Here is a 110,758-nt window from a genome sequence, read left to right on the forward strand (position 1 = left end):
TTTTAACTCGTTGTCGCGAGGTGGCGTATATTACTCGCTTCACCTCAGGAGTCAATCATTATTTTGATTTTTTCTCCTGGACTAAATTGCTTTAGTGCCTGTCACCGCGCTGCGTATCGTGCTTTGCCGTGTCAGTGGATGCGCATTATAGGGAGTTCCGCCGAGAGCGCAAGGGATTACTTAAACTTTTTTACCAAGTGGTGATAATTAAATCATTCCGTGCAAAAATAAATCATATCGTTGTTCTAATACACAATTCTAGGCCGCTACACACTGTAATTAAGGTTAAAACGCCATGCAGAACTCTCTACGCGCTTTCAACGGACATACCCCAAAAATTGGACAAGAGGTTATGATTGATCCTTCTGCTGTTATTATTGGTAATGTGATCATTAAGGATCATTCAAGTATATGGCCGTTAGTTGTTATACGCGGCGATGTTAATACGATTACGATCGGGATGAGAACTAATATACAAGATGGTTCCGTTCTGCATGTCACACATCGTTCACAGAAGAACCCGTCCGGCTATCCCCTTATCATTGGCAATGATGTAACCATTGGTCATAAAGTAATGCTTCACGGCTGTTCAATAGGTAACAGAGTGATCGTTGGAATGGGAAGTATTCTTCTTGATGGAGCAGAGATCGAAGATGACGTGTTGATTGGCGCCGGAAGCCTTATTCCACCAAGAAAAAGGTTAAGTAGTGGTTTTTTATACCTGGGTAATCCGGTTAGACAAATACGCCAATTAACTGCTGAAGAGATACATAGCCTGAAACAGTCCTCGGACAATTATAGAGATTGGAAGCAAATTTACTTGGACAACCAATAATATCCTTGGGCATCATCCTGCTGGGCATTAATCACTTTTTCAGCCATCTCTTCAATGTCCCAGCGGTACCGGTTAAAAATGGTTAAGGGTTCACCTTCTTCAAATAGCTGACTTAATGTTACGATACTGAGCCCGCACGCTAACTTATTACCCTGTGATAACGCGGAAAAAATTATCGCTTGGCGCTCTTGATCCAAGTATTCATCTTCTAAAAAATGTATTGCCTGATTCATTGAGCCATCTCTTTACGTAATATGTTAATTACGGGTTCGACCTCCGGCATAACACCGTGCCAAAGATGAAATGCATGAGCTGCTTGACCGACCAACATACCGAGGCCATCTGCAGTGTTGTTCACACCTAAGCTCACCACCCAGTTGATGAACGCGGTGTTACCCACCTTATAAAACATGTCATAACAGCATGTTGATGGCTTGAAGCATTGTTCATCCAGCAGTGGAACTTCCTCAGATACGCCACTGGACGTTGCATTAATCACGAGGTCATAATCATTATAGGTATCATCGGCTTTATGCAGACGAAGTAAACCGATATCCTTAAAGTCTTCAATCATCGCCTCAGCTTTAGACTCAGTTCTATTACTCAGAGAGAGTTGATAACCACAACCGAGTAAAGGCTGTACCACTCCTCTCGCCGCACCACCAGCTCCTAGGATCAAAATTTTAGCATTTGCTTTTAAGCTAAAATGTCGATGAATATCCGACACTAAACCAATACCATCCGTATTATCTCCGAGTATTTCACCCGTTTCTAAAAGTTTGAGCGTATTAACGGCACCCGCGCATTTGGCTCGTGCGGTGAGCTTATCCGCGAGTTTAAAGGCCTCTTGTTTAAAAGGTAGGGTAACATTCGCCCCTTTCCCACCTCGTTGAAAAAAATCTCGTGCCGCATTTTCAAAATTATCTAGCTCTATGAGTAAACGCCCATAACGATGTTGAATTACCGTCTGCTCACTAAATTGTTGGTGAATGAATGGTGATTTACTGTGTGATATTGGATTGCCCATGACCACGAACTCGTTTGTATTCATTCGATTACCCTTCCCTTATACGTTCACCAGTTAGCGCATCCCTTATTTCAGAGGGATTTTCACGGCCACCAGTCGGAGCCATAACGACACTGAAGTCATCCCCAAACTGTGTCATTACATCCCCCCAAACTCGCGCCGGAGGCTGACCTGATAAATTTGCGCTCGTCGACACTAGCGGTTTACCTAAAGATTCGCAAAGTAACCTTGCTACCGGATGATCTGTAACGCGGACAGCAATACTATCAAATTTTCCAGTTATCCACTTAGGCGCATATGTGGATGCTGGCACAACGAATGTTACTGGACCGGGCCAATGTTTTAACATTCTTTCTGTCTGTTCTGCGCTAATTTTATTAGTCGCAATATAAGGTAGTAACTGTTCGTAGGAAGCCGCAATAAGGATAAGTCCTTTTTCTACTGGCCTCTGCTTAAGTAATAATAATTTTTCAACCGCTTGTTGATTATCTGGGTCACAACCGAGACCAAAAACAGCTTCTGTTGGATAAGCAATAACGTTTCCCTCATTCAGTGCCACAAGGCAGCGGCTGAATGAATCTTGGTAGTTGATGTTGGGCATGAATTCACTCTTCAGAAATAGAAATAACTTCGATTCCACATTGTTTATTGGCGCAGAAGGTTTTTAGACCTTTAGCACTCTTTTTTGTATAGAGTAGCTTGAAACCACAATGAGGACAGACATCATTTATAGGCAGATGATTAAGTGCATAGCGACACTTGGGATAGTCTGAACAAGCATAAAACGTTTTACCAAATCGTGATTGTCTTTTGACTAACGTTCCATGCTGACATTCAGGACAAGGAATCTGCGTTGAATCTGCTTGGGTGATCGCTTCGGAGTAATCACATTCAGGAAACTGTGTGCAGCCAATAAACATGCCATAGCGGCCCTGTCTTAATGCCTTATCAGCACTGCATTTAGGACATGGGTGATTTTCGAGAACCTTCACAATATGTCCATCAGATGACGGTATTAATGAGCGAATATAATTACATTGAGGATATGTAGAGCAGCCCAGAAATGGACCATGCTTACCTGAACGAATAACGAGCTCTGCTCCGCACTGCGGGCAGAGCTCTTGCTGCGCTATAGAAAATAACTCGATTTTGGACATGATTTCACAATTAAAACAATTCTCAGTGGATAACTTTATCAGTCACATCGAATAAAAGCTCTTCCATCTGTTGGTAAGCGTTTTCACATCCAGGAATATTGAATAGTACCATCAAGATTACCCATTTTAGATCGTCCAACTCAAATGACTGGGTATCCAGAGCAGTTACGCGTTCAATAACCATTTCACGCGTTTCAATATTCAGAACTTGCATCTGTTCAAGCAACAATATGAAGCCACGACATTCAGCATCTAATTTCATGCTCTCTTGTTCCGTATAAATACGAGCAGAGAGAGGGTCATTAAGCATAAGTAATGGTTCAACTAAGCCATCTTGATAATCAGCAAGTTTTTCCAACCAGCTCAAAGCATTATAGATATCTTCTTGGTGAAAACCGGCATCAGTTAAGTCATTAGTCAACTTATCCTGATCCACCTGAGTTTCAATTTCGCTGTGGATATATGTTTCAAACAAGTACATTAGAACGTCGAACATGGCTTGCCCTCCTTAATCGGACATAGCCGCCGGGTACAGCTGCGATCCATCCTGCTAACTCCAGTTCTAGTAAGGCTACAACTGTCTCTGGCACAGGTTGGCCGGCACGTTCAGCGACAACGTCAACAGATGTTACTTCATCTCCTACGTTAGCCAAGAGATCGGCAAATGGCAATGGTACTTTATCACTCTCTGCAAAATTTATTGACTGAAGAGCGGGATATAGCACAGAAGGATGTGCAGGATGTATGTCTTCAATAATATCGGCAACTTCTTTAACAAGTAGCCCACCTTGCTGAATGAGCCAATGACAACCCGCTGATTCGGGACTACTCAGAGAACCAGGAAGTGCATACACGTTCCTATTTTGTTCTAAGGCATACCGCGCTGTAATTAAAGAGCCACTACGAAGGGAAGCCTCAACAACTAAAGTTCCAACACTCAATCCGCTAATAATACGATTTCTTCTTGGAAAATGAGCTGCCTTGGGGTGAGCATTTAATGGAAATTCGCTAATCACTAATCCTTGGTTATGGATAATTTTTTGAAATAGTTCACTATTCTCACGTGGATAAATGTGTTCAAGACCACTTCCCAGTACAGCAATCGTTGATCCAGACACAGAGAGCGCCGCACGGTGTGCGATAGTATCAATCCCCAAAGCAAGACCACTTGTCACGACTACATTGTGATTGGCAATTCCACTAGCAAAAATTTCAGCCCAGTATTTACCGTAATAGGTACAGTGACGACTCCCCACAATAGCTAATTGAACTTTAGTTAATAACCCTATATTACCGATAGCAAAAAGATATAGAGGCGCCGTCACGCATTGCTTAAGGGATGAGGGATACTGGCTATGGCGATAATGAATAAAGTAATGATTTTCCCCTCTTATCCACTCTTGAGCACGAGCTATCTCTTCAGCAGAGATAGCATGATAATATTGACTAATCTGCCGCTCAGAAAGCTTAAGAAAACGAAGTGACTCCCGATTAATAACAGGTAACTGGCATAAAGTATCAATGAGCTGGACGCGATAGTGATACTTCATATTCTTTATTGCTGAACAACGTAACCAGATTTCCATATCATTTTCTATCGTTTGCATTAGCTCATTCCTCCACCTTATCAAGACTGTCAATCATGCAGTGAAAAGGCTACAATAAAGATAGATAATTAACTTTTTTAGAATAGAAATTTGGAAATATATGTCAGTGTTACAAGTCCTACATTATCCTGATGAGCGGCTTCGCAAAGTAGCGAAGCCAGTTGATCAAATTACCGCGGAAATCAAACAAATCGTCGATGATATGTTTGAAACGATGTACGCGGAAGAAGGTATCGGATTGGCCGCAACTCAAGTAGACATTCACCAACGAATCATTGTTATCGACGTCTCTGAAGAAAGAAATGAACGACTGGTGCTCATTAACCCTGAAATCCTAAATAAATGTGGTGAAACAGGAATTGAGGAAGGTTGTCTCTCCATCCCAGAACAGCGAGCGCTTGTCCCTCGTGCTGAGAAAGTGACAGTACAAGCATTGAATCGTGACGGTGAACAGTTCACATTAGAAGCTGATGGCTTACTCGCGATCTGTATCCAACATGAAATTGACCACTTAGAGGGAAAACTTTTCATTGACTACCTTTCTCCTTTAAAACGTCAACGTATTCGTCAGAAACTAGAGAAACTTGCGCGCCAGAACCACCGCGGATAATCCTTAATCATCACCGAGAGAACGGTACAGTGTCAGATTCCTTAAAAATAATATTTGCCGGAACGCCAGATTTTGCTGCTAAACACCTTGAAGTTTTACTCAGTTCTTCTTATCAAGTTGTAGGCGTTTTCACGCAACCTGATCGTCCTGCAGGACGAGGGAAGAAACTGATGCCGTCTCCGGTGAAAGTACTTGCTGAAGAAAAAGGGATTCCAGTATTTCAACCTGAATCATTGCGGAGTGCTGAACAGCAGCAATTAGTTGCTGAGCTTAATGCTGACGTTATGATTGTAGTGGCTTATGGATTATTATTGCCGGCGAAAGTATTGGAAATGCCAAAGCTTGGCTGTTTAAACGTGCACGGTTCACTACTCCCAACATGGCGCGGTGCTGCACCAATCCAACGAGCGCTGTGGGCCGGTGACACAATGACTGGTATTACTATTATGCAAATGGACGTCGGCTTGGATACTGGTGATATGTTATTTAAAGTATCTTGTCCTATTACGCCTGAAGATACCAGCGCCACGTTATACGATAAACTTGCCCAACTAGGCCCACAAGCCTTACTTGATAGCTTGATTTTGTTAGAACAGAATCAGTTAACACCTGAAAAGCAAGATAATACTCTCGCAACCTACGCCCATAAACTGAGTAAAGAAGAAGCACGATTGGACTGGAATCTCTCTGCATCTGCTTTAGAACGCTGTATTCGAGCTTTTAATCCTTGGCCCTTTAGCTACTTTGTCGTCAATGAGCAAAGTATTAAAGTTTGGCGAGCTTCGGTCATAGCCAGTCACGAATCTTATACGCCGGGAACGATCCTTGCTGCAGAGAGATCGGGTATTCAGGTTGCGACCAGCGAAGGCATTCTAAACTTAGAAATTATGCAGCCCGCAGGTAAGAAAGCTATGTCTGCACAGGACCTGCTTAACTCACGACAAGAATGGTTCATCCCTGGAACTGTATTAAATTAGAAAGCCTCCCGGCTCTAATCACCCGATGAGTAATTAATGAAAAATATAACTAACCTGCGCGGGATTGCTGCACAACTGATTGAGCAGGTTATTGATAAAGGTCAATCTTTATCAACAGTTCTCCCAGCTGCACAAAGGCTGCTCGCTGAAAAAGACCGAGCGCTCCTTCAAGAATTAAGTTTCGGCGTAATACGTTATTTACCTCAACTCGATTATATTATTCTTCAGCTTATGGACAAGCCGATGAAGGGTAAGCAACGTATTATTCACTATGTAATTATGGTAGGTCTGTACCAACTGCGGCATACTCGAGTTCCCCCACATGCCGCTATTGCGGAAACGGTACAAGCCGCTGTTTTTTTAAAACGCCAGAGTCTAAAAGGTCTTGTTAACGGAGTTTTAAGAACCTACCAACGTCGCGAAACTGAGTTTACGTTTGATAATATTGCAGACCCAATACGTTATCTGCACCCATCATGGTTTATTACCCGCATTAAAGCAGCGTGGCCTGATGATTGGGTATCTATCTTAGAAGCCAATAATAGTCGTCCCCCGATGTGGCTAAGGGTTAATCAGAGTTATATCTCAAGAGACCGTTGGCTTGTTCTATTACAAGAATCAGGCTTCGACGCTACAGCAACTGCTTTATCCCCACAAGCACTCTGCTTAGAAAAACCTGTTGGTGTCACTGCACTTCCTGGCTTTAAGGAGGGATGGGTGACCGTACAAGATTTATCGGCCCAACGTTGTTCGCTGTATTTAGATCCACAACCCGGTGAAAAAATATTGGATATTTGCGCTGCACCCGGTGGTAAAACTACGCATATACTCGAATTAGCTAGTACCGCAGAAGTTACTGCTGTTGACGTCGATGCACAACGTTTATCAAGAGTGGCGGAAAACTTAGAGCGTTTGAATTTAACCGCAACGTTAATTTGTGGAGATGGACGCTACCCAGAACAGTGGCTCGATGATCAATACTTCGATCGTATTCTACTTGATGCCCCTTGCTCTGCGACCGGCGTTATTCGTCGGCATCCAGATATAAAGTGGCTAAGAAGAGATAACGATATCGCTGAACTTGCTTCATTACAAAAAGAGATCCTTGAAGCAGCATGGAAACGGCTTAAATCTGGGGGAACTTTACTTTATGCGACCTGTTCAATTCTTCCTGAAGAAAATAGCCGTCAAATTAATACTTTTCTTAGCCAACATCCCGAAGCAATCCACGAGATTTTACCTGGAGGAGGCAACAATGGACTACAAGTTCTCCCTTCCGAACTAGGCGGTGATGGTTTCTTCTATGCAAAAATCTTAAAAAAATAATTCGACGATAAGAGTGTCACGACAATGAAAATTATTATCCTGGGTGCGGGCCAAGTCGGTGGCACTCTTGCAGAGAATTTAGTGGGCGAAAATAATGATGTAACGGTTGTCGATACGGATCCTACACGGTTACGGAGTTTACAAGATAAGTTCGACTTACGGGTAGTAACCGGATCAGGATCGCATCCTAGCACCTTAGAAGAAGCCGGTGCAGAAGATGCTGACATGTTGGTTGCTGTTACGAGCTCGGATGAAACCAATATGATAGCCTGCCAGATCGCCTACACCCTCTTCAATACGCCGAACAGAATTGCAAGAATTCGCGCATCTGATTATCTACGTGATATGGATAAGCTGTTCATTCCAGAAGCTATTCCTATTGACCATTTGATTGCCCCAGAACAACTAGTGATTGATAATATTTTCAGGTTAATCGAATATCCAGGTGCATTACAGGTTGTTAATTTTGCCGATGATAAAGTCAGCCTAGCGGTTGTGAAAGCCTACTATGGCGGGCCATTAGTTGGAAATCCACTTTCGACGATGCGCGAACATATGCCACATATAGAAAGTCGAGTCACTGCCATTTTTAGGCAGGATCGTCCGATCCGCCCACAAGGTACAACGATTATAGAAGCTGGGGACGAAGTCTTTTTTATTGCTGCCAACCAACATATTCGGGCGGTAATGAGTGAAATGCAACGCCTTGAAAAACCTTATAAAAGAATAATGCTCGTCGGTGGTGGAAATATTGGGTTTGGATTGGCTAAAAAACTTGAAAAACAATACAGCATTAAATTGATTGAGCATAATAAAGAACGCGCAGCAGAACTCGCTCAACAGTTAAACAATACAACGGTATTCTATGGTGATGCTTCCGATCAAGAGCTTTTAGCAGAAGAGAATATCGATCAGGTTGATCTTTTCATTGCCGTCACCAATGATGATGAAGCAAATATCATGTCTGCAATGCTCGCCAAAAAGATGGGTGCTAAAAAAGCAATGGTATTGATTCAGAGACGTGCTTACGTTGATTTAGTTCAAGGTAGTGTTATCGATATCGCCATCTCCCCACAACAAGCGACAATTTCTGCTCTGCTTGGTCATGTTAGAAAAGCTGATATCGTGAGTGTTCACTCACTGCGCAGAGGTATTGCTGAAGCGATCGAGGCTGTTGCACACGGCGAAGAAAATACGTCGAGAGTAGTAGGGCGTACTATTCAAGAAATCAAACTCCCACCTGGAACTATTATCGGCGCAGTTGTCAGAGGAGATGAGGTGATTATTGCCAACGATAATACCCGAATTGAACAAGCTGACCACGTCATACTCTTTTTAACAGATAAAAAATACGTCCGTGACGTAGAGAAACTTTTTCAGCCAAGTCCCTTTTTCTTATAGCAAGTCGCGATGATTGATTGGAAAGATGCGTAGTAATATAAATTATATTTTAGTAAAGTACGCTTTCATTCATCTTATAAGGGAATAGCCTGCATGAGTTTATTTAAAGAGTTTCGTGATTTTGCAATGCGCGGGAATGTTGTCGATTTAGCTGTTGGTGTAGTGATTGGTGCTGCATTCGGCAAAATAGTTTCTTCATTGGTCGCCAACATTATTATGCCACCATTAGGTTTATTGATTGGTGGAATCGATTTCAAAAATATGGCTTGGACATTAAAACCTGCCGTTGGCGAAACTCCTGCGGTTGTTATGCAATACGGTATTTTCATCCAGTCGATCTTTGATTTCATCATCATTGCATTTGCTATTTTCTTAGCGATCAAAGTAATGAATAAACTTTATAAGAAGAAAGAAGTTGAAAAACCTGCACCTAAGCCTAGTGCTGAGGAAGTATTACTGACAGAAATCCGTGATTTATTGAAAACAAAATAATCTTCACGTTACACTGAGAAGCCATAACACGAACGTTATGGCTTTTTTATTTACAGTTTCTCTTCAACAATCTCTCTTTAACGGCATCTGCATAATCACTTTTATCGAGAAAATCTATCGTAAATCCTGCGTGAACGAGTTTCGTTTTAACTAAGGTTAGTTCTGCATGATAACCATTTCGTTCTTCAGTATTGGTAGCATGTATAATAAGTGTCTGAAGATTCAATGCATCTTGTCTGAGTTGCAACTCCTCTGGGAGATAACCGCTCATTTTCATTATCCGATAAGACATTCGTAAATTCTCTGGGACAAGACTATCATCATCGAGTAAAAGAGGTCGACCGGCACCGGGAAGATTATCGAACTGACCTTGCTCGATAGCCTCTTTAATAGAACGCTCAACAAGAGCTTCAAGGAATAGCATAAATATCCCCTCACTAAATTCAGTCAATAAAAAAACCCGCCGAAGCGGGTTTTTTTATTGCATCAGCAGGCAGATTACTCTGCAGCTTCAGCCTGAGCTTCTGGACGATCAACGAGCTCGATGTAAGCCATCGGAGCATTGTCACCAGCACGGAAGCCACACTTAAGAATACGAGTGTAACCACCAGTACGGCTCGCGAAACGCGGGCCTAACTCATTAAATAATTTTGCCACGATCTCGTTATCACGAGTACGGGCGAATGCTAGACGACGGTTTGCAACATTGTCAGTCTTAGCAAGTGTAATCAGCGGCTCAACAACGCGACGTAGTTCTTTAGCCTTTGGTAAAGTCGTCTTGATAATTTCGTGACGGACTAATGAACCAGCCATGTTACGGAACATAGCCTGGCGATGGCTGCTGTTACGGTTCAGTTGACGACCACTCTTACGATGGCGCATGACCTTATCCTTCTCAGTGAAACCTTAACCTGTGATCCGGTTACTCATCTGCAATGCTTGCAGGTGGCCAATTTTCGAGGCGCATGCCAAGAGAAAGTCCACGTGAAGCCAGCACGTCTTTAATCTCAGTAAGAGATTTTTTACCCAAGTTTGGCGTCTTAAGAAGCTCAACCTCGGTACGTTGTACCAGATCACCGATGTAGTGGATAGCTTCTGCTTTCAAGCAGTTAGCAGAGCGGACAGTCAATTCCAGATCGTCAACAGGGCGCAGCAAGATCGGATCGAATTCTGGTTTCTCTTCCTTAACTTCTGGTTGACGAACATCACGTAAGTCAACAAAAGCATCGAGTTGTTCAGCCAGAATGGTTGCCGCACGACGAATCGCCTCTTCAGGATCGATTGTGCCGTTAGTTTCCATTTCGATGACTAGCTTGTCCAAATCTGTACGTTGCTCTACGCGAGCTGCTTCAACATTGTAGGCTATACGGTCTACAGGGCTGTAGCAAGCATCGACTAACAAACGTCCAATTGGGCGCTCATCTTCTTCCGAATGAATTCGGGCAGAAGCCGGCACATAACCACGACCACGTTGAACTTTGATACGCATATTTAATGATGCATTTTCATCAGTCAGGTGGCAAATTACGTGCTGTGGCTTGACGATTTCGACATCACCATCATGGGTGATATCGGCTGCAGTCACAGGGCCAATGCCAGATTTATTCAATGTTAAGATAACTTCATCTTTACCTTGAACTCTTACCGCAAGCCCTTTCAGGTTGAGCAGGATTTCTAGGATATCTTCCTGAATTCCCTCTTTGGTGCTGTACTCATGAAGCACACCATCAATTTCAACCTCGGTCACCGCGCAACCCGGCATGGATGAAAGCAGAATACGGCGCAGTGCGTTACCTAGAGTATGGCCAAAGCCACGCTCTAATGGTTCAAGGGTCACCTTGGCGTGCGTCGAACTCACTTGCTCGATATCTACCAGGCGCGGTTTTAGAAACTCTGTCACAGAACCCTGCATTGTGTCCTCTCTTTGGTACTCAAGCTTTACTTAGAGTAAAGCTCGACGATCAGGTGCTCGTTAATGTCCGCAGACAGATCTGTACGCTCAGGCTGACGCTTGAACACACCTTCCATCTTAGCTGCATCAACTTCCAGCCAGGTTGGCTTTTCACGCTGTTCTGACAGCTCAAGAGCCGCCTTTACGCGAGCTTGCTTTTTGGCTTTCTCACGAATGCTAACAACATCATTCGGAGTTACCTGATAAGAAGCGATGTTAACAACGTGACCATTTACCATGATTGACTTATGGCTAACTAACTGGCGTGCTTCTGCACGTGTAGCACCAAAGCCCATACGGTAAACAACGTTATCCAGACGACCTTCTAGCAGAGCCAGCAGGTTTTCACCTGTGTTGCCTTTCAGACGAGCTGCTTCTTGATAATAATTACGGAATTGACGCTCAAGAACACCGTACATACGACGAACTTTTTGTTTTTCACGTAATTGACCGCCGTAGTCAGACAGACGCGGTTTACGCGCTCCGTGTTGACCAGGGGCTTGTTCAATCTTACACTTGGAATCAATCGCGCGAACGCCAGACTTAAGGAATAAGTCAGTGCCCTCACGACGGCTCAGCTTGAGCTTAGGACCCAAATATCTTGCCATTTTCTTTCTCCAACTTACCTAGAAACGGACGCGTTATACGCGGCGTTTCTTAGGCGGACGACAACCGTTGTGAGGGATCGGAGTCACATCAGTAATATTAGTGATGCGGAAACCTGCGGCGTTCAGAGCACGAATCGTAGATTCGCGGCCTGGACCCGGACCCTTTACCATGACTTCTAGGTTCTTAATACCGTAATCTTTTACAGCTTCTGCACAGCGCTCTGCAGCGACCTGAGCAGCGAACGGCGTAGATTTACGTGAACCACGGAAACCGGAACCACCGGCTGTTGCCCAACCCAGTGCGTTACCCTGACGATCAGTAATAGTAACGATGGTGTTGTTAAAAGACGCATGGACATGAGCCACGCCATCTGAAACTTGTTTTCTTACACGCTTACGTGCACGAACTGGTGCCTTTGCCATTATTTACTCACCCCGATTATTTCTTGATCGGTTTGCGCGGACCCTTACGGGTACGTGCATTGGTCTTGGTACGCTGACCGCGAACCGGAAGACCACGACGATGACGCAAACCACGATAACAACCAAGGTCCATAAGACGCTTGATGCTCAGGGTAACTTCACGACGCAGATCACCTTCAACAACGAACTTGCCAACTGCTTCACGCAGTTGCTCAATTTGTTCTTCAGACAGCTCACTGATCTTAACATCTTCAGCAATACCCGTAGAAGCACAAATGGCTTTTGAACGAGTCTTACCGATACCGAAGATCGCAGTTAATGCGATGACAGTGTGTTTATGATCAGGAATGTTAATGCCTGCTATACGGGCCACTATGCACTCCTATTACTAATTAACTGTATTCTCATGCTGAAAAGCCCGTTTTCAGGATACTCAAATGAAGAATACACTTACATAAAAAGATTGGCTGGCTAATCTAGCCAGCTCAACCCGACTTTGCAAGAAAAATCTGCAATAAATCAGCCTTGACGCTGTTTATGCTTAGGTTCTACGCTGCAAATCACACGCACGACGCCGTCGCGACGAACAATTTTACAGTTACGACACATTTTCTTGACGGAAGCACGAACTTTCATTTTTACTCTCCGTAACTTCTCAAGCGCCTAAATTAACGGCCTTGGCCTTTTAGGTTTGCTTTTTTCAATGCAGACTCGTATTGACTTGACATCATCAGAGTTTGCACTTGAGCCATAAAGTCCATGATAACAACGACGACAATTAGCAGTGATGTACCACCAAAGCTAAATGGAACATTCATCGCATCACGCATGAACTCCGGGATCAGGCAGATAAAAGTAATATACAGGGCGCCAATAAGAGTAAGACGCGTCATCACTTTATCGATGTACCTCGCCGTTTGCTCTCCCGGACGAATACCCGGTACAAATGCGCCTGACTTCTTCAAATTATCTGCCGTTTCACGCGGGTTAAACACCAACGCAGTATAGAAAAAGCAGAAGAAGATGATAGCAGTTGCGTATAGTAACACATAAAGTGGCTGACCTGGTGCTAAATTATCCGAAATAGCACTTAACCATGACCACCCGGTACTTCCCCCGAACCAAGACGTTAACGTCGCTGGAAACAGGATGATACTGGAAGCAAAAATAGCAGGAATAACACCGGCCATATTCACTTTTAAAGGTAAATGTGTACTTTGCGCAGCATACACACGACGACCTTGTTGGCGTTTTGCGTAGTTAACAACGATACGACGTTGTCCACGCTCAACAAATATAACAAAGTAAGTCACTGCGAATACCAGAACTGCAACCAACAATAATAAGAGGAAGTGTAGGCCGCCTTGCCGTGCTTGCTCGATGGTATGGCCAACGGCCTGCGGAAGACCCGCAACAATACCAGCGAAGATAATGATTGAGATACCGTTACCGATACCTCGCTCAGTAATCTGTTCACCTAACCACATAAGGAACATTGTTCCAGTGACTAGGCTTACAACAGCGGTAACGTAAAATGCAATACCAGGATTAATAACTAAACCTTGCATGCCTGGCATATTAGGCAAACCGGTAGCAATACCGATTGCCTGAAACACAGCCAGAACGAGTGTGCCGTAGCGGGTATACTGGCTAATCTTACGACGACCAGACTCCCCTTCTTTCTTTATCTCTGCCAGTGCGGGATGAACCACAGTTAATAGTTGAATAATAATGGACGCAGAAATATACGGCATTATACCCAATGCAAAGATAGAGGCACGACTAAGAGCACCACCAGAGAACATGTTAAACATATCAATGATGGTGCCACGCTGTTGCTCGAGCAATTTAGCAAGAACTGTGGCATCAATACCAGGAATTGGAATAAAAGAACCAATTCGGAAGACGATTAGGGCACCAATTACAAACATTAGTCTGCGTTTTAGTTCACCTAGCCCACCCTTGGCACTTTGAAAATCTAATCCCGGTTGTTTAGCCATCAGCTCAATTATTCCTCGATTTTACCGCCAGCAGCTTCGATAGCCGCACGAGCACCTTTAGTGACGCGCAGACCACGAATGGTTACTGGTGCAGTAACTTCACCAGAAAGAATTACTTTTGCAAATTCAATCTGTACACCAATAATGTTTGCTGCTTTCAGCGTGTTCAGGTCAACGATACCGCCTTCAACTTTCGCAAGGTCAGACAGACGAATCTCTGTAGTAACCATTGATTTGCGAGAGGTGAAACCAAATTTTGGTAGACGACGGTATAAAGGCATCTGACCACCTTCAAAACCGCGACGTACGCCACCGCCAGAACGAGATTTCTGACCTTTGTGACCACGGCCACCGGTTTTACCGACGCCAGAACCAATACCACGACCTAAACGCTTAGCGGCGTGCTTAGACCCTTCGGCCGGAGACAGAGTATTTAAACGCATCTGTTACTCCTCCACTTTAACCATGTAGGAAACTGCGTTAACCATACCACGAACCGCAGGAGTATCCTCACGTTCAACAGTATGACCAATGCGACGTAACCCTAAGCCCAGAAGTGTTGCCTTATGTTTAGGCAGACGACCGATTGCACTGCGGGTTTGAGTAATTTTAATAGTCTTAGCCATGATAATTACCCCAGAATTTCTTCAACGGATTTACCACGCTTGGCAGCGACCATATCCGGAGATTTCATATTGCTCAGACCATCGATAGTTGCACGAACCACGTTAATCGGGTTAGTAGAACCATACGCTTTAGAAAGAACGTTATGTACTCCAGCGACTTCTAGTACTGCACGCATTGCACCACCGGCAATGATACCTGTACCTTCAGAAGCCGGCTGCATGAACACACGGGAACCAGTATGAACACCTTTTACAGGGTGTTGTAGGGTACCGTTAGTCAGCGCGACATTTACCATGTTGCGACGGGCTTTTTCCATCGCTTTCTGGATTGCTGCTGGAACTTCGCGCGCTTTACCGTAACCAAAACCTACGCGACCATTACCATCACCTACCACAGTCAATGCTGTGAAAGAGAAGATACGACCACCTTTAACAGTTTTAGAAACACGGTTTACCGCGATCAGTTTTTCCTGCAGTTCGCCAGCTTGTTTCTCGATGTGTGACATCTTAGACCTCTACCTTAGAACTGAAGGCCAGCTTCACGGGCAGCATCTGCCAGTGCCTGGACACGACCATGATATTGGAAACCAGAACGATCGAAAGAAACACCTGTGATGCCTTTCTCGATAGCGCGCTCTGCAATAGCTTTACCTACTGCAATTGCTGCGTCCTTGTTACCAGTGTACTTCAGTTGTTCAGCGATAGCTTTTTCTATAGTAGAAGCAGCAACCAGAACTTCGGAACCGTTCGGAGCGATTACCTGTGCGTAGATGTGACGCGGGGTACGATGTACCACCAGGCGAGTAGCACCCAGCTCTTTGAGCTTGCGACGCGCACGGGTCGCACGACGGATACGAGCAGATTTCTTATCCATAGTGTTACCTTACTTCTTCTTAGCCTCTTTGATACGCACGACTTCGTCGGCGTAACGGACACCCTTGCCTTTATAAGGCTCAGGACGACGGTAGGCGCGCAAGTCAGCTGCAACCTGTCCAATCACCTGCTTATCAGCACCTTTCAGTACGATTTCAGTTTGAGTAGGACATTCAGCAGTGATTCCCGCAGGCAATTGGTGCTCAACTGGATGAGAAAAGCCCAGAGAGAGGTTCACTGAAGAACCTTTAATAGCCGCACGATAACCAACACCGACTAACTGCAGCTTCTTAGTGAAGCCTTCGGTAACACCGATAACCATTGAGTTTAACAGAGCACGCGCAGTACCTGCTTGTGCCCATGCATCGGCGAAGCCTTCGCGCGGAGCGAAAGTTAACGCGTTATCTGCATGTTTAACTTCAACAGCTTTGTTGATAGTACGAGACAGCTCGCCGTTCTTACCTTTAATCGATACTTCCTGACCGTTGATTTTTACGTCGACGCCGGCAGGAACAACGACAGGTGCTTTAGCAACACGAGACATTTTACCCTCCGATTACGCTACGTAGCAGATAATTTCGCCACCAAGACCAGCTTGGCGCGCTGCACGATCAGTCATAACACCTTTAGATGTAGAAACAACTGCGATACCTAAACCAGCCATAACTTTTGGCAGCTCATCTTTTCTTTTATAGATGCGCAGGCCTGGGCGGCTTACTCGCTGAATGCTTTCTACAACAGCCTTTCCTTCAAAGTACTTTAACGTAACTTCGAGTTCTGGCTTGATGTCGCCTTCAATTTTAAAATCTTCAATATAACCTTCTTCCTTCAGCACGTTGGCAATCGCCAATTTCAGCTTGGAGGAAGGCATGGTGACCGCAACTTTGTTCGCGGACTGACCGTTACGGATACGGGTCAGCATATCCGCGATCGGATCTTGCATGCTCATCAGTGTCTACTCCCGTGATTCAATTGGTGACAATTACCAGCTAGCCTTTTTCAAGCCAGGTACTTCACCGCGCATAGCGGCTTCACGTAGCTTGATACGGCTCAACCCGAACTTACCTACATAACCGTGTGGACGGCCAGTTTGACGGCAACGATTACGCTGACGGGACGGGCTGGAATCACGCGGCAGTGACTGAAGCTTTAGAACAGCATTCCAACGATCTTCGTCGGTAGCGTTCACATCAGAAATGATCGCTTTCAGTTCAGCGCGTTTCGCGAAGAATTTGTCTGCTAATTTTACACGCTTAACTTCGCGTGCTTTCATTGATTGCTTAGCCATTAGTAACCCTACCTTACTTACGGAACGGGAAGTTAAAGGCTGCCAGCAGAGCACGGCCTTCATCATCAGATTTCGCAGTAGTGGTAATGGTAATATCCAAACCACGGACGCGATCGACTTTATCGTAGTCGATTTCTGGGAAGATGATCTGCTCACGGACACCCATGCTGTAGTTACCACGTCCATCGAAAGACTTCGCAGATAAACCACGGAAGTCACGAATACGCGGTACAGCAATAGTGATCAGGCGGTCAAAGAATTCCCACATACGTTCGCCACGCAGGGTTACTTTACAGCCGATCGGATAGCCCTGACGGATTTTGAAGCCTGCAACAGATTTGCGTGCTTTGGTGACTAGCGGCTTTTGACCGGAGATTGCTGCTAAATCAGCCGCTGCGTTATCCAGCAGTTTCTTATCAGCAATCGCTTCACCAACACCCATGTTCAGGGTAATCTTCTCGACCCGAGGGACTTGCATGACTGAATTGTAGTTAAACTCAGTCATGAGCTTCTTAACTACTTCGTCTTTGTAGTAATCATGCAGTTTCGCCATCGTACTACTCCAAATTACTTGATAGTTTCGCTATTAGACTTGAAAAAACGGACTTTTTTGCCGTCTTCAAATCTAAAGCCTACACGGTCTGCCTTACCAGTAGCCGCATTGAAGATTGCAAGGTTGGAAAGCTCGATTGCTGCTTCTTTCTCAACGATGCCACCTGGTTGGTTCATAGCCGGTACAGGCTTCTGATGTTTCTTAACCAGGTTGATCCCTTCAACGATAACTTTGTTGGAAGACAATACATTTTTTACTTTACCGCGTTTACCTTTATCTTTACCGGTTAACACGATAACTTCGTCGTTACAACGGATTTTAGCTGCCATGGCTCGCTCCTTAGAGTACTTCTGGTGCCAGAGAGATAATTTTCATGAACTTTTCAGTACGAAGTTCACGAGTTACCGGCCCAAAAATACGCGTTCCGATAGGTTGCTCGCTGTTATTATTTAAAATAACGCATGCATTACCATCGAAGCGAATGACAGAACCGTCGGGGCGACGAACACCCTTCTTGGTGCGCACCACTACCGCCTTCAGGACATCACCTTTCTTAACTTTACCACGTGGAATTGCTTCCTTGATGGTAACTTTGATGATATCACCGACGCCTGCGTAGCGACGGTGCGAGCCACCCAGAACCTTGATACACATTACGCTACGTGCACCGGAGTTGTCGGCGACGTTTAGCATAGTCTGTTCTTGGATCATTTTAGTGCTCCGCTAATGTCAACTACTACTTCGGGACCTACAATTACTAGGTCGTTTAAAAGCCCCATTACCGAGGGCGCGGCATTATAACACCGCTTCTCGCAGATGGGTAGAAAAAATAAACGGCTCTTGCGAGCCGTCTATCTGTTTTCACAGAAAAGTGATTCTATTACAGAACCGCTTTTTCCACAACACGAACAAGTGTCCAAGACTTAGTCTTTGACAGTGGACGGCATTCGCGGATTTCAACCACGTCACCAATACCACATTCATTGTTCTCATCATGGATGTGAAGCTTAGTCGTACGTTTGATGAATTTACCGTAAATTGGGTGTTTCACGAAACGTTCGATAGCAACAACTGCAGATTTTTGCATTTTGTCACTAACAACACGACCTTGCAAAGTACGAATTTTATCAGTCATTACGCACCCGCCTTTTGAGTCAGTAAAGTCTTAACGCGTGCAACATCACGACGAGCTTGTTTCAGCAGATGGGTCTGCTGTAGCTGTCCAGATGCTGCCTGCATGCGCAGGTTAAACTGTTCACGCAGGAGGTTAAGCAGCTCAGTGTTCAATTCTTCAACACTTTTTTCACGCAGCTCAGTTGCTTTCATTACATCACCGTCTTAGTTACAAAGGTGGTTTTGATAGGCAGTTTTGCTGCTGCCAGCTTAAATGCCTCACGGGCCAGCTCTTCTGGTACGCCGTCCATTTCATACAGGACTTTGCCAGGCTGGATTAGGGCAACCCAATACTCTACGTTACCCTTACCTTTACCCATACGCACTTCAAGCGGCTTTTCAGTAATTGGTTTGTCCGGGAATACACGGATCCAAATTTTACCTTGACGCTTAACTGCACGGGTCATAGCACGACGTGCTGCTTCGATCTGACGTGCAGTCAGACGACCACGGCCAACAGCTTTCAGACCGAAAGTACCGAAGCTGATATCCGTGCCTTGCGCTAGACCGCGGTTACGGCCTTTGTGCACTTTACGGAATTTCGTACGCTTTGGTTGTAACATAGCGACTCTCCTTACTTACGGCCTTTACGCTGCTGCTTTTTAGGTTGAGCAGCCGGTTTTTCCGATTGTTCAACAGCAGCCATACCACCCAGGATCTCACCTTTGAAGATCCATACCTTAACGCCGATTACACCATAAGTGGTGTGCGCTTCAGAAGTGTTGTAGTCAATGTCTGCACGTAGAGTGTGCAATGGAACACGACCTTCACGGTACCATTCGGTACGTGCGATCTCTGCTCCGCCTAAACGGCCACTAACTTCAACTTTAATTCCTTTAGCGCCAAGACGCATTGCGTTCTGTACAGCACGCTTCATAGCACGACGGAACATAACACGACGTTCCAGCTGTGAAGTAATGCTGTCAGCAACCAATTTAGCGTCAAGTTCCGGTTTACGGACTTCAGCGATATTGATCTGAGCAGGAACGCCAGCGATTTTCGCGACGACCGTACGCAGTTTTTCTACGTCTTCACCTTTTTTACCGATAACGATGCCAGGGCGAGCAGTGTGAATAGTCACACGGATGCTTTTCGCTGGGCGCTCGATAACGATACGAGATACAGACGCTTTAGCCAGTTCTTTAGTCAGGAACTGACGTACTTTAAAATCGCTGTCTAGGTTGTCAGCGAATTCTTTGGTATTGGCGAACCAAGTAGAGTTCCAGGGTTTAACAATACCCAGGCGAATACCATTAGGATGTACTTTCTGACCCATTGCTAGTCTCCAGAGTCTCAGCGATCGGACACAACCACAGTAATGTGGCTGGTGCGCTTCAGGATACGATCTGCACGACCTTTTGCACGCGGCATAATACGCTTCATGCTTGGGCCTTCGTCTACGAAAATTTTCGTAACTTTCAGATCATCAATGTCAGCGCCATCGTTGTGTTCAGCGTTAGCAATGGCAGATTCTAAGACTTTCTTAACCAATACAGCCGCTTTCTTATTGGTGTAGGTTAGAATATCCAGAGCCTGCGACACTTTCTTACCGCGTACGAGATCCGCTACCAGACGAACCTTCTGCGCAGAAGAACGAGCGTGGCGATGTTTAGCGATAGTTTCCATCTCTTCCTCCTGCCTTAGCGTTTCTTAGCTTTCTTATCAGCCGCGTGGCCGCGATAAGTACGAGTCGGCGCAAATTCACCTAACTTGTGACCGACCATTTCATCGGAAACAAATACAGGTACGTGCTGACGACCATTATGGACAGCGATGGTCAAACCGATCATGTTAGGAAAGATCGTTGAACGACGGGACCAAGTGCGCAAAGGCTTCTTGTCTCCGCTTTCCACCGCTTTCTCTACCTTCTTCAGCAAGTGCAGGTCAATAAAAGGACCTTTCTTGAGAGAACGTGGCATGGCTTATCCTCTAATATTATTTTTTGCTACGGCGACGTACGATAAACTTATCAGTACGCTTGTTGCTACGGGTCTTCTTACCTTTGGTTTGAACGCCCCACGGAGTTACCGGGTGCTTACCAAAGTTACGACCTTCACCACCACCGTGCGGGTGATCGACTGGGTTCATTGCAGTACCGCGAACGGTAGGACGAACACCACGCCAGCGAGTTGCACCTGCTTTACCAAGTACGCGGAGCATATGCTCTGCATTACCAACTTCACCTAGTGTCGCACGGCAGTCAGCTTCGACTTTACGCATTTCACCAGAACGAAGACGCAGGGTCACGTAGGAACCATCACGTGCAATAATTTGCACATATGCGCCAGCAGAACGTGCCAATTGGCCGCCCTTGCCAGGTTTCATTTCTACGTTGTGTACAGTAGAACCTACTGGGATGTTACGCATAGGCAGGGTATTACCTGCTTTAATTGCTGCATCAACACCAGATTGGATCTGATCACCAGCTTTCAGGCCTTTAGGGGCCAGGATGTAACGACGCTCACCATCTTTGTACAGAACCAATGCAATATTTGCAGAACGGTTCGGATCATACTCAAGACGTTCAACAACTGCTGGGATACCGTCTTTGTTGCGTTTAAAGTCAACAATACGATATGCACGCTTGTGACCACCACCGATATGACGAGTAGTGATACGACCGTTGTTGTTACGACCACCAGACTTGCTGTTTTTTTCCAGCAGTGGGGCGTATGGCTTGCCTTTGTGCAGCTCTGGGTTCACCACTTTAACTACGTGGCGACGACCCGGAGATGTCGGTTTACATTTAACAATTGCCATTGTTTCTCTCCTCCGACTTACTCTGCGCCGCCGACGAAGTCCAGATTCTGGCCTTCTTTCAGGGTCACGTAAGCTTTTTTCCAGTCGCTACGACGACCAACACGCTGTCCGTGACGCTTAACTTTACCTTTAACCAGTAAAGTGTTCACATCTTTAACTTCAACTTCAAACAGCTTTTCTACGGCAGCTACGATTTCTGCTTTGGTCGCGTCTTTTGCAACTTTGAGTACGATGGTATTTGTTTTTTCCATCGCGGCAGACGCTTTTTCAGAAACGTGCGGTGCACGCACTACTTTCAGCAGACGTTCTTCACGAATCATGCCAGCATCTCCTCAACTTGCTTAACTGCGTCAGCAGTCATTACGACTTTGTCGAAGGCAATCAAGCTAACTGGATCGATTCCTGCTGCATCACGCACATCAACCTTGTACAGGTTACGCGCAGCCAGGAACAGATTCTCATCCAGTTCACCGGTGATGATCAGTACATCTTCCAATGCCATATCTTTCAGTTTCTGTGCCAGCAACTTAGTTTTAGGTGCTTCTACAGAGAACTTCTCGACAACGATCAGACGTTCTTGACGTACCAGTTCAGACAGAATGCTTTTCAGCGCTCCACGGTACATCTTTTTGTTAACTTTCTGACTGTGGTCCTGCGGACGTGCAGCGAAGGTTACTCCACCAGAACGCCAGATTGGGCTCTTAGCAGAACCTGCACGCGCACGGCCAGTACCTTTTTGACGCCATGGTTTCTTTCCAGAACCAGTGACTTCGGCACGTGTTTTTTGCGCACGGGTACCTTGACGGGCACCTGCTGCGTAAGCAACAACAACCTGGTGAACCAGCGCTTCGTTAAAATCACGACCGAAGGTAGTTTCGGAAACAGTCAGCGCGCTCTGCGCGTCTTTCAATACTAATTCCATTGCTATCCCCTTACGCCTTCACAGCTGGTTTAACAATCAGGTCGCTACCGGTAGCTCCCGGAACAGCACCTTTGACCAGCAGCAGGTTGCGTTCAGCATCTACGCGAACGACTTCTAAGCTCTGAACGGTTACACGCTCATTACCTAATTGACCTGCCATTTTCTTGCCTTTGAACACTTTGCCCGGAGTCTGGTTCTGACCGATAGAACCCGGAACACGGTGAGACAAGGAGTTACCGTGCGTCGCGTCCTGGGTACGGAAGTTCCAGCGCTTAACGGTACCTGCGAAACCTTTACCTTTAGAGGTGCCAGTTACATCTACTTTTTTAACGTCAGCGAAAATTTCAACACTGATGCTTTGACCAACGGTGTATTCAGCGCTTTCAGCACGGAATTCCCATAAGCCACGGCCAGCTTCAACGCCAGCTTTAGCAAAATGACCTGCTTCTGGTTTTACTACACGGTTTGCTTTTTTAGCACCGGTAGTGACCTGGATAGCTTGGTAACCATCGTTCTCTAGGCTCTTAACCTGAGTAACACGGTTTGCTTCAACTTCGATTACGGTTACTGGGATAGAAACGCCTTCTTCAGTGAAGATACGCGTCATACCCACTTTCTTACCGACTAAACCAATCATTGTATCAACCTCTCAATCGCTCGATGTCCTGATTAACCCAGGCTGATCTGCACGTCAACACCTGCAGCCAGGTCTAGACGCATCAGAGCATCAACGGTTTTTTCAGTTGGCTCAACGATGTCTACCAGACGTTTGTGAGTGCGAATTTCGTACTGATCACGCGCATCTTTGTTAACGTGCGGAGAAATCAGAACGGTAAAGCGCTCTTTGCGAGTCGGCAGCGGGATCGGGCCACGTACTTGCGCACCAGTGCGCTTAGCAGTTTCGACGATTTCCGCGGTTGATTGATCGATCAGACGATGATCAAACGCTTTAAGACGAATACGGATTCTTTGGTTCTGCATGAGACCAGAGCTCCAAACATTTTATAAACGAAAATGATTACTCCTCGTACCCATTACGATTGATGGGAGAGTGTAATCGTTCAGCATATAACTCCCCAATCGGGAGTATTATTAGAGGTAGCAAATCGCTACTCTGCGATTCAGCTCGAATCGCGCCCCTATAACGAGCGAGCTTGCGCATTATACTTAGATATTTTGTCAATGCAACCCTTGTTTGGTTTTTGTACTTAACTGTGAGATACCTCCACGATTTTCGATGGCTTTAAATCGATAAGGGAGATATTTGCAGCGAGGTATGTACATTTCAGACTCATTCCTCGACACGACTCCCACCGATGTTTATGACTATTCTCCATAATGTGATTCTTCGAGGTCTAGTAGTATGCTTACACTCAATTTGTTAGCCTTATCTCTTTTGTCATTTACACTAATTCGGTGCAGCTTAGTCTGCTATGTACCCGGTATTCCAGTTCATCAATGGTATCTAAGGACGATGACTCGATGGTGTTCTTATACACCAAGGTTGACACGACTCGATCAGCTTTTCACTTCAATCTTATACCCGTGTTGGACTTTAATTTTGAGCTCTTATCTAGTATTACAATTCGCTACCGGTGCATTACCTTTCCACTATTTCATTTTCAGTTTATTTAGCACTCTTCTTTTACTTTTAGCCTGTATTGATTGGTATTATTTTTTACTTCCTAACCCTATAGTAGGAGCATTGACGCTGACCGGCGTCGGTCTTTCTCCTTGGCTATTAGGCCTTAATGTTATATCGATTCTAATTACGGCTTTAAGCTGTTATGTCCTGCTCTGGCTAATAAATCGTTTGTACTTTGCATTTAAAAAAAAAGTAGGTTTAGGACAGGGCGATATGAAATTTATCGTAGCATTGGCAACTTGGTTTGATGTTCAACAACTTGCAATTATTATTATTTCAGCATCACTAACCGCTATCCCCTTCTACTGCTATCACTACTTGTACTCCCACAGCAAAATCGTCATCATTCCCTATGGAACCTTCTTGTCCTTGTCCGGGATAGGCTGTTTTTATATTTACCACATGCCAAGCCTGTTTGATTGAGCATAAAATTCTAAAAAGATTTACCCCAGCGTCTATTCACCAGAATGTAAGCAATCAGGGACGTAACAATGAAGATAGCGAACAGATGAGATAGGTCATTTGTCATCTGAAAAATACTGTCCCCTTTTATCATAATACCCCTCACTAACCGTATGAAATGAGTTAATGGAATTAGACTACCGAGTATTTGCGACCATATAGGCATTGCTTCAAAGGGTGATAGAAATCCCGATAGCATGTTAGAAAATAGAAAGTAAAAAGACAGTATTTGCATTGCTTGAAGTTGATTATGGATAAGGGTAGTGAGAATGATACCGATGGTGACACTGAGAACAATAAACAAAATAGAAACGACTATAAGCTCAAAATAAGACCCTTGCATAGGAATTTTCATTACTATCACACTTACCATTAACATGAGGGTTAACTGAATTATACCAATTATCAGATAAGGTATAGATTTTCCAATTATATAATGTAAACCACCTATCCCTGCATTATGAATATGTAACAGCGTTCCCCGCTCTCTTTCTTTCACGATAGATAAAGATGCCATTAACATCGGCATTATCGATAGGATCATCCCTATCAAACCAGGAATGATATTGATCTTTGTATCACCCGTCGGATTATACCATTTTCTTGATATTAGAGTGGTTGTGACGTTAGATTTTCCATTGCCTGCAGAAAATTTACGCAGTTCCTTATCTTGAACATGGGAAATTAAGTATTGTAATACTTGTAACGCGTTAGCCGTGCTGTTGGGATCAGTTGCATCTGTTTCAACAAGAATTTGTGAATCGCGATTATTCAAAATATCCTTCGAGAAAGATGCAGGTATATGAATGACGATTTTCACATCTCCAGTAAATGTACTTTTCCTCTGCGGGTTACCATCATGCTGTACATCTACATTAAAGTACCCGCTTGTTCTCATTCCATTAATAATATTTCTTGAGAATAATGAATTATCATTATCAATGACAACAGTCGATATATTTTTAGAATCCATATTGACTGAATAACCCATAATAATCAAATTAATAATAGGCATAGCTATAATCAATAGAATTATAATTTTATCTCTAATGATTTCTTTAAATTCTTTTTTTATTAGTGCAGAAAAAATATTGTTTTGTAACATATATTTATTATCGCTTAGTGACAGGATAAATTATAGAGCACTGATTCAAGCGGGGTTGTGATGATTTCTATTACTAGATCAGGGTATTTTATTTTTAATTCTTCTATATTTAGATAGCCTGTAACAGATAACCATTTATCTCTATGTACTATTTGAATTTTTTTTACTCTCAACATTTCAGTAAAAAACTCATCAAAGGATTCACCTTTAACCAATATTGTAGTGAGAGAATGAGACTGAAGCAATTGCGATAAGCTCCCTGCAAAAAGCAAATCACCTTTATTCATATAAAATAATCTATCACACTTTTCAATTTCATCTATAGCATGAGTGACAATCAATATTGTCATACCTTGCGCTGAAAGTTCATATATCAAATTCCAAAATTCTTTGCGCGATAATGGATCAACACTTGCTGTCGGCTCATCAAGAAACAACATTTTTGGACTGTGAACTATGGCACAAGCGAGAGATAATTTCTGTTTCCATCCCCCTGATAAATGCCGCGCTAAGGTATTCTTAAAACGATCAAGACCCAGTCTTATCATCAATAATTCAACTTTATTATCAACATCGCTTACGCCTCTTATTGTTCCAATAAACTTTAAATTTTCTATGACAGTTAACGACTCCCATAAAGTAAAATTTTGTGTCATATAACCGATACTCGATTTGATTTTAGCCTGTTCGAGGGAGATGTCGAATCCCATGCAGCTACCACTACCGCCATCGATTGAGATTAATCCACATATAATATTAATAAGAGTAGATTTACCACTTCCGTTAGGGCCTATAAATCCTATTATTTTCCCTTCAGGAATTTCTAAAGAAATATCGTTTATTACTTTAATTTTATTGAATGATTTACATATACTACTTAGCTCAACACAGTGCTTCATTTTAAAATAATCTCTACTGGTATCCCTGCAGGTAAACTAACTCCTTTTTCTTTTATCCGAGCTTCAACTAAATAAACTAAATTATCATTTCTACTATCATACAACATTGGTGGTGTATATTCAGGAGCTGGGGATATGTAATTGACTTTTGCTTCATATTCTTTTTTTATATCATGAATATTTACGAAAATAGTATCACCCAGTTTAGTTTTATACAGTTGAGTTCTGTTCAGATAAAATATTATTTTTATTTCATCTTCAGGGATAATTACTATAATGGGACTCGCTACTGCAACTGCTTCACCTTTTTTACGTAAAATATCATGTACCATTCCATTTATTGGACTTTTTAGTGTTGATTTAGCAATATCAACATTTACTTTTTCTATCTGAATTCCTATATTTTCTATTCTAATACGTTGTGCATTGATCTCATCTTCTCTAGCTGGTAAAATCTTATTAGCCAATTCTGCTTCTTTACTTTTTAACTCATAATTTATTTTTTGTACTTTTAATTTTTCATTTTCTAACTCATCTATCGAAAGAAATCCTTTTTTATGTAGCGTCTGCTTTCTTTCTAAGATTGAATTCATTTTTTTACTTTCATTTGACAATCGTCTGATATCTATCGCGATAATATCTATCTCGCTTTGACGTATTCCTTTTTCAATATTTTTTAAAATGGATTCTTCATACTGCTTATTTTTTATAAGATTATCTCTTTGGTTAAGTAAAGCCTCACTATCTAGTTTTAATAAAGGCATATCTATCTTTACTTTATCACCTTTATTAACCATCATAGATTTAATTATAGAGGGATACTCTGATGATATATAAAAATATTCATTCTCTGTAAACCCTTGAGTATTACTATTTTTATCTTTACATGATGAAATTAAGAATATAACGATAAGAATCACTGGATAAAAAGTTAATCTCATAAAAATCCATTTATATTAAGCAGTTAACTTTCTAAATTATATTCTCGGTTTGAAATAAAACAAACAATATTTTCTTATTAAATTTACTTATATCCGTTATTATTATTTTTTTATTAATTAAAAAAAAAGAGCGCCTAAGCGCTCTTTTCCCAGTAAAGTTATATCAATTAAGCGATAACTTTAGCAACAACGCCCGCACCTACGGTACGACCACCTTCACGGATTGCGAAGCGTAAGCCGTCATCCATTGCGATTGGGTGGATTAAGGTAACAACCATTTTGATGTTGTCGCCTGGCATTACCATTTCAACGCCTTCTGGCAGTTCGATGGTTCCAGTCACGTCAGTTGTACGGAAATAGAACTGTGGACGGTAGCCTTTGAAGAACGGAGTATGACGGCCGCCTTCATCTTTAGACAGAATATAGACTTCTGACTCGAACTGGGTGTGTGGCTTGATTGAACCTGGTTTTGCAAGAACTTGACCACGTTCGATTTCTTCACGCTTGATACCACGCAGAAGAACACCTACGTTCTCACCTGCTTGACCTTGGTCAAGTAGCTTACGGAACATTTCTACACCAGTACAAGTCGATTTCGCAGTATCTTTGATACCAACGATTTCAACTTCTTCACCAACTTTAACGATTCCGCGCTCTACACGACCGGTAACAACTGTACCACGGCCTGAGATTGAGAATACGTCTTCGATTGGCAGAAGGAATGGCAGGTCGATGGCACGTTGTGGTTCTGGGATGTATGAATCTAAGTAACCAGCCAGTTCTACAACTTTAGCTTCCCACTCTGCGTCGCCTTCCAGTGCTTTAAGCGCTGAACCACGAACGATTGGCGTGTCATCGCCTGGGAAGTCATATTGTGACAGCAGGTCACGAACTTCCATTTCAACGAGCTCTAACAGCTCTTCATCATCAACCATGTCACATTTGTTCAGGAACACGATGATGTAAGGAACACCTACTTGGCGACCTAACAGGATGTGCTCACGGGTTTGTGGCATAGGGCCATCAGTTGCCGCAACAACTAGGATAGCGCCGTCCATTTGCGCAGCACCGGTGATCATGTTTTTAACATAATCGGCGTGTCCTGGGCAGTCAACGTGTGCGTAGTGACGAGTTGGTGTTTCGTACTCTACGTGTGAAGTGTTGATGGTGATACCACGTGCTTTTTCTTCTGGTGCGTTATCGATTTGATCGAATGCGCGCGCAGCACCGCCGTAAGTTTTTGCTAAAACGGTAGTGATTGCAGCAGTTAAAGTGGTTTTACCGTGGTCAACGTGACCGATGGTTCCCACGTTTACGTGTGGTTTATTACGTTGAAATTGCTCTTTAGCCATGGCTATATTCCTTACTGTTATGCCCTCATTCTCGATGAGGGCATGGGATCAAATGTAAACCGTAGTTTTATTTGCTACGTGCTTCAATAACAGCCTGCGCAACGTTATTCGGCGCATCGTCATACTTCAAGAACTCCATGGAGTAAGAAGCACGACCTTTAGTCAGAGAACGCAACTGAGTCGCATACCCAAACATTTCGGACAATGGTACTTCGGCATGAATCTCAACGCCAGTTGCGTTTGATTCTTGACCTTTCAACATACCACGACGTCTGCTCAGGTCACCGATAACATCACCAGTGTGCTCTTCCGGAGTCTCTACTTCAACTTTCATGATTGGCTCAAGCAGAACAGGGTTCGCTTGTTTAAAGCCTTGTTTGAAAGCTAATGATGCAGCCAGTTTAAACGCTAGTTCTGATGAGTCAACATCATGGTAAGAACCGAAGTGCAGACGAACACCTAAGTCTACTACCGGGTAACCCGCTAATGGACCTGATTTCAGCTGCTCTTGCAGACCTTTGTCAACCGCAGGGATGTATTCTGTTGGAATTACACCACCTTTGATATCGTTGATGAACTCGTAACCTTTCGGATTTGAGCCTGGCTCTAATGGGTACATATCGATCACAACATGACCATATTGTCCACGACCACCTGACTGCTTAGCATGTTTACCTTCAACATCGGTAATTTTGCTACGAATCGCTTCACGGTAAGCAACCTGTGGTTTACCCACGTTCGCTTCAACGTTGAACTCACGCTTCATACGGTCAACGATGATATCTAGGTGAAGCTCACCCATACCAGCGATGATTGTCTGGTTAGACTCTTCATCCGTCCATACACGGAAAGATGGATCTTCTTTTGCCAGACGACCCAGAGCAAGACCCATTTTTTCTTGGTCAGCTTTGGTTTTCGGTTCAACCGCGATTGAGATTACTGGCTCTGGGAATTCCATACGCTCTAAAATAATAGGCGCGCTAGGATCACACAGGGTATCACCAGTAATAACATCTTTCAGACCGATTGCTGCAGCGATATCACCAGCACGAACTTCGCTGATTTCTTCACGCTTGTTAGCATGCATCTGAACGATACGGCCTAAACGCTCACGTTGTGATTTCACTGAGTTCAGTACGGTATCACCAGAGTTAACAACACCGGAATATACACGGAAGAACGTCAAGTTACCGACAAACGGGTCGTTGGCAATTTTAAATGCTAATGCTGAGAATGGCTCGCTATCATCTGAACGACGTTCAGCTGGCGTATCTTTACCATCGTCTAACATTCCTTTAATAGCAGGAACTTCAACTGGTGATGGCAGATATTCGATAACGGCATCAAGCATCGCCTGAACACCTTTGTTCTTAAACGCAGAACCACAGGTGACCAGAATAATTTCGTTGTTCAGAACACGTTGACGCAGCGCATTTTTGATCTCTGCTTCAGTCAGTTCTTCACCACCAAGGTATTTTTCCATCAGCTCTTCTGACGCTTCAGCGGCAGACTCGATGAGGTTTTGACGCCACTCTTCAGCTAATTCTTGCAGTTCTGCAGGAATTTCTTCGTAGTCAAAAGTAGTCCCTTGGTCAGCATCATTCCAGTTGATGGCTTTCATTTTTACCAGATCGACAACACCGGTAAAACCTTCCTCTGCACCAATCGCTAATTGCAATGGAACAGGGTTAGCACCTAAACGTGCTTTAATTTGACCAACAACTTTCAGGAAGTTCGCACCCATACGGTCCATTTTGTTAACGAACGCGATACGTGGAACTTTATATTTATTAGCCTGGCGCCATACGGTCTCAGACTGTGGCTGAACACCACCAACTGCACAGTAAACCATTACTGCACCGTCAAGAACACGCATTGAACGCTCTACTTCGATAGTAAAGTCAACGTGTCCCGGGGTATCAATGATATTGATACGGTGTGGTTCAAACTGTTTAGCCATACCCGACCAGAATGCAGTCGTCGCAGCAGAAGTGATGGTAATACCACGCTCCTGCTCCTGAGCCATCCAGTCCATTGTCGCAGCACCATCGTGAACTTCACCGATCTTATGACTTACACCGGTATAGAACAGGATACGCTCGGTAGTAGTAGTTTTACCGGCATCGATGTGTGCACTGATACCGATATTTCGGTAACGTGAAATGGGTGTTTTACGAGCCATTTGATTCCTCTGAATTCTAGGACGTTCTATTTAAGTTAACCACAGCGGGTCAGCTTTTAGAGCGCCCGCTGGGTTAACAACTATACCGAAGGGATTACCAACGGTAGTGAGCGAACGCCTTGTTGGCTTCGGCCATACGGTGAACGTCTTCACGTTTCTTCACTGCAGTACCTTTGTTCTCTGCAGCGTCAGAAAGTTCGTTCGCCAAGCGAAGAGCCATAGATTTATCACCGCGTTTACGAGCAGCTTCAACGATCCAACGCATTGCTAATGCATTACGACGAACCGGACGTACTTCAACTGGAACCTGATAAGTTGAACCACCAACACGGCGTGATTTAACTTCGACTGTTGGACGAACGTTGTCTAAAGCAACCTCGAACGCTTCCAGTTCAGATTTACCAGAGCGCTGAGCCAGGGTCTCAAGCGCGTTATATACGATAGATTCTGCAGTAGATTTTTTACCATCTACCATCAGAATATTTACAAATTTTGCCAGTAGCTCTGATCCGAACTTAGGATCCGGCAGAATTTTACGTTGACCAATTACACGACGACGTGGCATGGAATATCTCCGTTGATAATTCAGGATTGTCCAAAACTCTACGAGTTTATTTTGACATTTATGTTAAAACGTTTGGCCTTACTTAACGGAGAACCATTAAGCCTTTGGCTTCTTCACACCGTACTTAGAACGAGACTGCTTACGGTCTTTAACGCCGGAACAGTCAAGTGCGCCGCGAACGGTATGGTAACGCACACCAGGTAAGTCTTTAACACGACCACCACGGATCAGGATCACGGAGTGTTCCTGTAGGTTATGACCTTCACCACCGATATAGGAGGTAACTTCAAAACCGTTGGTTAAGCGAACACGACAAACTTTACGTAATGCTGAGTTCGGTTTTTTTGGAGTAGTAGTATATACACGGGTACATACACCACGTTTTTGCGGGCAAGCTTCCAGCGCAGGTACGTTGCTTTTTGCAACTTTACGTACGCGTGGTTTGCGAACCAGCTGGTTAACTGTTGCCATTAAATAGCTCCTGGTTTTGCTTTTGCTTCGTAAACACGTATTAAATCTACCTCATATTTCTATGAGGACGCAGAATTTTAGGGCTGAGTATAGAGGGTGTCAAGAAATAACCAACATATCGTATTACCAAGTGATCTGTTTCGATTGCTTTACAGTCAATTCAACGAACTGATCGTAACTTACCATTTCAAACATCTCATCGATCAATGTAGTGATTCCTCGGGCTTGCGCATCCTCTTTTAAGAGGTACAGCCCAGTCCTCTTTTTTTCTAAAAACGAAAAAAAATAATGATTATTTTTTATTGCGCCATACACAGCATCTTGTAGCAGAAGAACATCATCCCTTTCACCGATGAATGTCTCAAGATACGTCATATCAATAGTTGCAGGTGATGACATTATTAGATGGAGCATCGATCCCCCTTAGAAACTAATAATTCTATCGTAGCCGTTCAACTGCATTTGGATTTCTGCTATTGAGAGCGCCTTAACAGCTATATCTCCCATTGCTTCTTTCAGCATACCCCGGGTCGTTAACGACTGCTGGCACACATACACATTCTCAATGTCATAAAGCTCAAGTAGCTTAAAGGCCACAATATAATCACGCGCAAAAATGGTCTTTGGTTGTTGGGAATTGAGAAGGTGGAAAACGCCCTCTCCAATAAAAAAAACCCCAATATCTTCACTTAATGCGGCTGTGGCAAGAAGTGCATCCAGTCCTTCGCGTCCAGAACTTGAGCCGTGCGGGGGATGTTTAAAAATAAAAGCGATTGAGTTCATTAAAATTGCACTGTTCTATCACATGTTAACATGGCCTTTGCCAACGAGCCCAACCCTGAAAAGTTGAACGATGAGTGAACATTATACATACCTTCGCACGCATGCTCACTGTCGACCATTCCACGTCGTAAAGCTGCTGATACGCAGATATTGAGTTCGATCTTATTTTCTTTACTCAGCTTTACCCATTCTTTGACAAGATCGTGTTCATCACTAGCTGGCGAAGTCAGTGAATTTGCATTGCTCACTGCATCTTGATAGAAAAAAATTGAATCAATACTGTGTTTTGCCTCAAGTAGTGCTTTCGCAAACATCCATGCACTAGTGGCATTTTGAGTCCCGTAGGCAGGCCCTGTCACTACAATGGCGTAGCGCATCACTCTGTCTCCAAGTCAATGCAAAGGTCAGAAAAAAGGGAGAACACCACTGCTAAGCAGTGGTGTCGAGCAGACTAGGCTTTTACTTTTTACTTGAAGATGTTGCATCTGCCGCAGGGGCTTGTGTCGCATCCCCAGCTTTTGGTGCAGGCTGAACATCAAGAAGTTCAACATCAAAGATTAGCGTTGAATTTGGTGGAATACCTGGAACGCCATTTTGGCCATATGCTAGAGATGGAGGAATTACTAACTGGATTTTTCCTCCCTTCTTAATGTGTTTTAGACCTTCAGTCCAACCAGGGATAACACCATCAAGACGGAACGAAAGTGGCTCATGTCGATCATAAGAGCTGTCAAACTGTGTACCGTCTGTAAGTGTTCCTTTATAGTTCACCACAACAGTATCACTATCGGTTGGCGTGGCGCCAGTACCCGGATTTTCAACTTTGTACAATAATCCTGATGCCGTTTTCTTCACACCTTTCTCTTTAGCAAATTTCGCTGCGAATGCATTTCCTTTCTCAGTATTTTCTTTCGCATCTTTTTCCATTTTCGCTTGCGCAGCAGCTTTTACATTACCTTCAAAGGCTTTAAGCGTCTGCTCAACTTCACTATCTGAAAGTTTGCTTTTCCCTGCAAAGGCATCCTGCACACCTGCGATCAATTGCTTATTATCTAACTTAATACCGAGCTTCTCTTGTTCCTTTAAAGAATTTTCCATGTAACGACCTAACGAGGCACCCAGTGCATAAGCCGATTGTTGGTTCTGATCTTTAAACGCAGAATTTAATGCCACTTGTCCTGAGGACTCAGCACTACTTTCAGCAGCCATTACCAGAGGGGCATTGAGGCTAACCGCTAAAGTTGCAGCCAACAGTGAGACTTTAAACAATGATTTCATCCATATCTCCTAACCAAAGTCAGGTACTTTGGTACTTTAAAAGTGTACGACGCTACACAATGACTTGTTAATGGCTTTACATCCTCACCATTACCGATTAAACAGCCCCTCTACGACACTACTAAAGTAATAAAGTTTCGAGGTTACTTCATCATATTGGGACGAAGCCCTTTTTTTCAAGTGCAAAGAAAATATAGTGGATTCCAAGGGATTTCTTCAAACTGAGAGCGGTATACTGTTCGGAACTGTCGTATTTGCAAATGTGGAGTACAAATAATGGATATTGAGGCACTGATTCAACGGCTTAATGATCTTGAAACCAAGGCCGCCTACCAAGAACACACGCTTGAAGAGTTAAATCAAACCCTAATAAGCCACGAACTTGAGATGGCAAAAATGCGAGAACATTTACGTTTGTTGATCAGTAAATTACAAACGGTTTCACCTTCGATGGTCGCATCACAATCCGAAGAAACGCCACCCCCCCACTACTAATCATAAAAAAAGGCTGCGTAATGCAGCCTTCTTAACTTAGTGGTGGCAGCCACAACCGCCGGTACCACAACCTTCTTCACCATTTTCATGCTCATGATCATGATGATGGCCATCTGCGCCATGCACATGGCCGTGTGCTAATTCTTCTTCAGTCGCTTCACGAATCGCCACAACTTCAACATTAAAGTTTAAATTTTGCCCCGCTAGCATGTGGTTGCCGTCGACAACTACATGATCATCACCGACTTCGGTGATTTCAACCGGTACTGGGCCTTGATCGGTTTCGGCTAAGAAACGCATACCCGGTTGCAGTTCGTCAACGCCCACAAAAACATCTTTAGGAACGCGTTGAACTAAGTTTTCGTCATATTGACCATAAGCGTCGTTAGCAGGCACATTGATGTCGAACTTATCACCAACTTCGCGATTATCCAGTGCATTTTCTAAGCCTGAAATTAAAGAACCGTGACCATGTAGATAGTCTAGCGGTGCTGTAACAGGTGCTTCGTCAACCAGTACACCATCTTCAGTACGTACTTGATAAGCGATGCTGACTACTAAGTCTTTTGCAATTTTCATGATAACTCCTAACCGTTGAGCGCTGTATTCCCGTCTCATTGGTCTATTTTTGCCTGCAATAATACCAACCAGAAAGGCCCTGACTATGTTGAAAAACTTTATCAGTTCTTCTGTAAGACAATTATAGTGGGAATGATTCTATCGAAATTCAATACCCGTGCCAGAAATTTGCGTAAAAAACTTATTCCGGGGTGAATACGCCGATTATTTTTTCGTCTTTACGTACCGCAGACCGGACTTGTTTATCCGCTTCGCGCATTTGGTCACCACATTTTACACATTCAACAACTTCCACCCCTGATTCACGCCAAAGAGCTAGTGTGTCTTTTGCCTGGCAATTACGACATATAGCACCTGCAATGAAACGTTTACGCATAATTTATCCTTACTATCGAGAACACGAAAAGGCCCTAATCAGCAGCATCCCAACGACCCAATGTTTGTTTATCTTGTTGCATTTCCCTACGGAAAATATCCTCCAACTCTCGACGTGCCTCTTTTACCCGAGAAACATGACCGGTTTCGTCATGATGAGGCATTAGATCCTTCAACATTTGCTCATCAAGCTGGGTAAAATATTGTTGCGCTCGCTCAGCCTGATAGGGATGGATCCCCAACGAGACTAATGCCTTTCCGGCTAACTGGACCGCACTTAAGAATGTCTCGCGTGTGATATCGGTAATACCCGCTTGCAATAGTTCATGGGCTTCAACTCGTCCTCGAGCTCGGGCAAGAATTTTTAAATGGGGAAAATGTTGCTGGCAAAGTGCTATGGTTGCCATCGTATCCGAGGGATCGTCACAAGTAACAATAATAGATTGCGCGCGCTCCGCACCCGCTGCTCGTAACAATTCGAGATCGTTTGAATCACCGTAGTACACTTTGTAGCCATAAGTACGGGTTAAACTCACGACACTAATATCTTTCTCTAAGACTGTGACTCGCATATTATTGGCCATTAATAATCGGCCAACGACTTGTCCAAAGCGACCAAACCCTACCAAAATGACCTGTGGTTCATCATCTTCAACATAATGCTTTTCTGCGTTTTCATCATCCTGGTTGTTAAAGCGGCTGACTAAAATAAGATCAATCAACTTCATTAATAGCGGTGTGGTGATCATTGATAACGTGACGATGACTAAGAGTAACGATAGCTGTTCTTGATGAAAAAGGCCGGCGCTTGAAGCCGCAGAGAATAGGACAAAGGCAAACTCCCCCCCCTGGCTCAATACCCCGGAGAACTGAAGGCGCTCTGAGCTTCTCATTCCGTATAATCGTGCAAGCAAATACAATACGAGGGCTTTAATCGCAACCAGCGTTATCACCGCAATAAGGACTTCAATAATATGGGTGAACAACACCCCAATATTTAGTGCCATACCGACTGAAATAAAGAACAATCCTAGCAGTAACGCCTTGAAAGGATCGATGGCAACTTCAAGCTCGTGGCGGTACTCACTTTCAGCTAATAGAATCCCCGCTATAAACGTTCCTAGTGCCATTGATAAACCTAAGGCATCCATAAATAATGCAGAGCCGATCACGAGTAACAGTGCTGAGGCGGTGAAGATCTCCTTAACCCCTGATGCCGCAATATAACGAAAAATAGGCCGTAGTAAGAAACGCCCACCGACTAGCATTCCCGCGAAAGCCAGTACTTTCATGCCTATCTTCATCCAATCCGTGGGATGACCCGAATCATTACCCGCCAGTAACGGAACTAAAGCTAAAGCAGGTATTACTGCTAAATCTTGAAATAATAGAACCGAAAAACCCAGTTGACCGCCTTCACTGCGGTTCATGCCTTTTTCTTGCATCAGTTGCAATGCCATCGCCGTTGAAGACATCGCCAGACCGATACCTCCAATAATGGCGGCTTGCCAAGAGAACTGAGTAACCCAGAGAAGTCCCGCCAATAATAGACTTGAAAAAATGACTTGCCCGGCACCAACACCAAAAATAGAACGTCTGAGTTGCCATAATTTCCCTGGGTTCAGTTCAAGACCGATAATAAACATCAAGAACACGACACCTAACTCTGAGAAATGCAAAATCTCTTGGACATCGCTAATGAATCCAGCCCCCCAAGGGCCGATAGCAATCCCAGCCAAAAGGTAACCCAGTACTGCACCGATTCCTAAACGTGCAGCGATCGGTACCGCGACGACCGCTGCCGCTAAATAAATGACACCTGCGGTCAATAAATCAGATCCGCCCATCCATAATCTCCTGTGGTAAAGGCTGAGTGAGCCAGTCTGAATAGGCCGCAGCGAGCGATTTTAATACCTCTAACGGTTGACGCCGCGCATGATAAATGACCATCGGCGACATCCACTGCATATGGCAGGTCTGAGCCACCAATTCAAAAGGGCGCATAATGTCCGCTAACGGATAACGATTTAAACCGTGTGATTGATAAGCACTTTCTGGCTCACCTGTGGTGACGACACAACGTAACGTTTTTCCTTCCAAAGCTGACTCCCCCATCCCTGAGGCAAAACCACGAGATAAAACACGATCTAACCACTCTTTCAGTAATGAAGGACAACTATAAGTGTAGAGTGGGTATTGAAACACAATGATATCGTGCTCACGTAATAACTGCTGTTCGTGATAAATATCGATAAAAAAGTTAGGATAGGTAGCATAAAGATCGTGCACGGTCACATGCTCAACCTGACGAGCAGCCTTAAGAAGCTTGCTGTTTACAACCGATTCCTGCGCTTCAGGATGCGCATAAAGTAAAAGAATTTTAGGTGAAGATGACATTGTCTTCCTCCAAATTATCGTCTTAGTAATGGTTTTCCGTTACCATGCGGCGATACAATAATGTGTGGTTAGTAACTTTAGTTATGCCACTAATTTACCATATTCCATCAATTACGGCGCTTATGATTGTCTTCTCTGCTTTACAATTACGACGCGGGACACGCGTACTTTTGGACAACGCCTCGGCAACGATTAATCCCGGGCAAAAGGTCGGCTTAGTCGGAAAAAATGGGTGCGGTAAGTCGACGCTTTTATCATTACTTAAACAAGAGATTAGCGCAGAAAGTGGTAGTGTCAGTTTCCCAGCAAATTGGTCCCTCTCTTGGGTTAATCAAGAAACACCCGCACTAGCGACTTCAGCGATTGACTATGTCATCGATGGCGACCGTGAGTTTAGAAGTCTAGAGGCACAGTTGGCCAGTGCAAACCATGCTAATGATGGTAACCAAATTGCACTCCTTCATGGTAAGTTAGACGCTATTCAAGCATGGAGTATTCATGCACGGGCCGCAAGTCTACTTTATGGACTAGGGTTTTCGCATACTCAACTGCAGTCACCGGTCAAAGATTTTTCCGGCGGATGGAGAATGCGTCTAAATTTAGCACAGGCGCTTATTTGTCGTTCCGACCTATTATTGCTTGATGAACCGACCAACCACTTAGATCTCGACGCCGTAATTTGGCTAGAAAAATGGCTAAAAAGCTATACTGGCACACTTATATTAATTTCCCATGACCGGGATTTTCTTGACCCAACTGTTGGTAAAATCTTACATATTGATCAAGATAAATTGATGGATTATACCGGCAATTACAGCGATTTTGAGCGCCAGCGTGCGACCAAACTCGCCCAACAACAATCGTTGTATCAAAGCCAACAAACTAAAGTCGCACATTTACAACATTATATCGACCGTTTCCGCGCTAAAGCGACAAAAGCAAAACAGGCGCAAAGCCGCTTAAAAATGCTAGAGCGTATGGAAATGATTGCACCTGCCCACGTCGATAACCCTTTTACTTTCCATTTCCGTGCGCCGGAATCTCTCCCTTCTCCCTTACTAACCATGGAAAAAGTAACCGCAGGTTATGGGGATAAGGTCATTTTAGATTCGATTAAGCTTAACTTAGTCCCCGGTTCTCGTATCGGTCTGTTGGGAAAAAATGGTGCTGGTAAATCAACATTAATTAAACTCCTATCAGAAGAACTGGCGCCGCAGTCAGGAACAGTTACCCTCGCAAAAGGGATCAAACTCGGCTACTTTGCACAGCATCAGCTTGAATATCTACGCGCGGAAGAATCACCATTACAGCATTTGCAACGCCAAGCCCCTAAAGAACTTGAACAACACCTACGTGACTATCTAGGTGGATTTGGTTTTCAAGGGGATCAAGTCAAAGCAGCAACGGCCCAGTTTTCTGGGGGGGAAAAAGCGCGGCTCGTCTTAGCATTAATTGTTTGGGAACGCCCTAACCTCTTATTACTTGATGAACCGACTAACCATCTTGACTTAGATATGCGTCAAGCGCTTACCGAGGCGCTTATTGATTTTGAGGGTGCATTAGTAGTGGTATCGCATGATCGCCACTTACTGCGTGCGACAACCGATGACTTCTATCTCGTTCATGGCGGTCGCGTCGAGATGTTTGCCGGTGACCTTGATGATTATCAGCAATGGTTAGCCGATCAGCAAAAAGAAGCAACGACCACTCATAAAGATGATACGTCGCGTGATAATAGTCAGAGCGCTCAAGCGCGCAAAGATCAAAAAAGACGTGATGCCGAACTGCGGACAAAAACACAACCATTACGTAAAGAAATTGAAAAACTTGAAAAAAAGATGAGCGACTATCAACAAGCATTGGCCACTGACGAAGAAAAATTGGCGGATGCGGGTCTCTACGATAATAGCCGTAAAGCAGAACTCACTGAGATATTGCAACATCGGACATTGATACAATCGCAACTAGAAGACGTAGAACAGGCTTGGTTGGCAGCACAAGAAGCACTCGAAGTTTTATTAGCTGAGTAAACTAAACTCGCTCTGTGAGCGAGTTTGTTGGTTTATATCCAGATCAGTCCCACACTCACTGCCGTTAATAACCCCATAAAAAGGTTAAACTGACGCCAGGCACGTGGGCTATGTAACCACCGACCAATAACGGTCCCGAATGCCAACCATACGCAACCAGCAAGAAGGTTGACTAAAAACATGGCTAAACTAATGTAGGCAATCGAGGTAATATAAGCCTGTCCTTCGAGACTAAAGCTAGCAACGGCGCCAAGCGACATCAACCAAGCTTTGGGATTAACGAGCTGTAACAGCGCACCTTGCCATAACGGTAAACTTTTTTCCTGATGGTTATCTACCTCAAGGGATTCGTAGGCTGCCGTCGTAATTTTCCAAGCAAGCCAAAGTAAATAGGCACTTCCCGCAATTTTTAACAACAGATGTAATGCAGGATAAAGGATAATCAGATTACCTACGCCAAAGGCAATGAGTAGTAACATAATCTGCATACCAAACATAATGCCCAGCATCAATGGTATAGTGCTCATGAAACCAAAATTGGCCCCTGAGGTCGTAAGTAGCATATTATTGGGGCCCGGGGTAATTGCAGCCACCCATAAAAAGCCAAATAATGAGAGAAAGAGACTGAGTTCCATAAAGTTACCATTATCCAGATTAACCTTTGAAACTATACAGTGAGTTATGGATCAGACAAGCCCTGAGAACCTGAATAATTGTCATAATAGCGATGAAGATTTCACGCCTATTCGTTGCTTGAGAAATGCACATATTCAGACTCTTTTACCCAGAATCTTACGCCGTATAGTTCGGATTAAACCTGTCTGGCAACGCCTTGAGCTTCCCGACGGGGACTTTGTCGATCTTGCATGGAGCGAAGATCCCATGCTCGCGAAACATAAGCCCCGTGCAGTTATTTTTCATGGCTTGGAAGGAAGTGTTAAAAGTCCCTATGCACATGGCCTTCTTGCCTCTTTTCAGCGGGAAGGTTGGCTTGGAGTTGTAATGCATTATCGTGGGTGTAGCGGTGAGCCGAATCGCTTACCACAAAGTTATCATTCCGCTGATATTGAAGATGCTAGTTACTTTCTTCGTTGGATGAAAGAAAAGCTTGGTCCTGGTTGGACATCTGCTACAGGTTTTTCATTGGGTGGAAATATGCTGGCTTGTCTCATGGGTAGCCAAGGTAATGAATGTTTGCTTGACGCAGGAGTGATTGTCTCCGCACCTTTGATGTTAGAGCCTTGTAGTGTCAAAATTGAAGATGGATTTTCACGTTTTTACCAACATTATCTTTTAACTCGCTTGAAAAAAAGTTTGCGACGAAAACTGAAGGCCCACCCTCATCTCTTTTCTATTGCACCAGGTGAACTTAAAAAGATAAAAAAATTACGCGAATTTGACGATAAAATCACCTCACGTATTTATCACTTTTCTGATGCGCTTGATTACTATCGCCAAGCCAGCGGCATGCCGTGGTTAGCCAGTATCACTAAGCCTCTATTAATTATTCATGCCGCTGATGATCCGTTTATGACGGACGATGTGATACCTCAGCCTGAACAACTTTCGTCCTCAATTACTTATCAATTGAGTGAATACGGTGGCCATGTAGGATTTGTTACCGGAACTCTCTTTAAACCTGTTATGTGGTTAGAGCAACGTATCCCACAATGGCTCGCCGCGCAATTAGAGGCTAAATGATGATCATTCCTTGGCAAGAACTGCCTGATGAAACGTTACAAAATTTAATTGAGTCTTTCGTATTGCAGGAAGGTACCGATTATGGTGAACAAGAGCGTACACTTACCGAAAAAGTGGCCGATGTGACGAAACAGTTGCATACCGGCGACGTTGTTATCGTTTGGTCAGAATTACATGAATCGGTCAGCTTACGCCCCGCACGTGATATTCGCTAAATAGCGATGTTATAAGAATCACTGTCCCTTATCGGCTAAGGAGTCAATTATGTCAGCCAAACATCCTATTATTGCTGTGACAGGTTCAAGCGGCGCAGGAACAACTTCTACTAGCCTAGCTTTTCGTAAAATTTTTCAGCAGCTAGGCATCCATGCAGCCGAAGTTGAAGGGGATAGCTACCATCGCTATACACGACCAGAAATGGATATTGCCATTCGTAAAGCCAGAGATTTAGGCAAACATATCAGCTATTTCGGACCAGATGCTAATGACTTTGCGCTCCTAGAGCAGACTTTCAAAGAATATTCAGAATGTGGAACCGGACGCTCTCGTAAATATCTTCACACTTACGATGAAGCCGTGCCTTGGAAGCAGGTGCCTGGTACCTTTACCCCTTGGCAGCAGCTTCCCGACCTCACTGATGTATTATTCTACGAAGGGCTTCATGGTGCGGTAGTGACCGAAGAGCATAATGTGGCAGATCTCGTCGATTTATTAGTCGGCGTTGTCCCCATTGTGAATCTAGAATGGATCCAGAAATTAGTCCGAGATATGCAAGAACGTAGCCATTCTCGGGAAGCTGTAATGGATTCTGTGATCCGCTCGATGGAAGATTACGTTAACTACATTACACCGCAGTTTTCTCGTACACATATTAATTTCCAGCGAGTACCAATGGTTGATACCTCGAACCCTTTCGCTGCAAACGCTATCCCATCGATGGACGAGAGTTTAGTGGTTATCCATCTACGAGGGGTGGAAGAGATAAACTATCCTTATTTACTCGCAATGATCCAAGGTTCATTTATCTCCGCGATGAATACGCTGGTCGTACCAGGCGGTAAAATGGGCTTGGCGATGGAACTGATTTTAACACCAGTGATCAGAAAATTGGCTGAAAAGCGACAGCATATCGTATCAGCCACATCCTAAGGAATTACGCGGTGTGTATTTCGTGACTGTGCGTAATCTCAACAACTTTACCCAACATTAAAGCAACCGAGCAATATTTCTCTGCTGATAGGGAGACAGCTCGTTCAACCGCTTTGTCAGTTAATGTGGTACCCGTCACGACAAAATGTAGATTGATGTGAGTGAACAGACGTGGAGCTTCCTCTCGTCGCGTGGAGGTAAGTATCACTTCACAGCCTTTTACCTCATGGCGTCCTTTTTCTAAGATCGAGACGACATCAATCGCACTGCATGTCCCTGCCGACATCAGTACCATTTCCATTGGACTCGGTCCACTTTCGCCGCGATTACCATCCATCACTATTTGATGCCCAGATGCAGATTCGGCAACAAATTTTAATCCTTCCACCCATTTTACTTTCGCTTCCATCAGCATGACTCCCATTTCAGAATTTATTGTCTAAAATACTCTTAGGCGTGTTAATTCGTAAACCACTCATTTGATTTAATACAATACAAGACAGTGGCCTTAACCTGTGCTAAAAACAGGTTAAGGATTAGTTTTTCATTAATCCCAAGATAAAATACCTCGCAATACGCTAAGGTAGATTTATCACTTAATAAAAAAAGAAATGGCACTTGATGCTTTCATATGAGTGGCGAAAAGCTACTTACCCTGGTTTTCCAGGTTCGATTACAATAGAGGATAGAAGAGAATGGTTCTCGGTAAACCACAAACAGACCCTACATTAGAATGGTTCCTCTCCCATTGCCATATTCACAAGTATCCGTCAAAAAGTACCTTGATTCATCAAGGGGAAAAAGCAGAAACCCTTTACTACATTGTAAAAGGATCTGTCGCGGTACTGATTAAAGATGAAGAAGGCAAAGAGATGATCCTGTCTTACCTTAATCAGGGCGATTTTATTGGTGAGCTTGGCCTATTTGAAGAAGGACAAGAGCGCAGTGCTTGGGTGAGAGCAAAATCAGCCTGTGAAGTCGCAGAAATTTCTTATAAGAAATTTCGCCAACTGATTCAAGTTAACCCTGAAATTCTCATTCGTCTGTCTGCACAGATGGCAAGACGCTTACAAGTAACGTCTGAAAAGGTCGGAAATCTTGCTTTTTTGGACGTCACCGGACGTATTGCACAAACTTTGCTGCATCTAGCTCATCAACCTGACGCTATGACTCACCCGGACGGAATGCAGATTAAAATCACACGTCAGGAGATCGGACAGATCGTCGGCTGCTCACGTGAGACAGTAGGCCGCATTCTCAAAATGTTAGAAGATCAAAACTTGATTTCCGCACACGGTAAAACTATTGTCGTGTACGGTACTCGCTAATCAGCGTGAGAGGCAAGGGTTCTCCCTTGCCTTGATATCATTGCCTCATAACTCATCAAAAAAGCTGCAGTGTTAATGCTACGTCGACTGATTTATCACCCTGAAGTGAATTATGCTTTCCGCCAAACGTTGGTCCTCTGTTTACCTATTGCGCTAGGTTGGCTATTGGGTGATCTCCATTCAGGTCTCCTTTTTTCATTGGTTCCATCTTGTTGTAATCTCGCAGGACTGGATACCCCTCATAAACGTTTTTTTAAGCGCTTAGTCGTGGGGGGACTACTTTTCGCATGCAGTAGTTTTTCAGTGCTTTGGTCTCTACAACAACAATATCCCCTACCGCTATTCTTATTCGCCTTACCCTTAATTATTGGTGTGACTGGTGAAATTAGCCCATTACATGGTCGCCTTTTACCTGCATCGCTAGTCGCAGCAGTGTTGTCCATTAGTTTAGCCGGCCGGATGCCATTATGGGGACCACCATTACTCTATCTGGGTGGAACAGTCTGGTATGGGGTTTTCAATTGGGTATGGTTTAAATTTTCTCAGGCACAGCAGCTTCGGGAAACACTGAGCCTGCTATATCGAGAACTGGGGCGTTATTGTGAGCATAAATACCGACATATTTTTAGCGCGACTCAGTCACCTGATAGCTTACAGGATCTTCTAAAACGCCAGCAGAAGGTGATTGACTTGATCACCCAGTGTTATCAGCAGTTACATATGCTGCCCACAGCAAGAAATCGTAATGACCGTTTTTTAATTCGTTACTTTTTGATGGCGCAAGATATTCAAGAGCATATTACAGTGAGTTTGAACCAGCCTGAGGAAATAAAGAAACTTTGTCACGATAGTTTTTGTGAAGAAATCTTGAACTGGAATGCGAATACTGTTGCCTCACAGCTTCACCGTTTGGCTGACGATATTTTATACCATCAATTTGTCAGACCCTTTTCAATGAGTAAGCAAATTTCCGCACTTGAAAAACTCGCACACCAATTTCCACAAAATCCTGTGCCTCAATTTTGCTTCTACCATTTCACGCGGATTGCTCGGGTTTTGCAAAATGAGAAACCCCTATATCAGCGTGATTTGATGCGTGATCGGCAACGACGATTACCTCTACTGCCAGCGCTAAAAAGCTATTTATCGTTAAAATCTACGGCGTTACGTTCAGCGGCTCGTTTTTCAATTATGTTGATGTGTGGGGGAGTGATCGGTCTGGCACTCAACGTCCCCAAACCCTATTGGATTTTGATGACTATTGTTTTTGTCAGTCAAAATAACTACAGCGCAACACGTGTACGGATACAACACCGAGCCTTAGGAACCTTTGCTGGATTAATTATTGCGGCGACCACGCTCAATCTACATGTCCCTGAATCATGGATATTGATCATTATGCTGCTTATTACCTTTTTCAGTAATTTATTTAATCGACAATATTATGGATGGGCAACGATTGGCTTCACCGTCACTGCGGTCTACTCGCTACAACTCCTTTCGTTAAATGGACATGAATTTTTACTTCCGCGATTATTGGATACATTAATCGGCTGCCTAATAGCCTTTGCAGGTACATTATGGCTATGGCCCCAATGGCAAAGTGCTTTACTGAGGGATAATACGATTGATGTTCTGACGGCTTATCAACAAGCCCTACAAGTTCTACTCGGCCCGGAGCAAAAAGATGAGGTGTTTGAGGCTGCTCGGGTTGATGCCAATCAGAAACATAATGCTCTCTTTAATGCCCTGAACCAGGCGATGCAAGAACCAAAATTTAACGATGAGTATTTAGAAGAGATGCATTTGTGGGTAAGCCACAGTCAATATATTGTTGAACACATTAACGAACTCACGGCTTTGGCTCGTGAACATACCATGCTCACACCAACCCTCGCCGAGCGTTATTTGCAAGCCTGTGAGATAGCATTGCAACAATGCCAACAACGCTTGCTGTACGCCAACGATCAGGAGCACTATCACTCCACACATGTTATGGACGAAACCGCTCATTTTGGTAAAGGCCCAAGCACTATCGTAGAACGGCATATTGAGCGAATTTTAGTCCATGTAAAATCAATGAGGACGATTTCCTCGATCATCTGGACTCAGCGGCCTAAACATGGGGCATGGTTTTTACGTCACCCAAAAAAATCCTGAGCAGTTTGCACTGCTCAGCATTTACTATTCACCAATGACTTGAGCAAAGGCTTGCTGTAAGTTATCCATGCCTTGTTCAATATCATCCTGGGAAATAAGTAATGAAGGCGCAAAACGAAGAACATCGACTCCGGCTGATAGCAACATAACACCATGCTCTGCAGCAACTTGAATAAATTCACGTATCCGATGGCTATACTCAGGTGCTAATTGCGCCCCAATAAGCAGCCCTTTACCACGAATGCAGGTAAAAATATGATGGCGTGCGTTAAGAGCCTCTAGCTTCTGTACAATCCATTGGTGCCGTTGTTCAACGCCCTGTAAAAGCTGATCATTATTGATGATATCGATGGCGGCTTCCGCCACAGAACAGGCTAATGGGTTACCGCCATAAGTTGTACCGTGGGTACCCGGCTTCATGGCTTTCGCAATCGTCTCTGTTGTCAACATAGCACTGATTGGGAACCCACCCCCTAATGCTTTCGCCGTAGTCAAAATATCAGGCACAATATCTAAATGTTGATAAGCGAATAACTTACCGGTACGCCCCATCCCTGTTTGCACTTCGTCATAAACCAATAAGGCTTGGTATTCATCACAAAGCTCTCGAAGGCCTCGTAGGAATGCTTCTGTGGCTGGCATAACCCCCCCTTCACCTTGAATAGGTTCGACCACAATCGCACAAGTATGGTCATCAATAACCGCCTTGACCGCATCAAGATCATTAAAGGGAACATGGATGATATCGGCAGGTTTAGGACCAAAGCCATCAGAGTATTTGGGTTGCCCACCCACTGTTACAGTGAAAAATGTTCTACCGTGAAAAGCATGATGAAAAGCGATAATTTTTGTTTTATAAGGGCTAATCGTATTTGTAGCGTAGTATCGAGCAAGCTTAAAGGCCGCCTCATTCGCTTCGGCCCCAGAGTTAGCAAAGAAAACTCGGTCAGCAAAGGTTGCCTCTGTCAGTTTCTTGGCTAGACGCAATGCAGGCTCGTTAGTAAAAATATTGCTAACATGCCACAGTTTCTCGCTCTGTTTGTGCAGTGTTTCCACCAGTACAGGATGGCAATGACCTAATGCCGTGACCGCAATCCCCCCGGCGAAATCGATATATTCTTTACCTTCTTGATCCCAGACTCGGCTCCCTTTCCCTCTTACTGGAACGAACTGTGCGGGTGCATAAATAGGTAAAATAACCTTATCGAAAAGCTCACGAGTAACGTTGGTCTCTGTTATCGACATCTTAGGTCCTTAGCAATGGCTACATTTAGAATAAACATACATTTATAATGCATATAAAATCAATCACCGCTTAATGATAAAATTATTTAGCAATGCCAAACCGCTTTCACTAAGAATACTCTCTGGATGAAACTGCACACTTTGTATTGGAAGATATCGATGACGAAGCCCCATTATCGTGGGCATCTCATTTCCCTCTTCAACCCATGCGATAACCTCCAGTTCTTGCGGAAGCGTCTGGGGCTCCACAACGAGAGAGTGATAACGCGTCACAGTCAATGGATTCGGTAGCTGTGTGAAGATCCCTTTGCCGGTGTGATAAACCTTCGATGTTTTACCATGCATGACTTGATGGGCACGGATAACCTTTCCGCCAAATGCCTGAGCAATAGCCTGATGGCCTAGACACACACCAAGTATCGGGATTTTTCCAGAAAAATATTGAATCGCAGAAAGCGAAATACCCGCTTCATTGGGGGTACAGGGGCCAGGTGAGATAACTAGATGGCTGATATTAAGTGCCTCAATCTCTTGAAGAGAAATGGCATCATTACGAACCACTTTGACTTCTATCCCGCATTGGCAGAAATACTGATACAAATTCCAAGTGAAAGAGTCATAGTTATCTATGATTAACAGCATAAAATTGCTTACCTAGAAAATTTTATTTAAGCAAAGATCCAAGCACGACATTAGACGTGCTTGGATGGATCATCAAGGCAGGACTTTTACAGAAAGAATCGTAACCGGTTTTGCCGGTACGTTTTGATAAGGCCCATTATTAGTTGTTTCAACCTGAGAAATTTTTTCTGCGACATCAAGACCTTTGATCACTTTACCAAAAACTGCGTAGCCAAAATCTCTTTGCCCATGATCAAGAAAGGCATTGTCGGCAACATTAATGAAAAATTGGCTAGTAGCACTGTCTTTATCGGCGGTACGGGCCATCGCAATAGTTCCACGTGTATTACGTAACCCATTGTCTGCTTCATTCTTAATCGGGGATTGCGTCGATTTTTGCTGCATATCGGCCGTAAATCCGCCACCTTGAATCATAAAATTCGGAATAACTCGGTGGAAGATCGTATTGTTATAGAAACCGTTATTTACATATTGGAGGAAGTTTTTAACCGTTACCGGCGCTTTTGCATCATTTAACGCTAATTCGATGTTTCCTTCGGAAGTTGTCATCAAGACATGAGTATCCGCGACGGCTGAATGTACCGTTGCCGCCAATGAAAACAGTGTTAATACGGTTACCAGTGATTTTTTAATCATAATTAGTCGCTCTTCGCTGCTGGGGTAAAATGAACACTATTGTAATAGTAAGGAGTTATCACTTACTACACATAGTTACTGACTGGTTTATCCTTTGTAATAGAAGAAATCTCAGCTTTTTCTCAATAAATACAGTTATTAGTTAAATATATAGCTCAATATAAGCATCATTATTTATAAACATTGGTAATGGCATTACAATCTTGCGCTTCACTCTTCGGACTATTCCTTTGACAGGTATTAAATGATGATGCAAATAAAAAGAACCGGGCTCACCTGGATAAGTTTTCTCTCCTATGCTCTGACTGGCGCACTGGTCATTGTGACCGGTATGGTAATGGACAACATCGCTCACTATTTCGACGTTCCAGTAGCCAGTATGAGCAACACCTTTACTTTTTTAAACACAGGTATTTTGATAGCCATTTTTCTCAATGCGTGGCTAATGGAGTTAGTACCGCTCAAAAAACAATTAATTTTCGGCTTTATTCTAATGTTAGTGGCAATTGCCGGGTTAATTCTGGGTCACTCCATTGCTCTATTTTCAGCGTGTATGTTTGTCCTTGGTATTGTCAGTGGTATTACCATGTCGATCGGTACTTTTCTTATCACCCATCTGTATGAAGGCCGTCAACGCGGCGCAAGACTCCTTTTTACCGATTCTTTTTTTAGTATGGCGGGTACCATTTTTCCAATCATTGCCGCCGCAGTATTGTCTCGTCATCTGCCTTGGTATTTAGTCTATTGTGCGATTGGGCTGATTTATGTCGCCATCTTTATTATCACGCTTTTCACACAGTTCCCAACCTTAGCAAAAACGGGTCAACAACAGCGTGAAACAAAAGAGAAATGGGGGCCGGGTGTGTTTTTGCTTGCCATTGCCGCCTTGTGTTACATTCTAGGACAATTAGGTTTTATTGCATGGGTACCCGATTATGCAACCAAAGTGCTGGGTTTTGAGTTAGGTCGTGCAGGACAATTAGTCGGTAATTTTTGGACTGCCTATATGATAGGCATGTGGGTCTTTAGCGTAGTATTACGCTTCATTGATTCTCAAAAGCTGCTGGTGTTACTCACGGCGCTAGCATCTGTACTGATGTACTGGTTTAACCATGCAGCAGACCCTAATACCCTACACCTAATCATTGCAGCACTGGGTTTCTTTTCCAGCGCCATTTACACCACAATTATTACTTTAGGCTCCCAACAGACTAAAGTCGCATCGCCAAAGCTAGTCAACTTTATTCTAACCTGCGGTACTATTGGCACAATGTTAACCTTTGTCGTCACGGCCCCGATTGTCAACAACGGTGGACCTCATGCAGCCTTAATGACCTCAAATAGCCTTTATATCGCTGTATTTATCTGTTGTTTATTGCTTGGATTTGTCAGTAAACACCGTATAAATCACGTTAATAATTAATAAAAAAGGCGGTAGAAGAATTCTACCGCCTTTATCGAACTAACGCTTCTCTCTTACGGACGGGCAACAAAACCTATGGCTTCGTACACCTTGTCGAGCGTTTGTTTTGCCTGAGCGCTCGCTTTCTCTGCCCCATCTTTCATTATTTGATTAAGAAGCTGTTCGTTATTACGGAAATGATGATAACGCTGCTGTAATTCAGTCAACATTCCCGATACCGCATCAGCCACTGCACCTTTCAGATGGCCATACATCTGCCCCTCGAATGTACGCTCTAATTCCGCAATCGGCTGCCCTGTTACGCCAGAAAGAATATCGAGGAGGTTGGATACACCCGGTTTATTTTTAACGTCATAACGGACTACAGGTGGCTCATCAGAATCAGTCACGGCACGTTTTATCTTTTTTACAACCGCTTTCGGTTCTTCAAGTAATCCAATGACGTTGTTACGATTATCATCCGATTTAGACATTTTTTTCGTTGGTTCAAGCAGTGACATAACCCGCGCACCCGATTTAGGGATAAAAGGTTCTGGGACTTTGAAAATATCGCCATAAATCGCATTGAAACGCTGTGCGATATCACGACTTAACTCAAGATGCTGCTTTTGATCTTCACCAACGGGTACTTGCTGAGTTTGATAAAGTAAAATATCTGCGGCCATCAGAACGGGATAATCAAAAAGACCTGCATTGATATTTTCAGCATATCGAGATGACTTGTCTTTAAACTGCGTCATCCGGCTCAATTCACCGAAATAGGTATAACAGTTAAGCACCCACGATAATTGAGCATGCTCCGGAACATGAGATTGAACAAAGATCGTTGATTTTTCAGGATCAATACCACAAGCGAGATAAAGTGCTAAAGTGTCGAGTGTCGCTTTTCGTAATGCTGCCGGGTCTTGTCGTACCGTAATCGCATGCTGATCAACAATACAATAAATGCAATGGTAGTCATCCTGCATTTGTACCCATTGGCGCAACGCGCCCATATAGTTACCGATTGACAGCTCTCCGGAGGGCTGCGCACCACTAAAGACTATTGGTCTTGTCATTATTTCTTATCCTGGACATTACTTCCCAATCAGGGAGAGAAGGTGATCAAATTGATGGATGACTTGGTCTGGGTGACTATCTTCAATCGGTTCGCCATAATTATAACCGTAGGAGAGTCCGACGGATCGCACTCCCGCGGATTTTGCGGCTTGAATATCGTTACGAGAGTCACCGACAAAAAGTAGTTGTTCCGTTAATAGCCCAAACTGACCAAGTACCATAAAAATTGCAGCGGGATGAGGCTTTTTAATCGGAACATCATCGCCGCCAATAATTAAGCTAAAAAAGTGATCGATATTCAGACTTTCTAATAGAGGACGTACAAAAGGTGTCGGCTTATTAGTCACTATAGCTAAAGGTATCTCTTTTGAAGACAGTACTTCAAGTACCTCAAGAACATGGCTGAAAAGTTGGCTTCCCGATTCTGCTGTATGCAGATAATGATGGTCAAAACAGCTACGCGCCTGGGCTACTTGGCTTTCATCAGGGCTTGTACCGAGTGCCCAAGTCAAGGCCCGATTAACCATAATATCGGCCCCATTACCTATCCAGCGAGTGACATTTTCTAAGCCAGCGACAGGCAGTTGCAAATCTTCCAGCATTAAGTCAATAGCTCTAGATAGCCCTGGTGCACTATCGACTAATGTTCCATCTAAATCAAAGGCAATACCACGGATATCAGTGAAAGGAGCCATTGGCTTTCTCCACTTCACAACGCATTTCAGCGATAACAGTGCGATAATCTGGCTGGTTAAAAATCGCGGAGCCAGCGACAAACATATCAGCACCTGCCGCAGCGATCTCTGCAATATTCTCGACCTTTACACCACCATCAATTTCTAATCGAACATCATACCCACTTTGATCGATACGCTTACGGACTTCACGGAGTTTGTTCAAGGTAGAGGGGATAAAACTTTGTCCGCCAAATCCGGGGTTTACTGACATGAGTAGTACAATATCAATTTTATCAAGCATATAGTCGAGGTAAGAAAGTGGCGTAGCAGGGTTAAAAACTAAGCCTGCTTTACAGCCATGTTCCTTGATCAGTTGTACAGTGCGATCCACATGTTCGCTGGCTTCAGGGTGAAATGTAATAAAGCTCGCGCCTGCTTTTGCAAATTGGGGAATCAGAGCATCAACTGGTTTTACCATCAAGTGAACATCAATCGGGGCAGTAATCCCATAATCTCGGAGCGCTTTTAAGACCATTGGTCCCATCGTTAGGTTAGGAACATAATGGTTATCCATTACATCAAAGTGAACAACATCCCCCCCGGCTGCAATGGCCTTAGCCGTATCTTCACCTAATCGAGCAAAGTCGGCGGATAAAATGGATGGCGCAATTAAATAATCTTTCATGCAATTCTCCGAGAGTATGATTTTCGGTCTCCACAGGGGGGCGAATCTCCCCAGCGGATTAAGTATACAGTGCCAACAGTTCGTCGACCTTAGTGCGACCATTAGCGCTACGACTAATAGAACGCCTTGCCGTCACAATATGAAGTGTAGCGTCTTGATACCATTTTCGAGTCAGTTCTGTATCGTGATTCGAGATTAGCACAGGTACCTCTTTTTTTTGTGCCAGTTTATGGGCTAATTCTGCTAAAAGTCTCTGTTCTTTAGCCGTAAAGCTATTCGTGTGATAAGCCGTAAAATTTGCTGTCGCAGAGAGCGGTGCATAAGGGGGATCGCAATAGACAACCGAGCCACGCCTTACTCGAGAAAGAGTTTGCACATAGGATTCACACATAAAAGTCGCTTGCTGTGCACGTTCAGCAAACCATTCCAGCTCTGCTTGTGGAAAATATGGCCTGACATAGCGCCCAAAAGGAACGTTAAATTGCCCACGTAAATTATAACGACACAAACCGTTGTAACCGTGGCGATTGAGATAGAGAAAGAGTAATGCCCGATAGTAAGGATCGTCACTCTCATTAAATAAATTACGATGCAGATAATAGCTGTCTGCATTGTTCATCTCAGGAGTGAAATAGCCGCGAGCATCGGCGATAAATTGACTACTACGATGTTTGACAATGTTATAGAGATTGATCAAATCACTGTTGATATCCGCGAGGTAGTACTTTTTATAATCACTATTGAGAAATACAGATCCGGCCCCTACAAAAGGTTCGACCAAGCAGTCGCCTTCTGGTAGATGGCGTTGGATATCTTCTAAAAGGAGATACTTGCCTCCAGCCCACTTTAAAAAAGCGCGATGTTTCTTCATGTTGTCGTATCAAAGATTAATTATGAGATGTTGCGGTTATCCGGACAACAGATTGGCGCTTAAATAGAGGGCTGCATAGCGCAGCCCTGTAGAGATCACTGAGCGGATTCTTTACGAACTTGACTCATTGGCTTAACCCAAGGTCCCTTAGCTTTTACTGCTTCAGGTAACGATGAGATAGCACTTTTTGCTTCAGCAGGTGTTTGATAACTACCGGTCGTTAGGACATACCACGCTTGACCATCACGAGATGTCTTGTAGACATGGTAGCTCGAAAGATTTTGCTGTTTAGCCCAAGCATTCAACGTATCTTCCCGGCTTGCAGCGCTAAGCTGCAAGGTATAACCCTTCCCGGAAGAGACCTCCTGCGAAACCACTGGTGCAGGTAAGGCTTTAGTAGGGTGTGATGTTGTAGCAACAGCCTCCCTTTCAGCCTTTCTTACCGGTGGCTTAGGAGCAACCGCTTTTTTCGCTACGGTATTTTCGCTTTCAGGTGGACGATGCGAGACGATTTCATGATGTTCTGGAACTGTATAACGCCCTTCAGAGCGATGAACGGGTTCACGAGGTTCAGCATGTGTTACCGGTGCTTTCGGCCGTAAGCGTTGTTCGCTCGGCACACGATGTACGGGCGGTGTCGGTGCTGTAGCAGCAAATTGTTGAGTCACCTGTGGCTGACTACCCAATTTAGCGCTACGGTCAAGTGTCGCGGCACCAACAGGTAAAGTAATCGCCGCAGTTTGATCAGTTGACGGCGTATTCGTCGTCGCAGAGGCAGCAGCATTAGTATCCACTGTACTGCTTGTTGGTACTGAAGTCGCTTCCGCTGAGGGAGGTGCAGGTGCATCGGTTTGCGAAGGCGTTGCAGCAGATTGCTGGGCTGTTGCCGTATTTGACGCATTGTCTGTTGAAGAATTCGTAGAAAGATCGATGTTTCTCTCACTTCCCTGTCCACTTGCTTCTGGCGTAGATTTAGAGGGGCCGTTCATCGCCGATCCAATACCCAACACCAATAACAGCAATACCAAAATTCCAACAGCAATCATAATGTGCTGCTTAGAAATCGGTAATTTAGAGGACGAAACAGGTTTTTTTCCACGAGGAGCAGGACGATCACTCGTGTCAGGTTTTAATTCGTCTTCCGGTTGAAAGTCATCCATTGATCCACCTCATACGTATTCGGCTAAGCACCACGACTGTGGCCCCGCTGACATTATTAGTTGTTGTCTTACCTTAGCTAACACTTAGTTATGGCAGCTAAAACAGTATCATGTCCCACTCCAGAACGCACCTCGGCCTGACCTAAATCGGTAGGTAAGACTAAGCGTAGCTCTCCCGATAACACTTTCTTATCTCGCATCATATGCGGTAAGTAGTCTTCTGCAGACATCTGATGCGGTCCTTTGACCGGTAATCCAGCACGCAGTAATAGGGCGATTAGCCGTTCTGTTAATGAGGAACTGAATGTCCCGAGTTGTTCTGCAGTACGAGCAGCCATTACCATGCCTGCGGCAACTGCTTCACCATGTAACCAATTACCATAGCCCATATGTGCTTCAATCGCGTGACCAAAAGTATGTCCAAGATTTAACAGAGCACGTTGACCCTGTTCTCGTTCATCTGCTGCAACAATCTCAGCCTTCAGTTCACAACAACGTTTGATACAGTAAGCAAGTGCTTTCTTATCTAAACGTCGAAGCGCATCAATGTTCTGCTCCAACCATTCAAAAAACACCTGGTCGAGGATTACACCGTATTTAATCACTTCAGCCAACCCTGAGGATAACTCACGAGCTGGTAGAGTCGCTAAGCAATCAAGATCTATTACGACTGATGTCGGTTGGTAAAAGGCACCAATCATATTTTTCCCTAAGGGATGATTAACTGCCGTTTTTCCACCTACCGATGAATCAACTTGAGATAACAGCGTGGTAGGCATTTGTATAAAACGCACACCACGCTGGTAGCTAGCTGCTGCAAACCCTGTCATGTCACCAATGACTCCACCGCCTAATGCGATGAGTGTTGTGTCACGGCCGTGTGGTTTTTCCAATAATGCGGTAAATACTTTATCGAGTATCGTTAACGACTTGTACTGCTCACCATCCGGTAAGATAACGGAGTCGGCCTGGATTCCTAACGTAAAAAGCTGCTCTATAACAGAATGTAGATAGAGCGGTGCAATCGTTTCATTGGTAACAATCATGACTGATTGACCGGCAGTTAATGGCCAGTAAGATGCAGAGTCACTGAATAAACCTGCGGCAATCGTTATGGGATAGCTGCGTTCGCCAAGTGAAACCATCATCTTCTGCATCATAGTACTGACCCTCAACTGAGTTGACTGCGGTGTAGCGACTTAATTATTTTCCAACATATGGATGATCTGATTAGCAACGACTTTTGCGCTTTGCTCGTCAGTACGGATGGTGACATCAGCAATCTCTTCATAAAGAGGATTACGTTCACCAGCGAGATCTTCCAGAACACCTCGAGGAGGGGAATCAACTTGTAGCAAAGGACGACGCTTATCACGTTGTGTCCGAGCCAGCTGTTTCTCGATAGTCGTCTCTAAATAAACAACCACCCCACGAGCCGATAAACGGTTTCGTGTTTCACGAGACTTTACTGAACCACCGCCCGTCGCGAGAACGATGCCTTGCTTCTCTGTCAATTCGTTGATGATTTTTTCTTCACGATCCCGGAAGCCTTCTTCGCCTTCTACATCGAAGACCCAACCCACATCGGCCCCGGTGCGTCGCTCAATTTCCTGATCGGAATCATAAAATTCCATATTGAGTTGTTGAGCTAACTGACGACCAATAGTGCTTTTGCCGGCACCCATAGGCCCAACCAGAAAGATATTACGTTTCTCTGCCATTTTTATCGGTACTACTAAGAATTCGTTGATGATACCCCAGAGCCACTATAGACAACGGGACAGAAACTGAGACCTCATAAGCATGTAACAAGAGTCATGTGAAAAATTATCTCAACACTCAAGACCATTTGGCAACCAATTAAATGATTTATCAGTAACCTTTCACCGATTCTTCTAGCGAAAAGCCACTGTCAGTCACTCTTATACTACTATATCTAGACGGGTTGAGTGATGATTTCTTAAACTCAGTGCTTAAGGTTCCTAAAAATTGATAACCTTTTATGCTAATTAGCGCTTTACGTCAACGGTGAACCTTAATCTTCGCAGAATTTACGGTGTATTTTCCGTAGGCAAAAGACGTGGAGTAATGAAAATAACCAATTCTCTTTTTTGATGTTGCTGTGTCTTTTTTTGAAAAAGTGTACCCAATACAGGAAGCCTTCCTAACCCAGGTACTGTTGCTAGCCCTTGATGCTGTTGCTGTTGGAAAATGCCTCCTAACGCTACAGTCGAACCATTGGCCACCAACACTTCAGTCATGATTTCCTGTTTGTCTATTGATGGAGGCCCTTTTCCCTCTCCTTGTAAGATTTTACCCGGTACATCTTGATTAAGCCTTAACCGTAAACGAATATGCTCTCGCCCCACGCGTTCCGGCGTGACTTCCATCCCTAACACTGCCTCTTTAAAACTGATTACAGGATTATCATTTTTTCCACTTACGGTTTGATAAGGAATTTCAGTTCCCTGCTTAATCGATGCGGTACGTCCCTGAGAAGTGACTAAATGAGGACTAGCAATAATATCTAACTGATTCTCTTGCTCTAAAGCGGTAAGCTCAAGAAATAACAGTTGGCTATCAATACGCGCAATTGCGGTTTTAACATGCAGCGAAGGCGCGCTAAACGCCAAAGACGTCGTAAACTGATGTCTTATCGTTGTCGTATCCGTTGTTCCAGACATTTCATTGAACCACGACACACCCAATTCACGTAAATTATCTTGGCTAATTGAAATCATCTGCGCCATGATTTCAATTTGGGGTTGGGGCTGATCATGCACCAAGATCCATTCTGCTATACTTTGCAAGGATTCTTCTTCATCCCAGATAATAATCTGCTGTTGATCGTGGTCAACAAACAGCTTACCTCTCCCTCCCAATCCGCCTAATGGTAGAGCCATTAACTGCTTTTCCAATACAGCTGCCTCAATATAACGAAGGGGAAAGACTCTCTGCATAATTTTTGCTTTCTTCGCTGAAGCAGAGAATGTTTCACTTTCTTCTTGCCGATGACTCGCTGGTAAAGGACGGAAAACAAGGATATTTCCTTGCTCAAAAACGTCAACATTTGTTAAATATTTCACGATATCTAACGCATCCTGCCACTCCACATCCACTAAATGCAGTGTGAGTGATTGGTCGATAGCGGGGTCTACAACTAAGTTAATATTCTTTACGGAGGCTAATAATGAAAAAATATGTGCAGCAGGCGTATTTTCAACATTTATCGAGATTTTTGTGTTTGCCACCACAGAAAAACTCATAATAATAAGTAGAAAGTATAAACAATTAATACGACATATTGGCACTAAGAACCTCCTTCAAAATATAGAAAGACTATTCTCTGAGGACAAGGAGGCAGTACAGCGAGTTGAATCTGGTTCAGCTCAATTTGAATAACCTGGCCACTACTATTCGGTAACTGCATACCTACCGCCACCTTTTTTGTCCCTAACAGAGGATGAGAGATGATAGCTTCACGGCCAGACCCACTGAGTAATGCCCCTTTTAACTGCCATTCTTCTAATCCCCGATTTAAAATACTGCACCGCGGCAAATCAACAGGCTGAAAAGGATCTTTCTTTGCGGCTTGTACATTTCCACTAATCATCACTATGACGAGTACCCTGAGTAGAATTTTTTGCTTTTTCATAGATAACGTTGATCAGTATTGCATCATCCTGTGCTGAAAGCTGAAGATAGAGAGGTAGCCAACGATATTTTAAATCCGCTAATTGCTGCCAAAATATTTGGAATTCAGGCCAACTCAGTAATAACTTCACATTCTGTTGTTCGTGACGATCTTGCCAACTCGAAATAAAGATACCGTAGGATAAAACCAATGCAGATAAACTCTCTGCTTGCTCTATAGGAACCCGCCGTTGAACCAGTAAGGAGTAAGCGCCCTTTTGTTGGTATTCGCTCAGTCGCTGCTCTATGTTTATCAATGAAGTTTGTAACTCTAGGTCTTGTTCATCTCTTTCGCGATGAATCGGAATTAAAAAGTGGGCCGTTAAAAAAATACCTGTGATAAAAACGATACCGAGCATTGCCATCCACTGGGTACGAATGGGGAGGTAAATAATTTTTTCCCATACAGTATTTTTCATTAATCCGTATATTCCTCAGTTGACGCTATTAGTAAAAAACTGATCTTAAATTGATAGTATTCTTCACTTCGTGTCAGCTCATTGATCCTAAATTCACTCACCTGCTCCAACATTTCTAACTGTTGAGTCAATTGTTTTATCTCTGCTAAAGTTAAACAATAACCCGTAATTACCCAACGAGATTGACTCAACGTCATGGTCGTCAACCAAGTATGCTCGGATAGGTTGTCAGTTAACCATTGAAAAAAAAACTGTAGGTGGCGAGTTCGTGCTGAACTTGTTCAATGCGCTTTCTTTCTACGTTTTGAAAATCGATCTGTTCTAAAAGTGATTGCTGCTGGTGTATTCGTTGTACCAGCGTCTTAGCCAGTTCTTGAGAAAGAGCATTCGTCATTCGTAAATCACCAATCTGAGTCTGGTGATATAAAAAGGTTATATAAGTCGATATACCTAATAAGCCAATTAATAAGATACCTGCAACAATTACCCGTCGCGTACGCTGAATGAGTTTCTTGCGCCGCCAATTGAGTAAATTCACTTTGCTCATAATTGGTCATCTTGTCGTAAGGCAAGTCCTAGAGCGACCACTGACTCACTCCGAGATGACAATGCGCAAAGTGAATCGCTCATTGAGGGTAAAGAGATAGAAAATGGCTTACTATCACCCCAATCAACATTACTATTTTGAGTAACGCAGTAAAATTGGTCACACTCATGTTTGATTTTTTTTATTACTGCCGCGGGTTCGTAAAGTTCATCTTTCAACAGTTGCCCGTGATAATAATGATGGTTGTGATATACCGCCCATAACCAAGACTCAGTCTCTTCAACGATAAGGCCACAATTCCTGAGAGGGTGGACTAAAGGATAAAGAGAGGTTGATGCAAGTTCGACGACATCAAGCACTAATCCAACACGTTTAAATAAAGCACAATACTCATTGAGTATTTTATGTCGGGTCACCGTCACAATAATTTCATTCGATTTGTCTGATCCGGCACGATAATCCCAGGTGAGTTCATGGAGATGGGTAAAAAGTCTCTCAATTGAAAGCCTGACAAAACGCTCTAAAAGCAGACCATTAAGCATCGCTGTCGGTAAAGATAAAGTGCGATGTAAAACACACTGTGCTGGATAGCTCACTCGCAGTGAATATCGGTAAGGAAAATGAGTACGAATTTTTAATAAAATCGTATGAAGTTCTTCAGTATTCATCAAAGAGCCTGTAGAGGTGAATACCGGTTCTGTTAATGGGAATACCCAAAACCCTTGCAGGGACCACTTATTAGTCTGGTATGTGATCGCAACAATACTGACGTGGACAGTATTAATATGCAGTCCTATTTGCCATCCTTGGTTAAACATTTTCCGACCTCCCAAGATAGATGAGTGATTTTGACGTATCAAAGCCGTGGTGATGTCTTTATACTACGGGGAAATTGTTTATAAACTACCCAATATCATTCGAGTGAGAGAGTTTAGGTGAAGTTCTTAAAATATTTATTCATATTGTTCGTTTGCTGCATTTTTTTGGGAGTAGGCTCTATTTACGGGTTATATAAATATATTGAACCTCAATTACCCGACGTAAACACCCTTAAAGATGTCAAGATGCAAACGCCGATGCAGGTCTACAGTGCCGACGGTGAATTGATCGCGCAATTTGGAGAAAAGCGTCGTATCCCACTGACTTTACAGCAAATTCCACCGGACATGATTCATGCATTCATTGCCACTGAGGATAGTCGGTTCTATGAACATCACGGGGTTGATCCGATAGGAATATTTAGGGCTGCATCAATAGCTATTTTTTCCGGAAGAGCTTCCCAAGGTGCAAGTACAATTACTCAGCAACTAGCCCGTAATTTTTTCCTCTCACCCGAAAAAACATTAATACGTAAAATCAGAGAGGCCTTTCTCGCAATCCGTATCGAACAGCTCTTCACTAAAGACCAAATACTCGATCTTTATCTTAATAAAATTTACCTCGGCTCTCGGGCTTATGGAGTGGGGGCGGCAGCACATGTCTATTTTGGTAAGGATATCAATGAGCTAAGTTTAAGCCAGATGGCAATGATTGCCGGTTTGCCTAAAGCGCCTTCTACTTTCAATCCACTCTACTCGCATACCCGTGCAGTGGCTCGACGTAATGTCGTATTAGGACGGATGCTAGATCAGAAATACATTACTCAACAACAATATAATCAAGCAATAAACGAACCATTGGTCTCACAGTATCATGGCCCGCAAGTGGCATTTACCGCTCCCTATATTAGTGAAATGGTACGACAAGAAATGGTTAAACGTTATGGCGATAACGCTTACAACGATGGATATCAGGTCACAACGACCATTACGCGAACCCTACAAGAGGGAGCACAAAACGCAGTAGTTACCAATGTTCTAAACTATGATATTAGACATGGTTACCGCGGGCCAACAAAGGTTCTATGGCACTTAGGACAACCTGACTGGGATCAAAACAAGATCATTAAGACACTAGCGACCTACCCAACATATGGGCCGCTTATTCCTGCCGTAGTACAACGCGCGGAGAGTGACTCAGCACAAGTATTACTTAAAGATGGCACAACTCAGACCTTAACGCTGTCAGGCGTAAAATGGGCTAGACCTTTTAAAAGTGATGATTTACAAGGCCCAACTCCACGTAGCGTTAGCCAGGTATTGGCTGCAGGACAATTAATCTGGGTAAGAGCGGTAGGCCAAGAATGGTGGTTAGCCCAAGTTCCTCAAGTCAACTCCGCGCTTGTTTCGTTGGACTCGCATACTGGTGCGATAAAAGCGTTAGTAGGAGGATTCGACTTCTCACAAAGTATGTTTAATCGCGCTACGCAGGCGTTACGTCAAGTTGGTTCAAATATTAAGCCTTTCCTCTACACCGCGGCGATGGATAAAGGGCTAACTTTAGCCACTATTTTGAATGATTTACCGATCTCGCGGTGGGATGCGGGGGCCGGTACTGACTGGCAGCCACATAACTCACCCAATGTTTATGCAGGTCCAATGCGCTTACGCGAAGGGCTTGGTCTCTCTAAAAATGTGGTAATGGTACGAGCTATGCGAGCGATGGGGGTTGATTATGCAGCCAAATACTTACTGCGCTTTGGCTTCCCTGAGCAAAATATTATTCATACCGAATCATTAGCATTAGGCGCAGCTTCTTTCACACCAATGCAGGTTGTGCGCGGCTATGCAATATTGACCAATGGGGGATTCCAAGTTGATCCTTGGCTAATCAGTAAAATTACTGACCAACAGGGAACAGTATTATTTCAAGAGGTCCCTAAAATTGCCTGTCCTGAATGCCAGTTACCGACTCTCTATACAAGCACTCAAGATTTGACGCAATTAGACGATGAAAAAGTTGAAAATGTCGCCCATGCGGAACAACCGATCCCTAGTGGCGCACCACAAACAGAACTACAAACTGTCAACAATACGGCTAATAATGATCCCTACGCTCCTCATGTCATCAGTACTCAGCTCTCTTTTCTAATTAAAAGTGCGATGAATTCCAATATCTTCGGAGAACCCGGTTGGCAAGGTACCGGATGGCGTGCAGGTCGCGATCTACAACGGAATGATATCGGTGGTAAAACGGGGACAACCAATAACTCGAAAGATGCATGGTTTTCCGGTTATGGCCCTGGAATTGCCACATCAGTCTGGATCGGTTTCGATAACCCTACTCATGCCTTGGGTCGGACTACGGTTTCAGGTACGATTCCCGACCAAATATCCGGCTATGAAGGGGGGGCAAAAAGCGCCCAACCTGCTTGGGATGATTTTATGAAAATTGCACTACAAGGTGTACCTTTACAACCACTCACACCACCTGATGGGATCACGACTGTGACTATCGATAGAACTACAGGTAAATTATCACACGGTGGTGCCAACAGTCGGCCGGAATACTTCATTACGGGGACTGAACCGAAAGAGTTTTCGGTACAGGAAACGAGTACAACAATAGGTTCTGGTTCACAAAGCCAAGACTTATTCTAGCGGTATACGCGGGTTAATATATTAACCCGCGTGACCCAGAAGATGAGAAAATCCTGTGTGTTTAGATAGCCATTCTCGTAATAAAAACATAGCACTCACATTTCTCGCTTCTTGAAACTGTGGGTGTTCCAGCAAATGAATCAATTCAGCCAGAGGCCAGCGATGGATTTTTAGGGGTTCTGGCTCATCTCCTTCAAGCCATTCAGGGTAGAGCTTTTCAGCAACCAAAATGTGCATTCGACTGGAAAAATACGAAGGGGCCATTGTCACTTGGCCGAGGGCGGTAAGCTGTGAAGCGCCCATTCCAACCTCTTCTTTCAATTCTCGTATCGCCGCCTGCTCAGGCGTCTCTCCGGGATCGATAAGTCCTTTAGGAAAACCTAGTTCGTATCCTTCTATCCCCACGGCATACTCTTCGATCATTAAAACATGATCGCCGTCAAGTGCGAGGATCATCACTGCTTCACGACCTGCTGGCTTCATACGCTCATAAATGCGCTCAACGCCGTTACTAAAGCGAAGCTGAACAGATTGAATAGTAAACAGACGTGAGCTCGCTACATCATTGATACGCAATATTTGCGGTTTTTTTAGCGAAGGCATAGTTTACCTCGTAAGGATGAAAAGTATCGCGCTATTGAAACATAGCCAGAGAAAGGCAACCAGCGTAATTTTTTGTCGTGGCATATCGTAAAAATATATTTTCAGTCAGTGAATAATAAGATTATCCTGATTTATTATTATGTTCTGCGATACTAGATTGATACAGGATAACGCCGATTATTCAATTCATCGTTTTTCTTGGTAGGTATCGTTGACATCAATATAGATTACTAGCCATGAGGCTCATCACTTCTTTGCTCCGGGTAACGCATGAGTGTTCTTATTTTTTTATTACTTGTACTTTTGTTTTGTGTGCTTTTTATCTGGACAAAAATACTGCTACCCAAAAAACATCTACGCTCGCAACACCAAGAATTGAATGCTCACCACCAGCGACCACTTACCGACGCTGAGCTAACACTCTGTCGTACTTACTTAGCCCAGCGACAACGCTCGCCAATTAGCTTTACTGAGCGGCTATTATCTAAATTAAATCTGGCTCGTAATACTTGCACACTGCGTGATAAATCAGTCTATACCCTCAATCATTCAATCACACACTATAGCTTGTCTACCAGTGTTCCTGAACTGAACCGTTATTACCTCGACGCCATTGAAATTCATCTGCCCCCAAATGGGCAACCTTTTATCACCGCTGATAACACGATCGAATTGGTGTATACCAATCAATCACCATTGGTGATTACATTAAATGGGCACCACTTGCTCGATGACTTGAATAGTAGCAGTACGCAGATACCACCAAGTACGACCACAGATACCTCCATTCGTAAAGAGACTAGCGAACGTGTTGCCATCTTAAATGTTCGTCGTCAAACAGTTGAAGAATATGCTTTAACTCACGCAAATAATATCAGTGAAGCGCTTATACTCTGCTGTGCCCTCTTGCTTATTTTCTGTAGTTTGCTTACGCCGCTGAAATTTATGCCTTGGATCTTACTGGCCAGTTTTTTGATTATATTGCCGTGCTTATGGCTGATGTATCGTCGCCCGCCACGCGGCCATTTACAAGAAATCAGGACAATGCGTGGACGGTTAAGGCCGTGGGGACTTTTTGGTGAAGCTAACCCCAAGCAGCAGAATCTCTCCTTGGGTATTCTGGACTTGCATTATCCAGAACATTGGTATCCCTATATTCAAAAAGATATCGGACAAGAAACAATTATCGAAGTGGATGAACAAAACCGTGTGGTACAACACGGCCCCTTACTTTCCCTCACTCATGAAGTGAAAAAATTCCCGTTACAAAACTGGCGGCACAATCTGACCCTAGCCGTTGGGTCACTCCTGATCCTCATCATGACAACGAGCTGGCTACCAACAGGAATTTCATTCAAAATTGCTCTGGCCCGCCTGCAAGGGGAACAACGCGTCACCGTGACCGATATCGACCAACTTACACAACATACCCTGCATGTAGGCGATGTCATCGATATAAAAGGTTCAGGGCGATGTATTGTTCCTCAGACCTACCAAAGTAACCGCACTTACGATTTTTTACCTTTTGATTGTTCAGCGATCTATTGGAATACGCACTTATCGAACACGTTGCCGCCTTCCCCCATTATTGAGAAAACTCAAGCCTTACTTGCTACAACGTCTCGACAACTCGATCCCGATAATAATGATCTTAAAGGGCTAAATCCTCAGCTTGCCTCAGCAATACAAAAGTCAGGAATGATACTACTGAACAATTTCTCTGATATTGTATTAAAAACCGCTCAATTATGTGCAACAAGCCAAGACTGCCCCCGTTTAAAAAGCGCGTTGGTGAATCTTGAGAATGCGAAAGATTGGCCAATGTTAGTTGAGCAAGCAAAATCGGGAAAACTCGATGGATTAAACGTTCTACTACGACCTAATAGTGCACAGAATTTAACAAACTTGGTAAATGTCGCCACCACGACATTTATGAGCAAAGAAACCCGAAAAATGGTTGAGACACTCAGTCATTTACCCCGTAATGGCTACCTATTCATCAATGGTCAGGGACAGTTACTCGTCGATCAAGAACAACCAGAAACCTCTCTCTTCGACTTAGAACCGGCAACACAGTGGAAAGAATTACAACGCATTTCAGCTCAACTTTTGAACACACCATTCTCGCTTTCAGGAATCATTACCTCGTTACAACGCGATGACCAAGGTACGCTGCATGTCGTCGTTCATCAGCAACCTAATACCCATGCTTTATGGCGTTATGTTGTGACTACGCTATTTTTAGTCTGTTTAATCGTATTAATTGTGGCCAACACCCTGCTCGGTATCCATCGACTGCGATCCAATTTTTCACGTTATCCACGTATTAAACAGGACTACGAGGCATCCCTCTCAGAAGCCTCGCCACTCCTTCTACGCCCTAAAGAATGATGGTTAAGGTTAAGTCTTACTGCTAAGCTTATGTTAGTTTGTCTCCAGGAGGCACGCATGCAGACACAGACACACTCATCCATCGATAAAGTCAGGCTCGATAAATGGCTTTGGGCTGCACGCTTTTATAAGACACGAGCGATTGCAAGAACGATGATCGAGGGGGGAAAGGTTCAGTATAATGGCCAGCGAAGTAAGCCAAGTAAGTGGGTAGAGCTTGGTGCCACGGTGCAAGTCAGGCAAGGTAATGATCTACGTACCCTCATCGTCCTATCTCTTAGCGAACATCGCCGTAGTGCCACCGAAGCGCAGCTACTTTACCAAGAAACGGAAGAGAGCATCGCCAAACGCGAGTCCATTGCATTAGCCCGGAAGATGAACTCACTAACTATGCCGCACCCTGATCGTCGCCCTGATAAAAAAGAGCGCCGTGATTTAATTAAATTTAAAATAACGGGTGAGTAACACGCCCTAAAGAGAAAAATTATGTCCGTTCAAGATTACCTTCATCGTTATTTATTTGCGGATGTCGCCGTCCGTGGTGAATTGGTCAATGTCAGCCATACACTGAAAGCTATTATTGAAGGCCACGAATACCCTTCTGCGGTCAAAAAACTGATGGCAGAAATGTTAGTCACTACAAGTTTAATGACCGCGACATTAAAATTTGAAGGTGATATTACCGTGCAGTTACAAGGTGATGGTCCTCTAGCGATGGCTGTCATCAATGGTAACCATAAGCAAGAATTGAGAGGCGTTGCGCGCGTTCGTGCTGAAATCGAAGAAGAAGCAACCTTAGCGCAGATGTTAGGTCAAGGCTACCTTGTCATCACCATTACTCCAGCAAAAGGTGAACGTTATCAAGGTATTGTTGCCTTAGACAAACCGACTGTCTCCGAATGCATTGAAGAGTACTTCTTGCGCTCAGAGCAGCTCCCTACCCGGTTAGTCATTCGCCATAATGAGCAAGGTGCAGCAGGGATCTTGCTTCAAGTCCTACCAAGTGAAGATAAAGATAGCGAGGCGCTCACCCACTTAGCGACTCTGGCGACAACCGTCACAGAAGAAGAGCTGATAAATTTACCCGCTAATGACATCTTATGGCGTTTATTCCATCAAGAAGAAGTGACTATTTATGAGCCTCAGGTCGTACAATTTAAATGTAGTTGTTCCCGACAACGCTGTGGCGAAATATTGAAGACTGTTGCTGCCGATGAAATTGATAAAATTTTAGCTGAAGACGGTAACATTGATATGCATTGTGATTACTGCGGGAGTCATTATGTCTACGATGCCGTAGATGTTGATAATATTCGTAACGACGTACCGCTTAATAACTCATCAATTCACTAGATAGACGAGTAGCGGGGGCTATCCCCGCTTACTTGGGCTAATCCTTCCTGACATGTTTGTCGATTTTTATGCCTTAATTTAACTTTGCTCACACTTTACTCTCTCCTTTCTTTTCCCTCTGAAGATTCAAGGTACACTTTTCTGACATCGATGTATCTTTGTTCAGCCATCACTTATGGAAGGAGTCCCGCCTCATGTCATCCAGCCGCCCACTTCCCGATCTCAGTGCTCTCGGCATTACTGGTTCAACCGAAATCATCCATAACCCAACCTACGCTCAGCTCTTCACGGAAGAAACCTCGCCAGACCTTATTGGACTTGAAAAAGGTATCGTCACTCAATCTGGTGCTGTCGCGGTAGATACTGGTATATTCACGGGTCGTTCACCTAAAGATAAATATATTGTGCGTGATGCCACCACGGAACATACCGTGTGGTGGAATGATACGAGTGCGGCAAAGAATGCAAACCAGCCTCTCTCCCCGCAAATATGGCAACATCTCAAACAGTTACTCTGTCATCAACTTTCAGAAAAGCGTTTGTTCGTCGTCGACGCTTTTTGTGGCGCTAATCCAGAAACGCGACTCAGTGTTCGGTTTGTAACTGAAGTTGCTTGGCAAGCACACTTTGTCACCAATATGTTCATCATACCAAATGCCGAAGAGCTTGCCGTTTTTGAGCCCAACTTTGTTGTATTAAACGGTGCTAAATGCCATAACCCAGACTGGCACGCTCAAGGTCTAAATTCAGAAAATTTCATTGCTTTTAATTTAACCGAACGGATGCAACTTATTGGTGGTACTTGGTACGGGGGGGAAATGAAAAAAGGGCTATTCTCTATCATGAATTATCTCTTACCCCTCCAAAATATTGCTTCTATGCACTGTTCAGCAAATGTCGGTGAAAAAGGTGATGTCGCCGTTTTTTTTGGATTATCGGGTACAGGTAAAACAACCCTATCGACCGATCCTAAACGTAAACTGATCGGTGATGATGAGCATGGCTGGGATGACGATGGCGTATTCAATTTTGAGGGAGGGTGTTACGCAAAGACGATTAATCTTTCCCAAGAGGCCGAGCCGGAAATTTACAAGGCTATTAGACGCGATGCGCTACTTGAAAACGTCGTTCTGAACAGTGATGGTAGTATCGATTTTAGCGACGACAGCAAAACTGAAAATACCCGTGTATCTTACCCTATCACGCATATCGACAACATTGTTCGCCCGACATCTAAAGCGGGTCATGCAAAAAAAGTCATTTTTTTAACTGCTGATGCATTTGGTATTTTTCCACCTGTTTCACTTTTGACTCCCGAACAGACGCAATACCATTTCCTGTCCGGTTTTACCGCAAAACTTGCAGGCACCGAGCGCGGAATAAAACAACCAACGCCCACATTTTCTGCCTGTTTTGGTGCAGTCTTCCTAACATTACACCCCACACGCTATGCAGAAGTATTGCTTAAAAGAATGCAGAATAGCGGTGCAAAAGCGTACTTAGTCAATACAGGATGGAATGGGCAGGGCAATCGGCTTTCACTGAAAGATACACGCCTTCTGATCAATGCAATATTGAACGATGAGCTGGATAACGCAGAATGCCATACATTGCCTATTTTCAATCTGCAATTCCCGAAACAGGTAGAAGGCCTTGATTCCAGAATTCTCGACCCGAGGTCGAGTTGGAGTCGTGCTAGTGACTGGGAAACTAAAGCTAAGCAATTAGCACAGCAATTTATCGATCATTTTGCGCCTTATACCGATACCGAGGTGGGAAAAGCCTTGGTCAGTGCAGGACCACAACTACCGTCATCATGACCAAGACTGCGCCACCTGAAAAATAGGTGGCGCAATAACGGGTTATACATTTTCAATAACAGAGGATTGCTTATGCGTAGGCAACGGCAACCAAGCTCTAATTTTCAAGCCGCCCCTTTCACTCACATCAAAACTTAACTCTCCCTGATGGGCGTCGATAATCCGTTGTACAATAGCCAGACCAAGCCCCGTACCGCTGGTCGTTCTGGCACTGTCACCACGAACAAAAGGTTGTAAGAGATGGGTAATCTCTTCTTTGTCGATACCCGGACCATCATCCTCTACTTGAAACCAGGCGCGATCCAGTTCTCGGCCACTGCTGACTCGGATCCAGCCATTTCCATAACGGGCAGCATTCACCACCATGTTAGCCACCGCGCGCTTGATACCCAGCGGATTGATATCAAGTAATATCTCATCGCTCGTCACTTGACTATCAATCTCTCGTTCATAGCCGCTTTCTGCAGCAACGACTTCACCCAACACCGTATTCAAATCTACCCGCTCTTTTTGAATTTCTTGTCCGGTACGGAGGTAGTCAATAAACTGCTCAATAATGGCGTTACATTCTTCAATATCTTTATTTATCGAGTCTGCTAAATATTGTTCGTCTGCCCCAATCATTTCCGTGGCTAAGCGAATCCGCGTTAATGGGGTACGAAGATCGTGGCTCACACCAGCCATCAACAGTGTACGATCGTCCGCTAATTGTTTAACGCCCGAAGCCATTTGATTGAAGGCTCGAGTTACAGACCGAACCTCAGAAGCACCATATTCTCTTAGCGGTGGCGGAATTTGTCCTCTACCAACTTGCAAGGCGGCGTGCTCCAGTGCGACTAACGGTCGGTTTTGCATCCGAATAAAGAGCCATGCCCCAACAATCGCCAACAGCATGATCATTAAGGTGTAACGAAAGAGAGGGGAAAAATCACCTTGATGAATTTCAGTTAAAGGAACTCTTACCCATATATCCGGTGATAACCACGTCTTTAACCATACAACAGGGGTCTTCTTATTCACTTCAACTCGAACATCTGTCGGACCACCGAGTTGATGTGCCATTTGTTCGCTCAAAAACGTATAGTGCTGCGCCCAGCGTAGACCACTCTCTTCAGCTGCGGAATTAGTATAGAGTGAAATTCCTAATTCACGGTATATCTCACGTCTAAAAGCAGGCGGTACTTCTAACTGGGTACCATCTTCAAGTTGCAGCTTATCCGTCATGAGCATCCTGACTTCATAAGCGAGCACTTTATTAAACTGCTGTAGACTGGGTAATATCGCAAAGTTAAGAACCACTAAATACGTGGTCACTAAGCTTACAAAAAGAAGTGAAACAATCAGCAGCAACATCCGCGCAAAAGAGCTGCGCGGAGAGAAGCGGAGTTTCTTCATGCTTTACTGCCATCAGGAACAAACACATACCCCAAGCCCCAAACCGTTTGGATATAACGGGGATGAGCTGGATCTTCTTCGACCATTCTTCTTAATCTTGAAATTTGTACATCAATAGAACGCTCCATCGCACTGTACTCTCTGCCACGTGCTAAGTTCATTAGCTTATCGCGGGATAATGGCTCTCGAGGATGGCTCACCAAGGCTTTGAGCACTGCAAATTCACCGCTGGTCAACGGCATAGGCTCATCTTCACGAAACATTTCGCGGGTACCAAGATTGAGCTTAAACTTACCAAAAGTGATGACAGCTTCCTCCTGAGAGGGGGCACCAGGTAGCTCATTGGCTTGCCGACGCAAGACTGCGCGAATACGTGCTAATAATTCTCGTGGGTTAAACGGCTTTGGAATATAATCGTCAGCACCGATTTCTAACCCAACAATCCTATCAACTTCTTCGCCCTTTGCAGTAACCATAATGATCGGCATTGGATTACTCTGGCTGCGTAAACGGCGACAGATAGATAACCCATCTTCCCCGGGTAGCATTAAGTCCAGCACCATAAGATGAAAAGACTCACGGGTTAGCAAACGGTCCATCTGCTCAGCATTTGCTACGCTACGCACTTGGAATCCTTGCTCGGTGAGATACCTTTCCAAAAGCGCCCGTAAACGCATATCGTCATCGACCACTAAAACTTTGTAATTTTCCTGCATTCTAAAGACTCCCAAAGGCATTATCGCCAGCCATGCTATTTTTAAAAATAATACTTACAGTGACAAATTTTATTGGTTTATATTCTTACTGAAATTGTTACAAAGCATATTAAACAGTATGTTAAGTAAAGATATAACTATAGGTGATAGAGGAAACCCTGTGAAAACCCAACTTATCACTCGTGAAGGTTACAACAAGTTGAAAAAAGAGCTCGACCAACTTTGGCGAGAAGAACGTCCAGAAGTCACTAAAAAAGTAACGTGGGCAGCCAGTTTGGGCGATCGCAGTGAAAATGCGGATTACCAGTATAATAAAAAGCGTCTACGAGAAATTGATCGCCGAGTCCGTTATTTGCGTAAAAGCCTTGAGACATTGCGTATTGTGGATTATTCACCGCAACAAGAAGGTAAAGTATTCTTCGGTGCACACGTTGAAATTGAAAACGATGACGGAGAGACTTTGACCTTTCGGATAGCAGGTTACGATGAAATTTTCGGACGTAACGACTATATCTCGATCGACTCACCGATGGCTAGGGCGCTGTTAAAAAAAGAAGTGGGAGATAGCGCGACCGTTCAGACACCATCAGGCCCAGCAGTCTGGTATATCAATGCTATCACTTATCCCGATACCGCTCAGGAAAATCCTTAATCTTACACCTAGACTGGAAATTCACAGAGCATCGCCGTATAACTGTCAGAAAATTTACCTTATTAAATCGCTACGAGCCACAATGAAAAAGCCGCTAAGTCAAATCATTGCTAACGAATTACAAGTCCGCATCGAACAAGTGGATGCCACAATAAAACTTTTTGATGACGGTAATACGGTTCCCTTTGTCGCCCGCTACCGTAAAGAGGTAACGGGAGGACTCGATGATACCCAGCTACGTCAATTAGAAACGCGTTTAACCTACTTACGCGAACTCGATGAACGCCGACAAACCATTCTTAGCTCCATTTCAGAGCAAGGAAAATTGACCGACGAACTTGCCAGTTCAATTGAGTCTGTGTTGAGTAAAACCGAACTTGAAGATCTCTACTTACCCTATAAACCTAAGCGCCGGACACGTGGGCAAATTGCTATTGAAGCTGGCTTAGCGCCACTGGCCGAACTGCTATGGACCTCCCCTAACCTAACCCCTGAATTAGTGGCTGCTGACTACGTCAATGAAGATAAAGGTATCGGCGATACACGGGCCGCTTTAGATGGTGCACGCTATATTTTAATGGAGCGCTTTGCAGAAGATGCCTCTTTATTAGCTAAAATTCGCCACTATTTGTGGAAAAATGCTCATATCGTGTCAAAAGTTGTACCGGGTAAAGAGGATGAAGGAGCAAAGTTTCGTGACTATTTTGACCATCATGAACTTTTAGCGTCCACCCCTTCTCATCGCGCACTCGCGATGTTACGCGGACGTAATGAAGGCATTCTGCAGCTATCTCTGAATCCCGACCCGCAGGTTGAGGAGGCACCAAAAGAGAGCTACGGTGAAATGTTAGTGAGTGAACATCTTCAGGTTCAACTCGCCAATGCACCCGGTGATACTTGGCGTAAATCCGTCATTAGCTGGACATGGAAGATCAAAATACTCCTTCATTTAGAAACTGAATTGATGAGTACGTTACGCGAGCATGCAGAACTTGAGGCTATTGACGTATTTGCCCGTAATTTACACGCGCTGTTGATGGCAGCACCGGCGGGGATGCGTGCAACAATGGGGCTCGATCCGGGATTACGCACAGGCGTTAAAGTTGCGGTCGTTGATGCTACGGGTAAATTAGTCGCAACCGACACTGTTTATCCCCACACAGGTCAAGCAGCTAAAGCTGCCGCGGCAGTCGCGATGCTTTGCCAAAAGTATAACGTTGAGCTAGTGGCTATTGGTAATGGTACCGCTTCACGGGAAACCGAGCGTTTCTTCATTGATATAAAGAAACAATACCCTAACGTTAAAGCAGAAAAAGTCATTGTTAGTGAGGCTGGAGCATCCGTTTATTCGGCCTCAGAACTCGCCGCATTGGAATTTCCAACACTGGATGTTTCACTGCGTGGCGCAGTATCGATCGCCCGCCGCCTCCAGGATCCACTCGCTGAGTTAGTAAAAATAGATCCTAAATCGATCGGTGTTGGCCAATATCAGCATGATGTCAGCCAAACTCAATTAGCGAAAAAGCTAGATACTGTCGTCGAAGACTGTGTTAACGCCGTGGGCGTAGATTTGAATACCGCCTCCGTGCCTTTATTGACCCGAGTGGCGGGATTAAGTCGTATGATTGCACAAAATATTGTGCAATGGCGGGATGACAATGGTCGCTTTATGAATCGTCAACAACTGCTCAAGGTGAGCCGCTTAGGCCCAAAAGCCTTTGAACAATGTGCGGGATTTTTGCGCATCAACCAAGGCGATAATCCTTTAGATGCTTCGACTGTTCACCCAGAAGCCTATCCGGTGGTAGAGCGGATTATTGCAGAAACTCACGAACCGCTCTCCTCATTGATGGGGAATAGTACCGCTATTCGTGCCTTATCAGCCTCGCAGTTTACCGATGCCCGTTTTGGTCTCCCCACAGTCAGCGATATTCTTAAAGAGCTTGAGAAACCCGGACGTGATCCCCGTCCAGCATTTAAAACGGCAACTTTTGCTGAAGGGATTGAAACTCTAGATGACCTCACTCCTGGATTAATTCTCGAAGGAACCGTGACAAATGTCACTAATTTTGGTGCCTTTGTCGATATTGGCGTCCATCAGGATGGTTTAGTTCATATCTCCTCACTGGCTAACCGTTTTGTCAGCGATCCACACGAAGTGGTTAAAACTGGCGAGATAGTGAAGGTAAAAGTGCTTGAGATTGATCTAGGAAGGAAACGTATCGCCTTAACTATGCGGCTTGATGAACAGCCCGGAGAAGCATCGACTCGGCGCAGCCCGGTGACAGAAAAAACGCAAACTAAGCCATCACGTCAACTTGGACGGCAATCAACCGCACAAAGTAATAGCGTTATGGGAGATGCACTTGCCGCCGCATTGAAGAAAAAGTAGTCTTATTAAATCCTGCCTATCGGCAGGATTTATATTTAAAGATCGCCGACTTTTTTGGTCAGTACAACTTCCAGTGTCGCTAAACCCTCAATCTCAGCAACCAGTTGTTTAAAAGGGGCTTGCTGCATATGTACGTCTAACGCCTCTTGATTTTCCCAGCGCTCCAACATGACATAACGATTTTCTTGTTGAATATCCTTAGTTAACACGTATGAATGGCACCCAGCTTCAGATTGTACCGCTTTCTCGGCCGTTTTTAGCGCACTCTCGACAACCGCTTCGCTGCCAGGTTTAGCCGTTATATAGGCAATAACATTGATCAATTGCTGCATAATTTTCTCCTAGTTGTTGTATTCGCTAATAATTATTATAAGAACTATTTCATTAAATATTTATTAACTATGCTAATCAATAAATTTTAGGAGAGCTTTACAAAAAAGAGCAGGATGAGAAATAAAAGGGGCATGCGCTGCTTGCTCAATAATTACCGCTTGGCTATTCGGCCATAAAGCATCCGTCAGCGGAATACTTTTCCTCGGAACTAAGCTATCTAAGGCTCCGTAAAGACGTAATGTCGGCACTTCAATATCCGCTAATTTCTCACGCAAATCGCTCTGTTGTAAAATGGATAATCCTTGATTGAGCACGGCTAATGATGCTTGTGGTTGATTGATCACGGCTTGCTTTAGTTTTTTCGTATTTAACGAGGCATTCGTCGTGCCCAAACTTTGTAACGCAATAAAGCGTTCTATCGTACGCCTAAATTCAGTCGTCAGTTGTTCCTGAAAAGCCGCCAATATCTGTGAGCGAACACCGGGCCACCCGTCTTGCTCGCTAAAACAAGGAGAAGAGGCGACAAGAATCAGTTTTTCGACCTTATTTTTGAAATCAAGAGCTAACTGAGTCGCAACGAGCCCTCCTAACGACCACCCGAGTAGAATACTCTTCTCTGGGATATGTTGAGCAATTTCACTAGCCATTGCCTCAAGACTGAGCACGGCACTGGGCTGACTTCGGCCATAACCGGGTAAATCGATCAATGTGATGGAAAAATGAGGGCTAAGTGGCGCTAAAATGAAATCCCACACCTGAGAATTCAATCCCCACCCGTGTAACAGCACAATTGATTGATTTCCCTCTCCAATTTTTTCTTTATAGATGGTCATATGCTCTTTTCTCCAACAGGTATCTCACCTATGTTAACAATCAAAAGCGCATGTTGGATATGTCTACTGCCCGTCTGGCATACTTCCGTCGGTATTTGTTACTGGTGTGAACAAAAACTACGCTTAGACAAGCCCCGCTGTCTTAATTGTGCACTGCCCAGTGAATCAGTATGCGACTCTTGTTCCCAGTGTCAGAAAACACCGAGTCTGTGGCATGGCATACTGACCGCCGCCGACTACCTACCTCCGCTCAGTAAACTGCTACACCAATTTAAGTTTTCTTCGCAGACAATACTTGCTCCGACACTATCAAGATTAATTTTACTAAACTATCTTCGTTATCGTCGGGCCTATCAGTGGCCAAAACCAGATTGTTTTCTGGCCGTACCTTTACACCCCAAACGACTTCGACAACGAGGCTTCAATCAAAGTGAACTGCTCGCTCAGCCTCTAGCACGTTGGCTTTCTTGTCGCTATTGGCCAGATGCGATACGTTGCACAAAAGTAACTGTTAATCAACATACCTTAGATAAAGCTGGAAGGCAGAGTAATTTAGAACAGGTGTACGAGGCCACGGCGGATCTTCGTGGGTATCATATTGCACTGGTCGATGATGTGGTCACCACCGGAGCAACTGCAAAGGCAATTGCTTATCAACTTCAGCAACGACAAGTGGCAAGCATACAAATATGGTGCCTGTGCCGTACCTTGTAGAGAGCCAGTGATGCGCGTAAGATGACTGTTAACATAGATAACATTGAGCGATGTCTTATGATCCATATAACTGATACAGCCCAACAACATTTCGCGAAATTGCTCACTAAGCAAGAACCTGGAACTCAAATCCGAGTATTTGTCATTAATCCCGGTACTCCGACAGCCGAGTGCGGTGTCTCTTATTGCCCGCCAGATGCGGTAGAAAGCACTGATAAAGAACTCAAATATGAATATCTTACCGCCTACGTTGACGAGCTAAGTGCACCCTATTTGGATGACGCCGAGATTGATTTCGTTACCGATAATTTAGGCTCGCAACTGACACTAAAAGCCCCGAACGCGAAGATGCGTAAGGTGTCCGATGATGCGCCGTTGATCGAGCGTGTTGAGTATCAATTACAAGCGCAAATCAATCCACAACTTGCTAGTCATGGCGGAAAAGTTTCGTTAATGGAAATTACACCTGAAGGCTATGCGATTTTACAGTTTGGCGGCGGATGTAATGGTTGCTCGATGGTCGATGTCACACTCAAAGAAGGGATTGAGAAAGAGCTATTAGCAACCTTCCCTGAACTAAAAGGTGTACGTGATTTGACTGAACACCAACGTGGTGATCACTCTTATTATTAAGCCATCAGGATCTGCCCGTAGTTTCGGGCAGATTCATCAACATAACTCAAGTTGTACCTTATGCTTAGTAAGTAAACTGAGGATGTTTTTCGGCGGCTGTTTATCTGTGAATAAAAAATCAACCATCTCCATTCCCCCTAAACTTACCATAGCCTTACGGCCAAATTTGGAGCTATCAGTCACCAACATGACACAACGCGAATTCTCGACGATCGCACGTTTAGTACGGACTTCGTGGTAGTCAAACTCAAGCATAGTACCCGCTTCATCAATACCACTAATGCCGATAACCCCAAAGTCGAGTCTAAACTGTGATATAAAATCTAGCGTTGCTTCACCAACAATAGCCCCATCACTCGCTCTTACCATTCCGCCGGCAATAATGACTCGAAAATCCGTCTTTGCCATCATAAGTTGGGCGACATTAAGATTATTCGTCACAATCTGTAGGTTACGATGCCCCATCAATGCATAAGCGACCGCTTCAGGTGTCGTACCAATATCAATAAATAGCGTCGAACCATCCGGAATTTGCTGCGCCACTTTCGTTGCTATACGGATTTTCGCAGTGGAATGCATCATTTTACGATCATGCCAATCCGTATTTTCAGCACTTGAGGGTAAGGCTGCGCCACCATGATGACGTTGGATTAGATTTTTCTCCGCCAACTCATTGAGATCACGACGAATGGTTTGTGGTGTCACAGCAAAAAACGCAACCAATTCTTCAGTGCTCACGTATCCCTGATGCTTAACCAGTTCAATAATGGCATCGTGTCTCTGTGTCTGTTTCATGGACACTCCTTACTTGTGCCTTTTGAGCTGATTTTGACTATCAACAAAAGCCATTACCAATCCAATCACTAGACCAACAATATAGGCCATATTGCTCATAGGATTACCAAAAACACCGTAATAACCCACGACTAACCAGAGTAAAGCAAAAACAATAAGACCACGTTCTAAATAGATACCACTTTCAGGATCTCGCTCACCACGCAACCAGCTATAACCCATTAATGCATAAACTACCCCTGAAAGCCCACCAAACCAAATACCACTAAACTTAGCCTGCATCCAACCGGACAATAGCGCTGAGATCACCGTAATAACGAATAGTTTACCACTACCTAAACGCTTCTCTATCGCTCCCCCTAAGTACCACCACCACATCAAGTTAAAGACAATTTGTAGTAGGCTAAAATGGAGGAAAATATGGCTAACCCAGCGCCAAATTTCAAAACCTTGCTGACTATTTGCCGGCCAACTTAGCCAATAAAAAATGGGCTGTTGACCTACAAACATTAATAATAGATAAGTCACCACCACGATTGCCATGACGCTCAATGTTAATGGCCCAGCACGATCTTTAATATTGCGCCATATCTCCGCTTTGGGGTACCCAAGGCGAGTCCCGGCACGGCCACTCTGCCAGCTCGCTGCAAGATAGCGTGGATGGGAAGGATCACGAATAAATTGCTGTAATGCTGCCTGAACATCGTCTATTTTCTGTTCATCTTTGAGCAACACGACATAATTCTCCTGTTGCTCTATATGCAGCGTAATACCCTGCGTCGCCATGTAATCAACAAATGCGTAGGCCATCCGCGGGTTTGTAAACTCTGTGACTCGAATCATAATAACTTCAAAACCTCGTATAAAGGGGGATTAGGTCTCTTTAACAACTTGATCGGGAAAACGGGTATACCATGCATCAAAGCCCCCATCTACACTATAAACTCGGTCAAAACCTTGATTAATCAAATATTGTGCTGCACCCTTGCTACTGTTTCCATGGTAACAAAGCACCAAGACAGGTTGGTCGTAATCACTCTCTTCAACAAATTGATTCAGCGAACCATTGGTCAGATGAAACGCCCCTCGAATATGGGCTTGTTCAAAACTTTGCGGATCGCGGATATCCACCAAACGCGCCCCTTCTTGTAGGTATTTTTCTGCAGCCAGCACATCAATGCATTCGTAGGTATCCATAACGACTCTCAACAATATTTACAGGTTTTCTATATTGTACCTGTAATTGAGCCACGATTAACCCTTTACGCAACGCGATTAAACATTCGCACCAGCATAAGTGTTAGCCCTATCACGCTTGCCAGTATTTCTAGGATCAAATATTGGCAAGCATGTTTGATTTCGATTATTATATTTTCGCAAACGAACATCATTAAATGAGGTATCGACGTGGAAACCAAAGACCTAATTGTGATCGGCGGTGGCATCAATGGTGCGGGGATCGCCGTTGACGCAGCCGGACGTGGTTTATCCGTTTTGCTGTTGGAAGCGAACGATTTGGCTTGTGCCACCTCCTCTGCAAGTTCAAAACTGATTCACGGTGGTTTACGTTATCTCGAACATTATGAATTTCGTTTAGTCAGTGAAGCGCTGGCTGAACGAGAAATCTTATTGAATATGGCGCCACAACTCGCCTTCCCCATGCGATTTCGCTTACCCCACCGCCCGCACTTGCGTCCAGCTTGGATGATTCACGCCGGACTGTTTATGTATGACCATCTTAGTAAACGTAACCGTTTACCTGCTAGTCAACGTATCAAATTTGGTGCTCAATCGGTATTAAACTCTGAGATAACCCAAGGATTTGAGTATTCAGATTGCTGGATAGATGACGCGCGTATGGTAGTCATTAATGCACAAAAAGTCATAGAAAAAGGGGGCGAAGTTCGTACTCGAACACGTGTAACTCGAGCTTGGCGTGAAAAGGGTTTATGGCATGTCACTGCTGAAGATAGCGAGACGGGTGAACAATTACACTGGCAATCAAAAGGTTTGGTTAATGCTACGGGACCTTGGGTTAAAGCTCTTTTTGATAACCAACTCACGATGAAATCCCCCTATGGGATTAGGTTGATCAAAGGGAGTCATATTGTTGTTCCCAAAGTTCATGATGAGAAACAAGCCTATATTCTGCAAAACGAAGATAATCGCATCGTCTTTATTATTCCGTGGATGGAGGCATTCTCAATTATTGGAACGACAGATGTCGAGTACCACGGTGATCCGCTGGCAGTTAACATCGACGAACACGAAATAGAATACCTACTTAAAGTATATAACCAATATTTTAAACAACCGTTAAGTAAGACAGATATCGTATGGAGCTATTCGGGAGTTCGCCCCCTTTGCGATGACGAATCAGATTCCCCACAAGCGATTACCCGTGACTATACCTTAGATGTCCACGATGAACAGGGACAAGCACCTTTACTTTCTGTATTTGGCGGAAAATTAACAACTTATCGTAAGTTAGCTGAGCATGCGCTGGATAGATTAGCCAAATATTACCCGAATATCGGACCCGCATGGACCAAACAGTGTGTCTTACCAGGTGGGCATTTCACAGGAACGCGTGAGGCATTCAGCCTGCATCTACGTAAACGTTACCCTTTTCTCACAACGGAAATGTCCCATCACTACGCGAATACCTATGGGAGTGACACCGACAAACTCCTCCAAGGCATTACCAGCCTAGAGCAGTTAGGCCAACATTTTGGCCACCATTTTTACGAAGCTGAACTACGTTATCTCGTCAAATATGAATGGGTACGTACTGCTGAAGATGCCCTTTGGCGTAGAACGAAACAAGGGATGTGGTTATCGGCAGACAAACAGGCTGAGATTAGCCAGTGGTTAGAGCAGCATCTGCCTGCGTTACTTAGCGATAGTCACTCAGGAATAGAGATACATCGATAGTTGGCCAAAACCGGGCAAAGCCCGGTTTCTTCATTTATCCAACCAATTGACGTAGCATTCTTCTTAAAGGTTCCGCCGCCCCCCAGAGAAGCTGGTCCCCGACCGTAAAGGCTGAAAGGTACTCTGGCCCCATATTTAACTTACGTAGACGTCCGACTGGCGTCGACAGTGTTCCAGTCACTGCAGCAGGCGTTAGTTCACGCATTGTTAATTCTCGGTCGTTAGGGATTACTTTTACCCACGGATTATGAGCCCCCAACATTTGCTCAATCTCGGTAAGAGGAATATCCTTTTTCAACTTAAGGGTAAATGCTTGGCTATGACAACGTAGTGCACCTACACGGACACAAAGTCCATCAACCGGAATAATATTTGGTGTCGCGAGAATTTTGTTGGTTTCAGCCTGCCCTTTCCATTCCTCTTTACTTTGACCATTAGATAGCTGCTTGTCTATCCAAGGAATGAGGCTTCCAGCCAATGGAACACCAAAATTATCAGTAGGTAACGTGCCTGAGCGTGTAAAATCAGTCACACTACGTTCAATTTCTAAAATTGCCGAGGCAGGATCTTGCAATGATGTAGCGACATGATTGTGGATCATCCCCATTTGAGTAAGCAGTTCACGCATATGACGCGCCCCACCGCCTGATGCTGCCTGATAAGTCGCCACAGATGCCCATTCAACCAGGTTTTGTGTGAATAACCCTCCTAGCGACATAAGCATCAAACTTACCGTACAGTTACCTCCAACAAAGGTTTTTATACCACGGTTAATGCCTTCTTCAATCACGGATTGGTTTACCGGATCAAGAATGATGATGGCATCATCTGCCATACGTAATGTGGATGCCGCATCAATCCAATAACCTTGCCAACCTGCCTCACGTAAGCGAGGATAAACATCGCTGGTATAATCGCCACCCTGACAGGTAACGATAATATCGAGACTTGTCAGAGCCTCGATATCAAAAGCATCCTGTAACGTCCCTTGATGATGTCCGGCAAAGGCAGGGGCTGGCTGACCATGCTGTGAAGTCGAAAAAAAGATTGGATTAATGACGGAAAAATCATTTTCTTCAATCATACGTGACATCAGCACTGAACCGACCATGCCACGCCACCCGATAAACCCTACATTTTTCATGATGTGCCTGCTGTAATAATAAATATGCTACATAACCGAGAGACGGATATGTCTGCACTCCCACCTACGGGAATGATACTATTCAACTCTACAAAAACTGGACATACTAGCAAGTGAAAAAAATCGATATTGCGTGATTAATTTATCGTCCGACTAATACTGACTGCCTGCAAGGATTACCCATCGTCATGACCGAACTTTTTTCCGCCTCAGTATTACTGATTTTAATTATGGATCCACTGGGTAATTTACCCATCTTTATGTCAGTGTTAAAACATATTGATCCGAAGCGCCGGAGAGCGATCATCATACGTGAACTGCTTATCGCGTTAATCATTATGTTACTGTTTTTATTTACTGGCGAAAAAATACTCGCATTTCTTAATTTAAGAGCCGAATCGGTATCAATCTCCGGCGGAATTATCTTGTTTTTAATTGCTATAAAGATGATTTTTCCCTCTCCTGAAACAACTACCTCCGGTTTACCGGCAGGTGAAGAGCCTTTTCTCGTTCCTCTCGCTATTCCATTGTTAGCTGGCCCTTCATTACTCGCTACGTTGATGCTGATGTCACATCAATATCCCGGTGATATGAAGATGCTCGTTATTGCACTCTTTATCGCATGGGGAATTACGGCAGCTATTTTGATGCTCTCAGGTCTTTTTTTACGTATTCTCGGATCAAAGGGAGTCAATGCATTAGAACGATTGATGGGACTTATTTTGATAATGATTGCGACGCAAATGTTCTTAGATGGAATTCGCTCCTATCTAAAACTTTGAAAAAAAGGGTCGAATTCTCGACCCTACTGATTATGAAAGCAGCGTAAACGCTATCATACCGATAATCCCACCGGTAACCCCGAGAATTGTTTCCATCATCGTCCAAGTCTTTAACGTTTCGATCTCAGTCGCACCTGTAAAACGGCCAAATAACCAAAAACCGGCATCATTAACATGACTGGCAATAATCGACCCACCCCCGATACAAATTGAAAGCGCGGCAAGCTGTGCTCCACTGTAGTGGAGTGGTTCAATCACCGGCATAATCAAGCCGACAGCAGTGAGACAAGCTACTGTTGCCGAGCCTTGGATGATACGAACCACTCCCGCCAAGATGAAACAAGAGAGTGCAACTGGTAATCCTAATCCGGTCAAAGAATGCCCAAGAGCTGGACCTACGCCAGAATCAACCAACACCTGCTTAAATACACCGCCTGCGCCGATCACCAATAAAATGATACCTGCTGGCTGAAGTGCTTCGCCACAAATTCTCATCACTCGTGTTTTATCCATTCCCTGCCGATAGGCTAGACCATAGATAGTCAGTAATACCGCAATTAAAATGGCAATAAAAGGATGGCCAATAAACTCAAAGCACTGATACAGGCGACTTCCTTTATCAATAAAATTGGCGGCAATCGTTTTCAAACCAACCAAAATCAAGGGAAAAAGAATCAATGAAAGACTAAAACCAAATGAAGGCAACTTGTCTTTAGGGACCTCGGGAAAACTATCCTCGGCGGGCGAGGTAAATTGCACACGCTTTGCGATAAAATTACCAAATAGCGGTCCGGCAATTAACATTCCGGGTATCGCCGCACATAGACCCAGCAAGATCATCCAACCGAAGTCTGCATGCATCTGTGAAGCGAGTAGCATAGGTGCCGGGCCGGGTAAGACAAAGGCCGCTGCTGCCGCAACTCCGGCAAAAAGGGGGATGACTAATTTGACCATATTGTCATTGGTACGACGTGCGACTGCAAAGGCAATACTGATAAGCAGTACGATAGCAACTTCAAAAAATAGTGGTAGCGCACAGATAAATCCAGCAGCACCCATCGCATAATGTGAACGCTTTTCGCCAAAAGTATTTAACATACGGATGGCAATCTGGTCGACAGCACCTGTCTCATGCAAAATTTTACCGAACATGGCTCCAAGTGCCACGACGACGGCAAGGAAACCTAAGGTTCCACCCATCCCTTTTTGCATCGTATCCGTAATTTTATCGAGCGGCATTCCTGAAAAGATACCCGCACCAACAGAAACTAACATTAGCGCGACAAATGCATGCATACGCGCTTTCATGACTAAGAAGAGCAGCAGTACGACAGAACCTGCTGCGGTTAAAACGAGTGTTGCCGTGCTCATGGACCAACCTTATTGAATATTATTCTTAATCGTTGCCACGGTCTCAGCAATGACCTCATCAAGCGGGTGGCTGATATCGACGACAAGTACATCGGATTCTGAATGGCTAGGTTCTTCCAACGTATCAAATTGAGTCACTAACATATTCGTCTTGAAAAAATGACCTTTACGCGCTTTTAACCGTTTTTCTATCGTCTCGAAATCACCTTTTAAGTAGATAAATTTAAGATTGTGATTTCCTTTACGCAAAATATCGCGATAGCTTTTTTTCAATGACGAACAAACAATAATAGAGACTTTTTGTGTACGCTGCATCGCAAAGGCGGCATCATTAATAGCCTGCAACCACGGCGCACGATCGTCATCATTGAGTGGCTGGCCTTCTGCCATTTTTAGAATATTGGAACGAGGGTGCAAAAAGTCACCGTCTAGAAAAGCGGTCTGCAACTTTTGTGAGACTTGATTAGCGACAACCGATTTTCCACTGCCTGAGACACCCATCAGGACGAACACATAATGTTGAGAAGAGGCTTCTGTCATATCTACTCCAACCTTGGTCATTCACAATGTTACCGATAACAATTTAATAACTATTGTTATGGCTTGTCGGTTGAAGTGCAATCTATTCGTTAATAAAAGGCTTAAACTGTGAACCCAATCATAAAAATGATTAGATACTTTCACCTAATCTCAGGGAAAAGCCCAGATCAATACAAGACTCATCACATCCTCTTCCTGAAAGACGCGCTAATAACATTTCTGCGGCAATTCTCCCCATTTTCTTCCGTGGTGTTACGACAGTCGCTAAGGTTGGAGAGACATTTTCCGTAATATCATGGCCGTGAAAACCGGCAATAGCGACCTGTTGGGGAACAGCAATACCTTGACGCTGGCATTCAAACATCGCACCGATTGCTAAATCATCATTAGTACAAAAGAGGCCATCAAGCTCAGGATAGCGCTGTTGGGCAATTTTTAAGAGTTCACCACCAGTACTAAAAGAAGAAGGTTGCTCGCTCATAACTGTTCGGGGAATTAATCCTGATTCTTCCATCGCTTGTAGGTAACCGGTTTTTTTTTGTAGTGTCCGCTCATCCAGACGCGCACCAAGATAAACGACATGACGATGTCCCCGAGCAACCATGCTGATAGTCATCTGCCGGGCAGCCTCAATATTATTGAACCCGACCGCCATATCGAGGTAGGGTGACGAAGAATCCATCATTTCAACAACCGGGATGCCAGCAACTTCCAGCATACGTAGGGTACCAGGGGTATGCTGACGCTCAGTTAAAATCACGCCATCAACATTCCAACCGAGAAGTGAACGCAATTGGCGTTCTTCTTTTTCTGGTTGATAACCAAAGTGCGCGACTAAGGTTTGATAACCGACATGGTCTGTAACAGACTCAATACCTTGTAGGACATCGGCAAAGACATGGTTGGTAAAAGAAGGCAATAAGATACCAATTGCGCGACTGGTTGCATTTGACAGCATATCGGGCACACGATTCGGAATGTAGCCGAGCTCATCAAGCGCAATGGCGATCTTTTCACCTAGAAGCACTGATACTTGGTTGGGGTTACGAAGATAACGGCTGACCGTCATTTTGGTTACCCCTACGCGATCAGCAACATCTTGCAATATAGGCCTTTTTTTCTTCATGACACTCAGAAATAGGTCAGTGGACAGTGTTGTATCATAGCACCAATTTCTAACAGTCAAAAAAAAGAGACGGCTATCTGTAAGCCGTCTCACATAACTTTACGAGTGATTTAAACGGGCGGTAAATCGAAAATTAAAATTTCCGTCTGTTCATTCGCTGAAATGACGACACTTTCTTCATCCCAAATAGCTGCTGCGTCACTATCTGTGAATACTTGATTGTTAATCGTAATATCGCCTTTAACGACTTGTATCCATACCTTACGGGAAGCCACAATATCGAATTTAGCCTCTTCTCCTGCAGCCAGTAACCAGCGGGATAAGGTCATATCTTGATGAACCTTTAATGACCCTTGGCTTGCGTCCGGGGTCAGTATGTACTGACGACCAGGTTGATCTGCAAACTTCCGCTGCTCATAACGCGGCGTAATATTTTGCTGGTTCGGCATGATCCAAATTTGGTACAAGTGTAAAGCTTGTTGGTTGTCAGGGTTATATTCTGAATGACGAACTCCTGTGCCCGCACTCATTATTTGAAACTCACCTGCTGGGATCTGTTCTTTATTCCCCATACTATCTTGGTGTTCAACCACGCCAGAAAGTACATACGTCAGAATTTCCATATTTTGATGTGGATGTGTACCAAATCCTTTGCTGGGCGCAATAGTATCTTCGTTAATGACTCTTAGCGCAGAAAATCCCATGAAATTAGGATCATAGTAATCAGCAAATGAAAATGTATGCCAACTGTCTAACCATCCATGATGGGCATGGCCACGTTCTTGCGCTTTACGGATATAAATCATGGAAACCTCCTCAATGTTTTCTATAGTTTGAAGAGATTAACGACAAAAAAATAGCTGAAAAACTTCACCACTCTATTCAAATTTTATGAACAATATCTGGACAAAAAAAAAGCCAGCACGCGGCTGGCTAAATACTGGAAGCAATGTGAGCAATGTCGTGTTCCGATAAGAATTACCCTTACCGGAACGAAATGAATGATAATCTAAATAATTATCATTTGCAATATGGTAATATAAAAATGGTGGTATCTTTTATGAAAAAAATAATCGCCCTGCTTATACTAATGAGCTCAACACCCTTATTTGCAGCCTACCCTTCTGATTATTCGGCACTTTCCCCCTCCCCCACTCAGCAAAGGTTACTCAATGAGATGTCAACACAGCAGCAACTTCACCAACAACAACTACATAGTGAGCAAGAAAGTAGTGCTCAGCATCTACAGCAGAATAACCAATATCAACAGCGGGAGATGCTGAATAAGCTACAACAAGATCAGCCCTAATAGGCAAAGTTAGGACCAATAAGGTCAATACGATCGGTACACAGCATATCAACACCTTGCTGTAATAGTTGACGGGCCCTGTTCGGATGATTGACGGTATAAGCAAGAATTCGCAATCCAGCGGCTTTAATTTGCTGAATTCGATGATCGGTTAATAGCTGTTCGTTAAGATGAAGTGAAACACAACCAAGTTGTTGTGTTACTTGCTGCCAATCATCCTGCCACTCGTCCATTAAATATCCGCGTGGTAGCCCTGGTTGTTCGTACTGGGCCGCAGCCAATGCTTCACGGGAAAATGAAGAAAGTAATGGCGCCGGCATATTTTGCCAATATGCAGCCGCTGCACATGCGACGTGTTTTCCAGTCAGGCTTTCTAGACCAGCCGTGGGTTTGATTTCAATGTTAGCGAACATCCCATAACGTTGACAACGTTCAGCTACTTCAGAAAGGAGCGGTAATCTTTCTCCCACAAATTGTTCAGAGAACCATGCTCCAGCATCGATATGCTTGAGCTCATTCCACGTCAACGCTCCCGCAACACCCTCAGTATTGGTTGTCCGAGTCAAGGTATCGTCATGCAATAAGAAAACTTGTTGATCTTCTGAAATCTTTGCATCGAACTCGATCATTGTGTGGCCATATTGGTGACCACAATCAATCGCTGATAAGGTATTTTCCGGGGCAAGTATTCCTCCCCCACGGTGAGCAACAATTTTTGGGTAGGACCAAATTTCATTCATCATCTAAACGCTGTCCTGAAGTGGCATCGAAGAAATGTAATGATTGGGGAGGTAAAACCACCCCTAGTAAGTCGCCGACACGTGGACAGGTCGATTGTGTCACACGGATAACCAGCGTTTGTGATCCGATTTTACCATGAATGATATTATCAGCACCGAGCATTTCGACCGCCTCAACTTCAATACAGAGACCCTCTGCATTTTGTCCGATGGGCTCAATGTGGATATGTTCTGGACGAATACCAATAATCAGTTGAGACTTTGCCTGATACGAAGCCATTGCCGTCACCGGAATAAAATAGCGTTTTTCAATTACCCAGTATCGGCCATCACGACTGATTTCAGCTGGTAATAAATTCATTGCAGGAGCGCCGAGAAAGCTAGCGACAAAAGTAGACATCGGGCGCTTGTAGATTTCACTAGGCGGCCCAAATTGTTCCACAACTCCCTTGTTCATTACCAAAACCCGTTCAGCCAACGTCATGGCTTCAACTTGGTCATGAGTCACATAAAGGCTGGTTATCCTTAAGCGTTGATGCAAACGTTGAAGTTCTAATCTCATTTGCCCACGTAAGCGCGCATCAAGGTTAGAAAGCGGTTCATCAAATAAAAAAACGGCAGGCTCACGAATAATCGCTCTTCCCATTGCTACACGTTGTCGTTGTCCCCCTGAGAGTTCACGAGGCCGACGCGTTAGCAAGAGATCGAGTTCCAAACTTTTCGCAACCACAGCGACTCGCTGCTTGATCTCAGTTTTAGACAGGCCGCGTATTTTCAGCCCATACCCCATATTTTGTTCAACCGTCATGTGCGGATATAACGCGTAATTTTGAAATACCATCGCTACTTGACGTTCTTTAGGCTCTTTATGTGTGACACGTTGGCCATTGATCCAAATATCACCACTGGTCACCGCCTCTAAACCAGCAACCATACGCAGTAATGTTGATTTTCCACACCCTGATGGACCGACGATGACGATAAACTCACCTTCATTAATAGTCACATCCAGTGGCTGAATAGTTTGATGAACACCGTCATAACTTTTTGTTAATGCTTGAAGCTGTACACTTGCCATCCGTTATTTCTCGCTCTCAACTAAACCTTGAACAAATGCCCGTTGCATAACCAACACAACAATGAGTGGGGGAAGTAACGTTAATAACATAGCTGTCATTATCTGATTCCAATGCGATATTCCTTCCCCACTGCTAATCATGCCGCGAATAGCGGCAACAGCCGTCGTAACATGGCTATCACTCGTGATAACGAGTGGCCATAAATACTGATTCCAGCCGAAGGTAAAAATAATGACAAAAAGCGCGGCTAGTGGGGTTTTTGAGAGAGGCAATACGATATCAATAAAGAATCGCCAAGGTGTTGCACCATCTATACGAGCGGCTTCCATCAGCTCATGTGGAAGAGATAAAAAAAACTGTCTCAATAGAAATGTCGCAGTCGCAGAAGCCATCATGGGTAATATTAATCCGGCAAAGCTATTATCTAGGCCAAGCTGAGTGACCACAGTCACGGTTGGAAAAATTCTCACCTCAACCGGTAACATTAATGTGATAAAAATCAGCCAAAAACAGAGATGACGTAAAGGAAATCTAAACCAGACTAAAGCAAATGCAGACAAGGTTGAAATAACTATTTTTCCAACGGTGATCCCCAGTGCCATCAGCAAGCTATTAAAAAGTAGATGAGAAAGTGGCACATTTTGCCCTCCGACCCCATGTATTAAAAGCTGATGAAGATTTTCAATAAGGTGCCCACCCGGTAATAAAGGAAGCGGTATCTGTGCGGCTTGTTGATCGCTAAGGGTGGCAGCAACAATAACACTGTAAAGAGGGAAAAGAATCAATAGACCAGATACCCAGAGTAAGAGATGGCTGAGTATCGTCGTTTTACGGTGGTTAGTGATCATTGATAGCGTACCTTACGGTCGATAAATCTAAACTGTACGACCGTCAGCAAAATCACCATCGCCATCAGGATCACCGACTGAGCGGCTGATGATCCGAGATCTAATCCTGTAAATCCCTCGCGATAGATTTTGTAAATTAAGGTCGTAGTGGCTTGAACTGGTCCACCCTGAGTAATAGCGTCAATTACCGGGAAAGTATCAAAAAAAGCATAAATGATATTTACAACTAATAAAAAGAAAGACACTGGGGTGATCAGCGGTAACGCAATATGAAAAAATCGGCGGATAGGCCCAGCCCCATCCAGTGCAGCCGCTTCCATTAAGGAGGGAGGAATTGACTGTAATGCCGCATAGAAAAAGAGAAAATTATAACTAATCTGCTGCCAAACCGATGCTAATACCACAAGAAACAGTGCTTGTTGACTATTTTGTGCGCTGTTCCAATTATATCCAAGTGATGCTAACCAGTGACTAACAATGCCAGGACCAGGACTAAATAAGAAAAGCCACATTATTGCAGCAATGGCAGGGGCGACAGCATAAGGGAGTAAAAAAAGTGTTTGATAAAATCTTTTTCCCCGTAACACATGGTTGACCAATGCCGCGAGTAGTAATGCAATAACTAATCCAAACCCTGTCACTAACCCGCTGAAAATAAAGGTTGTTTTAAAGGACTCAAGATAATAATTATCGGCAAAAAGTATTTTGAAATTGAGTAAGCCACTAAATTGACTTGAAAAACCAAATGGATCGCTTGTCTGTAGTGATGACCAAAGTGCTTGTGCAGCAGGCCAAAGAAAAAAAATAAATGTGATGATCAGTTGTGGCATCACGAATAGATAAGGCAGTAGTGAAGTTTTAAAGGTAGGAGGGGAAGATATAGCCATGGTTGATTCTCTTAGGCAAAGGGAGGGGGTTATCCCCCTCTCTTATTATTTTACTTGTTGACGAAAGCGTTGTAATTGCTGGTCACCACGTTCTACAGCACTGTCCAACGCGGCTTGAGCTGTTTTCTTACCGGTCCATACCGATTCCAGCTCCTCATCAACAATAGTCCGTATTTGTGGCATGTTGCCTAAGCGTAATCCTTTGGTGTAAGGGAGAGGAGCTTTATTAAGCATTTGCTTAATCGCAATATCTGCACCTGGATTTTGACTATAGAAACCTTGTTTTTCGGTCAACTGGTAGGCCGCAGTGGTAATCGGTAAATATCCCGTTTTTTGATGCCACTCAGCAGCAATATCAGGCTGAGAGAGGAAACGAAGAAACTCAGCTACCCCTTTATAGACATCTGGCGTCTGGCCTTTCATTACCCATAGACTCGCACCACCGATCATTGCATTCTGCGGTGCATCTTTTACACCCTGTTGATAAGGCATTGGAGCAACCCCATAGTTAAATTTAGCCGAATGCTTAATATCGGCTAAAGAGCCCGATGAGGCGGTAATCATGGCACAATCTCCGGCTGAGAATGCTTTAGTTGGCTCATCGGTTCGCCCTAAATAACTGAATGTGCCGTCTTGCTTCATTCGGGCAAGCTGTTCAATATGTTGTACTTGCAACGGACCGTTAAACAATAATCTAGTATCGGTACCGTCAAATCCGTTATTGGCGGTGGCAACAGGTAAACCATTCCACGCACTAAACTCCTCTAATTGGATCCACCCTTGCCAACCACTGCTATAGCTGCAAGTTTGTCCTGATTTTTTAAGCGCCTGAGCATCGGCCTCTAACTCTTGCCACGTAGCGGGGGCTTTATTGGGATCAAGGCCAGCACGTTTAAAAGCATCTTTATTAAAATATAAAACAGGGGTTGAGCTATTGAAGGGTTCTGCAACTATTTTTCCGGTCTTCGCATCAGAATAGTAACTGGCTATTGACGGTACAAATTGCTGCTCATCTAAATGAATGTTTGTCTCTTGAAATAATTCCCAGACAGGAATAATCGCATGAGAAGCCATCATTGTAGCGGTACCCACTTCATAAACTTGTAAAATTGCGGGGGGATGGCCCGCACGTATTGCAGCAATTCCTGATGCAAGGCTTTGTGAATAATTACCTTTATATACAGGTGTAATATGGTATTGAGTATGAGTCTGGTTGAAACGCTGGGCTAGGCTATCCACTTCTGTCCCCAACTCTCCTTCCATTGAGTGCCAAAAAGGAATATCCACAGAAGCGTTAGCGTATACACTCAGTGTGGTTAAGCAGAGGGCAAGTATAGAACGGCGTAGCGTCGTTGATCGCATAATGGTATCCCAATAAAGTATATTAAATAATTACAAATATTGGTCATTACCATGACAGTATAAAATGACAGAAATAAAACAGATTGGTGACAAATTAGTGATAGTCAGGGGTGTGTACAAATAGAAAAGGAGATGACTGAGCATCTCCTTTAATGAGGATGATATTAACTACGCTTCGATGGCAGCACGTAATTTTTTCATAGCATTTTTTTCAAGTTGACGAACACGTTCCGCAGAAACACCATATTGGTCTGCAAGTTCTTGTAAGGTAATTTTGTTATCGTCATCTAACCAGCGTGCACGAATAATGTTTTGGCTACGCTCATCAAGGGTCATCATGGCATCAGTTAACTTATCTGCTGCATGACTATCCCAATTATCCTCTTCAATACCATCCGCAAAATCAGAGGTTTTATCTTGAAGATAGAGTACCGGCGCGAGTGACTTACCTTCTGAGTTCTCATCATCAGAAGTTAGATCAAAAGTCATATCCTGTGCGGCCATGCGAGATTCCATCTCACGCACATCTTTACTGCTGACCCCTAGTTCGCGAGCCACCATCTCAACTTCATCTTGGTTAAACCAACCAAGACGCTGTTTTGTTTTACGTAGATTAAAGAATAATTTTCGTTGTGCCTTAGTCGTTGCAACTTTAACAATCCGCCAGTTACGCAGCACATACTCATGAATTTCAGCTTTAATCCAATGTACGGCAAAAGAAACTAGGCGTACGCCTACTTCAGGATTAAAGCGGCGTACGGCTTTCATTAAGCCAATATTACCTTCCTGAATAAGGTCAGCTTGAGGCAAACCGTAACCAGAATAGTTACGAGCGATATGAACCACAAACCGCAGATGTGATAGGATCAGCTTCTTCGCCGCATCCAGATCAGACTGGTAATGCAGCCGTTCCGCTAATGCCTTTTCCTCTTCGGCCGATAGCATCGGACAACCGTTGGCAGCTCGGATATACGCATCGAGATTACCTAAAGGAGCAATAGCTAAAGCTTGCATTTCGTTGGTCATTCAAACCCTCTCAATTATTTATGCTGTTCATCCGATAAACAGACTTGTTACCTTGCGCTAGAATGTCATCTTTGTTGCAAGAAACGAGTGCTACAAAGATTAGAACATAAACTTATCCACAGGTTCAATTATTGTTGTGAATAATTTATTCTGGCGCTTCTCCATGAGGGGCCGACATCGTCGGCCAGATAATAATAATAGTATACCAAAAAAGTATTTCTTAGCGTTAATCCGGTGTAAAACGTCGTAAATGTTGAGCTGTGGCAAGCCATGCAGCTACCCAACCTATAATTGCAGAGACAAGTAGTAGTAGTAATGCTTCATCCCAAGAAAAACCAGAGAGATTAAAAGAGGTACTAAACACTAATGCTACGTGCGATACTACTGACTCAAGACGAAATACAAGAATTTCAGAGAAAATCAAAGATAAGAACGCGCCCGCAAGACCCAGTATTGCCCCACCATAAACGAAAGGCCGTAAGATAAAACCATCCGTCGCACCGATCAGTTTTTGCACATTAATAGTATCTCGCCGCGCAAAAATACTTAGTCTAACACTGTTACCAATTACCAAGAAAACAGCAACAATCATCAACATACCGATCATAAGCGCAACGTGCCCCGCTAAACCAGTTAGTGCAGAAAGTCGAGCAAACCAACTATCATCCATACGAACTTCGTCAATCCCATTCATTTTACTAATACGATCGCGCAACGTGTTCATCGTGTCAGCATTTTGGAAATCAAGTTTAGGGGTAACCACCGCAACCGCAGGTAGTGGGTTTTGCTCAAGCATATCCATTGCACCGCCAAAGCCTGACCAATTACGGAATTCGCTTAAGCTTTCTTCGCGGGAGAGATAATCAACATGCTGCACTCCATCAAGCTGCTTTAGCTGCTGGGTAACATTTTCAGCGGCACTATCATCCAATGTTTTAGACAGATAAACCGTTAATTGAGGTGCGGGGTACCATTGTTTAGCGGCTTGGTCGACATTCTTCCACACAATATAACAGACGCTAGGTAAGGTTAATGAAATGGCAATAACCGTTACGGTCAATAACGTCGCTAATGGCTGACGAAGCATATCTGCCAACATACCGCGCCACGCATAATGTAACTGCTCTTGCCAGCCCCCGCGTAGCGCCCGTTGCTTGGACACTTTCTTTTGCTTAGGAACTCCCGGTTTTTTTAGGCGTTTATTGAGTCTATTAACCGCTTTCATTCCTCGCCCCTGTATAACCGGCCTTCATTAAGGTTCATTACTTTGTAATTGCGTCGTGAAATGAGAGAGATATCATGTGTTGCCATCAGAACCGTAACACCGACACGGTTAAATTCTTCAAATAAACGCAAAATATCCTCTGAGAGCGCATGGTCTAAGTTACCGGTTGGCTCATCCGCCAGCAATAACGCCGGTTTATTGACCACAGCACGTGCTATTCCTACACGTTGTTGCTCCCCACCAGACAATTGGATTGGGTAATTTCTAGCTTTATCGAGCAAACCCACTTTATCAAGTGCCGCCGAGACACGACGTCGAATGTCTTCCTCACTGGCACCAGAAATAATCAGGGGAATTGCAATATTATCGTACACTGTTCGATCCATTAGCAGATGGTGATCTTGAAAGATCATTCCGATTTGGCGACGGAGAAATGGAATCTCACTATTTTTTAAACGGGTAATATTGTGACCACTAAACCAGATCTGTCCTGCACTTGGTCGCTCAATTCCGCAAATCAGCTTAAGTAAGGTACTTTTACCGGCACCTGAGTGCCCGGTTAGAAACGCCATTTCTCCTTGGCGCAAATGAAAATCCACGCCCTGAAGGGCCTGACGCCCTCCTAAATAAGCTTTACTGACCTCTTCAAAGCGAATCATTCCATTATTCCTCTCGGGCGAATAGCGCCTCTATAAAATCTTCAGCCTGGAAAGGCCGTAAGTCATCAATTCCCTCACCGACACCGATGTAGCGGATTGGAATACTAAATTGGTCAGCAATACTAAAGATTACTCCCCCTTTAGCGGTACCATCAAGTTTGGTCAACGTAATGCCGGTAAGACCAACAGCCTCATTAAATAATTTAGCTTGGCTTATCGCATTTTGCCCAGTACTGGCATCAAGGGTTAACATTACTTCATGCGGAGCGTCTTCATCTAACCGCCCCATAACACGAGTAATTTTCTTAAGTTCTTCCATCAAGTGGGATTTATTCTGTAAACGTCCAGCAGTATCAGCAATCAGTATATCCACCCCACGAGATTTTGCCGCTTGTATAGCATCGAAAATAACGGAGGCTGAGTCGGCACCTGTGTGCTGAGCAATAACTGGAATATTATTACGCTGGCCCCATACTTGGAGTTGTTCTACTGCCGCCGCACGGAAAGTGTCACCCGCTGCTAGCATCACTGATTTACCTTCAGACTGATACTGTTTAGCCAGCTTGCCGATTGTGGTCGTTTTACCTACACCGTTAACACCAACCATTAGAATAACAAAAGGATTTTTCCCTTCAACAGACAATGGCTTTTCAACTTTATGAAGAATAGCTGCCATTTCTTCTTTTAAAATTCCGTATAGCGCTTCAGCATCTTTCAACTGTTTACGGTTAGCTTGTGTCGTTAACGAACGAATAATTTTCTGGGTAGTATCCATGCCCACATCAGCGATAAGTAATTGTTCTTCAAGCTCTTCAAAGAGATCATCATCAATTTTTTTACCGCGAAACAGACCAACAAAACCACTCCCTAAGTTCTGACGTGTTTTGACTAAACTCCGTTTTAGCCGAGCAAAAAAACCTTCTTTAGTTGGCTTTTCTTGCTCCTTAACCGGTGCAAGAGGTGCTATATCAGCGATATCTTCCAGATTATTCTGAGGCTCAGACAATGATGCGTTCAAGGTTTGCGGCTGGTTGCGTGCCTGTGCATTTTCAATGATTTCGATAACGTCGTCTGAAAATCTCTCTTCTGGCTCTGGCTCTGGCTCTGGCTCTGGCTCTGGCTCTGGCTCTTCAGGCAAAGAAGATGCCGCGACAGGGTTGTCGGCAGCAAGCTTAATTTCACTTTCATCCGCAAGAGAATCTGCCGCAATAGTAGGTTGCTGCTGAGCGGAATATTCTTGTTCAAGAGTCGTTTGTGGAACTTCATCATCTTTAGATTGTTGATGAACCTGTTCCTGCTTTTCTAGTTCAGTTTCAGTGCTTTTTTCCGACTCTAGTGCCTGAGCCTCGTCCTCGGCAGGCTGTTTTTCTTCGTCTTTACCGAAACCTAACCAGGAAAAAAAGCCACGTTTTTTTTCTTTTGCCATTGTTAGACACTTCTCCTTGCAAGGCCATCCAGAATAATCCACTGGAACAACAGCCACTGAAATTTATTTGTATTCGTCAGTAATTAACTACTGCCATACTGCGACACTAATGAGATAATCATCTATTCTACCATTTAACCCGTACTGCATCACAGTTCCGTTTCAGCGTTTATAAGACGGTAGGCAGTAAAATTAAGTAATAAATCATTTTAAGTATAAACTATGAGCAAATCGGCAGGAAAAATAGGTCAAATACGAATCATTGGTGGTCAGTGGCGCGGGCGTAAATTGTCGGTGCTTGATAGCGAAGGATTAAGACCGACGACAGACCGAGTAAGAGAAACCTTATTTAACTGGTTAGCCCCGTGGTTACCGCAGGCAAATTGTTTGGATTGCTATGCAGGAAGCGGTGCATTAGGTATTGAAGCCCTCTCGCGTTATGCGGAGACAGTAACTTTAATCGAAAAAGATGCACAAGTTGCTCGCCAACTTCAACAAAATATTCAAATGCTCAATACCTCAAAACTGTCGTTACACCGTGCAGATACCCTACAATTCCTGGCTCAATCTCGACCTGATGTACCTTATAATATCGTGTTTATTGATCCCCCTTTTCGACAAGGGCTGCTAGACCAGACTATTAAATTATTAGAAACATACCAGTGGTTAGCTGAAGATGCCGTTATTTATACCGAAAACGAAGTTGAGCAAGGTATGCCAAGTGTTCCACATAACTGGATACTGTACAGAGAAAAAGTTGCGGGCCAAGTATGTTATCGTCTCTATCATCGTCAGTGATTAAGGATTTTAATAATGTTAATTAATTTCGGCCGAATATTGATGGCATTTATTTGGGTGGTTTTACTGCTTAACTTAATTCACCCAGCCACAAAACCCTTAAAGTATTTTATTGATGTAGCTCTATTATTTATGGTCGTGATGCATGGATTACAGCTAGTGTTATTGAAAGCGACACAAACCCCCTCAGTACCCAAAATGACTAAGAAAGAAGAATTTAGAATATTTATTTTTGGCGTTTTTGAATTACTGGCTTGGCAAAGGAAAAATTTTCCTAAAAAATAGCAATCAAAAAAACTAAAAGAGAAGCTACCCTCTCTTTTAGTTTTATTCATTTATTTACATTTCTCTATACGATTCGATATAAGGCTTCGCTTTATCGTAACCGACTATACCACCATATAAAAAGCCACCAATACCTGCCCCAACCGCGGATGCGGTCAGTCCGACCAATTGTGCGATACCACCGACAATCCAACCACCTGCACCGCCATATTTACCACCTACCGCGGCTCCAGTTCCGAATCCATCTATCGCGCCAAGCACCGATCCCCACAAAGCGCCTTTGATATCGCCATCGATCAAGCCACCAGCGCCTGATACTTTATTCATATCTAATAATGAAATCTCTCTCATATACTGACTCCTTAGCTACTATTAATTTTTTATGAATTATTTAAAATAATAATGATTTTCGAGGTGTTACCATACGGTAATAATCGATACCACCCTATTGATATCACTCGAAAACTTTATACTGAATAAAAAATAACGCAACACTATAAAATCTTATTTATTAAAAAAATAACTCTTATCGTTTTTATTTTTCCAGTTAAAGAGAAAATAACAAATATAAAAAAATAATCTCAATTTAACACGTGCTTGAAAACAAATATTAGTTATAGCAAATAGCGTATATGAGTGGAGAATTACAAGCCTATTAAATACCCAGTAAGGATGACAATGTTATATATCATCACTAGGTATTTTATTAATAGGCCAAGAGTAGAGTAAGTAAAGTTTAACCAACATGAGGGATGATAAGCACCGTGTTATAAGCTTTACCGAGAGTATCTGAGCCGTATTAAACGCCTTTTTTGATAAAAAAATGGTAAGGCATTGCCTCGGTATATTCCGCCAATAATGTATGTTCCATAAACTCGCAAAAACCGGGTATATCACGTTTAGTCGCTGGATCATCAGCGATAATTTTAACTATTTCACCCTGATTCATACTACGTACCATTTTTCTCACCATCATCACTGGTTCAGGGCAACGTAGACCACAAGTGTCTAATAACTGATCGTACTCATTCGGCTCAGGGATCATATCATTTCTCACGGTAGGTAAAACTCGGAGTGTACTCTGCATTCAGCTGACAAACAATTTGAGCAACGCAATTCGCGGCAAGAGCTCTTGCATAATCAGCATATCCCGGTAAGATGCAGGCCGTAAAATCTTTAATCGTTTTATTTTTAAACAATTGGGTTCCCTCACCCCATCATACTAAAAAGGCTTATTATGTGTTATTTCACTGAAGCACAGCGTAAAAAATTGCTGTTACCGTTGGCAATTTTTCACCTTATTATCATTACGTCTAGTAACTACTTAGTACAACTCCCTATCAGTATATTTGGGTTAACTACTACCTGGGGAGCGTTTAGTTTTCCTTTTATCTTTCTTGCTACCGATTTAACGGTACGTATCTTCGGCGCACAATTAGCGCGCAAAATTATTTTCTTTGCGATGCTTCCAGCTCTACTGCTCTCATTTATTATTTCCAGTTTATTCTATCAAGCGGCTTGGCAGGGCTGGGGGGCGTTAGTAACCGCCAATAGTGTCGTCATTCGGATTGCCATAGCGAGTTTTGTCGCTTATGTACTAGGCCAGTTGCTCGATATTTATGTCTTTAATCGGTTAAGGATAACAAAGCAATGGTGGCTAGCTCCGGTGATGGCGATGTTTTTTGGTAACCTGAGCGATACTTTTGCTTTCTTCTCGATTGCCTTCTTTAACAGTAGCGATCCCTTTATGGCCGCTCATTGGCAAGAAATCGCTCTTGTCGACTATAGTTATAAAGTTTTGATCTGTTTTGTCTTTTTTATTCCTATTTATGGTTTATTGGTCAATACCCTGATCAAACGGTTACTTGAACAGTCACGCTTTCATTCTCTTAATTCAGAACATTTATAGGCTTTACAGAGGTAAAGTGAAAGATAATACTGTTTGCAATAACGGACTATTTCCGCTTTGATAAAGCTATAAATTGTAAGGAAAGGATTACTATGCGACCTATTACACACTATCTAAGCATCTGCTTAGTCGTGCTCGGTTTATCTGCCTGTGACCAAAAGAAAGATGTTCAGTCATCTCAACACGATAACCACAGTGCTTCTCAAAATGAACGTCAGAATATTTCGTTACTTGATGGCAAACTGACTTTTAGCTTACCAACAGGCATGAGCGATCAAACCGGAAAACTCGGCACAGAGTCTAATAATATGCATGTTTATGCTGACAGCACAGGCCAAGAAGCAGTAATAGTAATTATTGGTGATGGCACAACACTAACGTTACCGCAGCTCTCTCAAAAATTACAACAGCAACAACGAGACCGTGATCCACAACTTCAGGTGGTTACCGATAAAGCAATAACGTTAGGTTCTACCTCAGCTCAACAGCTAGACAGTGTGGTATCGACTAACAACCATAGCAATTGGTCGACTGTCGTTCTGACAAAGCTCAGTAACCAACTTATTACTATACAAATTTCTTTACCTGCCGATAACCAATCCCAGTCGCAAGCCACAGCTTCAGAGATTGTTAAAACTATTGTTATTCATTAATAATTATGATGGCCGTTATCATCGATAGCGGTCACTATTATCGTATTCTGTAACCCCCCCTCTCTCACTCTTGCACCGACCGCTATGCTCAAATATCGACCACAATATGACTTCCATCACATTAATGCAGTATACTTAGCTACGTATTAATATAATTACACTAGTAATCATTAAAAATAGATAGGCATAAAATTAACAACATCTCATATAATTTTACTGCAGATCTGTACTAAATCTAAAACAACTGATGAGTAAAATTCCGTCAAATTATAGGTAATATTATGAAATTACGTAGGAAGCGTATAAAACCCATTGGACTCGATGATGTTACTATCATAGACGACACTCGTTTACGTAAAGCCATCACAGCTGCTTCATTAGGAAATGCCATGGAGTGGTTCGACTTTGGAGTTTACGGCTTTGTCGCCTATGCGTTAGGTAAAATCTTTTTCCCATCGGCCTCGCCAGGCATTCAAATGATTGCGGCGCTAGCAACCTTCTCTGTTCCCTTTTTAATCCGGCCTTTAGGTGGACTGTTTTTCGGCATGCTCGGCGATAAATATGGTCGCCAGAAAATCTTATCTATTACAATCGTCATCATGTCAGTAAGTACATTCTGTATTGGTCTTATTCCCTCCTACGCTGCAATCGGTATTTGGGCACCAATTCTCCTGTTAATTGCCAAAATGGCACAGGGATTTTCCGTCGGTGGTGAATACACGGGAGCCTCAATCTTTGTCGCTGAATATTCACCAGACCGTAAACGTGGCTTTATGGGAAGCTGGTTAGATTTTGGATCCATAGTAGGCTTTGTGCTAGGTGCAGGCGTCGTCGTTCTTATTTCAACTATTATCGGCGAAGAACGCTTTATGGAATGGGGATGGCGTTTACCCTTCTTCTTAGCCTTACCTTTAGGAATTATTGGACTGTATTTACGTCATGCCCTAGAAGAAACACCTGCGTTCCAGCAGCATGTTGATAAATTAGAGCAAGGTGATCGTGAAGGATTACAAAATGGTCCCAAAGTGTCGTTTAAGGACATTGCGACTAAACACTGGAAGAGCTTATTGTCGTGTATTGGTTTAGTGATCGCCACTAACGTCACCTATTATATGCTACTCACCTATATGCCGAGCTATCTGTCACATAACCTTCACTACTCGGAAGATCATGGTGTCTTAATCATTATCGCTATTATGATTGGCATGTTATTTATCCAACCGGTTATGGGCATGCTTAGTGATAGATTTGGACGTCGTCCTTTTGTCATTGTCGGGAGTATTGCGCTATTTTGTACCGCTATTCCAGCATTTATGTTAATTACCAGTAATGTACTGGGACTCATTTTTGCTGGCCTACTTATTCTCGCTGTGGTGCTAAACTGTTTTACTGGAGTAATGGCTTCTTCATTACCGGCGATGTTCCCCACCAATATTCGTTATAGTGCGTTGGCCAGTGCGTTTAATATCTCCATTTTAGTTGCCGGTTTGACACCCACTGTCATCGCTTGGTTAGTCGAGGCATCGAATAATCTTTTTATGCCCGCTTATTATTTAATGGTGGTAGCAGTCATTGGATTAATCACGGGTATCTGTATGAAAGAGACAGCGAATAAACCCCTGATCGGTGCAACTCCTGCAGCCTCGGATTTAGACGAAGCGCGTGAAATTTTACAAGAACATCACGATAATATCGGGCAAAAAATTGAAGATATCAGCGAAGAGATACAACGACTCCAACAGAAACGGACTCGTTTAGTCGATCAGCATCCTGATATTAAAGAGTAATCGAAGTGCCCCTTCGGGGGCATATTGGCACACAAAGTAATATCTTTACCGCCTAAAAGGCGTAGAATTTTTACTTCTGACAATCAGTACGAGAGTGTCCATGTCTGAATTTATTCTTCCTAACCGCCCCAGAAGACTCCGTAAAACCGCATCAATGCGAGAGCTGTTTAAGGAGAATTCACTGAGTCTCAATGATCTCATTTTACCGATATTTGTTGAAGAGGGTGCGGATGATTATCAACCTATTAAGGCGATGCCGGGGATAGTTCGTATCCCGGAAAAACGACTTGCGTTTGAGATCGAGCGCTTTGCCAAAGCAGGTATTCGCTCAGTGATGACCTTCGGTATTTCCCATCATCTCGATGAGACTGGAAGTGATTCATGGGCAGAGAACGGTCTGGTCTCAAGAATGTCCCGTATCTGTAAAGATGCCGTACCTGAAATGATCGTTATGTCAGACACCTGCTTTTGCGAATACACCTCACATGGGCATTGCGGTATCCTCTGTAATAACGGTGAAGTACATAATGACAATACGCTGATTAACTTAGGCAAACAGGCTGTGGCCGCCGCACGTGCGGGCGCAGACTTTATTGCGCCTTCTGCCGCAATGGACGGGCAAGTGAAAGCTATTCGTCATGCTCTTGATAAGGCGGGCTTCCAGAATACGCCGATCATGGCTTATTCAACGAAATTTGCATCTTCATTCTATGGTCCATTTCGCGAAGCAGCGGGCACGGCATTAAAAGGTGACCGTAAAACTTATCAAATGGACCCGATGAATCGTCGTGAAGCCATTCGCGAATCCCTGCTCGATGAAGCTGAAGGTGCCGATGTTTTGATGGTAAAACCTGCGGGTGCTTACTTAGATATCATTCGTGATATTCGCGAGCGTAGCAATCTCCCGTTGGCGGCCTACCAAGTGAGTGGAGAATACGCGATGATTAAATTCGCCGCCCAAGCCGGTGCCATTGACGAGACCAATGTCGTGCTAGAAAGCTTAGGTGCGATTAAGCGAGCTGGGGCAGACACTATCCTTTCTTACTTTGCTTTAGAGCTTGCAGAAAAGAAAATTCTTACCCCCTAACCCGCCAATATCAGCAGCTTATTGATGACCATTCAGAGGTGCCTTCAGCGCCTCTGTTACTCTTTATTGTCTGCTTCATAATACTGCACGCCTATTTGAATCCGCTCACGGCCAGTCGCAACGCGATGGCGATTCGTATCACGCAATGAATAGATACATCCACAATATTCCTGTTGATAGAAACGTTCACGCTTACTGATGTCAATCATGCGTTTTGAACCACCGCCTTTACGCCAGTTAAATTCCCAATACATCATATCAGGGTAGCGTGATGCGGCTCTTACTCCGCAGTCGTTAATCTGTTCCATATTTTTCCAACGTGATATCCCCAAACATGAGGTGATCACTGGAAAACCATTCTCGTGTGCGTAGAGCGCAGTGCGCTCAAAACGCATATCAAAACACATGGTGCAACGCTCACCCCGTTCCGGTTCCCATTCCATTCCTTTGGCGCGCTCGAACCAATTATCTCGATCATAGTCAGCGTCAATGAATGGGATACCGTACTTTTCTGCAAAACGAATGTTCTCTTCTTTACGTAACTCGTACTCTTTCAAGGGATGAATATTCGGGTTGTAGAAAAAGATGGTGTATTCGATACCCGAGGCTAACATTGCCTCCATCACTTCACCTGAACAAGGCGCACAACAAGAGTGAAGTAGAACTTTATTATGTCCCCCAGGTAAGGGTAACGGTTTACGCTCTAACGAGTCAGACATACGTATCTTCCAAATAAATCTCATAACAATTACGCCGCATGAGCTAAGCGTAGACAAAGGCTACATTAAGTAGCAACACACAGCGTCAAACTAAAAACCAGTGTGACGAATAAAGCGTTACATCGAGTAACCGGGTTTTTTAATCAAATAGTCTTGCTGACCGATAATGTCAGGTTCATAGACCGATGATTGCCAATCCTCAGGTAATATATGCTGTAACGAGATACTTACCGCCTCTGTTCTCGAGGCAAAACGTTTGATAATCACCGCGGTAATGTCATCAGCTAACGCTTGTTTTTCCTGCTCACTAAATTCTCGAGGGAAACTTTTTATATCTATGTGTGGCATATATTCTCTCCGACAGGACGACTCAATTTAATATTCATTACCCATAATACGGTCACGATAACTTTCCCAATCGAATCTCACCCACAAACTATTACCAAGACGCATACGATCCATGACTCGCTCACCCAGTAATGAATTCATCCCTTCATGATTTAAATTAGAAAGCATGCCGGTAGGGCGTTTTGACGACGAACGGCGATCTACAATTTGATTGATAATGACCTTTTCATAGCGGGATTCAGTTTGCATTCCAATTTCATCAATGACTAGTAGATCCACCGTACTTAAATCATGTAAAAGGCGCTCTTCGGTCATAGAACTTGTGCCACTAAAAGTTCCTTTCATGGTCGACATCACGTCTGCAACAGTCATGATTAGGACACTTTTACCTTGGAGAATAAGGCTATTACCGATTGCTGCAGCAAGATGATTTTTACCCGTTCCCGGGCGACCAGAAAAGACAAAACTTGCGATACTCTTACCAAACTGGTCTGCATATTCACGAGCGGCAATCAATGCTTTACGTTGTCCCTCATTCTCTACACGATAATTATCAAATGAACAGTTCAGATGTAGTTCACGTATCCCTGATCGTCCCATAATGCGTTGCATTTTCATTGCGCGATTTTCTCGGACAATAGCTTCGGAACGTAGTCGTCCCTGTTCTTGATTCCAAGCAAGAAGATCTTTACCCTCGGTAAATTTAGGGGTGACGCCTTCAGGCATAAATTTTTTGAGTCTAACGAATAAATGCTCAGGTGTTTTCATTATTCACCTCTAAAACCATTTGGAATGTGGTAATCCGGTTCTGCGACTTGTGTACTATCGCGTTTAGCTGCCGAATGGGGAGCTCCACGGCTGACTTGTAAATGCCGTGCTAATTTTTGTTGCCATTGCACCTGATGGAAGATACGTCCTTCAGCCTGCCAATAAGCAATAAACGCTGCTAACTCTTCTTGAGTCACGGGTTCGTGTAGGGCTATTCCCCATAAGGCAGCTTGTCGTAAGAAGTCGCTATCGGGCTGCCAACCCGAATAGAGCGCAAACTTACCGGCGGGGACTTTTATGGTCGACGCCGGTTCGTCAAAAAATTCGGCTTCTAACGAAATAGTAGCGTGCTGTTGCAATTGCGCTTCAGCCACAAGTAATTCACTGAGACGCGCTGGCGATAAAGCATAGAAACTCGGTTGGTTATTATCAAACACTGCTACTGTCTCGCGTTCTGCCTGTTTAACTGCCGTAGCTGGAGCTTGAAAAAACTGTTCTAATCCTATGATTGAAGAAGATAAAATCTTTACCGACATATAATGACCCGTACCTCAGTGTTTGTGTATCCTTGCTTCGTTCAGGACACAACCTCTACATAACCGCTATAGTGTATCAACTTTGCCACCACTGATCGCGCAAAGCTTTGCTTTTCCTAATGGCTATTTAATCAACAGGAGTCATCAATGACTAAACATCGCTGTGGTTGGGTAACTAATGATCCTGATTATCTTGCTTACCACGATCACGAGTGGGGAGTTCCCTGTTTTGATCGCCAGCGTCTCTTTGAGATGCTCTGCTTAGAAGGACAACAAGCGGGACTGGCTTGGATTACCGTACTGAAAAAACGTGAGGCTTACCGAGAGGCATTTTACCATTTTGAGCCAGAAAAAGTGGCACAAATTAGCCCCGACCAAATGAAGGTCTTATTGCAATCGCCCACATTAATTCGTAATCAATTAAAAATTGCGTCAATCATTAGTAATGCACAGGCATTGTTGGCAATGGAAGCGAATGGCGAAGATTTTGTTGAAATGATCTGGCAAACCGTCGCCCACCAGCCAATTCATCAATCTTACACTGACTATCGAGAGGCTCCGGTCAGTAGTCCACATTCACAATTATTATCTAATACCTTGAAAAAAAGAGGATTTAAATTTATTGGACCAATTATATGCCATGCCTACATGCAAGCGTGCGGACTTATTATTGACCATCAAGTGAACTGTTTTAAATATTCAGAGACAAATAATAGTCGCAGCTAACACGCAATTTAAAGCGCAATATTGCTTCAGGCTTGGTATATTTAATAAATAATTATAATGAATTGGGAGATTTGATGAGCACCAAGTCAACAAGAGCAACAATCAGCGATGTTGCTAAAGCGGCTAATACCGGTAAAACCAGCGTATCGCGCTACCTCAATGGTGAGCATCAATTGCTTTCAGATGATTTGAAACATCGAATTAAACAAGCAATTAGCGACCTTAACTACAGTCCAAGTCAGATGGCACGCAGCCTAAAACATGGTCGAACTAAATTAATTGGCTTATTAATTGCTGATATTACTAATCCCTATTCCATTGAGGTCATGGGGGGGGTAGAAACCGCTTGCCGTGATAATGGCTTTACGTTGTTAATGTGTAACACTAACAATAAACCCCATCTTGAACAACACTACTTACAATTGTTAAGCAGCTATCAGGTTGAAGGCATCATTGTTAATGCTGCAAATATGCAAGAGAGCGCATTCGATTGTATTCAGCACACTCAAATCCCCCTTACGCTTATTGATAGAAAAGTTAGTAATTACGATTACGACGTTGTAGGTCTTGATAATTTTCAGGGTTCTGTCGATATTACGCAACATCTTATCGATAATCACTATCGTTCCTTGCTGTTTATCAGTGAACCTCTAGCACAAGTAAATACCCGTAAAGAGAGATTAGAAGGTTTTCTTAGCGTAGTGACACCCCACGACGAGATCACCGCTGAGCATGCTGAAGTGTCATTGGATAATAGTGAACTGTTACATCATACCATTGCTACTTTTATTGACCGCAATAGGCATCAACCCGCCGCCATCATAACCGCTAATGGGACATTAATGTTACTGGTAACTAAGGTACTTCATGCGATAAAGCTGGTCTGGGGCCAAGATATTGGCTTGGCGAGTTTTGATGAAATGAACTGGTCTTCAATTGCAGGATGTGGCATCACGACTTTGCAACAACCGACACAACAAATTGGCTATAGCGCATTTCAGAATATCTTAACTCGGCTTAAACATTTTGAAAATCCAGCACAAGAGACACGTTTCGAGGGTCGATTAATCGTTCGCCCATCAAGCCAAGCGTTAATTAATAAGAATTAATTATTAACAATCTCAGCATTTTCATGATTTCTTTCTTCCCTATGGAACCGATACCATCTATTCTATAGTGCAATGAAATAATCGAGAGGTGATGATGGAACGAAAAATTATTGTGGTGACAGCCGCCTTCGGTGCCGAGATTGTTAGGCAAGCGGGTGGCCAGGAATTTTTCATTCCTCTTATCGCTCAAGCTGGGGCTGATGGCGTTGAGATCCGCAGAGAATTACTGCCTTCGATCAATGAAACGCTGATTAACTTAGCGGAACTTGCTGAAAAAAATAATCTTTTTACCTATTACTCTGTACCTGAATACCTATTTATTGCGCCTGGAATACTCAATCCCCAATTAGCGCAATTTATCCAAGAGGCAACGTTACTCAATGCTCAAGCCATAAAGTTTGCTTTAGGAGCAGGGGCGGGAGCGCTGACAAAAGAGCAATTATCACAGCAGCTCTCTCACTTCACGATCCCTTTGCTTATCGAGAACGATCAAACATTAACCGGAAAGCTATCGCCAATGCTGACCTATTTTGAAAAATATAATGGGTTATCGGGGGCTCAGGGCATGACCTTTGATATGGCGAATTGGTTATGGGTAGATGAATCCCCTATTGCTGCTGCCGAGCAGCTTGCAGAGTACGTCTCTTATTGTCACGTCAAGGCCGCTACACGGAGTGCCTCCGGCTGGCGTGCTATTAGCTTGGACGATTCTAATGGCGAGTGGCGACAACTCCTGAGGATGATGCCCAAGGAAATACCTTTGGGTATCGAGTTTCCCCTAGAAGGCCCCGATTTAGCAGCGGTTGTTCATTACTACGTAGAGTTACTTCGTCACGCATGAAGCGCTCTATTTTTAAATAACATGATGAGAGGTTTGAATGAAACCCACTATTATCCAATTTATGCCCCTACCCGACGACCTCGTAAGCAAACTCACTGACCACTTCGAGGTCATAGAGGTAGATAACCTTGACCAAGAAACCGTTGATAAACATAACGAGGTATTTCAACGGGCAGTAGGATTAATTGGTTCAGGAGGTAAGGTTAACGAAGCTCTGTTAGCAAGAATGCCAGCATTGAAAGTTTGTTCAACTGTTTCTGCAGGTTATGATTCGTATGATGTGCAGGCGTTAACTCGCCACGCTGCGATCTTAACTAATACGCCTGGTGCACTCACAGAAACGGTCGCTGATGCGATGATGGCCCTTGTATTGTGTGCCGCAAGAAATATTCCTGCAATGGATCAATGGGTAAAAACTGGGGGTTGGCATACAGCACCCGAACAATTACCCCTTGCTATTGATGTACACCACAAAAAAATGGGCATTATTGGTATGGGCCGTATTGGGTTAGCTTTAGCAAAACGCGCCCACCACGGTTTTGGTATGGAGATTATTTATAACGCCCGTAAACCGCATAAGAATGCCGAACAAGAAGTTAATGCTCATTATGCAAGCGTCGATGAGCTGCTTACCCAAGCCGATTTCGTCTGTGTGGTACTACCTCTCACCGATGAAACTCATCATTTGATCAGCCATGCACAATTTGACCAAATGAAAGAGAGTGCTATTTTGATCAATGCTGGACGCGGGCCTGTCGTTGATGAGGAAGCGCTGATCGCCGCGTTAAAAGCGAAGAAAATCTATGGTGCTGGCTTAGATGTTTTTGAAAAAGAACCATTAGTGGGTAGTTCTGAACTTACCACGCTACCGAATGTTGTTACCTTACCTCATATTGGATCAGCCACTCACGAAACCCGCTATGCAATGAAACGTGACGGTGTACAAAATCTGATTTTAGGTCTACAAGGTAGTTTGACAGAAAATATTATTAACCCTGAAGCATTGAAGGCATAATTTTCTGTAAAGGGGGCCTTATCGAGGTACCCCCCTCTCCCGCCAATCAGTAATAGGATGATCATGTCGATAAAAGATGTCGCACTTGCCTTACTCGTCATTCTCATTTGGGGACTAAACTTTGTAGTCATTAAGGTCGGACTGCATAATTTTTCCCCTTTCCTACTGGCTGGACTTCGCTTTACGTTTGTTGCTTTCCCTGCCTGTTTAATTGTTTCTCGACCTAAAGTTCCGTTACGCCTACTCGCCGCTTACGGATTAAGTATTAGTTTTCTGCAATTTGCGCTACTTTTTCTAGCCTTGAATCTGGGTATGCCCGCTGGCTTAGCTTCACTGCTACTGCAGTCGCAAGCGTTCTTCACTCTTCTCTTTGGCGCACTCTGCTTAGGCGACAAGGTGAAAACACACCATATTATCGGGTTGATCATTGCCATAGTAGGCATGGTCTGGCTGGCCAAAAGTAGTATTCATCCCGCTCAAGCAACAGGTATGTCACTTTTTACCTTATTGCTCACCTTAGGTGCTGCATTGAGCTGGGGAGTCGGCAACATAATCAATAAAATAATTTTACGACACTATCCGGTCGAACCGCTGAAATTAGTCGTATGGAGTGCCTTTATTCCCATCCTACCCTTTTTCATTTGTGCAACGCTCACCGAAGGCGAAGAACGCCTTTGGCATAGCCTACAAAACATAAGCTGGTCTAATGTATTAACATTATTTTATTTAGCGATCCTTTGTACTGTTGTAGGCTACGCGATTTGGGGAGGATTATTGGGTAAATATCCAACCGCGACTGTTGCCCCATTAACACTTTTAGTACCGATTGTTGGAATGATATCAGCGGCCTTTTTTCTAGGCGAATCTCTCTCCTCCCAACAGATTTTTTCAGTTATTTTGATTATTTTTGGCCTCATTATTAATAGTTTTGCTCCCCATATTCTGCACATCTTACGCCGTAATCGTTCACCTCATATCGACGCTGGTAAAAACTAGACCATAAGAAAGGGATAAATGAACGAAATATGGGGATAAAAAAAGAATATGATTGTGTAACGAATCACACTTTTTTTTCATAAATGAAAGGAATTAAAAAGGAAAATGGCAAAATTTGTCATACACTGAAATACTAATATTTTAAGTAACTGCGCTAGGTCGACCTATCATATGTTGCTTATCTCAGCTGGACCACGGATGGAATGAGGAGTTACCCATGTGTAGAACGACAACTCTACCTAAGTTCGTTATGATCTTGAGCTGTTTACTTACGCTAACTGCATGTTCTAGTATCATGTCTCATACTGGCGACGATCATGGCTATTATCTTGGGACGCAAGCCAATAACCAAATCATCGGAAGTAAAGAAACAACTTGGCCAATAAAATCATTAGCTGTTATTGATTATCCTTTTTCAGCAATTACCGATACCTTAATCTTACCGTGGGACTATTATCGGAATCACAGTGGTTCCACCTCCTTAAGAGATCGAGTCGCAGCCAGCGAAAAACGTAACCATACTGACGAAGCGCTCGCTGAAGCTAGCACCAATACGATTCAGTGACTGCAACGGTAAATATCTGTCTAAAGCCCTCAATTTCGCGCATAAAAGCTATTTTACTTCCCTTGGGCGACCAAACAACTGCTTCGGCACATGGCGCTCTTGACGTCCTCGCAGTAACCGCTATTAACGATTTTTGCTCAAAATCGTAAATCACCACCTGATTATCGTAGATAAAAGTTATCCCTTTCCCTGTCGGATGCCAAGTGAAAGCTGATTGTACATTGTGACCACCTTCGGTGAGTTGCTCAGGTAACCCACCATTCGGTGATATTGTCCAAAGCTGTATAACACCCGCTGAATCGGCCATGAGAAAAGCAATCTTGCTACCATCTGGTGAGCTTCTTAACCAATGACGAGGATGAAGCGCGACCCCTGCACCTTCACTAAACGTTAATCTGCGTTGCTTGATTGCAGCGGGAGGAGCTGGTAAATGTCGTTCAGTACCTTCAATGGGATGTTGACCTGCCTGTGTGTAGGCATAGAAAT

At 43.8% G+C, this 110,758-nt stretch carries 136 protein-coding genes (1 of these 136 cut by a window edge); 39 read left to right on the plus strand and 97 right to left on the minus strand.

Annotation, left to right across the window (positions count from 1 at the left end; translation table 11 throughout):
* The first annotated feature begins 295 nt into the window (after window positions 1–295).
* The gene (locus HGT73_RS07575; protein WP_214213290.1) at window positions 296–835 is read left to right on the plus strand and encodes a gamma carbonic anhydrase family protein; all 540 of its coding nucleotides are present in this window, start codon (window positions 296–298) and stop codon (window positions 833–835) included.
* On the opposite strand, the gene HGT73_RS07580 is transcribed toward HGT73_RS07575, so the two are convergent.
* The 6 genes from HGT73_RS07580 to dprA are packed head-to-tail and all read right to left on the minus strand — an operon-like array spanning window position 817 to window position 4,626.
* On the minus strand, window positions 817–1,068 hold the full coding sequence (locus HGT73_RS07580) for a DUF1488 family protein (protein ID WP_214213292.1): 252 nt from the start codon (window positions 1,066–1,068) through the stop codon (window positions 817–819). The genes HGT73_RS07575 and HGT73_RS07580 overlap by 19 nt on opposite strands.
* Window positions 1,065–1,886, minus strand: a complete 822-nt coding sequence (gene aroE / locus HGT73_RS07585) for a shikimate dehydrogenase (protein ID WP_214213294.1) — start codon at window positions 1,884–1,886, stop codon at window positions 1,065–1,067. The genes HGT73_RS07580 and aroE overlap by 4 nt, the downstream gene beginning before the upstream one ends.
* Window positions 1,887–1,890: 4 nt before the next feature.
* Complete coding sequence (locus tag HGT73_RS07590) at window positions 1,891–2,463, minus strand: Sua5/YciO/YrdC/YwlC family protein (RefSeq protein ID WP_214213296.1); 573 nt, start codon at window positions 2,461–2,463, stop codon at window positions 1,891–1,893.
* Between the two features lie 4 nt (window positions 2,464–2,467).
* Window positions 2,468–3,019: a DNA topoisomerase family protein gene (locus HGT73_RS07595; protein ID WP_214213299.1), complete on the minus strand. Its 552-nt coding sequence runs from the start codon at window positions 3,017–3,019 to the stop codon at window positions 2,468–2,470.
* Window positions 3,020–3,041: 22 nt separating this feature from the next.
* Window positions 3,042–3,515, minus strand: coding sequence for a DUF494 family protein (locus HGT73_RS07600; RefSeq protein WP_214213301.1), 474 nt, complete (start codon window positions 3,513–3,515; stop codon window positions 3,042–3,044).
* Window positions 3,487–4,626: a DNA-protecting protein DprA gene (gene dprA / locus HGT73_RS07605; protein WP_244968495.1), complete on the minus strand. Its 1,140-nt coding sequence runs from the start codon at window positions 4,624–4,626 to the stop codon at window positions 3,487–3,489. Before dprA ends, HGT73_RS07600 begins: the two co-directional genes overlap by 29 nt.
* A gap of 100 nt (window positions 4,627–4,726) precedes the next feature.
* Between dprA and def the strand changes: the two genes are divergently transcribed.
* The 5 genes from def to mscL all read left to right on the plus strand — a co-directional run bounded on the left by def (window position 4,727) and on the right by mscL (window position 9,432).
* Window positions 4,727–5,236 carry a peptide deformylase gene (gene def / locus HGT73_RS07610; RefSeq protein ID WP_214213303.1) on the plus strand — a complete coding sequence of 170 codons (510 nt, stop codon included), beginning with the start codon at window positions 4,727–4,729 and terminating at the stop codon, window positions 5,234–5,236.
* A 29-nt stretch (window positions 5,237–5,265) separates the two neighbouring features.
* Entirely contained in the window at window positions 5,266–6,213 is a 948-nt protein-coding gene (gene fmt, locus HGT73_RS07615; protein WP_214213305.1) for a methionyl-tRNA formyltransferase, read from the plus strand.
* A gap of 36 nt (window positions 6,214–6,249) precedes the next feature.
* Window positions 6,250–7,539, plus strand: a complete 1,290-nt coding sequence (gene rsmB / locus HGT73_RS07620; protein ID WP_214213307.1) for a 16S rRNA (cytosine(967)-C(5))-methyltransferase RsmB — start codon at window positions 6,250–6,252, stop codon at window positions 7,537–7,539.
* 24 nt (window positions 7,540–7,563) lie between these two features.
* Window positions 7,564–8,940 (plus strand): Trk system potassium transporter TrkA, encoded by a 1,377-nt coding sequence (gene trkA / locus HGT73_RS07625; RefSeq protein ID WP_214213309.1) that lies wholly within the window; start codon window positions 7,564–7,566, stop codon window positions 8,938–8,940.
* 93 nt (window positions 8,941–9,033) lie between these two features.
* Window positions 9,034–9,432, plus strand: a complete 399-nt coding sequence (mscL, locus tag HGT73_RS07630) for a large-conductance mechanosensitive channel protein MscL (RefSeq protein ID WP_214213311.1) — start codon at window positions 9,034–9,036, stop codon at window positions 9,430–9,432.
* 46 nt (window positions 9,433–9,478) lie between these two features.
* Here mscL and HGT73_RS07635 read toward each other — a convergent pair whose 3' ends face one another.
* From HGT73_RS07635 to rpsJ, 29 genes are all read right to left on the minus strand, one after another.
* The gene (locus tag HGT73_RS07635; RefSeq protein ID WP_214213313.1) at window positions 9,479–9,856 is read right to left on the minus strand and encodes a DnaJ family domain-containing protein; all 378 of its coding nucleotides are present in this window, start codon (window positions 9,854–9,856) and stop codon (window positions 9,479–9,481) included.
* A gap of 74 nt (window positions 9,857–9,930) precedes the next feature.
* Window positions 9,931–10,314: a 50S ribosomal protein L17 gene (rplQ, locus tag HGT73_RS07640; protein ID WP_048912840.1), complete on the minus strand. Its 384-nt coding sequence runs from the start codon at window positions 10,312–10,314 to the stop codon at window positions 9,931–9,933.
* Between the two features lie 40 nt (window positions 10,315–10,354).
* Window positions 10,355–11,344, minus strand: a complete 990-nt coding sequence (locus tag HGT73_RS07645; RefSeq protein ID WP_214213315.1) for a DNA-directed RNA polymerase subunit alpha — start codon at window positions 11,342–11,344, stop codon at window positions 10,355–10,357.
* Window positions 11,345–11,370: 26 nt separating this feature from the next.
* Window positions 11,371–11,991 carry a 30S ribosomal protein S4 gene (gene rpsD / locus HGT73_RS07650; RefSeq protein WP_214213317.1) on the minus strand — a complete coding sequence of 207 codons (621 nt, stop codon included), beginning with the start codon at window positions 11,989–11,991 and terminating at the stop codon, window positions 11,371–11,373.
* A gap of 33 nt (window positions 11,992–12,024) precedes the next feature.
* Window positions 12,025–12,414, minus strand: a complete 390-nt coding sequence (gene rpsK / locus HGT73_RS07655) for a 30S ribosomal protein S11 (RefSeq protein WP_004160563.1) — start codon at window positions 12,412–12,414, stop codon at window positions 12,025–12,027.
* 16 nt (window positions 12,415–12,430) lie between these two features.
* Window positions 12,431–12,787: a 30S ribosomal protein S13 gene (rpsM, locus tag HGT73_RS07660; RefSeq protein ID WP_038016625.1), complete on the minus strand. Its 357-nt coding sequence runs from the start codon at window positions 12,785–12,787 to the stop codon at window positions 12,431–12,433.
* Window positions 12,788–12,933: 146 nt separating this feature from the next.
* Window positions 12,934–13,050 (minus strand): 50S ribosomal protein L36, encoded by a 117-nt coding sequence (rpmJ, locus tag HGT73_RS07665; protein WP_071433402.1) that lies wholly within the window; start codon window positions 13,048–13,050, stop codon window positions 12,934–12,936.
* 32 nt (window positions 13,051–13,082) lie between these two features.
* On the minus strand, window positions 13,083–14,414 hold the full coding sequence (gene secY / locus HGT73_RS07670; RefSeq protein WP_048912844.1) for a preprotein translocase subunit SecY: 1,332 nt from the start codon (window positions 14,412–14,414) through the stop codon (window positions 13,083–13,085).
* Window positions 14,415–14,422: 8 nt separating this feature from the next.
* Window positions 14,423–14,857 carry a 50S ribosomal protein L15 gene (gene rplO, locus HGT73_RS07675; RefSeq protein WP_048912845.1) on the minus strand — a complete coding sequence of 145 codons (435 nt, stop codon included), beginning with the start codon at window positions 14,855–14,857 and terminating at the stop codon, window positions 14,423–14,425.
* Window positions 14,858–14,860: 3 nt separating this feature from the next.
* Window positions 14,861–15,040 carry a 50S ribosomal protein L30 gene (gene rpmD / locus HGT73_RS07680; protein ID WP_004846568.1) on the minus strand — a complete coding sequence of 60 codons (180 nt, stop codon included), beginning with the start codon at window positions 15,038–15,040 and terminating at the stop codon, window positions 14,861–14,863.
* 5 nt (window positions 15,041–15,045) lie between these two features.
* Window positions 15,046–15,546, minus strand: a complete 501-nt coding sequence (gene rpsE / locus HGT73_RS07685; protein ID WP_048912846.1) for a 30S ribosomal protein S5 — start codon at window positions 15,544–15,546, stop codon at window positions 15,046–15,048.
* A gap of 14 nt (window positions 15,547–15,560) precedes the next feature.
* Window positions 15,561–15,914: a 50S ribosomal protein L18 gene (gene rplR, locus HGT73_RS07690; RefSeq protein WP_048912847.1), complete on the minus strand. Its 354-nt coding sequence runs from the start codon at window positions 15,912–15,914 to the stop codon at window positions 15,561–15,563.
* A gap of 9 nt (window positions 15,915–15,923) precedes the next feature.
* A complete protein-coding gene (gene rplF / locus HGT73_RS07695; protein ID WP_214213319.1) occupies window positions 15,924–16,457 on the minus strand; it encodes a 50S ribosomal protein L6 in 534 nt (177 codons plus the stop codon).
* A gap of 12 nt (window positions 16,458–16,469) precedes the next feature.
* Window positions 16,470–16,862: a 30S ribosomal protein S8 gene (gene rpsH / locus HGT73_RS07700; protein WP_048912849.1), complete on the minus strand. Its 393-nt coding sequence runs from the start codon at window positions 16,860–16,862 to the stop codon at window positions 16,470–16,472.
* A gap of 33 nt (window positions 16,863–16,895) precedes the next feature.
* Complete coding sequence (rpsN, locus tag HGT73_RS07705) at window positions 16,896–17,201, minus strand: 30S ribosomal protein S14 (protein WP_214213321.1); 306 nt, start codon at window positions 17,199–17,201, stop codon at window positions 16,896–16,898.
* A gap of 13 nt (window positions 17,202–17,214) precedes the next feature.
* A complete protein-coding gene (rplE, locus tag HGT73_RS07710; protein ID WP_214213323.1) occupies window positions 17,215–17,754 on the minus strand; it encodes a 50S ribosomal protein L5 in 540 nt (179 codons plus the stop codon).
* 14 nt (window positions 17,755–17,768) lie between these two features.
* On the minus strand, window positions 17,769–18,083 hold the full coding sequence (gene rplX / locus HGT73_RS07715; protein ID WP_214213325.1) for a 50S ribosomal protein L24: 315 nt from the start codon (window positions 18,081–18,083) through the stop codon (window positions 17,769–17,771).
* A 10-nt stretch (window positions 18,084–18,093) separates the two neighbouring features.
* Window positions 18,094–18,465, minus strand: coding sequence for a 50S ribosomal protein L14 (gene rplN / locus HGT73_RS07720; protein ID WP_048912853.1), 372 nt, complete (start codon window positions 18,463–18,465; stop codon window positions 18,094–18,096).
* A gap of 169 nt (window positions 18,466–18,634) precedes the next feature.
* A complete protein-coding gene (gene rpsQ, locus HGT73_RS07725; protein ID WP_013510766.1) occupies window positions 18,635–18,889 on the minus strand; it encodes a 30S ribosomal protein S17 in 255 nt (84 codons plus the stop codon).
* Window positions 18,889–19,080 (minus strand): 50S ribosomal protein L29, encoded by a 192-nt coding sequence (rpmC, locus tag HGT73_RS07730; RefSeq protein ID WP_048912854.1) that lies wholly within the window; start codon window positions 19,078–19,080, stop codon window positions 18,889–18,891. The genes rpsQ and rpmC overlap by 1 nt, the downstream gene beginning before the upstream one ends.
* Window positions 19,080–19,490 (minus strand): 50S ribosomal protein L16, encoded by a 411-nt coding sequence (gene rplP / locus HGT73_RS07735; protein ID WP_014542598.1) that lies wholly within the window; start codon window positions 19,488–19,490, stop codon window positions 19,080–19,082. The genes rpmC and rplP overlap by 1 nt, the downstream gene beginning before the upstream one ends.
* 11 nt (window positions 19,491–19,501) lie before the next feature.
* The gene (gene rpsC, locus HGT73_RS07740) at window positions 19,502–20,203 is read right to left on the minus strand and encodes a 30S ribosomal protein S3 (protein WP_048912855.1); all 702 of its coding nucleotides are present in this window, start codon (window positions 20,201–20,203) and stop codon (window positions 19,502–19,504) included.
* Window positions 20,204–20,220: 17 nt separating this feature from the next.
* Window positions 20,221–20,553 carry a 50S ribosomal protein L22 gene (gene rplV, locus HGT73_RS07745; RefSeq protein WP_000447532.1) on the minus strand — a complete coding sequence of 111 codons (333 nt, stop codon included), beginning with the start codon at window positions 20,551–20,553 and terminating at the stop codon, window positions 20,221–20,223.
* A gap of 14 nt (window positions 20,554–20,567) precedes the next feature.
* Window positions 20,568–20,846: a 30S ribosomal protein S19 gene (gene rpsS / locus HGT73_RS07750; RefSeq protein WP_004929772.1), complete on the minus strand. Its 279-nt coding sequence runs from the start codon at window positions 20,844–20,846 to the stop codon at window positions 20,568–20,570.
* Window positions 20,847–20,862: 16 nt separating this feature from the next.
* Window positions 20,863–21,687 (minus strand): 50S ribosomal protein L2, encoded by an 825-nt coding sequence (rplB, locus tag HGT73_RS07755; protein ID WP_048912856.1) that lies wholly within the window; start codon window positions 21,685–21,687, stop codon window positions 20,863–20,865.
* A 17-nt stretch (window positions 21,688–21,704) separates the two neighbouring features.
* Window positions 21,705–22,007 carry a 50S ribosomal protein L23 gene (gene rplW / locus HGT73_RS07760; RefSeq protein ID WP_092678362.1) on the minus strand — a complete coding sequence of 101 codons (303 nt, stop codon included), beginning with the start codon at window positions 22,005–22,007 and terminating at the stop codon, window positions 21,705–21,707.
* Window positions 22,004–22,609 (minus strand): 50S ribosomal protein L4, encoded by a 606-nt coding sequence (gene rplD / locus HGT73_RS07765; protein WP_048912858.1) that lies wholly within the window; start codon window positions 22,607–22,609, stop codon window positions 22,004–22,006. Before rplD ends, rplW begins: the two co-directional genes overlap by 4 nt.
* 10 nt (window positions 22,610–22,619) lie before the next feature.
* Window positions 22,620–23,246 (minus strand): 50S ribosomal protein L3, encoded by a 627-nt coding sequence (rplC, locus tag HGT73_RS07770; RefSeq protein WP_048912859.1) that lies wholly within the window; start codon window positions 23,244–23,246, stop codon window positions 22,620–22,622.
* Window positions 23,247–23,278: 32 nt separating this feature from the next.
* Window positions 23,279–23,590, minus strand: a complete 312-nt coding sequence (gene rpsJ, locus HGT73_RS07775) for a 30S ribosomal protein S10 (protein WP_001181005.1) — start codon at window positions 23,588–23,590, stop codon at window positions 23,279–23,281.
* Between the two features lie 580 nt (window positions 23,591–24,170).
* Here rpsJ and HGT73_RS07780 point away from each other — a divergent pair.
* Window positions 24,171–24,677: a prepilin peptidase gene (locus HGT73_RS07780; protein WP_214213327.1), complete on the plus strand. Its 507-nt coding sequence runs from the start codon at window positions 24,171–24,173 to the stop codon at window positions 24,675–24,677.
* Between the two features lie 10 nt (window positions 24,678–24,687).
* On the opposite strand, the gene HGT73_RS07785 is transcribed toward HGT73_RS07780, so the two are convergent.
* The 11 genes from HGT73_RS07785 to fkpA form a co-directional block, all read right to left on the minus strand.
* The gene (locus tag HGT73_RS07785) at window positions 24,688–25,821 is read right to left on the minus strand and encodes an ABC transporter permease (RefSeq protein WP_214213329.1); all 1,134 of its coding nucleotides are present in this window, start codon (window positions 25,819–25,821) and stop codon (window positions 24,688–24,690) included.
* A 14-nt stretch (window positions 25,822–25,835) separates the two neighbouring features.
* Window positions 25,836–26,720 carry an ABC transporter ATP-binding protein gene (locus HGT73_RS07790; protein WP_214213331.1) on the minus strand — a complete coding sequence of 295 codons (885 nt, stop codon included), beginning with the start codon at window positions 26,718–26,720 and terminating at the stop codon, window positions 25,836–25,838.
* Window positions 26,717–27,661 carry an HlyD family secretion protein gene (locus tag HGT73_RS07795; RefSeq protein WP_214213333.1) on the minus strand — a complete coding sequence of 315 codons (945 nt, stop codon included), beginning with the start codon at window positions 27,659–27,661 and terminating at the stop codon, window positions 26,717–26,719. Before HGT73_RS07795 ends, HGT73_RS07790 begins: the two co-directional genes overlap by 4 nt.
* A 167-nt stretch (window positions 27,662–27,828) precedes the next feature.
* Window positions 27,829–29,013, minus strand: coding sequence for an elongation factor Tu (tuf, locus tag HGT73_RS07800; RefSeq protein ID WP_214213335.1), 1,185 nt, complete (start codon window positions 29,011–29,013; stop codon window positions 27,829–27,831).
* Window positions 29,014–29,080: 67 nt separating this feature from the next.
* Entirely contained in the window at window positions 29,081–31,195 is a 2,115-nt protein-coding gene (gene fusA, locus HGT73_RS07805; protein ID WP_214213337.1) for an elongation factor G, read from the minus strand.
* Window positions 31,196–31,289: 94 nt separating this feature from the next.
* A complete protein-coding gene (gene rpsG, locus HGT73_RS07810; protein WP_048912872.1) occupies window positions 31,290–31,760 on the minus strand; it encodes a 30S ribosomal protein S7 in 471 nt (156 codons plus the stop codon).
* Window positions 31,761–31,856: 96 nt separating this feature from the next.
* The gene (rpsL, locus tag HGT73_RS07815) at window positions 31,857–32,231 is read right to left on the minus strand and encodes a 30S ribosomal protein S12 (RefSeq protein WP_006120575.1); all 375 of its coding nucleotides are present in this window, start codon (window positions 32,229–32,231) and stop codon (window positions 31,857–31,859) included.
* A 123-nt stretch (window positions 32,232–32,354) separates the two neighbouring features.
* Entirely contained in the window at window positions 32,355–32,645 is a 291-nt protein-coding gene (tusB, locus tag HGT73_RS07820) for a sulfurtransferase complex subunit TusB (protein ID WP_214213339.1), read from the minus strand.
* A 9-nt stretch (window positions 32,646–32,654) separates the two neighbouring features.
* A complete protein-coding gene (gene tusC, locus HGT73_RS07825) occupies window positions 32,655–33,020 on the minus strand; it encodes a sulfurtransferase complex subunit TusC (protein ID WP_407073151.1) in 366 nt (121 codons plus the stop codon).
* Window positions 33,014–33,391 (minus strand): sulfurtransferase complex subunit TusD, encoded by a 378-nt coding sequence (gene tusD / locus HGT73_RS07830; RefSeq protein ID WP_214213684.1) that lies wholly within the window; start codon window positions 33,389–33,391, stop codon window positions 33,014–33,016. The genes tusC and tusD overlap by 7 nt, the downstream gene beginning before the upstream one ends.
* An 82-nt stretch (window positions 33,392–33,473) precedes the next feature.
* A complete protein-coding gene (fkpA, locus tag HGT73_RS07835; protein WP_214213344.1) occupies window positions 33,474–34,292 on the minus strand; it encodes an FKBP-type peptidyl-prolyl cis-trans isomerase in 819 nt (272 codons plus the stop codon).
* A 276-nt stretch (window positions 34,293–34,568) separates the two neighbouring features.
* Here fkpA and HGT73_RS07840 point away from each other — a divergent pair, with 276 nt between their 5' ends.
* On the plus strand, window positions 34,569–34,787 hold the full coding sequence (locus HGT73_RS07840) for a SlyX family protein (RefSeq protein WP_214213346.1): 219 nt from the start codon (window positions 34,569–34,571) through the stop codon (window positions 34,785–34,787).
* A gap of 36 nt (window positions 34,788–34,823) precedes the next feature.
* On the opposite strand, the gene slyD is transcribed toward HGT73_RS07840, so the two are convergent.
* The 4 genes from slyD to kefG all read right to left on the minus strand — a co-directional run bounded on the left by slyD (window position 34,824) and on the right by kefG (window position 38,138).
* Window positions 34,824–35,366 carry a peptidylprolyl isomerase gene (gene slyD / locus HGT73_RS07845; protein WP_214213348.1) on the minus strand — a complete coding sequence of 181 codons (543 nt, stop codon included), beginning with the start codon at window positions 35,364–35,366 and terminating at the stop codon, window positions 34,824–34,826.
* 181 nt (window positions 35,367–35,547) lie between these two features.
* A complete protein-coding gene (locus HGT73_RS07850) occupies window positions 35,548–35,742 on the minus strand; it encodes a YheV family putative zinc ribbon protein (RefSeq protein WP_214213350.1) in 195 nt (64 codons plus the stop codon).
* A 34-nt stretch (window positions 35,743–35,776) separates the two neighbouring features.
* Window positions 35,777–37,588, minus strand: a complete 1,812-nt coding sequence (kefB, locus tag HGT73_RS07855; protein ID WP_214213352.1) for a glutathione-regulated potassium-efflux system protein KefB — start codon at window positions 37,586–37,588, stop codon at window positions 35,777–35,779.
* Entirely contained in the window at window positions 37,575–38,138 is a 564-nt protein-coding gene (kefG, locus tag HGT73_RS07860) for a glutathione-regulated potassium-efflux system ancillary protein KefG (RefSeq protein ID WP_214213354.1), read from the minus strand. The genes kefB and kefG overlap by 14 nt, the downstream gene beginning before the upstream one ends.
* Before the next feature lie 122 nt (window positions 38,139–38,260).
* Between kefG and HGT73_RS07865 the strand changes: the two genes are divergently transcribed.
* A complete protein-coding gene (locus HGT73_RS07865) occupies window positions 38,261–40,168 on the plus strand; it encodes an ABC transporter ATP-binding protein (RefSeq protein ID WP_214213686.1) in 1,908 nt (635 codons plus the stop codon).
* A gap of 32 nt (window positions 40,169–40,200) precedes the next feature.
* Here the strand turns inward: HGT73_RS07865 and HGT73_RS07870 are convergent, their stop codons facing one another.
* On the minus strand, window positions 40,201–40,803 hold the full coding sequence (locus tag HGT73_RS07870) for a LysE family translocator (RefSeq protein WP_214213356.1): 603 nt from the start codon (window positions 40,801–40,803) through the stop codon (window positions 40,201–40,203).
* Between the two features lie 46 nt (window positions 40,804–40,849).
* Between HGT73_RS07870 and HGT73_RS07875 the strand changes: the two genes are divergently transcribed.
* From HGT73_RS07875 to HGT73_RS07885, 3 genes are read left to right on the plus strand one after another with little or no spacing between them, the layout of a single operon-like run.
* The gene (locus HGT73_RS07875; protein WP_214213358.1) at window positions 40,850–41,869 is read left to right on the plus strand and encodes a hydrolase; all 1,020 of its coding nucleotides are present in this window, start codon (window positions 40,850–40,852) and stop codon (window positions 41,867–41,869) included.
* The gene (locus tag HGT73_RS07880) at window positions 41,869–42,084 is read left to right on the plus strand and encodes a YheU family protein (protein ID WP_214213688.1); all 216 of its coding nucleotides are present in this window, start codon (window positions 41,869–41,871) and stop codon (window positions 42,082–42,084) included. The genes HGT73_RS07875 and HGT73_RS07880 overlap by 1 nt, the downstream gene beginning before the upstream one ends.
* Before the next feature lie 49 nt (window positions 42,085–42,133).
* Window positions 42,134–43,018, plus strand: coding sequence for a phosphoribulokinase (locus HGT73_RS07885; RefSeq protein ID WP_214213360.1), 885 nt, complete (start codon window positions 42,134–42,136; stop codon window positions 43,016–43,018).
* A 4-nt stretch (window positions 43,019–43,022) separates the two neighbouring features.
* On the opposite strand, the gene HGT73_RS07890 is transcribed toward HGT73_RS07885, so the two are convergent.
* The gene (locus HGT73_RS07890; RefSeq protein ID WP_214213362.1) at window positions 43,023–43,427 is read right to left on the minus strand and encodes an OsmC family protein; all 405 of its coding nucleotides are present in this window, start codon (window positions 43,425–43,427) and stop codon (window positions 43,023–43,025) included.
* Between the two features lie 286 nt (window positions 43,428–43,713).
* Between HGT73_RS07890 and crp the strand changes: the two genes are divergently transcribed.
* Both crp and HGT73_RS07900 read left to right on the plus strand, forming a co-directional pair.
* Complete coding sequence (crp, locus tag HGT73_RS07895; RefSeq protein ID WP_048912889.1) at window positions 43,714–44,346, plus strand: cAMP-activated global transcriptional regulator CRP; 633 nt, start codon at window positions 43,714–43,716, stop codon at window positions 44,344–44,346.
* A gap of 75 nt (window positions 44,347–44,421) precedes the next feature.
* Entirely contained in the window at window positions 44,422–46,506 is a 2,085-nt protein-coding gene (locus HGT73_RS07900; RefSeq protein WP_214213364.1) for a YccS/YhfK family putative transporter, read from the plus strand.
* Window positions 46,507–46,530: 24 nt separating this feature from the next.
* Here the strand turns inward: HGT73_RS07900 and HGT73_RS07905 are convergent, their stop codons facing one another.
* The 3 genes from HGT73_RS07905 to ppiA all read right to left on the minus strand — a co-directional run bounded on the left by HGT73_RS07905 (window position 46,531) and on the right by ppiA (window position 49,029).
* Entirely contained in the window at window positions 46,531–47,751 is a 1,221-nt protein-coding gene (locus HGT73_RS07905) for an aspartate aminotransferase family protein (RefSeq protein WP_214213366.1), read from the minus strand.
* A 63-nt stretch (window positions 47,752–47,814) separates the two neighbouring features.
* Window positions 47,815–48,393, minus strand: coding sequence for an anthranilate synthase component II (locus HGT73_RS07910; protein ID WP_214213368.1), 579 nt, complete (start codon window positions 48,391–48,393; stop codon window positions 47,815–47,817).
* Window positions 48,394–48,465: 72 nt separating this feature from the next.
* Window positions 48,466–49,029 carry a peptidylprolyl isomerase A gene (gene ppiA / locus HGT73_RS07915; protein WP_214213370.1) on the minus strand — a complete coding sequence of 188 codons (564 nt, stop codon included), beginning with the start codon at window positions 49,027–49,029 and terminating at the stop codon, window positions 48,466–48,468.
* Window positions 49,030–49,276: 247 nt separating this feature from the next.
* Here ppiA and tsgA point away from each other — a divergent pair, with 247 nt between their 5' ends.
* Window positions 49,277–50,452, plus strand: coding sequence for an MFS transporter TsgA (gene tsgA / locus HGT73_RS07920; RefSeq protein ID WP_214213690.1), 1,176 nt, complete (start codon window positions 49,277–49,279; stop codon window positions 50,450–50,452).
* A 53-nt stretch (window positions 50,453–50,505) separates the two neighbouring features.
* On the opposite strand, the gene trpS is transcribed toward tsgA, so the two are convergent.
* The 13 genes from trpS to HGT73_RS07985 form a co-directional block, all read right to left on the minus strand.
* Entirely contained in the window at window positions 50,506–51,510 is a 1,005-nt protein-coding gene (gene trpS, locus HGT73_RS07925; protein WP_214213372.1) for a tryptophan--tRNA ligase, read from the minus strand.
* 18 nt (window positions 51,511–51,528) lie between these two features.
* A complete protein-coding gene (locus tag HGT73_RS07930; RefSeq protein WP_214213374.1) occupies window positions 51,529–52,206 on the minus strand; it encodes a phosphoglycolate phosphatase in 678 nt (225 codons plus the stop codon).
* Complete coding sequence (rpe, locus tag HGT73_RS07935) at window positions 52,190–52,873, minus strand: ribulose-phosphate 3-epimerase (protein WP_214213377.1); 684 nt, start codon at window positions 52,871–52,873, stop codon at window positions 52,190–52,192. The genes HGT73_RS07930 and rpe overlap by 17 nt, the downstream gene beginning before the upstream one ends.
* Window positions 52,874–52,931: 58 nt before the next feature.
* On the minus strand, window positions 52,932–53,744 hold the full coding sequence (gene dam / locus HGT73_RS07940) for an adenine-specific DNA-methyltransferase (protein ID WP_214213379.1): 813 nt from the start codon (window positions 53,742–53,744) through the stop codon (window positions 52,932–52,934).
* 95 nt (window positions 53,745–53,839) lie between these two features.
* Entirely contained in the window at window positions 53,840–54,904 is a 1,065-nt protein-coding gene (locus tag HGT73_RS07945; RefSeq protein WP_214213381.1) for an SPOR domain-containing protein, read from the minus strand.
* A gap of 77 nt (window positions 54,905–54,981) precedes the next feature.
* Entirely contained in the window at window positions 54,982–56,061 is a 1,080-nt protein-coding gene (gene aroB, locus HGT73_RS07950) for a 3-dehydroquinate synthase (protein WP_214213692.1), read from the minus strand.
* Between the two features lie 42 nt (window positions 56,062–56,103).
* Entirely contained in the window at window positions 56,104–56,625 is a 522-nt protein-coding gene (aroK, locus tag HGT73_RS07955) for a shikimate kinase AroK (RefSeq protein ID WP_214213383.1), read from the minus strand.
* A gap of 330 nt (window positions 56,626–56,955) precedes the next feature.
* On the minus strand, window positions 56,956–58,155 hold the full coding sequence (gene pilQ, locus HGT73_RS07960) for a type IV pilus secretin PilQ (RefSeq protein ID WP_214213385.1): 1,200 nt from the start codon (window positions 58,153–58,155) through the stop codon (window positions 56,956–56,958).
* 59 nt (window positions 58,156–58,214) lie between these two features.
* Window positions 58,215–58,517 carry a hypothetical protein gene (locus tag HGT73_RS07965; RefSeq protein ID WP_214213387.1) on the minus strand — a complete coding sequence of 101 codons (303 nt, stop codon included), beginning with the start codon at window positions 58,515–58,517 and terminating at the stop codon, window positions 58,215–58,217.
* The gene (locus HGT73_RS07970) at window positions 58,510–59,016 is read right to left on the minus strand and encodes a hypothetical protein (RefSeq protein WP_214213389.1); all 507 of its coding nucleotides are present in this window, start codon (window positions 59,014–59,016) and stop codon (window positions 58,510–58,512) included. The genes HGT73_RS07965 and HGT73_RS07970 overlap by 8 nt, the downstream gene beginning before the upstream one ends.
* Entirely contained in the window at window positions 59,016–59,213 is a 198-nt protein-coding gene (locus tag HGT73_RS15055) for a hypothetical protein (RefSeq protein WP_407073149.1), read from the minus strand. The genes HGT73_RS07970 and HGT73_RS15055 overlap by 1 nt, the downstream gene beginning before the upstream one ends.
* Window positions 59,214–59,248: 35 nt before the next feature.
* Window positions 59,249–59,563, minus strand: a complete 315-nt coding sequence (locus HGT73_RS07980) for a hypothetical protein (RefSeq protein ID WP_214213393.1) — start codon at window positions 59,561–59,563, stop codon at window positions 59,249–59,251.
* Window positions 59,560–60,381, minus strand: a complete 822-nt coding sequence (locus HGT73_RS07985; RefSeq protein WP_214213394.1) for a type IV pilus biogenesis protein PilM — start codon at window positions 60,379–60,381, stop codon at window positions 59,560–59,562. Before HGT73_RS07985 ends, HGT73_RS07980 begins: the two co-directional genes overlap by 4 nt.
* 117 nt (window positions 60,382–60,498) lie before the next feature.
* On the opposite strand from HGT73_RS07985, the gene mrcA reads away from it, so the two are divergent.
* Window positions 60,499–63,042: a peptidoglycan glycosyltransferase/peptidoglycan DD-transpeptidase MrcA gene (gene mrcA, locus HGT73_RS07990; protein WP_214213396.1), complete on the plus strand. Its 2,544-nt coding sequence runs from the start codon at window positions 60,499–60,501 to the stop codon at window positions 63,040–63,042.
* Window positions 63,043–63,063: 21 nt separating this feature from the next.
* Here the strand turns inward: mrcA and nudE are convergent, their stop codons facing one another.
* Entirely contained in the window at window positions 63,064–63,645 is a 582-nt protein-coding gene (gene nudE / locus HGT73_RS07995; RefSeq protein WP_214213398.1) for an ADP compounds hydrolase NudE, read from the minus strand.
* 270 nt (window positions 63,646–63,915) lie between these two features.
* Between nudE and HGT73_RS08000 the strand changes: the two genes are divergently transcribed.
* The 4 genes from HGT73_RS08000 to pckA all read left to right on the plus strand — a co-directional run bounded on the left by HGT73_RS08000 (window position 63,916) and on the right by pckA (window position 69,209).
* Window positions 63,916–66,036 (plus strand): IgaA/UmoB family intracellular growth attenuator, encoded by a 2,121-nt coding sequence (locus HGT73_RS08000; protein ID WP_214213400.1) that lies wholly within the window; start codon window positions 63,916–63,918, stop codon window positions 66,034–66,036.
* A 57-nt stretch (window positions 66,037–66,093) separates the two neighbouring features.
* Entirely contained in the window at window positions 66,094–66,501 is a 408-nt protein-coding gene (gene hslR / locus HGT73_RS08005; RefSeq protein ID WP_214213403.1) for a ribosome-associated heat shock protein Hsp15, read from the plus strand.
* Between the two features lie 21 nt (window positions 66,502–66,522).
* The gene (hslO, locus tag HGT73_RS08010) at window positions 66,523–67,389 is read left to right on the plus strand and encodes an Hsp33 family molecular chaperone HslO (protein WP_214213405.1); all 867 of its coding nucleotides are present in this window, start codon (window positions 66,523–66,525) and stop codon (window positions 67,387–67,389) included.
* Window positions 67,390–67,583: 194 nt separating this feature from the next.
* Window positions 67,584–69,209 carry a phosphoenolpyruvate carboxykinase (ATP) gene (pckA, locus tag HGT73_RS08015; RefSeq protein WP_214213407.1) on the plus strand — a complete coding sequence of 542 codons (1,626 nt, stop codon included), beginning with the start codon at window positions 67,584–67,586 and terminating at the stop codon, window positions 69,207–69,209.
* 42 nt (window positions 69,210–69,251) lie between these two features.
* On the opposite strand, the gene envZ is transcribed toward pckA, so the two are convergent.
* Both envZ and ompR read right to left on the minus strand, forming a co-directional pair.
* Complete coding sequence (gene envZ / locus HGT73_RS08020) at window positions 69,252–70,604, minus strand: two-component system sensor histidine kinase EnvZ (RefSeq protein ID WP_214213409.1); 1,353 nt, start codon at window positions 70,602–70,604, stop codon at window positions 69,252–69,254.
* Window positions 70,601–71,320, minus strand: a complete 720-nt coding sequence (ompR, locus tag HGT73_RS08025; RefSeq protein ID WP_048912907.1) for an osmolarity response regulator transcription factor OmpR — start codon at window positions 71,318–71,320, stop codon at window positions 70,601–70,603. Before ompR ends, envZ begins: the two co-directional genes overlap by 4 nt.
* A gap of 160 nt (window positions 71,321–71,480) precedes the next feature.
* On the opposite strand from ompR, the gene greB reads away from it, so the two are divergent.
* Together greB and HGT73_RS08035 are read left to right on the plus strand one after the other, a co-directional pair.
* Window positions 71,481–71,972 (plus strand): transcription elongation factor GreB, encoded by a 492-nt coding sequence (gene greB, locus HGT73_RS08030; protein ID WP_214213411.1) that lies wholly within the window; start codon window positions 71,481–71,483, stop codon window positions 71,970–71,972.
* An 82-nt stretch (window positions 71,973–72,054) separates the two neighbouring features.
* Window positions 72,055–74,364, plus strand: coding sequence for a Tex family protein (locus HGT73_RS08035; protein WP_214213456.1), 2,310 nt, complete (start codon window positions 72,055–72,057; stop codon window positions 74,362–74,364).
* Window positions 74,365–74,399: 35 nt separating this feature from the next.
* Here the strand turns inward: HGT73_RS08035 and HGT73_RS08040 are convergent, their stop codons facing one another.
* Both HGT73_RS08040 and bioH read right to left on the minus strand, forming a co-directional pair.
* A complete protein-coding gene (locus tag HGT73_RS08040) occupies window positions 74,400–74,696 on the minus strand; it encodes a putative quinol monooxygenase (RefSeq protein WP_214213458.1) in 297 nt (98 codons plus the stop codon).
* 72 nt (window positions 74,697–74,768) lie between these two features.
* On the minus strand, window positions 74,769–75,530 hold the full coding sequence (bioH, locus tag HGT73_RS08045) for a pimeloyl-ACP methyl ester esterase BioH (protein WP_214213461.1): 762 nt from the start codon (window positions 75,528–75,530) through the stop codon (window positions 74,769–74,771).
* A gap of 30 nt (window positions 75,531–75,560) precedes the next feature.
* On the opposite strand from bioH, the gene HGT73_RS08050 reads away from it, so the two are divergent.
* Both HGT73_RS08050 and nfuA read left to right on the plus strand, forming a co-directional pair.
* Window positions 75,561–76,244: a hypothetical protein gene (locus tag HGT73_RS08050; protein ID WP_214213463.1), complete on the plus strand. Its 684-nt coding sequence runs from the start codon at window positions 75,561–75,563 to the stop codon at window positions 76,242–76,244.
* Between the two features lie 57 nt (window positions 76,245–76,301).
* The gene (gene nfuA, locus HGT73_RS08055; RefSeq protein WP_214213465.1) at window positions 76,302–76,877 is read left to right on the plus strand and encodes a Fe-S biogenesis protein NfuA; all 576 of its coding nucleotides are present in this window, start codon (window positions 76,302–76,304) and stop codon (window positions 76,875–76,877) included.
* Window positions 76,878–76,913: 36 nt separating this feature from the next.
* On the opposite strand, the gene HGT73_RS08060 is transcribed toward nfuA, so the two are convergent.
* From HGT73_RS08060 to glpE, 3 genes are read right to left on the minus strand one after another with little or no spacing between them, the layout of a single operon-like run.
* Entirely contained in the window at window positions 76,914–77,672 is a 759-nt protein-coding gene (locus tag HGT73_RS08060; protein WP_214213467.1) for a DeoR/GlpR family transcriptional regulator, read from the minus strand.
* A gap of 9 nt (window positions 77,673–77,681) precedes the next feature.
* Entirely contained in the window at window positions 77,682–78,512 is an 831-nt protein-coding gene (gene glpG, locus HGT73_RS08065) for a rhomboid family intramembrane serine protease GlpG (protein ID WP_214213694.1), read from the minus strand.
* A gap of 33 nt (window positions 78,513–78,545) precedes the next feature.
* Window positions 78,546–78,869 carry a thiosulfate sulfurtransferase GlpE gene (gene glpE, locus HGT73_RS08070; protein ID WP_214213474.1) on the minus strand — a complete coding sequence of 108 codons (324 nt, stop codon included), beginning with the start codon at window positions 78,867–78,869 and terminating at the stop codon, window positions 78,546–78,548.
* Window positions 78,870–79,079: 210 nt separating this feature from the next.
* Here glpE and glpD point away from each other — a divergent pair, with 210 nt between their 5' ends.
* Window positions 79,080–80,606, plus strand: coding sequence for a glycerol-3-phosphate dehydrogenase (glpD, locus tag HGT73_RS08075; protein WP_214213476.1), 1,527 nt, complete (start codon window positions 79,080–79,082; stop codon window positions 80,604–80,606).
* Between the two features lie 34 nt (window positions 80,607–80,640).
* On the opposite strand, the gene asd is transcribed toward glpD, so the two are convergent.
* A complete protein-coding gene (gene asd / locus HGT73_RS08080; RefSeq protein WP_214213478.1) occupies window positions 80,641–81,750 on the minus strand; it encodes an aspartate-semialdehyde dehydrogenase in 1,110 nt (369 codons plus the stop codon).
* 188 nt (window positions 81,751–81,938) lie between these two features.
* On the opposite strand from asd, the gene HGT73_RS08085 reads away from it, so the two are divergent.
* The gene (locus HGT73_RS08085) at window positions 81,939–82,532 is read left to right on the plus strand and encodes a YhgN family NAAT transporter (protein WP_214213480.1); all 594 of its coding nucleotides are present in this window, start codon (window positions 81,939–81,941) and stop codon (window positions 82,530–82,532) included.
* Between the two features lie 30 nt (window positions 82,533–82,562).
* On the opposite strand, the gene gntU is transcribed toward HGT73_RS08085, so the two are convergent.
* The 4 genes from gntU to HGT73_RS08105 all read right to left on the minus strand — a co-directional run bounded on the left by gntU (window position 82,563) and on the right by HGT73_RS08105 (window position 86,375).
* Window positions 82,563–83,903, minus strand: a complete 1,341-nt coding sequence (gene gntU, locus HGT73_RS08090; RefSeq protein ID WP_214213482.1) for a gluconate transporter — start codon at window positions 83,901–83,903, stop codon at window positions 82,563–82,565.
* A gap of 9 nt (window positions 83,904–83,912) precedes the next feature.
* The gene (gntK, locus tag HGT73_RS08095; RefSeq protein WP_214213484.1) at window positions 83,913–84,443 is read right to left on the minus strand and encodes a gluconokinase; all 531 of its coding nucleotides are present in this window, start codon (window positions 84,441–84,443) and stop codon (window positions 83,913–83,915) included.
* Window positions 84,444–84,573: 130 nt separating this feature from the next.
* Window positions 84,574–85,569 carry a gluconate operon transcriptional repressor GntR gene (gene gntR, locus HGT73_RS08100; RefSeq protein WP_214213487.1) on the minus strand — a complete coding sequence of 332 codons (996 nt, stop codon included), beginning with the start codon at window positions 85,567–85,569 and terminating at the stop codon, window positions 84,574–84,576.
* Window positions 85,570–85,679: 110 nt separating this feature from the next.
* Window positions 85,680–86,375: a pirin family protein gene (locus HGT73_RS08105; protein ID WP_214213489.1), complete on the minus strand. Its 696-nt coding sequence runs from the start codon at window positions 86,373–86,375 to the stop codon at window positions 85,680–85,682.
* A gap of 254 nt (window positions 86,376–86,629) precedes the next feature.
* Between HGT73_RS08105 and HGT73_RS08110 the strand changes: the two genes are divergently transcribed.
* Window positions 86,630–86,878, plus strand: a complete 249-nt coding sequence (locus tag HGT73_RS08110; protein ID WP_214213491.1) for a hypothetical protein — start codon at window positions 86,630–86,632, stop codon at window positions 86,876–86,878.
* On the opposite strand, the gene ugpQ is transcribed toward HGT73_RS08110, so the two are convergent.
* The 9 genes from ugpQ to ftsY form a co-directional block, all read right to left on the minus strand.
* Window positions 86,875–87,618, minus strand: a complete 744-nt coding sequence (gene ugpQ, locus HGT73_RS08115; RefSeq protein WP_214213696.1) for a glycerophosphodiester phosphodiesterase — start codon at window positions 87,616–87,618, stop codon at window positions 86,875–86,877. The genes HGT73_RS08110 and ugpQ overlap by 4 nt on opposite strands.
* The gene (locus HGT73_RS08120) at window positions 87,611–88,696 is read right to left on the minus strand and encodes a sn-glycerol-3-phosphate import ATP-binding protein UgpC (protein WP_214213492.1); all 1,086 of its coding nucleotides are present in this window, start codon (window positions 88,694–88,696) and stop codon (window positions 87,611–87,613) included. The genes ugpQ and HGT73_RS08120 overlap by 8 nt, the downstream gene beginning before the upstream one ends.
* Window positions 88,697–88,699: 3 nt before the next feature.
* Window positions 88,700–89,545 (minus strand): sn-glycerol-3-phosphate ABC transporter permease UgpE, encoded by an 846-nt coding sequence (gene ugpE, locus HGT73_RS08125; RefSeq protein WP_214213494.1) that lies wholly within the window; start codon window positions 89,543–89,545, stop codon window positions 88,700–88,702.
* A complete protein-coding gene (gene ugpA, locus HGT73_RS08130) occupies window positions 89,542–90,432 on the minus strand; it encodes a sn-glycerol-3-phosphate ABC transporter permease UgpA (RefSeq protein WP_214213496.1) in 891 nt (296 codons plus the stop codon). Before ugpA ends, ugpE begins: the two co-directional genes overlap by 4 nt.
* Before the next feature lie 45 nt (window positions 90,433–90,477).
* The gene (gene ugpB, locus HGT73_RS08135) at window positions 90,478–91,794 is read right to left on the minus strand and encodes a sn-glycerol-3-phosphate ABC transporter substrate-binding protein UgpB (protein WP_214213499.1); all 1,317 of its coding nucleotides are present in this window, start codon (window positions 91,792–91,794) and stop codon (window positions 90,478–90,480) included.
* A gap of 168 nt (window positions 91,795–91,962) precedes the next feature.
* A complete protein-coding gene (gene rpoH, locus HGT73_RS08140) occupies window positions 91,963–92,820 on the minus strand; it encodes an RNA polymerase sigma factor RpoH (RefSeq protein WP_214213501.1) in 858 nt (285 codons plus the stop codon).
* A gap of 226 nt (window positions 92,821–93,046) precedes the next feature.
* Window positions 93,047–94,045 (minus strand): permease-like cell division protein FtsX, encoded by a 999-nt coding sequence (ftsX, locus tag HGT73_RS08145; RefSeq protein ID WP_214213503.1) that lies wholly within the window; start codon window positions 94,043–94,045, stop codon window positions 93,047–93,049.
* Entirely contained in the window at window positions 94,042–94,704 is a 663-nt protein-coding gene (gene ftsE, locus HGT73_RS08150) for a cell division ATP-binding protein FtsE (RefSeq protein WP_214213505.1), read from the minus strand. Before ftsE ends, ftsX begins: the two co-directional genes overlap by 4 nt.
* A 4-nt stretch (window positions 94,705–94,708) precedes the next feature.
* Entirely contained in the window at window positions 94,709–96,130 is a 1,422-nt protein-coding gene (gene ftsY / locus HGT73_RS08155) for a signal recognition particle-docking protein FtsY (RefSeq protein WP_214213507.1), read from the minus strand.
* Between the two features lie 222 nt (window positions 96,131–96,352).
* Between ftsY and rsmD the strand changes: the two genes are divergently transcribed.
* Together rsmD and HGT73_RS08165 are read left to right on the plus strand one after the other, a co-directional pair.
* Window positions 96,353–96,928: a 16S rRNA (guanine(966)-N(2))-methyltransferase gene (rsmD, locus tag HGT73_RS08160; RefSeq protein WP_214213510.1), complete on the plus strand. Its 576-nt coding sequence runs from the start codon at window positions 96,353–96,355 to the stop codon at window positions 96,926–96,928.
* A 15-nt stretch (window positions 96,929–96,943) separates the two neighbouring features.
* Window positions 96,944–97,213: a DUF1145 family protein gene (locus HGT73_RS08165; protein WP_214213512.1), complete on the plus strand. Its 270-nt coding sequence runs from the start codon at window positions 96,944–96,946 to the stop codon at window positions 97,211–97,213.
* Window positions 97,214–97,267: 54 nt separating this feature from the next.
* Here HGT73_RS08165 and HGT73_RS08170 read toward each other — a convergent pair whose 3' ends face one another.
* Together HGT73_RS08170 and tusA are read right to left on the minus strand one after the other, a co-directional pair.
* A complete protein-coding gene (locus HGT73_RS08170; protein WP_214213514.1) occupies window positions 97,268–97,564 on the minus strand; it encodes a DUF5862 family protein in 297 nt (98 codons plus the stop codon).
* A 448-nt stretch (window positions 97,565–98,012) separates the two neighbouring features.
* Entirely contained in the window at window positions 98,013–98,258 is a 246-nt protein-coding gene (gene tusA, locus HGT73_RS08175; RefSeq protein ID WP_214213698.1) for a sulfurtransferase TusA, read from the minus strand.
* Window positions 98,259–98,450: 192 nt separating this feature from the next.
* Here tusA and HGT73_RS08180 point away from each other — a divergent pair, with 192 nt between their 5' ends.
* The 4 genes from HGT73_RS08180 to hemB all read left to right on the plus strand — a co-directional run bounded on the left by HGT73_RS08180 (window position 98,451) and on the right by hemB (window position 102,649).
* Window positions 98,451–99,122, plus strand: a complete 672-nt coding sequence (locus tag HGT73_RS08180; RefSeq protein ID WP_214213516.1) for a 7-cyano-7-deazaguanine/7-aminomethyl-7-deazaguanine transporter — start codon at window positions 98,451–98,453, stop codon at window positions 99,120–99,122.
* Between the two features lie 92 nt (window positions 99,123–99,214).
* The gene (locus tag HGT73_RS08185) at window positions 99,215–99,775 is read left to right on the plus strand and encodes a DcrB family lipoprotein (RefSeq protein ID WP_214213518.1); all 561 of its coding nucleotides are present in this window, start codon (window positions 99,215–99,217) and stop codon (window positions 99,773–99,775) included.
* A gap of 281 nt (window positions 99,776–100,056) precedes the next feature.
* Window positions 100,057–101,562 carry a glycine betaine/L-proline transporter ProP gene (gene proP, locus HGT73_RS08190; RefSeq protein ID WP_214213520.1) on the plus strand — a complete coding sequence of 502 codons (1,506 nt, stop codon included), beginning with the start codon at window positions 100,057–100,059 and terminating at the stop codon, window positions 101,560–101,562.
* 100 nt (window positions 101,563–101,662) lie between these two features.
* Window positions 101,663–102,649 carry a porphobilinogen synthase gene (gene hemB, locus HGT73_RS08195; RefSeq protein ID WP_214213522.1) on the plus strand — a complete coding sequence of 329 codons (987 nt, stop codon included), beginning with the start codon at window positions 101,663–101,665 and terminating at the stop codon, window positions 102,647–102,649.
* 56 nt (window positions 102,650–102,705) lie between these two features.
* On the opposite strand, the gene HGT73_RS08200 is transcribed toward hemB, so the two are convergent.
* The 4 genes from HGT73_RS08200 to dnaT form a co-directional block, all read right to left on the minus strand.
* Window positions 102,706–103,368 carry an epoxyqueuosine reductase QueH gene (locus HGT73_RS08200; RefSeq protein WP_214213524.1) on the minus strand — a complete coding sequence of 221 codons (663 nt, stop codon included), beginning with the start codon at window positions 103,366–103,368 and terminating at the stop codon, window positions 102,706–102,708.
* 117 nt (window positions 103,369–103,485) lie between these two features.
* Entirely contained in the window at window positions 103,486–103,716 is a 231-nt protein-coding gene (pptA, locus tag HGT73_RS08205; RefSeq protein WP_214213526.1) for a tautomerase PptA, read from the minus strand.
* Between the two features lie 27 nt (window positions 103,717–103,743).
* Window positions 103,744–104,484, minus strand: a complete 741-nt coding sequence (gene dnaC / locus HGT73_RS08210) for a DNA replication protein DnaC (protein WP_214213528.1) — start codon at window positions 104,482–104,484, stop codon at window positions 103,744–103,746.
* Entirely contained in the window at window positions 104,484–105,020 is a 537-nt protein-coding gene (gene dnaT / locus HGT73_RS08215; RefSeq protein WP_214213530.1) for a primosomal protein DnaT, read from the minus strand. Before dnaT ends, dnaC begins: the two co-directional genes overlap by 1 nt.
* Window positions 105,021–105,167: 147 nt before the next feature.
* On the opposite strand from dnaT, the gene HGT73_RS08220 reads away from it, so the two are divergent.
* From HGT73_RS08220 to HGT73_RS08245, 6 genes are all read left to right on the plus strand, one after another.
* Window positions 105,168–105,746 (plus strand): DNA-3-methyladenine glycosylase I, encoded by a 579-nt coding sequence (locus HGT73_RS08220; RefSeq protein ID WP_214213532.1) that lies wholly within the window; start codon window positions 105,168–105,170, stop codon window positions 105,744–105,746.
* A gap of 74 nt (window positions 105,747–105,820) precedes the next feature.
* Window positions 105,821–106,855, plus strand: a complete 1,035-nt coding sequence (locus HGT73_RS08225; RefSeq protein WP_214213534.1) for a LacI family DNA-binding transcriptional regulator — start codon at window positions 105,821–105,823, stop codon at window positions 106,853–106,855.
* 91 nt (window positions 106,856–106,946) lie between these two features.
* Window positions 106,947–107,696: a sugar phosphate isomerase/epimerase family protein gene (locus HGT73_RS08230; protein ID WP_244968497.1), complete on the plus strand. Its 750-nt coding sequence runs from the start codon at window positions 106,947–106,949 to the stop codon at window positions 107,694–107,696.
* A gap of 37 nt (window positions 107,697–107,733) precedes the next feature.
* Window positions 107,734–108,711, plus strand: a complete 978-nt coding sequence (locus HGT73_RS08235) for an NAD(P)-dependent oxidoreductase (protein WP_214213536.1) — start codon at window positions 107,734–107,736, stop codon at window positions 108,709–108,711.
* 63 nt (window positions 108,712–108,774) lie between these two features.
* Window positions 108,775–109,707, plus strand: a complete 933-nt coding sequence (locus HGT73_RS08240) for an EamA family transporter (protein WP_214213538.1) — start codon at window positions 108,775–108,777, stop codon at window positions 109,705–109,707.
* Window positions 109,708–109,924: 217 nt separating this feature from the next.
* Window positions 109,925–110,272 carry a YceK/YidQ family lipoprotein gene (locus HGT73_RS08245; RefSeq protein ID WP_214213540.1) on the plus strand — a complete coding sequence of 116 codons (348 nt, stop codon included), beginning with the start codon at window positions 109,925–109,927 and terminating at the stop codon, window positions 110,270–110,272.
* On the opposite strand, the gene HGT73_RS08250 is transcribed toward HGT73_RS08245, so the two are convergent.
* Window positions 110,250–110,758: the final stretch of a DUF3748 domain-containing protein gene (locus tag HGT73_RS08250; RefSeq protein ID WP_214213542.1), read on the minus strand. Its footprint extends 766 nt past the window's final position; the window shows 509 of its 1,275 coding nt (coding positions 767–1,275); its start codon lies beyond the right edge, outside the window; the stop codon is at window positions 110,250–110,252. The two genes, HGT73_RS08245 and HGT73_RS08250, sit on opposite strands and share 23 nt — an antisense overlap.

This window comes from Rosenbergiella australiborealis (assembly GCF_018494035.1).
Classification (GTDB): Bacteria; Pseudomonadota; Gammaproteobacteria; order Enterobacterales; family Enterobacteriaceae; genus Rosenbergiella; species Rosenbergiella australiborealis.

What these genes read in the sequence shown, in the direction of transcription:
- HGT73_RS07890 (WP_214213362.1), bottom strand. Translation starts at nt 43,427, where the DNA reads ATGGAAGCGAAAGTAAAATGGGTGGAAGGATTAAAATTTGTTGCCGAA.
- rsmD (WP_214213510.1), top strand. Translation starts at nt 96,353, where the DNA reads ATGAGCAAATCGGCAGGAAAAATAGGTCAAATACGAATCATTGGTGGT.
- dnaT (WP_214213530.1), bottom strand. Translation starts at nt 105,020, where the DNA reads ATGTCGGTAAAGATTTTATCTTCTTCAATCATAGGATTAGAACAGTTT.
- HGT73_RS08040 (WP_214213458.1), bottom strand. Translation starts at nt 74,696, where the DNA reads ATGCAGCAATTGATCAATGTTATTGCCTATATAACGGCTAAACCTGGC.
- hslO (WP_214213405.1), top strand. Translation starts at nt 66,523, where the DNA reads ATGTCCGTTCAAGATTACCTTCATCGTTATTTATTTGCGGATGTCGCC.
- HGT73_RS08000 (WP_214213400.1), top strand. Translation starts at nt 63,916, where the DNA reads ATGAGTGTTCTTATTTTTTTATTACTTGTACTTTTGTTTTGTGTGCTT.
- HGT73_RS07590 (WP_214213296.1), bottom strand. Translation starts at nt 2,463, where the DNA reads ATGCCCAACATCAACTACCAAGATTCATTCAGCCGCTGCCTTGTGGCA.
- envZ (WP_214213409.1), bottom strand. Translation starts at nt 70,604, where the DNA reads ATGAAGAAACTCCGCTTCTCTCCGCGCAGCTCTTTTGCGCGGATGTTG.
- crp (WP_048912889.1), top strand. Translation starts at nt 43,714, where the DNA reads ATGGTTCTCGGTAAACCACAAACAGACCCTACATTAGAATGGTTCCTC.
- HGT73_RS08185 (WP_214213518.1), top strand. Translation starts at nt 99,215, where the DNA reads ATGCGACCTATTACACACTATCTAAGCATCTGCTTAGTCGTGCTCGGT.
- fusA (WP_214213337.1), bottom strand. Translation starts at nt 31,195, where the DNA reads ATGGCTCGTAAAACACCCATTTCACGTTACCGAAATATCGGTATCAGT.
- HGT73_RS07870 (WP_214213356.1), bottom strand. Translation starts at nt 40,803, where the DNA reads ATGGAACTCAGTCTCTTTCTCTCATTATTTGGCTTTTTATGGGTGGCT.
- rpsE (WP_048912846.1), bottom strand. Translation starts at nt 15,546, where the DNA reads ATGTCACACATCGAGAAACAAGCTGGCGAACTGCAGGAAAAACTGATC.
- ugpB (WP_214213499.1), bottom strand. Translation starts at nt 91,794, where the DNA reads ATGCGATCAACGACGCTACGCCGTTCTATACTTGCCCTCTGCTTAACC.
- rplW (WP_092678362.1), bottom strand. Translation starts at nt 22,007, where the DNA reads ATGATTCGTGAAGAACGTCTGCTGAAAGTAGTGCGTGCACCGCACGTT.
- gntK (WP_214213484.1), bottom strand. Translation starts at nt 84,443, where the DNA reads ATGACAGAAGCCTCTTCTCAACATTATGTGTTCGTCCTGATGGGTGTC.
- HGT73_RS07575 (WP_214213290.1), top strand. Translation starts at nt 296, where the DNA reads ATGCAGAACTCTCTACGCGCTTTCAACGGACATACCCCAAAAATTGGA.
- ppiA (WP_214213370.1), bottom strand. Translation starts at nt 49,029, where the DNA reads ATGATTAAAAAATCACTGGTAACCGTATTAACACTGTTTTCATTGGCG.
- HGT73_RS08060 (WP_214213467.1), bottom strand. Translation starts at nt 77,672, where the DNA reads ATGAAACAGACACAGAGACACGATGCCATTATTGAACTGGTTAAGCAT.
- HGT73_RS07885 (WP_214213360.1), top strand. Translation starts at nt 42,134, where the DNA reads ATGTCAGCCAAACATCCTATTATTGCTGTGACAGGTTCAAGCGGCGCA.
- rpsS (WP_004929772.1), bottom strand. Translation starts at nt 20,846, where the DNA reads ATGCCACGTTCTCTCAAGAAAGGTCCTTTTATTGACCTGCACTTGCTG.
- HGT73_RS08245 (WP_214213540.1), top strand. Translation starts at nt 109,925, where the DNA reads ATGTGTAGAACGACAACTCTACCTAAGTTCGTTATGATCTTGAGCTGT.
- rpsL (WP_006120575.1), bottom strand. Translation starts at nt 32,231, where the DNA reads ATGGCAACAGTTAACCAGCTGGTTCGCAAACCACGCGTACGTAAAGTT.
- HGT73_RS07880 (WP_214213688.1), top strand. Translation starts at nt 41,869, where the DNA reads ATGATCATTCCTTGGCAAGAACTGCCTGATGAAACGTTACAAAATTTA.
- HGT73_RS07875 (WP_214213358.1), top strand. Translation starts at nt 40,850, where the DNA reads ATGGATCAGACAAGCCCTGAGAACCTGAATAATTGTCATAATAGCGAT.
- HGT73_RS07580 (WP_214213292.1), bottom strand. Translation starts at nt 1,068, where the DNA reads ATGAATCAGGCAATACATTTTTTAGAAGATGAATACTTGGATCAAGAG.
- aroE (WP_214213294.1), bottom strand. Translation starts at nt 1,886, where the DNA reads ATGAATACAAACGAGTTCGTGGTCATGGGCAATCCAATATCACACAGT.
- aroK (WP_214213383.1), bottom strand. Translation starts at nt 56,625, where the DNA reads ATGGCAGAGAAACGTAATATCTTTCTGGTTGGGCCTATGGGTGCCGGC.
- rpsD (WP_214213317.1), bottom strand. Translation starts at nt 11,991, where the DNA reads ATGGCAAGATATTTGGGTCCTAAGCTCAAGCTGAGCCGTCGTGAGGGC.
- rplC (WP_048912859.1), bottom strand. Translation starts at nt 23,246, where the DNA reads ATGATTGGTTTAGTCGGTAAGAAAGTGGGTATGACGCGTATCTTCACT.
- HGT73_RS08105 (WP_214213489.1), bottom strand. Translation starts at nt 86,375, where the DNA reads ATGATTTATATCCGTAAAGCGCAAGAACGTGGCCATGCCCATCATGGA.
- HGT73_RS08170 (WP_214213514.1), bottom strand. Translation starts at nt 97,564, where the DNA reads ATGAGAGAGATTTCATTATTAGATATGAATAAAGTATCAGGCGCTGGT.
- HGT73_RS07945 (WP_214213381.1), bottom strand. Translation starts at nt 54,904, where the DNA reads ATGGATGACTTTCAACCGGAAGACGAATTAAAACCTGACACGAGTGAT.
- ugpE (WP_214213494.1), bottom strand. Translation starts at nt 89,545, where the DNA reads ATGATCACTAACCACCGTAAAACGACGATACTCAGCCATCTCTTACTC.
- rplO (WP_048912845.1), bottom strand. Translation starts at nt 14,857, where the DNA reads ATGCGTTTAAATACTCTGTCTCCGGCCGAAGGGTCTAAGCACGCCGCT.
- HGT73_RS08035 (WP_214213456.1), top strand. Translation starts at nt 72,055, where the DNA reads ATGAAAAAGCCGCTAAGTCAAATCATTGCTAACGAATTACAAGTCCGC.
- rplD (WP_048912858.1), bottom strand. Translation starts at nt 22,609, where the DNA reads ATGGAATTAGTATTGAAAGACGCGCAGAGCGCGCTGACTGTTTCCGAA.
- hemB (WP_214213522.1), top strand. Translation starts at nt 101,663, where the DNA reads ATGTCTGAATTTATTCTTCCTAACCGCCCCAGAAGACTCCGTAAAACC.
- HGT73_RS07790 (WP_214213331.1), bottom strand. Translation starts at nt 26,720, where the DNA reads ATGAAGCACTGTGTTGAGCTAAGTAGTATATGTAAATCATTCAATAAA.
- rplX (WP_214213325.1), bottom strand. Translation starts at nt 18,083, where the DNA reads ATGGCAGCTAAAATCCGTTGTAACGACGAAGTTATCGTGTTAACCGGT.
- HGT73_RS07595 (WP_214213299.1), bottom strand. Translation starts at nt 3,019, where the DNA reads ATGTCCAAAATCGAGTTATTTTCTATAGCGCAGCAAGAGCTCTGCCCG.
- HGT73_RS07795 (WP_214213333.1), bottom strand. Translation starts at nt 27,661, where the DNA reads ATGAGATTAACTTTTTATCCAGTGATTCTTATCGTTATATTCTTAATT.
- HGT73_RS07635 (WP_214213313.1), bottom strand. Translation starts at nt 9,856, where the DNA reads ATGCTATTCCTTGAAGCTCTTGTTGAGCGTTCTATTAAAGAGGCTATC.
- tusB (WP_214213339.1), bottom strand. Translation starts at nt 32,645, where the DNA reads ATGCTCCATCTAATAATGTCATCACCTGCAACTATTGATATGACGTAT.
- HGT73_RS08225 (WP_214213534.1), top strand. Translation starts at nt 105,821, where the DNA reads ATGAGCACCAAGTCAACAAGAGCAACAATCAGCGATGTTGCTAAAGCG.
- rplR (WP_048912847.1), bottom strand. Translation starts at nt 15,914, where the DNA reads ATGGATAAGAAATCTGCTCGTATCCGTCGTGCGACCCGTGCGCGTCGC.
- nfuA (WP_214213465.1), top strand. Translation starts at nt 76,302, where the DNA reads ATGATCCATATAACTGATACAGCCCAACAACATTTCGCGAAATTGCTC.
- kefB (WP_214213352.1), bottom strand. Translation starts at nt 37,588, where the DNA reads ATGGGCGGATCTGATTTATTGACCGCAGGTGTCATTTATTTAGCGGCA.
- dam (WP_214213379.1), bottom strand. Translation starts at nt 53,744, where the DNA reads ATGAAGAAACATCGCGCTTTTTTAAAGTGGGCTGGAGGCAAGTATCTC.
- rpsK (WP_004160563.1), bottom strand. Translation starts at nt 12,414, where the DNA reads ATGGCAAAGGCACCAGTTCGTGCACGTAAGCGTGTAAGAAAACAAGTT.
- rpsJ (WP_001181005.1), bottom strand. Translation starts at nt 23,590, where the DNA reads ATGCAGAACCAAAGAATCCGTATTCGTCTTAAAGCGTTTGATCATCGT.
- tsgA (WP_214213690.1), top strand. Translation starts at nt 49,277, where the DNA reads ATGATGCAAATAAAAAGAACCGGGCTCACCTGGATAAGTTTTCTCTCC.
- ftsE (WP_214213505.1), bottom strand. Translation starts at nt 94,704, where the DNA reads ATGATTCGCTTTGAAGAGGTCAGTAAAGCTTATTTAGGAGGGCGTCAG.
- glpE (WP_214213474.1), bottom strand. Translation starts at nt 78,869, where the DNA reads ATGGATACCTACGAATGCATTGATGTGCTGGCTGCAGAAAAATACCTA.
- HGT73_RS07970 (WP_214213389.1), bottom strand. Translation starts at nt 59,016, where the DNA reads ATGAAAAATACTGTATGGGAAAAAATTATTTACCTCCCCATTCGTACC.
- HGT73_RS08230 (WP_244968497.1), top strand. Translation starts at nt 106,947, where the DNA reads ATGATGGAACGAAAAATTATTGTGGTGACAGCCGCCTTCGGTGCCGAG.
- HGT73_RS15055 (WP_407073149.1), bottom strand. Translation starts at nt 59,213, where the DNA reads ATGACGTTGAGTCAATCTCGTTGGGTAATTACGGGTTATTGTTTAACT.
- HGT73_RS08120 (WP_214213492.1), bottom strand. Translation starts at nt 88,696, where the DNA reads ATGGCAAGTGTACAGCTTCAAGCATTAACAAAAAGTTATGACGGTGTT.
- ugpQ (WP_214213696.1), bottom strand. Translation starts at nt 87,618, where the DNA reads ATGAATGAAATTTGGTCCTACCCAAAAATTGTTGCTCACCGTGGGGGA.
- HGT73_RS08085 (WP_214213480.1), top strand. Translation starts at nt 81,939, where the DNA reads ATGACCGAACTTTTTTCCGCCTCAGTATTACTGATTTTAATTATGGAT.
- rplN (WP_048912853.1), bottom strand. Translation starts at nt 18,465, where the DNA reads ATGATCCAAGAACAGACTATGCTAAACGTCGCCGACAACTCCGGTGCA.
- rpsN (WP_214213321.1), bottom strand. Translation starts at nt 17,201, where the DNA reads ATGGCTAAGCAATCAATGAAAGCACGCGAAGTTAAGCGTGTAAAATTA.
- asd (WP_214213478.1), bottom strand. Translation starts at nt 81,750, where the DNA reads ATGAAAAATGTAGGGTTTATCGGGTGGCGTGGCATGGTCGGTTCAGTG.
- tuf (WP_214213335.1), bottom strand. Translation starts at nt 29,013, where the DNA reads ATGGCTAAAGAGCAATTTCAACGTAATAAACCACACGTAAACGTGGGA.
- aroB (WP_214213692.1), bottom strand. Translation starts at nt 56,061, where the DNA reads ATGCAGAAGATGATGGTTTCACTTGGCGAACGCAGCTATCCCATAACG.
- mscL (WP_214213311.1), top strand. Translation starts at nt 9,034, where the DNA reads ATGAGTTTATTTAAAGAGTTTCGTGATTTTGCAATGCGCGGGAATGTT.
- HGT73_RS08235 (WP_214213536.1), top strand. Translation starts at nt 107,734, where the DNA reads ATGAAACCCACTATTATCCAATTTATGCCCCTACCCGACGACCTCGTA.
- dprA (WP_244968495.1), bottom strand. Translation starts at nt 4,626, where the DNA reads ATGCAAACGATAGAAAATGATATGGAAATCTGGTTACGTTGTTCAGCA.
- HGT73_RS07645 (WP_214213315.1), bottom strand. Translation starts at nt 11,344, where the DNA reads ATGCAGGGTTCTGTGACAGAGTTTCTAAAACCGCGCCTGGTAGATATC.
- rpmC (WP_048912854.1), bottom strand. Translation starts at nt 19,080, where the DNA reads ATGAAAGCAACTGAGCTGCGTGAAAAAAGTGTTGAAGAATTGAACACT.
- HGT73_RS07930 (WP_214213374.1), bottom strand. Translation starts at nt 52,206, where the DNA reads ATGGCTCCTTTCACTGATATCCGTGGTATTGCCTTTGATTTAGATGGA.
- HGT73_RS08050 (WP_214213463.1), top strand. Translation starts at nt 75,561, where the DNA reads ATGTTAACAATCAAAAGCGCATGTTGGATATGTCTACTGCCCGTCTGG.
- ftsX (WP_214213503.1), bottom strand. Translation starts at nt 94,045, where the DNA reads ATGAAAGCGGTTAATAGACTCAATAAACGCCTAAAAAAACCGGGAGTT.
- def (WP_214213303.1), top strand. Translation starts at nt 4,727, where the DNA reads ATGTCAGTGTTACAAGTCCTACATTATCCTGATGAGCGGCTTCGCAAA.
- HGT73_RS07850 (WP_214213350.1), bottom strand. Translation starts at nt 35,742, where the DNA reads ATGCGTAAACGTTTCATTGCAGGTGCTATATGTCGTAATTGCCAGGCA.
- gntR (WP_214213487.1), bottom strand. Translation starts at nt 85,569, where the DNA reads ATGAAGAAAAAAAGGCCTATATTGCAAGATGTTGCTGATCGCGTAGGG.
- hslR (WP_214213403.1), top strand. Translation starts at nt 66,094, where the DNA reads ATGCAGACACAGACACACTCATCCATCGATAAAGTCAGGCTCGATAAA.
- proP (WP_214213520.1), top strand. Translation starts at nt 100,057, where the DNA reads ATGAAATTACGTAGGAAGCGTATAAAACCCATTGGACTCGATGATGTT.
- kefG (WP_214213354.1), bottom strand. Translation starts at nt 38,138, where the DNA reads ATGTCATCTTCACCTAAAATTCTTTTACTTTATGCGCATCCTGAAGCG.
- ugpA (WP_214213496.1), bottom strand. Translation starts at nt 90,432, where the DNA reads ATGGCTATATCTTCCCCTCCTACCTTTAAAACTTCACTACTGCCTTAT.
- HGT73_RS07965 (WP_214213387.1), bottom strand. Translation starts at nt 58,517, where the DNA reads ATGATTAGTGGAAATGTACAAGCCGCAAAGAAAGATCCTTTTCAGCCT.
- HGT73_RS08200 (WP_214213524.1), bottom strand. Translation starts at nt 103,368, where the DNA reads ATGTCTGACTCGTTAGAGCGTAAACCGTTACCCTTACCTGGGGGACAT.
- ompR (WP_048912907.1), bottom strand. Translation starts at nt 71,320, where the DNA reads ATGCAGGAAAATTACAAAGTTTTAGTGGTCGATGACGATATGCGTTTA.
- pptA (WP_214213526.1), bottom strand. Translation starts at nt 103,716, where the DNA reads ATGCCACACATAGATATAAAAAGTTTCCCTCGAGAATTTAGTGAGCAG.
- bioH (WP_214213461.1), bottom strand. Translation starts at nt 75,530, where the DNA reads ATGACCATCTATAAAGAAAAAATTGGAGAGGGAAATCAATCAATTGTG.
- HGT73_RS07600 (WP_214213301.1), bottom strand. Translation starts at nt 3,515, where the DNA reads ATGTTCGACGTTCTAATGTACTTGTTTGAAACATATATCCACAGCGAA.
- dnaC (WP_214213528.1), bottom strand. Translation starts at nt 104,484, where the DNA reads ATGAAAACACCTGAGCATTTATTCGTTAGACTCAAAAAATTTATGCCT.
- gntU (WP_214213482.1), bottom strand. Translation starts at nt 83,903, where the DNA reads ATGAGCACGGCAACACTCGTTTTAACCGCAGCAGGTTCTGTCGTACTG.
- rplE (WP_214213323.1), bottom strand. Translation starts at nt 17,754, where the DNA reads ATGGCGAAACTGCATGATTACTACAAAGACGAAGTAGTTAAGAAGCTC.
- HGT73_RS07905 (WP_214213366.1), bottom strand. Translation starts at nt 47,751, where the DNA reads ATGTCGATAACAGAGACCAACGTTACTCGTGAGCTTTTCGATAAGGTT.
- rplP (WP_014542598.1), bottom strand. Translation starts at nt 19,490, where the DNA reads ATGTTACAACCAAAGCGTACGAAATTCCGTAAAGTGCACAAAGGCCGT.
- tusA (WP_214213698.1), bottom strand. Translation starts at nt 98,258, where the DNA reads ATGATCCCTGAGCCGAATGAGTACGATCAGTTATTAGACACTTGTGGT.
- HGT73_RS07865 (WP_214213686.1), top strand. Translation starts at nt 38,261, where the DNA reads ATGATTGTCTTCTCTGCTTTACAATTACGACGCGGGACACGCGTACTT.
- tusD (WP_214213684.1), bottom strand. Translation starts at nt 33,391, where the DNA reads ATGCGCTACGCCATTGTAGTGACAGGGCCTGCCTACGGGACTCAAAAT.
- rpsH (WP_048912849.1), bottom strand. Translation starts at nt 16,862, where the DNA reads ATGAGCATGCAAGATCCGATCGCGGATATGCTGACCCGTATCCGTAAC.
- HGT73_RS08240 (WP_214213538.1), top strand. Translation starts at nt 108,775, where the DNA reads ATGTCGATAAAAGATGTCGCACTTGCCTTACTCGTCATTCTCATTTGG.
- rpsC (WP_048912855.1), bottom strand. Translation starts at nt 20,203, where the DNA reads ATGGGTCAGAAAGTACATCCTAATGGTATTCGCCTGGGTATTGTTAAA.
- rpsG (WP_048912872.1), bottom strand. Translation starts at nt 31,760, where the DNA reads ATGCCACGTCGTCGTGTAATTGGTCAACGTAAAATTCTGCCGGATCCT.
- rpoH (WP_214213501.1), bottom strand. Translation starts at nt 92,820, where the DNA reads ATGACCAACGAAATGCAAGCTTTAGCTATTGCTCCTTTAGGTAATCTC.
- HGT73_RS07980 (WP_214213393.1), bottom strand. Translation starts at nt 59,563, where the DNA reads ATGAGCAAAGTGAATTTACTCAATTGGCGGCGCAAGAAACTCATTCAG.
- HGT73_RS08165 (WP_214213512.1), top strand. Translation starts at nt 96,944, where the DNA reads ATGTTAATTAATTTCGGCCGAATATTGATGGCATTTATTTGGGTGGTT.
- HGT73_RS07910 (WP_214213368.1), bottom strand. Translation starts at nt 48,393, where the DNA reads ATGCTGTTAATCATAGATAACTATGACTCTTTCACTTGGAATTTGTAT.
- rplF (WP_214213319.1), bottom strand. Translation starts at nt 16,457, where the DNA reads ATGTCTCGTGTTGCTAAAGCACCTGTCGTTGTTCCTGCCGGCGTCGAC.
- HGT73_RS07900 (WP_214213364.1), top strand. Translation starts at nt 44,422, where the DNA reads ATGCTACGTCGACTGATTTATCACCCTGAAGTGAATTATGCTTTCCGC.
- trkA (WP_214213309.1), top strand. Translation starts at nt 7,564, where the DNA reads ATGAAAATTATTATCCTGGGTGCGGGCCAAGTCGGTGGCACTCTTGCA.
- nudE (WP_214213398.1), bottom strand. Translation starts at nt 63,645, where the DNA reads ATGCCTTCGCTAAAAAAACCGCAAATATTGCGTATCAATGATGTAGCG.
- HGT73_RS07985 (WP_214213394.1), bottom strand. Translation starts at nt 60,381, where the DNA reads ATGTTTAACCAAGGATGGCAAATAGGACTGCATATTAATACTGTCCAC.
- HGT73_RS08110 (WP_214213491.1), top strand. Translation starts at nt 86,630, where the DNA reads ATGAAAAAAATAATCGCCCTGCTTATACTAATGAGCTCAACACCCTTA.
- rpsQ (WP_013510766.1), bottom strand. Translation starts at nt 18,889, where the DNA reads ATGACTGATAAAATTCGTACTTTGCAAGGTCGTGTTGTTAGTGACAAA.
- HGT73_RS07785 (WP_214213329.1), bottom strand. Translation starts at nt 25,821, where the DNA reads ATGTTACAAAACAATATTTTTTCTGCACTAATAAAAAAAGAATTTAAA.
- rplV (WP_000447532.1), bottom strand. Translation starts at nt 20,553, where the DNA reads ATGGAAACTATCGCTAAACATCGCCACGCTCGTTCTTCTGCGCAGAAG.
- rpe (WP_214213377.1), bottom strand. Translation starts at nt 52,873, where the DNA reads ATGAAAGATTATTTAATTGCGCCATCCATTTTATCCGCCGACTTTGCT.
- secY (WP_048912844.1), bottom strand. Translation starts at nt 14,414, where the DNA reads ATGGCTAAACAACCGGGATTAGATTTTCAAAGTGCCAAGGGTGGGCTA.
- rsmB (WP_214213307.1), top strand. Translation starts at nt 6,250, where the DNA reads ATGAAAAATATAACTAACCTGCGCGGGATTGCTGCACAACTGATTGAG.
- fkpA (WP_214213344.1), bottom strand. Translation starts at nt 34,292, where the DNA reads ATGAAATCATTGTTTAAAGTCTCACTGTTGGCTGCAACTTTAGCGGTT.
- rplQ (WP_048912840.1), bottom strand. Translation starts at nt 10,314, where the DNA reads ATGCGCCATCGTAAGAGTGGTCGTCAACTGAACCGTAACAGCAGCCAT.
- ftsY (WP_214213507.1), bottom strand. Translation starts at nt 96,130, where the DNA reads ATGGCAAAAGAAAAAAAACGTGGCTTTTTTTCCTGGTTAGGTTTCGGT.
- pckA (WP_214213407.1), top strand. Translation starts at nt 67,584, where the DNA reads ATGTCATCCAGCCGCCCACTTCCCGATCTCAGTGCTCTCGGCATTACT.
- rplB (WP_048912856.1), bottom strand. Translation starts at nt 21,687, where the DNA reads ATGGCAATTGTTAAATGTAAACCGACATCTCCGGGTCGTCGCCACGTA.
- HGT73_RS07840 (WP_214213346.1), top strand. Translation starts at nt 34,569, where the DNA reads ATGGATATTGAGGCACTGATTCAACGGCTTAATGATCTTGAAACCAAG.
- rpmD (WP_004846568.1), bottom strand. Translation starts at nt 15,040, where the DNA reads ATGGCTAAGACTATTAAAATTACTCAAACCCGCAGTGCAATCGGTCGT.
- slyD (WP_214213348.1), bottom strand. Translation starts at nt 35,366, where the DNA reads ATGAAAATTGCAAAAGACTTAGTAGTCAGCATCGCTTATCAAGTACGT.
- HGT73_RS08220 (WP_214213532.1), top strand. Translation starts at nt 105,168, where the DNA reads ATGACTAAACATCGCTGTGGTTGGGTAACTAATGATCCTGATTATCTT.
- HGT73_RS08180 (WP_214213516.1), top strand. Translation starts at nt 98,451, where the DNA reads ATGTGTTATTTCACTGAAGCACAGCGTAAAAAATTGCTGTTACCGTTG.
- rpmJ (WP_071433402.1), bottom strand. Translation starts at nt 13,050, where the DNA reads ATGAAAGTTCGTGCTTCCGTCAAGAAAATGTGTCGTAACTGTAAAATT.
- trpS (WP_214213372.1), bottom strand. Translation starts at nt 51,510, where the DNA reads ATGACAAGACCAATAGTCTTTAGTGGTGCGCAGCCCTCCGGAGAGCTG.